The organism is Bradyrhizobium arachidis, assembly GCF_015291705.1.
Classification (GTDB): Bacteria; Pseudomonadota; Alphaproteobacteria; order Rhizobiales; family Xanthobacteraceae; genus Bradyrhizobium; species Bradyrhizobium arachidis.
This window is the reverse complement of the sequence record NZ_CP030050.1, coordinates 9399259-9510958: the sequence shown is the minus strand read 5'-3', so window position 1 is coordinate 9510958 and position 111700 is coordinate 9399259. Positions and strand designations below refer to the sequence as shown.

The following is a 111700-nucleotide window of genomic DNA, read 5'->3' as shown; positions in this document are numbered from 1 at the left end:
CGTCGGGGTCCGCGATCCAGAAGGTCAGCGAGAACTTCATCCCGGCCTCGGCGAACTCGGTCAAGATGCTGTTCGGCGGCTTGCCCTTCTGCGCGCGCGGATGGGCGGCGGCGGTCTCGGCGGCGAGCTTGGTGACCAGGCGCGGGTCGGCGTCGTAATTGGTGCCGAAGGCGATCTTCACCAGCGTGTTCTTGTCGGTATAGGTCCAGTTGACGACCTTCTGCGTCACCAGGTCCTCGTTCGGCACCAGGAATTCGCGGCCGTCGCCGGCGGCGACCGAAATATAGCGCGTCTTCATCGCGCTGATGCGCCCGGTGTTGTCGCCGATGGTGACGAGGTCGCCCGGCTTCACCGATTTGTCGGCGAGCAGGATGATCCCCGAGATGAAATTGGCGACGATCTTCTGCAGGCCGATACCGATGCCGACGCCGACCGCGCCGGAGAAGACCGCGAGCGCCGAGAGGTCGATGCCGACGGCGCCGAGCGCGATCACGATGGCGACGGCAAGAAGCCCGATGCGGATGATCTTGACCAGCAGCACCTGCACCGACGGCGTCAGATCGGTGGTCGAATTGATCCGGCTCTCGGCGAAATTACTGGCGATGTTGGTGGCCCAGAGCGCGATCAGCAGCAGCGCGCCGGCCTTGATCACCAATAGCGGCGTCAGCCTGAGGCCGCCGAGCACGATGGCGAAGGAATCGAGCAGATCGACCGTCGAATCGAGCTGACCGATGATGGACAGCGCCGCGACGAACCAGGCCGTGATCGAGACCAGCTTGACGATGAAGGCGTTGCGCAGGACCGAGGTCACCAGCCGGATCACGAGCCAGGCCAGCCCCATCTTGGCGGCGACCATCAGGAGATAGCTGCGGCTAGGCCAGGTCGCATGGTACATCACGACGCGGGAAATGATCACGAGCAGGGTGAACACCGCCGTCGAGGCGCTCGACATCATCACCCGCGAGAAGTGCCGGAGCGGCAGCGGCCAGCCCATCGCCAGCGATGTCATGTCGACGCGATTGCGAATGCCGGCTTCGGCGGCATAGGCGAGGCCGGCTGCCGCGAGAATGAGACCAAATTGCAGGTAGAACCAGGGTGAGGAAATCTCCGCCCCGACGCTGCGCGCGGTCGTCTGCACGAACTCCATGAAGTCTTTGAGGTCCATGTCCATCGGTCTCGTCGGAAGGCGGGGAGAGGATTGATTCGAGGGTGCCGCAGAATCCCACAAAGGGTGCGGCCGGGCCATCGATACACCGTGAAGTGAAGCGCGTTAAGGCCGCAAAATACGGGCAGATTGCCGCGAGTAGCGAAAATGGGTTGGCGCGGGGGAATGCCGACGATAAGGATGCAAATCCAGCGATTTGTACCCGGAAGGTGGATGGCCTCCCTCGACTCCTTCAGCCTCGCCATTTTGCTCGGCGCCGTCCTGGTGATGGCCGGTATCCTGTCGAGCCTGCTCGCGCTGCGCTTCGGCGCGCCCCTGCTGCTCGTCTTCCTTGCCATCGGCATGCTCGCCGGGGATTCCGGCCCCGGGCAGATCCAGTTCAACGACGTCGGCACCACCTATCTGGTCGGCTCGGTGGCCCTCGCTTTGATCCTGTTCGACGGCGGCCTGAAGACGCGCTTTGCCAGCATCCGCACCGTGCTCGCCCCGTCCCTGGTGCTCGCCACCGTCGGCGTGCTCTTGACCGCGCTGGTCACGGCGCCCTTCGCGAAATTCGCGCTCGATCTGAACTGGGCGGAATCGCTGCTGGTCGGCGCCGTGGTCGCCTCGACCGACGCCGCCGCGGTGTTCCTGCTGGTGCACACCCAGGGCCTGCGCCTGCGCCCGCGCGTCGGCGCGACGCTGGAGGCGGAATCCGGCACCAACGATCCCTTCGCGATCTTCCTCACCCTGATGCTGGTCGAATACATCTCGCTCGGCTCGAGCTCGCCCGGCCATGTGTTCATGGAGTTCGTGCAGGAGGCGGTGCTGGGCGCTGTGGTCGGCGTCATCGGCGGGCGCCTCGTCGTCATCGCGCTGAACCAGGTGGCGCTGCCGCAGGGCCTGCATGCGCCGTTCGTCACCACCGGCGCGCTCGTCATCTTCGGCGGCTCGCAGATCATGCACGCCTCCGGCTTCCTCGCGGTCTATCTCGCCGGCATCATCATCGGCAACCGGCCGACCCGCGCGCATAATTCGGTGGTGACCTTCCTCGATGCCGCGACCTGGCTGGCGCAGATCGTGATGTTCGTGCTGCTCGGCCTTTTGGTCTCGCCGATCCGGCTCGGTGCCAGCGTGCTGCCGGCCGTTGCCGTCGCGCTGGTGCTGATGCTGGTGGCGCGGCCGCTTGCGGTGTTCGTCTGCCTGGCACCATTCCGCTTCAACTGGCGCGAGAAGATCTTCATCGCCTGGACCGGCCTTCGCGGCGCGGTCGCGATCTTCCTGGCCTCGATCCCGATGCTGGTCGGCCTGTCGAAGGCTTATCTCTATTTCGACGTCGCCTTCGTCGTCGTCATCATCTCGCTGCTGCTGCAGGGCTGGACGCTGGCGCCCGCCGCGCGCAAGCTGCACGTTGCGCTGCCGCGCGCCGAGCGCGGCCCGCGTCGTGTCGAGCTCGACCTGCCCGGCCAGCTCGAGCAGCAGCTCGTCGGCTATCCGGTGCGATCCAAGAGCCTCTATTTCCGCCGCGGCCTGATCCCGTCCTGGTCCAAGCCGACGCTGGTGATCCGCAACGAGAACATCCTGACGCCGACGGAGGCCGATCCGATCGCGCCCGGCGACTACATCTACCTGCTGGCGCCGCCGGAAAAGGCCGAAGCGCTCGACCGCTTCTTCGTCGACATGCAGCCGAGCTCGGCGCCGGATCCGCATCTGCTCGGCGACTTCATGGTGTCGGGCGAGCATACGCTGGCCGAGCTCGCCGAGATCTACGGCGTGAAGGTGAGCGATGACGAGAGCAAGCTGACGCTCGCCGACTTTTTCGACGTCCATCTCGACCGCGCGCCGAAGGAGGGCGCCGAGCTGCCGCTGGACGCGATCGTGCTGGTCGCGCGCAGCATCTCCGGCGGCCGCGTCAATGTCGTAGGCCTGCGCTTGCCCGAAGACGAGGAGCCGCCCGCGCCGCTGACGCGCCGGCAGGCGCTGCGCCGCAAGCTGGCGGATGTGTGGACCTCGGTCGCGGGGGTCTGACCTCTCCGTCATTCCGGGCTCGCCCTTCGGGCGCCCCGGAATGACGAGAAACCGCCACCAGATCGCCGCAACCGCCGAAGATTTGCGCGCCTTCGTGACCGCTGGTTCCGGAACGCTCCGCTGCGTTGCTCGTTCTTCGCGTGACGGTCAACGTCTTTGACAGGAGCAGTTCCATGAGAAGTTTCATCTTGCCTGCCATCGTCGCGATCGGTCTCGGATCGGCTGCGCCGGCGATGGCCTATGACACCGGCGACCAGATCTCGATGCAAGTCGCGCTCGATGTCGCGACGGACATCGGCGTCACGACGGTCTCGCACACGAACTTCCTCGGCGATGAATGGCAGATCGAAGGCCGCGACCGCACCGGTCGCTGGATGGAGGTCGATGTCGATGCGCGGACCGGCGAGGTGCGCAACGTCGATCGCGGCTGGTAGACACACTACACCCCCGCTGTCATTGCCCGCGAAAGCGGGCAATCCAGTATTCCAGAGACGGTGCGTGGACACGGAGAAGCCGCGGCGTACTGGATGCCCCGGTCAAGCCGGGGCATGACTGCGGTGGTTGAGGCGACGCTCACCAGCACACGCACGTCGCCTCACGTCAGCACCTTCACCCCGCCGAACGACGTCACGCGGCCCTGCTTCAGCATCACGATTTGCGTGGCGAGCTGGCGCAGCTCGGCGACGTCGTGGCTGACATAGACCATGGGGACATTGGCCTCGTCGCGCAGCCGCACCAGATAGGGCAGGATCTCGAGCTTGCGGCCCTCGTCGAGCGCACCGAGCGGTTCGTCGAGCAGCAGGAGGCGCGGCTTCGACAGCAGCGCACGGCCGAGCGCGACGCGCTGGCGCTCGCCGCCGGAGAGCTTTCCGGGGCGGCGGTCGAGTAGCGCGCCGATGTCGAGCAGGTCGATGATGCGCTTGTGCTGGCCAGGATCAGGCGCGAGGCCATTCATGCGACGACCGTAGTCGAGATTTTGCGCGACGCTGAAATGCGGAAACAGCCGCGCGTCCTGGAACACATAGCCGATGCGGCGGCGATAGGTCGGCACATGGATGCCGGAAGCGGTGTCGTCGACGGTGTCGCCGTCGATCACGATGGTGCCGCGATCGGGCCGCAACAGCCCGGCGATCATGTTGACCAGCGAGCTCTTGCCGGCGCCCGAGGCGCCGAACAGGCCGATGACACGGCCCTCGCCGGTGAAGGATGCCGAGAGCGAGAATTCGCCGAGCTTCTTTTCGATGTCGACGCGCAGCATGATCAATTCCCGTGCAGGCGCTGCGTCGCGCGGCGGGCGAACCATTCGGCGGCGATCAGCGCGCCGATCGCCAGTACGATCGAGACGATCACGAGCCGGCCCGCCGCGGCATCGCCGTCGGGCGTCTGGATCAGCGAATAGATCGCCGAGGAAATCGTCTGGGTCTCGCCGGGAATGTTGGAAACGAAGGTGATGGTCGCGCCGAACTCGCCGATCGCCTTGGCAAAGCCCAGCACCATGCCGGCGAGCACCCCGGGCAGCGCCAGCGGCAGCGTCACCGTGAAAAACACCTTCCACGGCGCGGCGCCGAGCGTCTCGGCGGCCTGCTCGAGCTTTCGGTCGATCGCCTCGATCGACAGCCGCATCGGCCGCACCAGCAGCGGAAACGCCATCACGCCGCAGGCGAGCGCGGCGCCGGTCCAGCGGAACGCGAACACGATGCCGAGATGATCGGCGAGGAAGCCGCCGACGAGGCCGCGGCGGCCGAAGGTGAGCAGCAGCAGATAGCCGGTGACGACAGGCGGCAGCACCAGCGGCAGATGCACGACGGCATCCAGCACCGACTTGCCCCAGAAATCCTTGCGGGCGAGCAGCCACGCCAGCGCAATGCCGAACGGCGTTGCGACCAGCGTGGCGATGACGGCGACCCTGAGCGAGAGCAGGATCGCCGTCCATTCGGCGGGCGAGATGTCGAGCATCAAGTCGTAATATCAGGTGGCAAAATCAAGCCGCAAAAATCAGGTTGTCGGACTGACCAGAAACTTGAAGCCGTATTTTTCCAGAATGGTCTTGGCGGCGGTCGAGCGGAGGAAGGCGAGATAATCATTCGTCTCCGGCTTCGCGGTCGTGGTCGCCGCGACCGGGTAGATGATCGCAGGGTGCGAGTCCGCCGGGAAGGTGCCGACGATCTTCACGCCGGGCTCGACCTTGGCGTCGGTGGAATAGACGATGCCGAGCGCGGCCTCGCCACGGGCGACCAGCGTCAGTGCGGCGCGCACGCTCTCGGCCATCGCGAATTTCGGCTCCGCGGCCTGCCAGGCGCCGAGCTTCTCCAGCGCAGCCTTGGCGTATTTGCCGACCGGCACCGACTTGACGTCGCCGGTCGCGATCTTGCCGTCGCCGGCGAGCTTGGCGAGATCAAAACCTTGTGCGATGGTGACGTTGTCGACCTTGGAATCCTTCGGCGCGATCAGCACGATGCTGTTGCCGAGCAGGTTGACCCTGGAAGGCTCGTTGATGGTCTTCTTGGAAGCCGCGTAGTCCATCCAGTCGGTATCGGCCGAGACGAACACGTCGGCCGGCGCGCCCTGCTCGATCTGCTTGGCGAGCACCGAGCTCGCGGCATAGGAGACGCTGAACTTGACGCCGGTCTTGGCGGTGTAGGCGGCATCGACCTCGTCGAGCGCGTTCTTCATCGAGGCCGCGGCGAACACGGTGATGGTCTTGTCCTCGGCGCTGGCAGGCGAGAGGCTCGCGCTCGCGAGGATGGCGAAGGCGGTGAAAAGTCCGGCAATACGAATCATGGATGCGCTCCGTGCGAGCTCGCGCGCGCAGGCGCACGCGCAAATCTGGCGTTGGGTTAAGTCTGGTCGCGACGGGCGGAAGCGCTGTTCCACGTGTCCCCGCAGCGGCTTACGGCCGGCGGGGATATCGCAGTTGCGAAGATAGCAGGCTGGGGCTTCAGGTCAAAGGCGACCGTTTGTCTAATCTATTGCGCCGGCAGGATCGCGATCGACAGCGAATTGTCCTTGGCGCCGCTGACCTGGAGCACGAAGGGCTTGTCCGAGAGCTCATATTTCATGGTCTTGCGGATGCCCTGGCAATCGGTGGCGCCGCTGAAGGCCACGGGCTTGAGGAAATGCCCGTCCTGGACCACGTCGACCCAGGCTCCGGAGGAGAGGCTGATCGTGTAGAGCCCGGCCTTCGCCGCCTTGATGCTGGTGAAGCCGGCGAAGGTGCCGTCCTTCGGCGCCCGCTCCGGCGGCGTCGGCAGCTTGGCGTCCTGAGGCGCGACCAGCCCCAGCGTGATGGCGGCCGCCGGCAGCGCAGCCTGCTCGGCCCCCGAGGCAAGCTTGGTCCGGTCCGGCGCCGTCAGCGCCGCGCGCTCACGCTCGATCGGCCATTTGAACTTGTCGCAGCCGCTCGGCTCCTCGGCGGCCAGGGCGGAGGTCGCACTGAGCGAAAGCACAGCGAGGAGGGCGAGGATGCGCATGTCAAATCTCATCGTTGGCCGCGCGCGGGCGCGGCTTGCGGAAAGTCTTCGTTGTAAACGGGATGCGCATCCCGGGATGCCGCGGGCTTACGGCCAGGGCGGCAAACCGATCTTAGCGCATTTGATTGGAGCGAACCAACCAACTACTTCGTCATCTCGGGGCGCGCGCCCAATCGCAACTGTCGTCCCGGACAAGCGCAGCGAAGCGGAGCGCCGATCCGGGACCCATAGCCACAGTCAGGTGTGTTACGGGGATTCGGAGTGACCTGCTTCGGGCCACACGTCTTCCTGTGGTTATGCGACGAGCGCAAGCGCTCGCGCAGGGGTCCCGGGCTCGCTTCGCGCCCCGGGACGACACCGAGAGGGAGGCGGCAGCACGCCCAACTGCCCTACGGCTTCGCATCCCCTGCATGCAGCACCGCCTTGCAGGCCGCGGGCATCTGCGCCAGCGTCATCGGCGGCTTTGGCTTCGGCGGCTCCGGCGGCGGTTTTGGATGCAGCACGGCGTCCGAGAACCAATAAGCGAGGTCGGACGGCTTGCAGCCCTCGTCGTCGGATTGCGACGGCTGGCCCTCGCAGTCGCCGGCGCCCGCCGGGCAGCGCATGCGGATGTGGAAGTGATAGTCGTGGCCCCACCACGGCCTGATCTTCGACAGCCACGAACGGTCGCCCTTGGCCTCGCGACACAGCGCCTTCTTGATCGCGGCATTGACGAAGATGCGCTGCACCGCCGGCTCCTGTGCCGCGTCGCGCAGCACCAGCACATGGCTAGGTGTGAACACCTTCGGATCGACGTCGAGCCGGTCCGGCCGCACCATCATCACCGCCGACATCTCCTCGCGCTCCTCGCGCGAGAGCCGCCGGTCCGGCATCGGCGTCAGCCAGATGTCGGCGTCTAACCCGATCTGGTGGCTGGCATGGCCCGACAGCGCCGGGCCGCCGCGTGGCTGGCCGATGTCGCCGACCAAAATGCCCGGCCAGCCCGCGTCCTTGTGCGCCTTGGCAGCCAGGCGCTTGATCAGCGCGATCATGTCAGGATAGCCGTAGTTGCGGTTGCGCGACAGCCGCATCACCTGCCAGTTGTCGCCGTTGAGCGGCATCTGCATGGCGCCGCCGATGCAGCCCTTGGTGTAGGAGCCGATGACATGCGCCGGCCCCGTCGAGGGCAGCAGTTTTCGCGCGAACAGCTCCTTGGCGCCGAGATGCGGATCGTTGGGATTGGCCAGCGGCGGCAGCGGCTTCGGGGTGACGCTGCCCTTGTCCTGGGCCAGCGCGTCGCCGGCGGCCAGGAGCGTCATGACGAGCAGGAGGGGGGCGATGCGGCGGGGACTCATGCTGACATCCTTATAACCCAACGCCGCGTCAGGGTTAAGAATTAGGCTCGTGGGCGCCGCCCTCACGGCGTGCGCGCAACACCACGATCCACATTTCCAACTAGGCCGTTGCAAAATTCTGTGTCAGTCGGCCGATTTTTAACGGCCCGATAACCTTAGACTGCATTGACCAAAATTCGTGCGCGGCGTGGGGAATAGACCCGGCCCGCATGCAATCGCGCGCGATCCCGGAAATGATTCACGCAGGCGCGCAATTTTGCGCCAGATCGCGTGCTGATTGCGACGCGCCGGTGGGCTTGATGTGTCCGTAGACGTGGCCTGCGCCCTGCAAACAGGCAGACGGGAGCGTGCGGGACCGGAGCCCGCCGGTGCGAGACCGCCCAAGATTACTTTTTTTTCAGACACTTGCTCCAACACTTGCGGCCGCTGGGCGCGGCTAGGACGTGTGAAGTTGAGTTTGGGGTCCCAAAAAACAAAAAAGCGAAAGCGCAATGTGCTCGCCCGGGCTGGCCGACAGCCCCGCAAGCCGCGCTTTGCGCGCGTGCGCCCTGCCGAACGAGACCTGCTCGTGCAGAGCCGCGCGGAAGCTGCCATCATCGAAGCGCGTAAATCGCATGAGCGGCTGCGCCAGGCCGTCGACCTGCTGCCGCAGGGCATCGTGATTCTCGACCCCGAAGGCCGCTACGTCCTCTGGAACAAGCAATATTCCGAGATCTACAGCAAGACCGCCGATCTGTTCGAAGAGGGCGCGCGCCTGGAAGACACGCTGCGCGTCGGCGTCGCCCGCGGCGACTATCCGGAAGCCGCCGGTCACGAGGACGAGTGGATCGCCGAGCGGCTGAAAAAGCTCTACGAGCCCGGCAAGCGCCACGAGCAGACGCTGTCGGACGGCCGCGTCATCCTGATCGAGGAGCGCCGCACCGAGGACGGCGGCGTCGTCGGCCTGCGCGTCGACATCACCGAGTTGAAGCGGCGCGAGGCCTCGTTCCGCCTGCTGTTCGACGGCAATCCCGTGCCCATGATCGTCTGTGCGCTGGACGACGAGCGTATTCTCGGCGTCAACGACGCCGCGATCGCGCATTACGGCTATGGCCGCGCCGAGTTCGAGAAGCTGACGATCCGGGCCTTGCAGGCCTTCGAGAGCGAGCCACCCTGGACCTCCGATCGCTCCAGCGACGAGCAGGTCGCGCGCACCTGGAAGCACGTCAAGGCCGACGGCGCGCTGATCGACCTTGCGATCTATTCGCGCGAACTGACCTATGCCGAGCGGCCCGCGGTGCTGCTCGCGCTGATGGACATCACCGAGCGCAAGCGCGCCGAGGCGCGGCTCGCCTTCATGGCCCAGCACGATGGCCTGACCGGCCTGCCCAACCGCAATCTGCTGCGCCAGCAGGTCGACGAGATGCTGCTGCACACACGGCGCAGCGCCGAGAAGGTCGCGCTGTTGATGCTGGGGCTCGACAATTTCAAGGCGGTCAACGACACGCTCGGGCATGCGATCGGCGACAAGCTCTTGCGCGGCGTCGCCAAACGGCTGCGCTCGACGCTGCGCGAAGAGGACGCGTTGGCGCGGCTCAACTCCGACGAGTTCGCGATCGTGCAGAGCGGGCTGACGCGACCCGAGGATGCGGCGGGCCTCGCAAAACGCCTGCTGGAGGCCATTTCCGACCCCTATCTGCTCGACGGCCATTCCGTGGTGATCGGCGCCTCGATCGGCATCGCGATGGCGCCGGGCGACGGCGATGACTCCGAGAAGCTGCTCAAGAGCGCCGACATGGCGTTGTCGCGCGCCAAGCAGGATGCGCGCGGCAGCTTCGCCTTCTTCGAGGCCGCGCTCGATGCGAAAGCGCAGAGCCGCCGCAAGATCGAGGTCGAGCTGCGCGATGCGATCCAGAGCGACGTGCTGCGCCCCTATTACCAGCCGCTGATCGATCTCCAGAGCGGCCGCATCACCGGCTTCGAGGCGCTGGTGCGCTGGCCGCATGCCGAGCGCGGCATGGTCTCGCCGGCCGAGTTCATCCCGGTCGCCGAGGACACCGGCCTGATCAATCCGCTCGGCGGATTGATGCTGCGCCGGGGCTGCCTGGATGCCGCGAGTTGGCCCGACGACGTCCGCGTCGCCGTCAATTTGTCGCCGCTGCAGTTCCGCAGCGGCAACCTGCTCTCGATGGTGACGGACGCGCTGAAGCAGTCCGGCCTGCCGCCGCGCCGGCTCGAGCTCGAGATCACCGAGACGCTGCTCCTGGAGAAGAGCGCCCAGGTGCTGGCGACGCTGCATGCGCTGCGCGCGCTCGGCGTGCGCATCTCCATGGACGATTTCGGTACCGGCTATTCCAGCCTCAGCTATCTGCGCAGCTTCCCCTTCGACAAGATCAAGATCGACCAGTCCTTCGTGCGCGACCTCGGCGCCAACCGCGAGGCGCAGGCGATCATCCGCTCCATCGTCAGTCTCGGCAAAGGTTTGGGTGTCACCATCACCGCCGAGGGCGTCGAGACCGAAGCCGAGCTGAGTTGTCTGCGCGCCGAGGGCTGCGACGAAGGGCAGGGTTTCCTGTTCAGCAAGGCCCGCCCGAATGCGGAGATCATCAGCCTCCTGGCCGCACAACGCGGCATCGATGCCGTCGACGAGGACGCCGCGCTGGTGGCGTGAGGCTTCACCTCTCCCCGTCTGCGGGGCGAGGTCGGAATGCGCGCATAGCGCGGATTCCGGGTGAGGGGGTACAGGTCTTCCGACGATCTCACCGGCGTTGCCGTCAACCCTACCGGGGACAGTGCCGGATGAACGTCACGTTCCTGGCGTACAGGTACGTGTAGGGGTCAACCTGGTCGAGCGCGTGGTGCTTCATCACCCAGTCGCGAACCTCGGGCGCGTAGGACGACATCATCAGCTGAGTCTCGCCCGGATTGATGCTGCGGTCGCCGTGATGCGCCGCGTGAAACATGAAGTAGCCGCTCGGGGTGATGCAGATCTTGTTGAGCGGAACGACCCCAAGAACCGTCGTGCAAGACGATTTGCAGCGGCCATCGATCACGACGCGATCATATTCCGCATTGACGTGCGTATATGTGTAGATGTGTGCGGCGGTGTTGCCGCCTGGGTCGTGAAGGTAATAGACCTTCTCCGCGTACGCGGTATCTGCCACGGCCAACGTGAAGAGGATCATACTGATCACGGTTGGAATCCGACGCATATCATCCCCCTTTGCTTGTCGCCAATCCCCTGAATGCACCGGACCGGATGCCGTTGCGATACGCTACTTCAAGCGGCTGAGCTGCATGATCAAATTGGGTTGAGCAGCGCCGGAAATCCAGCCCTGCACGCCCTGGTGCGATCGCCACATGGCGCCGAACTTGAGAGGACGAGCGGACTACGGCGCGGGCGTCGACAGGATCACCTTCCCCACATCCTCGTAATGCGTATCCCGCGCCTGGATCTGCTGCGCGATCGCATGCATGTCGCGAAAGCGACGCTCGAACGGATTGCTGCGGAACACGGCCGTCGCGCCGGCCATGTGATAGGCGGTGTCGACCACCTTTGCCGATTGGTGGATCGTCCAGGTCGCCGCGAGCCGCACCGCGCTGCGATGCGCCGCGCTGAATTCGCCGGTCGCGACGAGATCGCGCCACATCGCATTCGCCGTCGCATAGAGATAGGCGCGCGCGGCGCGCAGATCCGCCTCGGTGCGGCCGATCAGGCCCTGGACCGCCCCGTTGTCCCGCATGGCGCTTGCCGCGAGCGACTGATGTTTTCCGCGCGCGAGCGCGATGGCCGCATCCAGCGTGGCGCGCGCGACGCCGAGCGAGACCGCGGCAAAACCGAGACTGAACGTCAAGCCGGTGCCGATCCTGTAGAGCGGACCCGGCTCGCGCAGCGCCGGCGTCACGTCGCGGAACGCGGTGAAGCGCTCGGGGATGAACAGGTCGCGCACCTCGTAGGAATCCGTGCCGGTGCCGGCGAGCCCGATCGCCTGCCAGACGTCGTGCAGCACCGCGCTTGCGACCGGAAACAGGATGGTGCGCACCTCCGGCGATCCCTCGGCATTCTTGCGCGGCACTCCGTCGCCATCGACGATGCGCACATGCGCGCCCAGCCAGCTCGCCTGCCGCGAGCCCGAGGCAAAATCCCAGCGCGCGGTGACCCGATAGCCGCCCTCAACGGCGCGCGCTTCATGCGCGATCGCGCCCCAGGCGAGGATGCCGGGCGGTGTGTTGAAGATCTCCTGCGCGGTATCGTGATCGAGCCAGGCCGCGATCATCGCGCAGACGCTGCATTGGCCGAGGCACCAGGCCGTGGACGCATCCGCCTTCGCCACCTCCTCCAGCATCTGCATGAAGCTCTCGATCGGGACTTCCGCGCCGCCGAGGCTTTGCGGCAGCAGCGCGCGATAGAGGCCGTTCTCGATCAGCGCGGAGGTGACCGCCGGCGTCAGCCGCCGCGTCCGCTCGATCTCGTCCGCCTCGCCCGCGATCAGCGGTGCGAGAGCGCGGGTACGCTCGATGAGGCCCACTCCGGGAGTTGCGTTCATTGCTGCGCTTCCTCGCTCCTTCTGCCGTGAGCGGTAGATGCGCGATGGTGATCTATTTGATGCCTGGGATCAAGATTACATCCGGGGCCTGATTTGCAGGCCACCAACTTGCTCCCCCGTCACCCTGAGGTGCAAGCTGAGCGGCGCGAATGCGCCGCTGGGCGAGCCTCGAAGGGCGACGGCCCGGCTGCATCGTGGCCGTTCATCCTTCGAGGCTCGGCCTGCGCTGCGTTCGCATCGCATGCCTCGCGCCTCAGGATGACGGCGCTTAGACCGGCCTAGGTCGGATCATCCAGCCGCCGCTCCATGATGATCGTGCGCTCGTCACCATGATAGCTGTCGCGCACGGCACTGAACCCGAGCTTTGCGTAGAAAGCCTCGGCGGTGACCGACGAAGGAACGGTCAGCGAGGGAATGTTTCTCGCCCGCGCCGTCTGCTCGATCTCCGCCATCAGCAGCTTGCCGATCCCGCGCGCCTGAACGTCGGGAGCGACGAAGACCGTGCGCACCACGCTGCCGTCGAGGCTTGCCGTTCCGACGATGCGGCTGCCGATGCTGGCGACGAAAACGCGGCGCCTTCCGATCAGCTGCCGCACGGCGTCCGGACTGAAGCTGCGCGCGACCCGCGCGATGATCTCGTCGGTATAGTCTTTCGCGTTGGTTTCGCGCAGCGCGCGCAGGATCACGCCGCTGATGTCAGCTGCGTCGTCCTCGCGTGCGGGCCGGATCGTGTAGTTCATGGCCATGAGCTTGTCGCGCAATCGCAGTTAATGCTACCGTTGGTAGCATATTCGTAAGGTACCGTCCAAGAGGCACCGCATGACGAAGCCACCCCGACGCGACGCTCGCCCCGCCCCGGCCGTCACACGCGCCGTGGCGACCGGGCTGACGCTCGAGGACGCATCCATGGGCGACATCGTCGATGCGTTGGCGGGCGGGCACGTCACCGCCACGGCGCTGACTGAGGCCTATCTTGCGCGCATCGCGGCCTATGACCGCAACGGGCTCATGCTCAATTCCGTCCGCACGCTCAATCCCGACGCACGCGCGATCGCGGGCAAGCTCGACGGCGTCAGGCCGTCGGCCAAACGGCCGCTCGCGGGCGTGCCGATCCTGCTGAAGGACAACATCGCCACCGGCGACAAGCAGCCGACCACGGCGGGCTCGCTGGCGCTGGACGGCGCGCGCGCCAAGGGTGACGCCACCATCGTCAAGCTGCTGCGAAACGCCGGCGCCGTGATCCTCGGCAAGGCGAACCTGACGGAGTTCGCCAACATCCTCGCGATCGACATGCCGGGGGGCTATTCCTCGCTCGGCGGCCAGGTGAAGAATCCCTACGTGCCGACGCTGCTGGATGATCGGGGCATCCCGGTCGTCGACCCCGGTGGCTCGAGCTCGGGTTCGGCGGCAGCTGTCGCCGCCGGCCTGTGCGCGGCCTCGATCGGCACCGAGACCTCAGGCTCGCTGCTGCACCCTGCCAGCCGCAATGGCCTCGTCACCGTGAAGCCGACCGTTGGTTTGATCAGCCGCGCCGGCATCGTGCCGATCGCGCACAGCCAGGACACCGCCGGGCCGATGACGCGCACCGTGCGCGATGCAGCGATGCTGCTGAATGTGCTGGCGGCCAAGGATCCCCTCGATCCCGTGACGGAGCGGCAGCAGAGGCCCGCCGATTACACCGCCGACCTCGCACGCGATGCGATGAAGGGCGCGCGCATCGGCGTGCCGAGCGATCCCGCCGATCCCTTGAACGATCCCTACTACGGCAAGCTTCCGCCTGACGCTACGAAGTTAATGGCCGAGACCATCAAGATGCTCGAGGATCTCGGCGCCGTCATCGTGCGGTCCAGCATGCCGGCGCCGGGCTGGATGAGCGGACCGGGCACGATCATGGCCGTGCTCAACCGCAATCCGCTGAGCGGCAACAAGGGCAATGCGGTCGTGCAGCGGATCGTCTTCCTCTACGAGCTGAAGCACGATCTCAACCTCTACCTGAAGGATTGGGCGACCCACACCGACATCAAGACCATCGCGGACATCGTTGCCTTCAACGAGGCTCATGCCGACAAGGCGCTGCGCTTCGGCCACGACCTGTTCCTCGCCGCCAACAGCACCAGGGGCGATTTGAGCGAGCGCGAGTACAAATCGGCGCGCGCGATGGACCTCCTCACCGCCAGGACGCGCGGCATGGACGCCTACATGAACCAGCACAAGCTGGACGCCGTCCTGTTCCCCGGCGCGACCGGCGCGGCGATTGCCGCCAGGGCAGGCTATCCCAGCGTCGCGGTACCGGGCGGTTTCGTCTCGGGAGCCGACGGCAAGGACACGCCCGACTATCCGCTCGGCGTCACCTTCGCTGGCCGCGCCTGGAGTGAGCACAAGCTGCTGCGTCTCGCCTACGCCTATGAACAGGCGTCGAACATGCGCAAGCCGCCGCCCGGTCTGCCGGCGCTTTGAGCTGCAGTGACATCGGGTTTGGCCGAAGGGCCCCTCAGCCGTTCGGCAGCCACCACCAGAAGATCGCAACGACGAGGCACGCCGCGAGGCACACGGCCTGGTGGCCCATTTCCATCCAGTAGGAGACCGGCGCGGTGTCCCTCTGGACCACCTGGCGCGACCAGTCCAGCAGCCAGTCCACGAGATCGGGACTGAAAGCCCTGATTTCCCGCTCCGTATAGCCGTCCCGCAGCATGCGGCCGCAATCGACGCACAGATAGATCGCGACGATGCGAGCAACGACCTCACACAGGAAGAACCGCATGCATGGACCCGTTTCATCGGTGTCGCGCATCGATCGGCGGGATGCACGATGATGCTTTGGTGCGACCTGGTTTGGTGCGGCTGGATTTGCGGTTGGTTCAACCGCCGCGGCGTCCCCCGACGGTGATCGGGTCCGTCGGCGCCGCGCCTGCATTGAACCTCTCCGGCCTCCGGACGCACCAACGGCGCGTAAGTCCCGAAAAGCCGCGACGAAGGAGCGCGCGATGAAGGCCCTGAAAGCATCGATCCGTGTCGCGGTCACCGCGCTCGCCCTGAGCCTGTCGTTCGCCGCGCCGTCCCATGCCGAGGAGGACGAGGCGGGTACGCTCACGCGGCAGATGAAGCAGCTTTACCGGGCCGGGAAGTACACCGAAGCGCTGCCATTGGCCCAGAAATCCCTGGCCCTTCGTGAGAAGGAGTTCGGCCCCGACGATGCGAACGTCGCGATGCCGCTGAATGACCTCGGCACGATCCACTATAATCTCGGGCAATACGCGGTCGCCGAGCCGCTGTACAAGCGCGCGCTGGCGATCCGGGAGCGGACGCTCGGTCCGGATCATGCCGAAGTCGCGATGGTGCTGAACAATCTGGGCGATCTCTACCGCGCGGAAGAGCGTTACGCGGAAGCGGAGCCGCTGCTCAAGCGGTCGATCGCCATTGGCGAGAAAACCAATGATCCGTCGGTGGTGCTGGCGTTGAGTAATCTCGGCGCCGTCTACAGCAATGAAGGGCGGTACGACCAGGCGGTGCCGCTGTTCAAGCGCGGGCTCGCCATCCTCGAGAAAGCGCTCGGCCCCGACGATCCCGAAGCCACCGTGCTGATGAGCAATCTGGCCGATGCCTACATCCACCAGCATCGCTATGCCGATGCCGAGCGGCTGCTCAAGCGGGCGATGGCGGTGACCGAGAAGGCGTTCGGTCCCGATCATCCCGACGTCGCGCAGGCGCAGAACAATCTGGCCGCGCTCTACGCGCGTCAGGGCCGCAACACCGAGGCCGAGCGGTTGTTCAAGCGATCGGCGGCCGCGATGGAGAAGACGCTCGGGCCGAACCACCCGGATCTGGCGGAGGTGCTGGAGAACCTCGCCGGTCTCTACCGGGATCAGGGGCGCTATGCCGATGCCCAACAGGTCCTGAAACGGTCGATGGCCATTCGAGGCAAGACAAGGCCGATCTGACCAGCCATGCGCGACTTGATTTCCGCCATCGCCAAGAATCGTCCGATTCGCTCCATTCTCTCTGGCCTGATCACATTTGCGTTCATGGCGAATGCTTCGCCGGTCGCGGCCAGCGAATGGCGTTACGGCTGCCGGGGCGTGCTGCCGAGCGGCGATGCACCGGTCATCATCTTCAATCGCTCCTCGCTGATCATGTTGCCGAAGGGCTGGGTCGGCGGGCCGCTGCTCGGGGCGGTCAACGATCAGCTTTTGAGCGCGAGCTTCAGCGCAACCGACAACAATTCGGGGCTTGCCGCGACGATGGTGTTCAAGCGTGACGACCATCCCGACGAGAAGCTGACCCTGACCGAGACGTCGTCGAAGACGATCTCCGATGTCAACCGTCCGGCCGGCCATCAACCGCGCTCGGAGCAGATCACCACCTACCGCAAGGTCTATCGGTGGGTCAGCGACGGCATCTATCAGGGTCCGTACGACATCAAGATGGACTGCGTGAATTACGAGCTCTCGGCGCCCCGTCGATAGCGTTGCCTGGGGAGCGCAATGCGCCCCGACAGCCCCCAGCGGGCGGCGAGCAGTCGTGCCGACGACATTTTTCCAACTTTTTTGCGCATTGACGGCCGCACCATGTCGGCACGGACCGGTCTCGATCGTCCTTGGGGAGACACGTCCCGGGACGTGCTGGACACGGACCCGGCACATGTGAAAGTGATTTCGTCAATTCGAGCCATCAGAGCCGCAACTGGAGCAATGCCCATGAGGATCACCGTCGAAACCAGCGTCGCCGCCCCCATCGATCAGGTCTGGCGCGCCTACACGACGCCGGCCGACATCGTGAAGTGGAACGCCGCGTCCGACGATTGGCACACGACCAAGGCGACGGTGGACCTGCGGGAGGGCGGCCTCTTCTCGTCGCGCATGGAGGCCAAGGACGGCAGCATGGGTTTTGACTTCGCCGGCACCTACACGACGATCGTCGAGCACAAGCTGATCGAATATGCGTTCGGCGATCGCAAGGCCGAGGTCGAGTTCGTCCCCGGTCCGAAGGGCGTCACCGTCCGCGTCGTCTTCGATGCTGAATCGACCCACTCGGTCGAGCAGCAGAAGGGCGGCTGGCAGGCGATCCTCGACAATTTTGCACGCTACGTCGCGGCGAAGCAGAAAGCGTCGTAAGGGCCTGCAGGGCGCTACGGTAGCCTCACGGGTTCACCGAACCATCGCACCGTAGCGCGAGCCGCTTCATCGAGGTCAGGCGGCTCCCCGCCGGCCCACGCCACGATGCCGTCCGGGCGCACGAGCAAAGCGCTCAACCCCAGTCGATCCTCAGGCTCGCCTGCAACATGATCGATCCGGCCGATCCAGCGGCGCGCAAGCGCCTGCAGCGATGGCTGGGCGCCGAAGTCCAGCAGCAGCCCTCGTCCTGTCCTGAGCAGCTCGCCCAGCCGCCTTCCATCGGCGAGTGCGAAATCGGGCGCGCTGCGGCCCACCAGAGGATGGGCATCGCCGAGATCGTAGCGGAGCGAGACGCCCCAGACGCGCTCGGCGAAATAGGTCGCGCCGTCGCGCGTGTCGATGAGGTCGCGGATGATCGCCTTTAACGCGCGCGAGCTCCTGCTCGGACGCATGAGGGCGACCTGGGCGCGCGACCAGTCGAGGATCTGTGCTCCCACCGGCTGCCGCTCGGCCGCATAGGTGTCGAGCAGGCCGGCCGAAGCATTGCCGCGAATGGTCGCGGCGAGCTTCCAGCCGAGGTTCATGGCATCGCCAAGGCCGAGGTTCAGGCCCTGGCCGCCCAGCGGCGAATGGATATGGGCGGCATCGCCCGCCAGCAAGACGCGGCGCTTGCGATAGCAGGTGGCCTGATGCGCGCGGTCAGTCCAGGTGGTGGCGAGCTGAAGGGCCGTCACGTTCACATCGAGGCCCGAGATCTTGCGCAGCATCGCCTCGATATGGCCGCGGTCCGGTTCGCTGCGGTGAGCAGCGCCACGGTCGAAATCGACCATGGCGATCGTGCCGGGCGCCGCATAGGTGTACATGCCCGACGCCGTGTAATGGCGGCCCGGCGTGAGCGCGGCCGGGTCGGCCAGCTCGACCAGCGCGGAATAGCCGGTGAATTCCGGATCGGTGCCGGCGAAACCGATACCGGCGGTCTTTCGCACCATGCTGCGTCCGCCGTCGCAGCCGACCAGCCAGCGACCCCGGACCATTCCGCCAGCCGTTGCAACGGTGACGCCATCGTCCGATTGCGCGAGAGCCTCGACGCCGCAGCCGCGCCGGATCTCGACGCCCAACGTCGCCGCGCGCATGGCGAGAACGGCCTCGATGCTCGCCATGTCGGCCGCGATGCTGCCGATCGGACCGGGCAGGCGATACGGCCATTGCGCGCTGTCGATCTGGTCGTGGAAGAACTGGATGCCGGCAAAGTGGCCGCCCGGGCGGCGCTGCTGCTGCATCCAGTGCGCGGCCGCCGGCGTGTCACGGCCGGCGGCGCGGCGTGTGAGATCGTCCAGCAGGTCGCGGCGATCGAGGCTCCCGATGGTCGGCACCGAAAGTCCGCGCAGCCCGAACGGCAGGCCCTTCAGCGGCGAATGCGGATCCTGCGTCTTTTCCAGCACCAGCACTGAGCAGCCCGCAAGCCTGAGCTCGCAGGCCAGGAACAGGCCGACCGGACCTGCGCCGGCAATGATGACGTCATAGGGGATGGTGTCGGGATTTTGCATGAATCGCTCCGTTGTCGATGTTCGACCGGAGCGTTTCCCGAACCCGAGGACCTCACGGACGAACGAGGGATCGCCTGACTGGCGACCGTTGTTCGTCGTGGGGATCTCGGGCGCGAGGCCAAAGACCAGAGCTTTCGTTACCGAAAGGACTTGGGCTTACCAGACCAAGTCTGCCTTTTCCGACATGGCCATTTAGCGTCGGGGCGCGGCTGCGTCAACGGGCGGCCGGCCGCGCTTCGCAGAGCTCATCCCATCTTCCGCGCTATTTCGGCGGCGTGTCGTAAAGCGGTTTGCCCTTGTCGACGATGTGGACGGTCAGCAGCTTGATCGTCTTGTCACCGACGACCTTGTAGGCGCCGTGCGGTACGTCCCTTGCGTTCAAGCCGACAGAGCCTGTTGGGATAGGCACCTGCTTTCCGTCCGGCAGCTCGATCGTGCCGCCTTCGAGGAAGTAATACGATTCGTCGCCATGGTGGATGTGCCGGGTCGACGTCTCTCCGGGCTTTATTTCGCTGGTGCTCGTGATGATTTCCATGTTGGTGCCGGTCAGGTCGCCCCGCTTCAGCTCCTTGCGGAATGGAGAGTCCTGAGCACTTGCGGTCGTCACCAACAACGTAGCCAAAGCGGATGCCACTAAAATCTTCATGGAATGCGTCCTCCCTGAAAATAATTGTCCGTCTCGCCTTACGCTGCCCAGCTTCGCGGAAATCCCTGTAAACGGCAAGGTTGTTGCCGGGAGTTCCTACACCTCGCATCGTCATGGCGAGCTTCCACGTCTTCGTCTACGATCCGATCCAGCAATTCGTCGGAGACACGCGCATGCGAACCATTGGTCTGATCGGAGGCATGAGCTGGGAGAGCACCGCGCTTTATTACAAGCTCATCAACGAGCGCGTGCGCGACCGCATGGGCAAGCTGCATTCGGCGCCGCTGCTGATGTATTCCTACGATTTCCAGGAGATCAAGGAGATGCAGTATGCCGGCCGCTGGCAGGAGGCAGCATCCAGCCTCGCCGAGGTCGCGCGGCGCCTCGAAAGCGCCGGCGCACGGGCGATCGCGCTGTGCACCAACACGATGCACAAGCTGGCGCCCGAGATCACGTCGAAGCTGACCATCCCCTTCATCCACATCGGCGACGCAACGGCAGAGCGCATCCGGTCCAAAGGATACCGGCGCGTCGGGCTGCTCGGTACCAGGTTCACGATGGAGGAGACCTTCTACATCGACCGGCTGCGCGCGCACGACCTCGACGTGCTCGTGCCTCCCGCCGATGAGCGGGCCGACGTGAACCGGATCATCTATGACGAGCTGTGCCTTGGCGTCGTCGCCGATCCTTCACGTCGCCGCTACCAGGATGTGATGGCGGCGCTCGTCGCATCAGGTGCCGAGTGCATCATCCTCGGCTGCACCGAGATCACGATGCTGGTCGGCGCGGACGACACAACGGTCGAGACGTTCGACACGACGGCGATCCACGCGGAGACCGCAGCCGATTTCGCGATCGGGTGAGGATGATCTGACTCGGTGGATCCCGGCGTTGGCACTTGTAGGATGGGTAGAGCGAAGCGAAACCCATCAAACACCATCCGCACGATCGGACCAACTTGACGAAAATTGTGAGATGTCGCGTCGGCGCGATGGGTTTCGCTTCGCTCTACCCATCCTACGAACCTCGCCCTGGGATACAATCGGGCAAATCCATCACCCTTGCTCCGTCGGCTTTTGTCCCGCGCGGATGAACTGGTCGCAAACGTTCAGAACCAGAGCATTATTCGCTATGTAGAAGCTCAATAAATGGCGGACGTTGGACGTCCGCTTTGGGTCGCTTGCAGACATCGGTCACATGTCCGCTCGACCGGTCCGACATTCGTTCGGATTTCGGTGAGCGCGCCGAAGCGCTGTGCGGCCGCCAGTCTCGATCACTCCGTCCCGAGCGCATTATTGCAACGTGGTTCTATTAGCCGCGAAGAGCAACGCAGCCTGAAAGACCGGGCCTGACGCTGTTCTGACCTCGATGGCAACATCTGGCCGATGGTCTTGTCCTGGAGCTTCCTTCGCCAGATCGCGGGCCAATTGCGCCAGGGAATCTAGAGCCTCTGCCTCAGCATCTGCTTGCGAAGGCAATTCCACGCCTTCCTCATCGGGGTAGAAGGCCAATCCGCTCCTGACGTCGAAGAAGTATCGCGGCACCGCATAGCACTCCAAAAACGTGAGCGCCGAGTTTTCCAGAGCCTTGAAGGTATTTTCCCTGCAATCTGCCCAGGGTAGCGGCGATGGTCGCGTCGATGACAGCCTGTCCGTGTGTGTCAGAACTTGACTAGCAGTGTTGAAGTAAGAAACTCAGAGAAGTTGTTCGGAAGTTCTTGCACGCTGGAATCTGCTGCGCAGGTTCCGAGCGACGTCGAGCAGCGCCGGATTACTTCTCATAAACCGTTTAGCCTTCTTGACGGCGGACATCGCGCCGACGGCGAAGCGGCCACGCACGCTGAGCGGGATGAAACTGTCAAAGATCGGCTCCTCGTCCTTGCAGAAGAGCAGCTTGTAATCATACGAGCCGGCACCGAAGTCGAAGGCGCGATAGTTCTGACCCGCAAAATGATCGATAACTTCGCGCATGAGGATCAGGCCAGGGCTAAACCTCGCATTCTGCGACACGGTATAGGTGTTGAACATCATGGAGAAGCGGTGGCCGTCCGAGACACCGGCGAAGACCGCGATCACTTCCTCGTCGCATTCGAGCGCATGGATTTCGATCGCGCGGCCGCCATCGGCCAGCCGAGTTATGCAGGCAGCGCGAATGAATTCCTGCACGCCAGGTTCGGCGAACACGAATGGCTGCTTCCTTTGGGCCATTCGTTGCGCCTTGACCTGGAAAAACCAGTCGAGCAGGCGGGTAATGTCAGCGTCATCAGACGCGATATGATAGCGATAGCCGGCAAGCCGTTGCAACTTTCGCTCCTTGCGCTGCAGCCGGCGACGGAGAGCTTCGCTGATCAGGCTCACCGGTGTGGCGCGGGGCTCGATCGTGCGCACTGGGCAGGGGCAGGTCGAGGGCTCGTGAGGCAGCAGTTTCAGCGGGTTTTGCAGTTCGAACCAGTAGGTCGGCTGCGAGCGCAGCACGAGCGCGTCGGCTTCGTCGCGCGCGGCGAGCATCGCTATCAAGGAGTAGAGATCATGTTCGGTTGCTGCCGCCGCGAAGTCGCGTTCCCACAGGCCCATATTGAGAGTTGAATGGCTCCCGCCCATGAAGCAAGCGCAGCGTATCCCGAGGACCGTCCGTAACACGAGCGGCAGCAGGACCAGCGGCCTGCCGTCGTCATCACTGGCGATCACGAGAAACGGCGAAAGCCCGGCGCGCTCACCGACCTGCCGCTGCCAAGCGGCGAGAAAATCGAACCGTTGGTACGGTGTTGCGGAATGGTTTGGACTCTCGAGACTGCGCCAGACTGTTTCAGCGGCAGCGAGATCGTGGACGACGTCGACGGTAGCGATGCGCCGTGATCGCGAACACGCAATTGGTCGCATCGTCCGGCTTTCGATGGCGGTCGCGATCCTGCGGGGGCCGTCCCACAACTCCACGGCCAGCCCGGAGCTGGCGAAGTGCCTGGCGCGTTCCTTTGCAGCTTCGTCATTTTGCGACGATAGGTGCGCGCGGTTGATGATGTGGCCTTCGTTGTCGAGGATGAATACCCTGTAATTATGGTGCACGGATGCACGCCAATTGCTCATTTGCCACCCAGAAAGTCGGCGTGCATCGCGAGGCAGCCGCTCGCTTATATTGTTGCAAATATTCCTATGCAGTGTGAAAAATTTAGAGCTACCTCGATGGGAAGAAAGCGGTAATTGGACTTCGCTTTGCTCGCCGCTGTGTGTTTATCGGCGCAAGCCGCTAGTTACCCCGAGCCACACCCAGCCAAAGAAGAAGAGCACGAGAGGAGGACCCAAAACCACCGCTGGATAAGCGAAGTTCGGAATCGCAGAAACAGGTGGCTTGGCGGGAGGAAAATCGCACAAAGGTGCCTTCGTCTTGAACGACGCACAGTCACTATCGTACTTGGCCCAGACCGCAGCCGATGCGCGCTCGTAAGCGCGCGCATGGGCATCTCCCTTCCAAACAAGGATGGCCATCGAGCCAGCGACACAGCCCCAAAGCAAAGAAAGAACGATCCAAAGCAGCAGCAAACGCCTGCTCATGCGTCCTTCCTCACGCCGTCGCGCGGCCAAGCCCGAGTGTCTGCCTCCGTTTGGTCGGAAAGCTCAGCGCCACCGCAACGGCGGCAAGCCCGATCGCGAAGGAGCCGACATGCAGCCACGTGTATTGCTGGAAACTGTCGAACACCAGCCCGCCGGCCCAGGGGCCGAGTGCCATGCCGAGGCTCGCGAACGCCGACACCGCGCCAAACACGGTCCCCATGATGCGCGCGCCGAAATATTCGCGGACCAGCACCGCATAGAGCGGCATCACGCCGCCATAGGCGAGACCGAACACAACCGATAGCGCATAGAATTCGCCGAGTTGGGCCACCGCGAGATAAGTCGCGATGCACATCGCCTGCACGAACAGGCCGCCGACCAGCACGGGTTTTGCGCCGATGCGATCGGCGAGTGCGCCGAGCAGCAGGCGTCCGCCGAGGCCTGAGACGCCGGCGACGCTGTAGACCGTCACTGCTGTCAGCGGCGCGATGCCGCATACCATCGCGTAAGACACCATGTGGAAGATCGGGCCTGAATGTGCGGCGCAGCAGGCGAAATGCGCGGCCGCGAGCGCGATGAATTGCGGCGTGCGCAGCGCCTGCGCCGCTGTCAGCTCGACTTCGGGTCCTGCGTCTGTGGTGGCGGCGCCCGCCGTTGCCGGCGCCGGACGCACCAGGAAGCAGGCTGGAATCAGCAGCGCCCAGGCAGCACAGCCGATCACCAGCATCGCGGTGCGCCAGTCATAGGCCGTGATCAGCCAGCTTGCGGTCGGCGCGATTGTCACCGGGGACACGCCCATGCCGGCGGAGACCAGCGCCACCGCAAGGCTGCGATTCCTCTCGATCCACGCGCTCGCAAGCGCCATCATCGGCGCGTAGAAACTGCCGGCGGCAATCCCGATCAGCACGCCGAAGCTGAGTTGGAATTGCCACAAGCTCGTCGCCTGGCTCGCGGTGACGAGACCGAGCCCGAGCAGAACGCTTCCTGCGAGAACCACGATGCGCGTGCCGAACCGGTCCGACAGCGTGCCCCACAGGAACGCGGCCACCCCCATGCAGAGGAAATCCAGCGTCGCCGCTGCCGACACCCCGGCGCGCGACCATCCCATCGCTTCCGAGATCGGCTGCAAGAACACCGCCAGCGACAGCATCGTGCCGAACCCGACACAGGTCATCAGCGCGCCCGCGGCGACAATGACCCAGCCATAGTCGAAGCCCGACGGCTTGCTCATGCGTTTCCTCGCGCTTGGTTTTGTTGGTGGTGCGCGCTGGGATGGTGGCCTATCGGGCGGCGGAGGGCAAGGCTGGCGGCTATACGCGCTTTGCCACCCTGCCGTGAACGCGATCTATCCCGTCGCGATGATCAAGCTCTTCGCCGCATCGTCATTGCCAGGCGCGCTACGCGCGAGCCCGGAATCCATCGCGGAGCATCAATGCGGAGAAGGGCTTGCGGGCTCGCGCCAAGTGGCGTGCCTGGGAATGGCGATGTGCCACACACCGCGAGGATTGCATTATGCCCCTGTTTTGCCCGACGGAGCAAGCTCAATTCTGAAAATCAAAAATCATCAATCCGAACAAGTCTACTGTGCATGGGGTTGTTTTCGACATTTTTGTCGTCCGGTCGGCTTCTCCGCGGCTCCAACAACGAAAATGCCCGGGACAGGCCCGGGCACGAGGTCGGCGAACTGATCTACGACGGTCTCAGCTGTCCACCTTCAGCGCGGCAATGAAGGCTTCCTGCGGGATGTCGACCTTGCCGAACTGCCGCATCTTCTTCTTGCCTTCCTTCTGCTTCTCCAGAAGTTTTCGTTTACGCGTGATGTCGCCGCCGTAGCACTTTGCGGTGACGTCCTTGCGCAGCGCGCGCACCGTCTCGCGGGCGATGACCTTGCCGCCGATCGCCGCCTGGATCGGGATCTGGAACATGTGCGGCGGGATCAGCTCCTTCATCTTCTCGACCATGGCGCGGCCGCGCCCTTCCGCGCGGGTGCGATGCACCAGCATCGAGAGCGCATCGACCGGCTCGGCATTGACGAGGATCTGCATCTTGACGAGGTCGGCCGGCTTGTAGTCGGTGAGATGATAGTCGAACGAGGCGTAGCCCTTGGAGACCGACTTCAGGCGGTCGTAGAAGTCGAACACGACCTCGTTGAGCGGCAGATCGTATTTCACCATGGCGCGGGAGCCGACGTAAGTGAGCTCCTTCTGCGAGCCGCGGCGGTCCTGGCACAGCTTCAGGACGCTGCCGAGATATTCGTCGGGCGTGAGGATCGTCGCCTCGATCCAGGGCTCGTCGATCTCGGCGATCTTGACCACGTCGGGCATGTCGACGGGATTGTGGATCTCGAGCTCGGTCCCGTCGGTGAGCTTCATCTTGTAGATGACGCTCGGCGCGGTCGCGATCAGGTTGAGGTCGAACTCGCGCGACAGCCGCTCCTGGATGATCTCGAGATGCAAGAGCCCGAGGAAGCCGCAGCGGAAGCCGAAGCCGAGGGCGGCCGAGGTTTCCATCTCGAAGGAGAAGCTGGCGTCGTTGAGGCGCAGCTTGCCCATCGCGGCGCGCAGCGTCTCGAAGTCGTCGGCGTCGACCGGGAACAGGCCGCAGAACACCACGGGGATCGCCGGCTTGAAGCCCGGCAGCATGTCGGCGACCGGCTTCCTGTCGTCGGTGATGGTATCGCCGACGCGGGTGTCGGCGACTTCCTTGATCGCAGCGGTGATGAAGCCGATCTCGCCGGGGCCGAGCTCCTCGACCTGCTGCATCTTCGGCGTGAAGAAGCCGACGCGCTCGACGTCGTAGGCGGCGCCCGTGCCCATCATGCGCACGCGGCTACCCTTCTTCATGACGCCGTCGACGACGCGGATCAGCACGACCACGCCGAGATAGACGTCGTACCAGCTGTCGACCAGCAGCGCCTTCAAGGTCGCATCGCGGTCGCCCTTTGGCGGCGGCAGGCGGGTGACGATGGCTTCCAGCACGTCGGGAACGCCGAGGCCGGTCTTGGCCGAGATCATCACCGCATCCGAGGCGTCGATGCCAATGACGTCCTCGATCTGTTGCTTGATCTTCTCCGGCTCGGCCGCGGGCAGGTCGACCTTGTTCAGGACCGGGACGATCTCGTGATTGTTGTCGAGCGCCTGGTAGACGTTGGCGAGCGTCTGCGCCTCGACGCCCTGGCTGGCGTCGACGACCAGCAGGGAACCCTCGCAGGCCGCCAGCGACCGCGAGACTTCGTAGGCGAAGTCGACATGGCCGGGCGTGTCCATCAGGTTGAAGATGTAATCCTTGCCGTCCTTGGCGCGGTACGACAGGCGCACCGTCTGCGCCTTGATGGTGATGCCGCGCTCGCGCTCGATGTCCATGGAATCGAGCACCTGCTCCTTGCCCGCCATTTCGCGGTCGGAGAGGCCGCCGGTCATCTGGATCAGGCGGTCGGCCAGCGTCGATTTGCCATGGTCGATATGGGCGACGATGGAGAAATTGCGGATGTTGGAAATGGGGACGGTCGTCATGGGCGCGGGATACCACTCACATCCCCGTGCGGCAACCATATTGCTGTATTTTCAGGGTCTTTGTTCACGCCAAGCTGATTCCAAGCGGGGCCAAAACGCGCTAGCAAGCGGGCCATGTCGACCACCTCTCTTCCCACGGCCAGAGCGCGGGCGAAGACCCGCTTGAGTTACAACCGCTTCCGGTCCTGGCTGGTCGCCTGCGCGATCCGCCCCGAGGCGCGGCTGTGGCTGGTGATCCAGCTCGCGATCCTGCATGCCGTGCTCTGGACCTTCATCCTGATCAATCTCAAGGCAGCGCAGGACGTTCATATGGACGTCGCAGAAGCCTATGGCTGGGGCCAGCAATTCCTCTGGGGCTACGGCAAGCACCCGCCGCTGTCGGGCTGGGTCGCCGGGCTCTGGTTCAAGGTGTTCCCGGCGGCGGATTGGGCGACCTATGCGCTGGCGATGGCGACCGTCGGCGTCGGCATGGTGATCTGCTGGCTGGTTGCCTTGCGCGTGGTGGATGCGCGGCGCGCGTTCCTGGTCGTGGTGATGGTCGCGCTCTACCCGATCTTCAATTTCAAGGGTTTCAAGTACAACGCGGATTTGCTCCAGCTCGTCACGCTGCCGCTGCTGGTGCTGGCCTATCTCAACGCCTTCGAGAAGCGGACGTGGCAATCCGGCGTCTGGCTCGGCCTTGCCGGCGCGCTGGCGCTGATGACCAAATACTGGGTGCTGACCATGATCGGCGCCATCGGTCTTGCCGCGCTGATCCATCCGGATCGCATGAGGTTCCTGTTGTCGCCAGCGCCATGGGTGGCGATCGCGACGATGGTGGTGGCGATGATCCCGCACATCGTCTGGCTGGCGGAGGCGCATTTCGTGCCGCTGACCTATGCCGGCGACACCTACAGCCTCGAGGATGCTGGCCTCGTGCATCAGCTCGTGGCCGGCTATGCCCTGCATAATTTCGCGCTGCTGGCGCTGCCCGTGGCGCTCGCCGCGCTCGCGATGGCGCTGGTGCCGCCGTGGCTCACGCTGCTCGTGCGTGCGCCCTTGCGCGTCGTCACGCGGGCCTGGGCGCGCGGCGAAAATGCCGGCGTCAATCTTGCGCAGGCGCTGAATGTCTGGATTGTCCAGATCATCGTCGCGGTCGGCCCGCCGCTCGGCGCGCTCGCCTTCAGCATCTACATGAAGACGGACTGGGGCATCTCGCTGTTCTTCCTGGTGCCGCTGGCGCTGGTCGCGATCCCGGCGCTGCGGGTGCAGAGCGCGGTGCTGTTCAACATCGCCGCGATCTGGCTCGTGCTGAGCGTCGCGACGCTGGCGGCTTCGCCCTGGATCGCCGCGCGCGAGATGGCGGCCAATGCCGGCAACGCCGCGATCTATGGCGCGCGCTCGGATCTCGCGCGCGAACTGACCCAGGCCTGGCACACCCGCTTCGGCTCGCGGTGGGCCGTCGTTGCCGGCACCATGGAACAGATCCAGCCGCTGGTGTTCTACAGCGCGGATCACCCGGCGGCGTTGATGCCGCTGGAGGCCTGGGATTCCGGGCTGACCTCGCGCGAGGACGCGAAGAAGTACGGCTTCATCGGCGTGTTCGACCCGACCGACGGCCGCCTGCCCGCGTTCGAGAAATGGGTGTCCGAGGTCGCACCGAACGCCGAACGCATCGTGATGACGACGCGCCGCTTCACCCACGGCAAGGCCGGCCCGTCGATGAGCTGGAACGTCTACATCGCCCCGCCGGCGAAGTGACCACGACGTCGTCGGTCTTGTAGGGTGGGCAAAGGCGCGAAGCGCCGTGCCCACGACCTTTCAACAATCATGAGACGTGATGGGCACGCTTCGCTTTGCCCACCCTACGGCACTGAGCGCGCGGCGAGAGAAGGGCCTAAACCCCTTCCTCGTTGAACTTGCTCTCGACGAGCTCGGTGATCGCGGCAAGCGCAGCTTCCGCTTCCGCTCCGGCCGCCGCGACCGTGATCGTCGTACCCGGGCCTGCAGCGAGCATCATCAGGCCCATGATCGAGGTGCCGCCGACGGTCTCGCCGCCGCGCGTCACCCACACTTGCGCATCGAAGCGCTCGACCGCCTGGACGAACTTCGCCGAAGCCCGCGCATGCAGGCCGCGCTTGTTGATGATCAGAAGCTCTTTGGAAATCGCGCCCGCGGGCACGCCCGTCCCCGCTTGCGGCGCCTCTTCGCTCATTTGCCGGCGAGCACGCGGCTGGCGATGGTGACGTATTTGCGGCCCGCTTCCTGGGCCATTGCGATTGCGTCGGGCAGCGAACGCTCCTCGCGCACCTTGGCGAGCTTCACCAGCATGGGAAGGTTGATTCCCGCGAGCACTTCGACCTTGGGCCGGCTCATGCAGGAAATCGCAAGGTTGGACGGCGTGCCGCCGAACATGTCGGTGAGGATCGCAACGCCGTCGCCGGAATCGACGCGGTTAACCGCTTCGATGATGTCGCTTCGGCAGAGATCGGAATCATCTTCGGCGCCGATCGTGATCGCTTCGATTTGCTTTTGTGGGCCCATGACATGCTCAAGCGCTGCCTTGAATTCGTCGGCAAGGCGCCCGTGGGTCACAAGTACTAGACCAATCATCGGAAAACTCCTCGCGGGCGCTTTTGGTGCACCGCACGAACGCGCCACTTTGACCATCCAGAGCCCCCGCGCAAGAGGGGATGTTGCGTATCTCCCTGAATCTAGACGGATGGATGAGGGGAGCTGCGCCGGTCTACTCGGCCGCGATAGTGGGGTTCATATGGTTACCATTTCCCTTCAAACAATCGCCTCAGGGCTTAGCAGAAGGTTAACTCTTGGTAGTGGTCAAGGCCGCGACAACCAAAGGGAGGGGCGAATAGTCGCGGCCGACGGGGATTCGCGGTATTTCGACACCCAAAATGCTGGTTTTCAGGGATTCTGCCCGAGGCAGCCGTTCGGCGTCCTGAGCGTCCAGATCGACCACGAGACCGACGGTCGCACGCTCCACGAAGTCGCAGCGACGGATTCCGAGGCCCCTGATCTCGATCAGGCCGGCGAGTGTCGGTGCGTGACGGACCTCAATTTCCTTGCCGAGTGTCGCCAGATGGACACGGTCGTCACCGACCAGGACGGCCGGTTCGACCATGCCTGATCGCCCCGCCATGATCAGATCGAAGGCGAGGCGCGATTTGCCGGAGCCCGACGGACCGCGGATCAGCACCGCCAGATTGCCGACCTTGACTGCGGAGGCGTGAATGCTGGGTCCGCCTTCGTTCAAGCTGCCTTGGCTCATAGCGCCGGCAGTCTCACCACGAAGCGCGCGCCGGCAACGGTCGGTGCGCCGTCCTCGTCCACCGGGCCTGCGCGGTTCTCGGCCCAGATCCGTCCGCCATGGGCATCGACGATCTGCTTGGAGATCGACAGGCCGAGGCCGGAGTTCTGGCCAAAGCCCTGATGCGGCCGGTCGGTGTAGAAGCGCTCGAAGATGCGCTCCAGCGCATCGTCGCGGATGCCGGGGCCGTCATCGTCGACCACGATCTCGATCTCTCCGCGCACGCGGCGGCAGGTGAGGCGCACCTTATTGCCGGCTTCCGAGAACGACTGCGCGTTGGAGAGCAGGTTGGAGACCACCTGTCCAAGCCGCGAATCGTGGCCGGTCACGGCAAAGGTGTCGGTCGGACCGCGGCCCTCGAACCGTGTCTCGACCGCGACGTCGTGGCCGAGCTTGGTCTCGTTGGCGACGGAGACGAGCGTCGTCAGCAGACGGCGCAGATCGACCGGGATCGCATCCTGACGCTGGAGCTCGGCATCGAGGCGGCTGGCGTCGGAGATGTCGGAGATCAAGCGGTCGAGCCGCTTGACGTCGTGCTCGATCACCTCCAGCAGGCGGGCGCGGCTGTTCTCGTTGCGCGCCAGCGGCAGCGTCTCGACCGCGGAGCGCAGCGAGGTCAGCGGGTTCTTCAATTCGTGGGCGACGTCGGCGGCGAACATCTCGATCGCCTCCATGCGGCTGTAGAGCGCGCTGGTCATGTCGCGCAGCGCGCCGGAGAGATGGCCGATCTCGTCGCGGCGGCGGGTGAAGTCGGGAATCTCGATGCGGGCCTTGATGCGCCGGCGGACGCGCTCGGCGCTGTCGGCGAGCCGGCGTACGGGCCCGGCGATCGTGCTCGCCAGCAGCAGCGACAGCATGATCATGACGGCGGCGGCGACGCCGCCGACCTTCAGGATGGCAAGGCGCTCCGCGGTCACCATCTGGTCGATTTCGTCGCCCTGGGTCGAGAGCATCAGCGCACCGTGGATGGCGCGCGAGCGCAGCACGGGCACGGCGACCGAGACGATCACCTCGCCGCGCGAATTGACCCGCACCATCGAGCGCTTCTGTCCCTGCAGCGCGTCGCTCACTTCCGCATAGCCATTGCCGTTCTCGCGTCCGAGCTCGCGATATAGCGGCAGGTCGCCGCGGTTCAGCCAGGTGCGGATCGCGACCATGCCGCGCTCGACGAGGCCGGGCTTCTGCGACGGCGGCGGCAGCGGGAAGCTCAGCACGTTGTCGAGGTCACGGCTGTCGAGCAGCAAGGTCCCGTAAGGATCGAAGATCCGCGCGCGGGTCTTGGTCGGCGAGATCAGCGTGCGCAACACCGGCGCCACGCGCTCCGGGTTGATCGGGAAATCGAGCGAATCGTCGGTCCCGCCATAGCTGTCGCCGGTCTTGAGGTCGAGCAGGCGGTCGGGATCGATGGTGATGGCGTTGGTCTGCACGGTCGCGGAGGCCGCGATCGCGCCGGCGATGATCTCGCCCTGCACCAGCAGGCTCTGCGCGCGCGCGTCGATCAGGCCGGCACGGAACTGCGACAGGTACAAGATGCTCGCCACCAGGGCGACCAGGCCGGCGAGGTTGAGCGAGACGATGCGGCGGGTCAGGCTCGAGAAGGACAGTGCGAAGAAGAACTGCCCGGCGCGCTTCAGCCAGTTCAGCGGCCGCCAGCCCTGCGCGGCCGGCTTGTCGTCGGCAACGTGCTCCGGAACGCCGTCGGATCCGATATCCCCGGCGTTCTGGTTCTCGTCAGGCTGCGTTCGGTCAAGCAATGCTTACGCCCGCGTTAGGCATCTCGTGCGAAGGGTCCTCGCATCCTAGAACATGATCCGGAAAAGTGTGCAGCGGTTTTCCGAAAGGATCATCCTCAAACAGCAATCCAAAGCGTCGTCCCGGTCGCGCCTTGGAGCGATCCCGGTCCCGATGAAACGAGAACCGGCGATGCTCTCAATCTTTCGCGAAGGCGCGCTGAGCTTCAGGCTTCCTTGAAACGATAGCCGACGCCGTACAGCGTCTCGATCATCTCGAACTCGTTGTCGACCACCTTGAACTTCTTGCGTAGCCGCTTGATGTGGCTGTCGATGGTGCGGTCGTCGACATAGACCTGGTCGTCATAGGCTGCATCCATCAGCGCGTTGCGGCTCTTCACCACGCCGGGCCGGGTCGCGAGCGCCTGGAGGATCAGGAATTCGGTGACGGTCAGCGTCACCGGCTCGTTCTTCCAGGTGCAGGTGTGCCGTTCGGGGTCCATGCGCAAAAGGCCGCGATCGAGCGCCTTGGCGTCGTTCTCCTTCGGTGCGACGGTCGGGTCCTTCGGCGCCGAGCGGCGCAGCACCGCCTTGACGCGCTCGACCAGGAGGCGCTGCGAGAACGGTTTGCGGATGAAATCGTCGGCGCCCATCTTGAGGCCGAACAGCTCGTCGATCTCCTCGTCCTTGGACGTCAGGAAGATCACCGGCAGGTCGGACTTCTGGCGCAGGCGCCGCAGCGTCTCCATGCCGTCCATGCGCGGCATCTTGATGTCGAGGATGGCAAGATCGGGCTGAGTGGTGCGGAAGCCGTCAAGCGCGGAGGCACCGTCGGTGTAGGTCATGATGCGGTAGCCTTCGGCTTCCAGCGCGATCGAGACGGATGTGAGAATGTTGCGGTCGTCGTCGACCAAAGCGATTGTGGGCATGAGCCTCTGCTTTCTGCTTTCCGTTTGGGTCGTGGCTTGAAACGGCGAGCAATCCAGTGATGCGCCGCATACATGGGTGCCGAAGTGGCGTACGAACCTTGTCACCGAGCAATGCAAGCTGGGCTGAAGTGTGACCAAGTTCCACGAAACACGGCAGATTCGCCGCATCTCGACCCATAACCAGACCCCCGTTTACCCGAAAAAAGACCCACCTTGCAACCACCTGAGCCGAGAAAGCCGATGCAACCGACCCCCGATTTCGCTCCCGAAAAGCTCGCCAAATCGCTGCTGCGGCGGTCGCGGCAGGGCGCTCTCGCAACCTTGATGGCGGGCTCAGGCGATCCCTATTGTTCCCTGGTCAATCTGGCGAGCCATCCGGATGGCTCGCCGATCCTGCTGATCTCGGGTTTAGCCGTGCACACCAGGAATATCCTGGCCGACAACAGGGTCTCCCTGATGCTGGACGAACGTGCCGCTGGCGATCCCCTGGAGGGCGCCCGAATCATGCTGTCGGGCCGGGCCGAAGGGGCCGGGGCGGACAAGGATCTCCTCCAGCGACGGTATCTCAATGCCCATCCGTCCGCGGAAGCTTTTGTTTCATTTAAGGATTTCTCCTTCTTCCGGATCCGTCCGACGGGAACCCATCTGGTTGCGGGCTTCGGCCGGATCGTCGACCTCAAGCCCGAACAGTTCCTCACCGACCTCACTGGCGCCGAGGATCTGCTCGCGGCGGAGGAGGGGGCCGTCGAGCACATGAACGCCGACCATCGCGACGCCATGGGCCTCTATGCAACAAAGCTCCTCGGCGCCCCCGCCGGCGACTGGCGCTGCACCGGCTGCGATCCCGAAGGCCTCGACATGCAGGATGGCCAGACCGCGCTCCGGCTGGATTTTCCGGAGCGCGTGACTGACGGCACGGGCCTGCGCAAGATGCTGGTCCGCCTCGCTGGCGAAGCGCGCACAAAGGTGGACTGAAGCGCAGCCGTTTGAACGCGGCCCCCCATCGCTGCGACCCAAGACCGTAATGGTTCGAAGTCGGCCGCGAGAGGGTTCATGACACGCCGTCGTTTGACGCTGGTTGCGGGTTTGGCACTCGCGACCACGATATCGCTTGCCACTCCCAGTCTTGCCCAGAAAGGCCTTGCCGCGGAAAGCGCGCGGATCAACGCGCTCATCAGTGCCGGCAAGTATTCGGAAGCGCTGCCGCTCGCGCAAGGCATGGCCGCGCGCATGGAGAGTGACAACGGCCGCGAGCTCGCCGCCGCGCTCAACAATCTCGGCCAGGTCTATGCCGGTCAGGGGCGGGATGATCTCGCCGAGCCGCTCTACAAGCGCGCCATCGCGCTGATGGAAAAGGCGCTCGGTCTCGAAACGCCGCTGGTTTCGGCGGAGTTGACCAATCTCGCCGCGCTTTATCAGCGGCAGGGCCGCTTCGCCGAAGCCGAGCCGCTGTTCAAGCGTGCGCTGGCCGTCAGCGGAAAAGGCCTGTCGCGCGAGCATCCCGATGTCGGCCGGGCCCTCAACAATCTCGCCACGCTTTATGTGAAGCAGGAACGGCAGGCTGAGGCCGAGCCGTTGTTCCAGCGCGCCCTCGCGATCTATCAGAAAGTCGGCGGGGCCGAGCATCCCGCGGTCGCCACGGTCCTGAACAACATCGGCCAGGTCGATCGCGATCTCAACCGCGATGCCGAGGCCGAAGCGCCGATCAAGCGCTCGCTCGCAATCCGCGAGAAGGTGCTTGGACCGGATCATCCGGACGTGGCCCGCTCGCTGAACAATCTCGCGGGGCTCTATCAGCACGAGCGGCGCTATGCCGAGGCCGAGCCGCTTTATCGCCGCGCGCTGGCGATCCGCGAGCGTGCGCTCGGACCCGACAATCCCGATGTCGCGACCTCCACCAGCAATCTCGCCGCCTTCCTTCAGGTGTCGGGACGAACAGCCGATGCGCTGCCGCTCGCCGAAAAGACGCTCGCGGCGAACCGCGCGCAGCTGCGCGTGGTGTTGCCGATCCTGTTCGCGGCGCGCCAGCATTCCCTGCTGCCAGACGACAGGGCGCTGGATGAAGCGTTGGCTGCGATCCAGCGCGGCACGCAATCCTCCGCCGCCTCCGCCGTGAACAAGCTTGCGGTCCGGCTCGCCGCCGGCAGCGATCGGCTCGCCGAGCTCGTGCGCAAGGACCAGGACCTCGCGGCCGAGAGCGAAGCGCTCGACAAGGCGATCATCGCCGCGGTGTCGAAGCAATCCGCCCAGCGGGATCTTGTCGCCGAGCAGCGCAGCTGCGCCCGGATCACCGCGATCGCCAAGGAGCGTGCGGGCTTGCAGAACACGCTCGCGGTCGAGTTTCCCGACTATGCCTCGCTGTCCAATCCGCTGCCGCTGACGTTGAAGGACATCCAGCCCTTGCTGTCTGCCGACGAGGCGATGGTGCTCTATTCCGTCGTCGACAAGCAGAGCTATGTCATCGCGATCACGCGTGAGGGCGTCGACTGGAAAGAGATTCCGCTCGGTGCGGACGCGCTGACGCAAAAGGTCACCGCATTCCGCAAGGGGCTCGACGTCGGCAAGGCGCGCGATGGCTCGGGCAAATCGGGACTGTTCGACCTTGCGCTTGCCAACGAGCTCTATGTCGCGTTGCTCGGCCCGGTCGAGGCGCTGACGAAGGACAAGCGCAACCTGCTGGTGGTGCCGTCGGCGGCGCTTACCGCGTTGCCGTTTCACTTGCTGGTCACGGAGAAGCCGCAGGCTGCGATCCCGGACACGCTCGAAGGCTATCGCAGCGCCGCCTGGCTGCTGCGGCGTCAGGCGGTGTCGGTGCTGCCGTCGGTGATCAGCCTGAAATCGCTGCGTGCGTTTGCGCGCCGGGATCAGGGCGTCAAGCCGATGACCGGCTTTGGCGATCCCGTGTTCAACCCGGCGCTGGAAGGTCCGGCCGATCGGCGCGCCGCAAGCGGCAAGGTCGCCGCGCGCAACATTGCGACCATCGCCTATACCGACTTCTGGCGCGGTGCCGGCGTCGATCGCGCGCAGCTTGCAAAAGCGCTGCCGCAGCTGCCCGACACCGCCGACGAGCTGAACGCGGTGGCGAAGGATGTCGGCGCCACCGATGCCGACATCCATCTCGGTCGCGACGCCAGCGAGACGACGCTGAAGCGTGCAGCGCTTGCTCAATACAGCATCATCTACTTCGCCACCCACGGCCTCGTTGCCGGCGACATCAAGGGACTTGGTGAGCCCTCGCTCGCGCTCTCCATTCCCGATCAGCCCACCGAGCTCGACGACGGCTTGTTGACCGCGAGCGAGGTCGCCCAGCTCAAGCTCAATGCGGATTGGGTGGTGCTGTCGGCGTGCAACACGATCGCCGGCGACAAGCCCGGCGCCGAGGCGCTGTCGGGGTTGGCGCGCGCGTTCTTCTACGCCGGCGCCCGCGCGCTGCTGGTCTCGCATTGGGCGGTGGACTCGGAAGCTGCTACCCGCCTGACCACGTCGACTTTCGAGCTGCTCAAAAACGAACCAAAGATCGGGCGTGCCGAAGCCTTGCGCCGCGCGATGTTAACCTACGTTGATGACACTTCGTCACCGCGCAATGCCTACCCCGCGATGTGGGGACCGTTCGCGCTCGTCGGCGAAGGAGAGGTACGATAGGCCGGACTTGAAGTCCGTGCTTGGGTTGTGCATCGCAAAAACCTCAAACAACGCAGAAATGCGTATTTGGTTGCGCGATCATTTGCGATTTTATGATGCGCCTGCTCAGAGCTGACATGCGCGACGTTTGGCGCGGTCCTTGAATAAACCAAATCCTGCGGGATCAGCTTGGCAACGCCAGCGTTCATCAGTATTAGGTCGCCCAGCCGAGGCCGGATGGTCTATTATTAACGGTGACCGCGATGGTGCCAAAGCTTGGCCGCGCTGAGTGTCGCGGGTTCTAGGAGGATTTTTTCGTGCAAGAGACGGGCGTGCGCAACGGTGCCTTTGGTGCCGACAAATTCGGCTTAAAAAATCTCAAGCAGGTTCACTGGAACCTCGGTGCGCCGCAACTCTATCAATACTCGCTCTCCGCGGGCGAGGCGGTGCTCTCCGCCGACGGCGCGCTCTGCGCCGACACCGGCGAGTTCACCGGCCGCAGCCCGAAGGACAAGTTCACGGTGCGTGACGCCACCACCGACAAGAAGATGTGGTGGGCCGGCAACCAGTCGATCACCGCAGAGCAGTTCGAGACGCTCTACCAGGACTTCCTCAAGCACGCCGAAGGCAAGAGCCTGTTCGCGCAGGATCTCTACGGCGGCGCCGATCCGGCCTACCGGATCAAGACGCGCGTCTTCACCGAGCTCGCCTGGCACTCGCTGTTCATCCGCACGCTCTTGATCCGCCCCGAGGCGGTCGAGCTGTCGAGCTTCACGCCGGAGCTCACCATCATCGACATGCCGAGCTTCCGCGCCGATCCCAAACGGCACGGCTGCAAGTCGGAGAACGTCGTCGCGATCGATTTCGCCCGCAAGATCGTCCTGATCGGCGGGTCTTATTATGCCGGCGAGATGAAGAAGTCGGTCTTCACCACGCTGAACTACTATCTGCCCGAGCGCGGCGTGATGCCGATGCACTGTTCGGCCAATGTCGGCGCGAACGGCGACACCGCGATCTTCTTCGGCCTGTCCGGCACCGGCAAGACCACGCTGTCGGCCGATCCGAACCGCACGCTGATCGGCGACGATGAGCACGGCTGGGGCCCGAACGGCGTCTTCAATTTCGAAGGCGGCTGCTACGCCAAGTGCATCAAGCTCTCGCAGGAAGCCGAGCCCGAGATCTACGCGGCCTCGACCCGCTTCGGCGCAGTGCTCGAGAATTGCGTGCTCGACGAAGACACCCGCGTGGTCGATTTTGACGACGGCTCCAAGACCGAGAACACGCGCTCGGCGTATCCGCTGGACTTCATCCCGAACGCCTCGCGCACCGGCCGTGCGCCGCAGCCGAAGAACGTCGTGATGCTCGCCGCCGACGCCTTCGGCGTGATGCCGCCGATCGCAAAGCTGTCGCCGGCGCAGGCGATGTATCACTTCCTCTCCGGCTACACCGCCAAGGTCGCCGGCACCGAGCGCGGTCTCGGCAATGAGCCGCAGCCGGAATTCTCGACCTGCTTCGGCTCGCCCTTCCTGCCGCTCGACCCCAGCGTTTACGGCAACATGCTGCGCGACCTCATCGCCCAGCACAATGTCGATTGCTGGCTGGTCAACACGGGGTGGACCGGCGGCAAGTACGGCACCGGCTCGCGCATGCCGATCAAGGTGACCCGCGCCCTGCTCACCGCCGCGCTCGACGGCTCCTTGCGCAACGTCGAATTCCGCACCGACAAGTATTTCGGCTTCGCGGTCCCGACCGCGCTGCCGGGCGTGCCGGCCGAGATCCTCAACCCGGTCAACACCTGGAAGGACAAGGACGAGTTCGACAAGACCGCCCGCGCGCTGGTCGGCATGTTCCAGAAGAACTTTGCCAAGTTCGAGGCCCAGGTCGACGCCGAAGTGCGCGCCGCGGCGCCCGACGTGAAACTCGCGGCGGAGTAATCGCTCCGTCTTCAATGCAAAAGGGCGGCCGCAAGGCCGCCCTTTTTGTTTTGCGGACCTTCGCCTCTCCCCGCGCGCGGGGAGAGGCCGACGCGCGTAGCGCGGCGGGTGAGGGGGACTTTCCGCGAGTCCGTCTTTTATTGTATTCGCGGAAGCAGCCCCTCACCCCAACCCTCTGCCCCGTAAGAACGGGGAGAGGGGAAGAGCAGCTACGCCTTGAAATACGCGATCTGCGTCGTGGTCGCGAGCAGCCGGCCGTTCGGCGACCAGAGCTCGGCGTTCTGGTCGGCGTAGCTCTTGTGCATGATCTTCGAGTCCACCGTCGCGAGCACGCGGGTGATGTTCTCTGCGGCGAGCTCCTCGCTGTCGGTGTGGAAATAGGTCGTCAGCGACACCGTGCCGAACGGCACCAGCTCGCGCCGGGCGTGGAAGATGCGGCCGAAGAAGGCGTCCGACATCGACATCAGCGAGGGCATGTCGAGCCTGCGCGGCTCGCGGTCGCTGATCCAGAGCTTTGAATAGGTGCTGGCGAATTCCGCCTGCGGCGGGCCGATGCGCATCTCGCCCTCGACGAAGCGGAATTCATACTGGTTGGCCCAGGACGCCTGGATCTTCGGGAACGGCAGAGTCTGCTCGAACGGCTTTGTCTCGGGATATTGCGCCACCCTGTGCTCCCAGGATGGCCGGCGCTCGGCGAACACGGCGGTGGCGAGCGTTGCGACCTCGCCGCCGCCCTGCGACAGTTCGACGCTCCAGTGCTGGCTCGAGCGGTTGGCTTTCACCAGACGGATGTCGAGATCGAACGGGCCCTTGGCGATCGGCGCGCAGTAATTGACGGTCAGCGCCAGCGGATCGCCGGCGGCTTGCGGATGCTCGATCAGCGCGCGCAGGATGGTCGCGGCCGTGGCGCCGCCGAACGGGCCGACAAAGGCCCAGTAATCGTCGCTGGTATGCCCCTGCCAACTCGAGTCACCCGCCGTGATGCGGGTGGCGTCGTCGAAGGGGTGCGGGAGCTTGGCGTGCATGTTCGTTTCCGTCTCGAGATTCCGGGTTCGGCTCTGCGAGCCGCCTCGGAATGACGGTCGTCATATCACAGCTATCGCCTGTCTGTGCAATTACCTGTCGCGTAACGCCGATTTCACGCCGCGGAAAAATCAGGCCGTGGCGCCGCGCTGGTCCTCTGCGTCTTGGAACGGCGGCGTGATCGGATTGACCGGCACGTTCCAGATCTCCTGCGCATACTCGCGGATGGTGCGGTCCGAGGAGAACCACGCCATGCGCGCGACGTTGAGGATGGAGGCGCGCGTCCAGGCCGGCGAGACCAGCCAGCGCGCATCGACCGCGCGCTGGGTCTCGTAATAGGAATCGAAATCGGCGCTGACCATGTAATGGTCGAGATAGCGCAGCGCGTGTGCGATCGATTCGAAGCGGCCGGGATCGCCAGGCGAGAACTCGCCGGTGCCGATCGCGTTGATGGCGCGCTGCAGCTTCGGCGACCTGCGGATCACGTCGGAGGCATCCAGCCCCTGCTTGCGGCGGATCATCACATCGCCGGCCTCCATGCCGAAGATCGCGATGTTCTCGCTGCCGACCTGGTCGCGGATCTCGATATTGGCGCCGTCGAGCGTGCCGATGGTGATGGCACCGTTCAGCGCCAGCTTCATGTTGCCGGTGCCGGAGGCTTCCATGCCGGCAGTCGAGATCTGCTCGGAGAGGTCGGCCGCTGGAATGATGACTTCCGCGAGGCTGACATTGTAGTCGGGCAGGAAGACGACCTTCAGCTTGCCGCCGATGGCGGGATCGTTGTTGACGACCTCGGCGACGTCGTTGATCAGCTTGATGATCAGCTTGGCGTAGCGGTAGCTCGCCGCCGCCTTGCCGGCGAAGATCTTCACCCGCGGCACCCAATTGCCGTTGGGATCGTCCTTGATCGACTGATACAGCGCGACCGTCTCGATGACGTTGAGCAGCTGACGCTTGTATTCGTGGATGCGCTTGATCTGCACGTCGAACAGCGCGCTCGGGTCGACCTTGATGCCGAGCCGCTCGCCGATCAGGCGACCCAGCGCGGCCTTGTTGTGCAGCTTGACGCTGCGGAATTTCTTCTGGAATTCGACGTCGCTGGCGCGCGCCTCGATCAGCGAGAGCTGGGTCGGATCGTCGAGCACGGCCTCGCCGCAGGTCTCGCGCAACAGGTCGGTGAGCTTGGGGTTCGCCAGCATCAGCCAGCGGCGGAAGGTGATGCCGTTGGTCTTGTTGGTGATGCGGCCGGGATAGAGATGGTTGAGGTCGTGGAACACGGTCTCGCGCATCAGGTCGGAATGCATCGCCGAGACGCCGTTGATGCGGTGCGAGCCGACGAAGGCGAGCTGGCCCATGCGCACGCGGCGGCCGCTCTTCTCGTCGATCAGCGAGACCGAGGCGCGGAAGTCGATGTCGCCGGGCGCGCGCGCTTCGGCGAGCGCGAGGTGCTGCACGTTGATGCGGTAGATGATCTCGAGATGCCGCGGCAACAGCCGCTCGAACAGCTCGACCGGCCAGGTCTCAAGCGCCTCGGGCAGCAGCGTGTGGTTGGTGTAGGAGAGTGTGGCGACCGTGATCTTCCAGGCTTCGTCCCAGCGGAAATTGTGCAGGTCGACGAGGATCCGCATCAGCTCGGTGACGGCAAGGCTCGGATGGGTGTCGTTGAGCTGCACCGCGACCTTCGACGACAGGCTGCGCAGCTGGCCGTCGGACGCAAGATGCCGCTTCACCAGATCCTGCAGCGAAGCCGAGACGAAGAAATATTCCTGGCGCAGCCGCAGCTCGCGGCCCGCCGGGCTCTCGTCGTTGGGATAGAGGAATTTGCAGATCGCCTCCGCTCGCGCCTGCTCGGCGCTGGCGCTGACGTAATCGCCCTTGTTGAAGGCATCGAGCTTGAGCGGATCGGGCGAGCGCGCCGACCACAGCCGCAGCGCATTGACGTGCTGACCGCGCCAGCCGACGATCGGTGTGTCATAGGCGATCGCCTGCACGGTCTCGGCCGGATGCCAGATCGCGCGGTCGCGGCCCTTGTCGTCGACATGCTCGACGCCGCCGCCGAAATTGACGTCGTAGATCACCTCGGGCCGCTGCAATTCCCAGGGGTTGCCGAAGCTCAGCCATTCGTCGGGATATTCCTGCTGCCAGCCCTGATTGATGATCTGGCGGAACAGGCCGTAATCGTAGCGGATGCCGTAGCCGATCGCGGGGATCGACAGCGTCGCCATGCTCTCCATGAAGCAGGCGGCAAGCCGCCCGAGGCCGCCATTGCCGAGCGCCGCGTCCGGCTCGCACTTGCGCAAGTCCGGCAGCGACACGCCGAGATCGCCGAGCGCGACCTCGAAGATCTTCAAGAGGCCCATATTGTTGAGCGCGTCGGTGAAGAGGCGGCCGATCAGGAATTCGAGCGAGAGATAATAGACGCGCTTGCGTCCGGCATCGTAGCTGCGCTTCTCGGCGGTGAGCCAGCGATGCACGATGCGGTCGCGCAGCGCCAGCGCCGCGGCCTGGTACCAGTCGTGCTTCGTCGCCATGCCGGCGTCCTTGCCGATGGCAAGGCGCAGCTTCGCCAGGATCGCGCCCTTGATCTCGGCCAGCGCGAGTTCGTCGATGGGCTGCCCGGGCGCGGGAAAACTGGGCTGGAACGATTGATCTTGCAAGGCCGTCACTTCCTGGTCGAAAAACTGCTACTCACCCTACGCGTCTTGCCGCTGCGCCGGAACCATCGCCGGCGCGCGCATGCACTGCGCTGGCGTAAAATTATGCAAGGAATGGGCCGGTTTGGGAACCCGGGCATGCACGGAGAAACCTGGATTCCGTGCTAGATTGCGGTCGGATTCAGCCATCAGTGTGGAGAGAGACGCCCATGATGCGACTGCTGATCGAAATCGCCGCTGCGGCCCTGCTCGTGGTCTGCATCACCGCCTCCAGCGCCGCGTTCGCCGCCGGCAAGCCCGGCCGCAGCGCCGATGGTCTCAGCTGCAGCTTTACTGTCCCGCAAAATGCCTCGCCCCAAGCCCGCTGCGCCGTCATCAAGCGTCAATGCGGCGGCAAGTTCTACGCCAATGCGTGCGGCGACAGGCTGGTGTCGGCGGCGAATTGAGGTCGGGCCGCTCGCGCGCTCATGCGGCCTTCGCCTGCACCGTATCGCAGAACTCGGCGAGACGATCCGCAAGCCGCAGAGTTGCCGGGCTCGCATCGGGCGCGGCCATCAGCGCGACCTCGGTCCTGTTGATCGGAGCAAAACCGTCCTTCGCGGTCAGCACGCGGTGATCGGACTGGATTGACATCTCGGACAAGATGCTGAGGCCCATGCCGGCGGCCACGGCGGCCTGGATGCCGGCGAGGCTCGATGACGAATAGGCCATGTGCCAGGGGCGACCGGCGCTTTCCAGTGCGTGGATGGCGCCGGCGCGATAGAGACAGCCGAGCGGGAAGCCGATCAGCGGCACCGACGACACATTGACGTCGACCGGATGGCTCTTGCTGGTGACCCAGTGCACCCGCTCCGGCCACACCGCGATCGCGCCCTTCTCGCCGGCGCCGCGCTTGAACAGCGCGAGGTCGAGTTCGCCGCGTTCGAGATCGCGCGACAGGTTCTTGCTCTGGTCGGCGCGCACGTCGAGGCGTAGCCCCGGATGCGAGCGCGAGAACGCGCCGAGCAGCTTTGCCAGCCGATACGCCGCGAAATCCTCGGGGATGCCCAGCCGGATCGCGCCTTCGCCGCCAGGCTCGCGCAGCATGTCGCGCGCCTCTTCCGCGAGCGAGAGCAGGCGCCGCGCGTAGGACAATAGCCGCTCGCCGGCTTCGGTCGGACGCACGTCCTTGCCGTCGCGGTGCAGCAGCACCTGGCCGACATCCTCCTCCAGCCGCTTGATCTGCTGGCTGACGGTCGACTGTGTGCGGTGAACGCGCTCGCCGGCGCGGGTGAAGCCGCCGGCCTCGACCACCGAGACGAAGCTGCGCAGGAGCTCCAGATCGAGCATGGCGGCCTCCATTTAAAAAACCACTGGTCGGCAGTTAATCATTTAATTTCCAAATGGCAAGCCGTCTCCCTATGTCGAAGGCTCAGGAGAAATGTCATGTCGCTTGCCCCTTCGATGTCCGTCCCCCGCAGCCGCTTCAATGCGCTGCCGCTCTATATCGGCCTGTTCTGCCTGCTCTGGAGCTACGCCTTCGTCGCCGGCAAGATCGGCGTCACCCATTGCCCACCGCTGATCCTGCTCGCGGCGCGCTTCTCGCTCGCCGGCATTTTGATCCTCGGCGCCACGATGGTCCGCGGCGACTGGTCGCTGTCATGGCGCGATGCGGTGATCTTCACTGTCCTCGGCATCGCCAACAATGCGCTCTATCTCGGGCTCGGCTACACCGGCCTGCAATCGGTCTCCGCCGGCCTCGGCGGCCTGATCGTCTCGGCCAATCCGGTGTTCACCGCGGCGCTCGCCGCGCTGCTGCTCGGCGAGGGCATGAGCTGGCGCAAGGCGGGCGGCCTGTCGCTCGGCATCATCGGCGTCACCCTGATCGTCTGGCATCGCCTGTCGGTCGGCACCGATAGTCTCCACGGCATCGTCTTCACGCTGGCCTCGCTTGCCTCCATCGTCGCCGGCACCATCCTGTTCAAGCTGCTGGCGCCGAAGGGCTCGTTGTGGATCGGCAACGGCGTGCAGAACCTCGCGGCCGGCATCGTGCTGACGCCGATCGCGCTCACCTTTGCCGACGTCCACGCGATTGATTTCACGCCGAGCCTGATCGGCGCCTTCGCGTTCCTGGTGCTCGGCGGCTCGATCCTCGCCTACTGGCTCTGGTTTCATCTCCTGAAAGTGTGTGGCGCGACCGCCGCCAGCGCCTATCATTTCCTGATGCCGCCGCTCGGCATGCTGTTCGCCTACATCGTGCTCGGCGAGCACATCGAGATGCGCGACCTCCTGGGGATCATTCCAGTGGCGCTCGGCATTTACCTGGTGACGCGGCCGGCAAAGGCCGTCGCGTAAGAGGAGTTCCTCATGCCCATTTCCATCACCCTGATCGGCGGCCCCACTGCGCTGATCGAGATCGACGGTTTTCGCCTGCTCACCGACCCCACCTTTGATGCGCCTGGCGCCTATCAGCTGCCGCATGTGAAGCTGGAGAAGACCATCGGTCCCGCAATGAAGCCCGATGCGATCGGTCCGATCGATGCCGTGCTGCTCAGCCACGATCAGCATTCGGACAATCTCGACAATTCCGGCCGCGACTTTCTCCTCAAAGCGCCGCGCGCATTGACGACCGAAGCCGGCGCAAAACGCCTCGGCGGCCATGTCGAGGGCCTCGCGCCCTGGGCCACCGCGCATCTGAAGGACGATGACGGCAACAGGCTGACGATCACCGCGACGCCGGCGCGTCACGGGCCGGCCGGCATCGAGCCGCTGTCGGGCGACGTCATCGGCTTCGTGGTGCAGTCGAGCCGCAAGGACACGCATTCCATCTATATCAGCGGCGACACCACCTGGTTCGACGGCGTCGCCGAGGTCGCGCGCCGCTTCAAATGTCGGGTGGTGCTGCCGTTCGCGGGGGCGGCGCAAACGCGCGGGCCGTTCCATCTCACCATGGACACCAACGACACCATCGAGACCGCGCGCGCCTTTCCTGACGCGATGATCGTGCCGCTGCATACCGAGGGCTGGGCGCATTTCCGCCAGAACAGCGAGGACCTGCGCAAGACGTTTGACGTGCTCGGCTTCGGAACTCGGCTCCGCCTGCTGGAGCCGGGCGTGCCGACGGTGATCGAGGCGCCGTGAAGTAAGCCATCGTGAATGCTTCCTCGTCCTCGTCATGGCCGGGCTTGACCCGGCCATCCACGTCTTTGTCGCCGCATTAAGAACGTGGATGCCCGGGACAAGCCCGGGCATGACGGCAAGCGCGTGGCTCGCGCGGCGCTCTCAATCCTTCCTGAACACGATCGACGCCATCCATCCCGTCATCAGCGCCATCGCTGCGGTGACGAGGCCGTAGATCAGCCCGTGCTGCCGGGCGCTGGTCGCGACGAACTGCTCGAAGCCGACCTTGACGATCTCGAACGCGGTCTCGGTCTTGGTGACCAGCGCGCCGTTCGCGAACAGCTTGATCTCGACCTCGTAGGTGCCGATCGGCACTTCCGCCGGCAGCGGAATGCCGGTGCGGAACAGCGTCGGCGTGAGGAACGTCACCGCGCTCGCATCCTCGCGGTAGAGTCCACGCTCGGTCCGCAGGCGGATGAAGGCCGAACGGAACGCATCGTCCGGCACCACGTCGGCGTAATCGCCGCTGACACGCTGCGTCAGCAGCACGTTGTTGAGCCCGATCTGCTGGCGCCGCGCGATCTCGGGCGAGGTGATGAGGTTGAAGGGACGGTTGGCGAACAGCGCCAGATAGCTCGGCACCTCCAGGAATTGCCGGTAGTCGGTGTTGATCCAGATGCCGAATCTGCGCTCCTTGCGTCGCGTCACCATATCGGCGCGCGGGCCCATCACGGTGACGACGAGATCGTAAGCGGTGCGATCAGTGGGCGTCGTGGCGTCCCGCTCGACCGAGCCGAACAGCACCAGCTCCTCGCCGGAATAGTTCGGCGTCACGGTGACGCGGTGGTTGGAGACCGACACGATCAGTCGCTCGGCGCGCGCGGCGCCGCCAAACAAGAGGACGAGAAGGATTACGAGAACCGCGCGCGTCATCCGGTCACCCCGAGCTCGCGGATGGTGAAGAGATCCGCAGGTTGGATCACCAGCTCGATCGCGAAGCGCACGCCGACCGACAGGATCAGGAGGCCGAGCAGCAGCCGCAGCTGCTCGCCGCGGATCTTCTGGCCGGCACGGGCGCCGAACTGCGCGCCGGTGACGCCGCCGACCATCAGGATCAGCGCCAGCACGGCGTCAACGAGATGATTGGTCACCGCATGCAGCATGGTGGCGAACAGCATGGTGACGAGGGTGAGGATCATCGAGGTCCCGATCACCGTCGAGGTCGGCACGCGCAACAGGTAGATCATGATCGGCACCAGGATGAAGCCGCCGCCGATGCCCATGACGGCGCCGATGAAGCCGATCACGATGCCGACGGTCACCACGGGGATCACGGAGAGATAGATCTTCGAGCGCTTGAACCGCATCTTCAGCGGCAGGCCGTGGATCCAGTTATGCGTGCGCCGCGGCGGCACCGCGCCGTGCCGGGTCCGCATTAGGGCGCGCAGGCCCTCGGAGAACATCAGGCTGCCGACCGTGGTGAGCAGCACGACGTAGGAGAGCGCGATCATCAGATCGAGCTGGCCGAGCGCACGCAGCTGCGTGAAGGTCCACACCCCGAGCGCCGTCCCGGTGACGCCGCCGCACAACAATACGCTCGCCAGCGCCGGATCGATCGCGCGCCGCCGCCAATAGGAGATCGCGCCGGAGAAGGACGAGGCCGCGATGTGGCTCGCGACCGAAGCGACGGCCACCGCCGGCGTGATGCCGATGAAGATCAAGAGCGGCGTCATGAGAAAACCGCCGCCGATCCCGAACATGCCGGAGACGAAGCCGACCGCCGCGCCCATCGCCAACACCAGGAAGACGTTGACGGGCAGATCGGCGATCGGGAGATAGAGCTGCATCGAAGGACCACGCTCCGGCGAGACGGATCGAGTGCGCGGAAATGCTCGCGGGAAGGTCGGAACGATTGCCGCGTCTCTCAATAGCGGAATTCGGCGCCGGGCGGGACCGGGAATTTGGGGCGTGGTGAATGGGTGAAGCGAGAGCGAAGAGATTGGGTTCAATAGCTGTCAGGACAAAGGCGCGCTTCCTCCCCCGCTTGCGGGGGAGGGTTGGGGAGAGGGTGTCTCCGCAGTGAGACTCCCCCAGAGGAGAAAGCCCTCACCCGGCGCTACGCGCCGACCTCTCCCGCAAGCGGGAGAGGTGCACCGAGCACGCGGCTCGATTGTCGACTTAAAACGATGCGCCTTTAATGCGCCGCCGAGACCGAACGCCTCGTCGCAACCTGCTTCGGCGCGGGCTTGGCGCTCGCCTGGGGCGCGCTGTCCCAGCCGCCGTTCGGGGCGGGAACGTTGACGGCGTCGTCGGGTTGCGGCTCGGCGCTGAAAGTCTGGATCGCGAGCTTGGCGGCGGCGAGCGATTGCGGGTCGAGGCGCTTGGCCACATCGTCGCGCTTGCCGGCTGCGTCCGCATCGCCTTGGGCGGCCGCGAGGCTGAACCATTTGTAGGACTCGGCGAGGTTCTGCTCGACGCCGATGCCGCGGGCATAGAGGATGCCGAGGTTGAACTGGCTGTCGGCGACGCCGCGATCGGCCGCCTTGCGGAACCACTGCGCCGCGCTCTTGTAATTGGCGCCGCGTCCGCCGCCATCGGCATCGAGCACCGCGAGATTGTGCATGGCCTTGGCGTTGCCGCGCTCGGCGGCCTGGGTGTAGTAGCGGCGGGCGATGTCGGCGTCCTTCTTCACGCCGAGGCCCTTCTCATAGAGCGTGCCGAGGCGGAAGGTCGCGGGCACCACGCCGGCCTGCGCCGCGCGGTCGTACCATTTGGCGGCTTCGTCGTAATTCGTGGCGACGCCCTTGCCTTCCGCAAAGCGCAGGCCGATCTCGTAGGCCGCGGTCGCATCGCCCTTCATCGCGGCGGTGCGCAAGCCAGGGCCGCCGATGGCGTCAGGCAGTTTTTCGCTCGGCGGCACCTGGATCGTTCCGAGCCTGCCGCGGCTCGTGCCCGACAGCGCGCCAGTCACATCGCTCGACGCCGCGGGCGGAGGCGGCACGGTGGGCGCCGGCGGGATTTCGACCGAAGCCGTGCCGCTGGAATTATTCATGGGAGCCGGCGCGGCATTGTTCTGCGACTGCCGGCCGATCGGCGTCGGCGAGGTCATCGACGGCGTGATCTGCTCGGGCGCGGCGGGCTTGGTCTCGACCGGCGGCGGTGCCGGCTGCGGCGCGGGCGCGGGCGACGAATTCTCCATCGCCTGCGGCGCCGGCGCCGGGCCGCCGCCCTCGAGCAGGTTCATCGCCATCTTGAAGGTGCCGAGCACGATCACGACCACGCTCGCGCCGACCAGCAGCGAGCGGATCTTGGAGGTGATGGTCGAGCCGCCTTCCTGGCTCTGGCCCTTGTCCTTTGCACGGGACGCGAGCGCGGCCTTGACGCCGCGGGCGGGCTTCTCGGGCGGTTGCGCCGCTGCGGCCTGGGCAGCGCGGCGCGCCGCCGCGATGAAGCTCGACGACGACACCGGCTCTTTCGGCGCGGCGGGGATTTCGCTGATCGCGCTTTCGGAGGCGGCGATGCGCTCCGAGGGCGTGGCGGCACGGCCGCCCGGCCGGGTGCCCGGCTCGAGCGGATGATCCGGCGGCAATTCCGGTGCGATCGCGGCGCGCGCCGGCGCCGTGTGCGGCTCCAGGATCTCGCTGATTGCGCGCGGCGGAACGGGTGGGGCAGCCGGCACCGGCGGCGGCGCGGCCGGAGCAGCGGCGTGGAATTCGCGCGGCGCGGCGACGAAGGCGGAGTGCGGCGGGTGCTGCGCGGCGGCGGGATTCGGCAGCTCGGGCTTGGGATCGTATTTCGGCTGCTGCTGCGCTTGTTGCCACGGCTCGCGCACCATCGGCGCGGGCTCCATGGGCGCGGTCATCGGCATCGCCATCGACGCCATGGGCATCGACGACATGGGCATCGGCTGCGGCGCAGGGGCTGGCGGTGCCGAGCGCACCGCGCGCAGATCGCCCTCGATCATCGAGAGGCGATCGACGACGTGGCCGAGCGCGCTATGGACGGCTTCAAGCGAGTCCTGCGTGCTGCGGTTGGTCTCGGCCTGGCTGAAGCGGATGTCGGAGAGTTCGCGCTTGACGAGATCGACCACGCCGGAATCGGCCGGCGGCGCCGAATTGCGGCTCTCGGCCAGCGCGGAATAGGTCGCCTGCTGCCGCTCGAGGTGGCGCAGGATATCGTGCAGTCCGTCCTCGACGCGGCTTAAGTTTCCGTTGCGCGGATCGGCGGCGGCCTCGATCCGCTCCAGCAGGTACGAGACCCGCTGCTCGAGATGGGCGAAAGTCGATGCGGAATCGTTGCCGACCTGCATGCGGTCGAAGCGGTCCGACAATGCGCGGATCGCGGCTTCCAGATGCTCGGTGCTTTCGGACGGCTGCGGCCGCTCGCGCGTTTCCAGCGCGGCGGTGAGGGCGGCGATGCGCTGCTCGAGCACCGCGAAGCTGTCGCTGTGGCCGGACGCGCGGGTGATCTGGTCGACCTTGGACGACAGCAGCTGCACGTCTTCGGACAGCCGTGCCAGCGCCTCGTTGGAGGCGACGTTGGAGACGATGGCGCGCAGCGCCGAGATCGCGTCCTCTAGTTGGCGCACCGTCGAGGGATCATCATTGGCGCGCAGGATCAGATCGAGCTTGGCGCCGAGATTGCGGATCGCCTCGTCATAGCCGGTGAGCTGCTCGGCCGGCGTCAGCGTGCGCAGCACCTGCTTGATGTCGGACAGCGCGCGCTCGATGCCCGACAGCACCTGGCCGTCGGTGCCGTTGGAGCGGGTCTCGTCGATGCGACGGTGCAGCGAGCGAATCTCGTTCTCGATCGATTCGATCGCGCGCCGCGGCATCGCCTCGGTGATGGCCTGACGGATCTCGGCGAGCTCGCCGCGGAAGGCGGAGATGGCCTGCTCGGTATTGTCGGGGCGCTGCAGCGATTCGATTTGGCTCGTGATCTTGAGCAGATGGCGCTCGAGCGCCGAGAAATCAGGCCCCGGCTGCTGCTGCGGCGGCGCATAGGCGGGCGGGGGCGGCGCCATGGCCGGCGCGTAAGGTGCTGCGGGTGCAATCGAGGGCGCGGCGCGCGGCGGCATTTGCCTCGGCGTAAAGCTGTCGAGCTCGCTCTGGCGTGCGGTGATCTCGGCGACCGCGACGTCGAACGAGGCAGGGCTCAGGGGTGGTGAGCTGCGATAGACCTGTGTTGCCGCACGCTCGACCGCATCGGCCTGGCGCTGGCGCATTTCGACCGGTGACGGCGCGGGCGCGGGCCGCGGCGCTTGAGCTTGCTGCGGCTGCTGCGGGCGGGAGATTTGCGACAGCCGCGCATCGAGCCGCGAGATCGCGTCGTTGAGCTGGCGCGCGACGCCCTGCTCGCGCGCGACGTCTCTTTCACGAGAAGAGTCTTGGCGCGGCGCGGGCTTCGAGATCCGTTCGATCTGCTGGGTGATCGCGTCGAGCCGCTGGTGAATGTCCGCGACTTCGCGGCTCTCCTGACTCGGCATGTGCTGCTGTTGCTGGCGCTGATCGTAAGGCGGGCGAAAGCTCGGCGGTGCAGTCTCGCCGAGCGTGGAGTTCAGCCAATCGTTGAGTGACATGCCGGCACGACGCGCAGCAGCTTCGGCCCGCTCCCTGACGGATGGATCGATGCCGTCAACACTCCACGATACGCGCGAATTCATGACTCTGTCCGGTTCCGACTTCAGCGCCCCACCCCGGCGCCTCCAGCCTTCCCTCGCGTGCCGGTTGCAAAGACAATCGGATTTGGCGCGGGTCGTCTGCCTCGAAAACCGACTTTTTCCTGTTACGGTAAATAACGGGTTAAGGAATGCGGCGCCGGTGTCTTAAAGTTGGGCGGCGGGAACCGCGGCGCCACCGCGGGGTCGGTGTGCTCCCTCCCCCGTGTGCGGGGCGCGACGAGCTTCGCTCGCGCTGAGAGGGTTGGGGAGAGGGTGGCTCCTTTAGGCGAGAACCCCCAAGAGGAGAAAGCCCTCACCCCGACCCTTTCCCGCAAGCGGGAGAGGGAGTGAACGACCGGCGTGCCTTCGACAAAAATTTCGCCGCCGGCATCGCCGGCCCGTCTCAGGGATAGCGAGCGCTTGCGTTTTGCGCTCCGCCTGAGCGGATTGTTGCTGAGATGAAATGGTTGCTCGTGGCCGCGATGGCGGCCGGACTGGTATCGTCCGCCTTTGCCGCCGATGCCCCGGCGGCAAAGCCCGTGGTGAAAGCGCCGGCGCCCGCAGGCTTCAACTGGACGAGTTGCTATGTCGGCGTCCAGGGTGGCGGCTCCTGGGGCAAGAGCGAGCACGTCGCGCGCGCCGGCGATGCCGTCGGTCCCACGCTCACAGGTACCTTCAATCTCACCGGCGGGGTCGCGGGCGGGGCTTTCGGCTGCGATTTTCAGATCGAGAAGACGGTGCTCGGATTCGAGAACGACGCCTCATGGACCAACACGCACGGCTCCGCGCAGGATCTGCCGCCCTTCAATCGCACAGCCTTGAGCAGCACGCGGGAGCGCTGGATCGACATGTTTCGCGGCCGCATCGGCTATGCGATCGATCAGTTCCTGATCTACGGCACCGCCGGCGTCGCATTCGCCGGCACGGAGGTCACCGTGTCCAGTCCGGAGGGGCAGGTCACGGACTCCAAGACCCGCACCGGCCCTCGCGGCCGGTCTCGGCGGCGAATGGGCGGCGTGGACCGATAGCTGGGGCGCGGTAAGCTTCAAGCTCGAATACGTTCACGTCGATTTCGGCAGCAAGCGATATGTCGACCCGGCCGTCCCGACTGGTGCACTCACCGTCAGCACCCGCGATGTCCGGTTGACCGACGACATCGTTCGCGCCGGCGTGAACGTCCGCTTCAACTGGGATGACAAGCCCGTCGTGACGAAGTTCTAAGCCCGGGCCTAGCCCTTGCCCTCGCGCTTGCTGTCCTCCAGCGGCACCACCGTGCCTTTGCCGCTCATGGCCGACAGCGCCTCGAGCGCCTCTTCGCAGAAATCGGCCACCATCTGCTCGTGGCGGGCGCCGAGGCGGAGCAGCAGCAGATTGCCGAGGTCGAGCCTGCCCTCCGCCGTGCCGTCCGGAAAACGCTTCTTCAGGATGCGCTCGTAATTGGCGTGACGGTCGCGGTGGTGCTCCAGCCGGTCCATCAAATCGGTGCGCATGGGCTCGATATCGATGCTGTCGAGCGCATGCAGCCGCACCAAGAGGTCGTCCTTGATCGAGGGCGGGGTGCTCGGCCGCGCGGCCCAGTGCCGCAGCGCTGTTCGGCCCTCCGGAGTGAGCGTATAGATGAGCTTATTGGGTTTGCCGGACTGTACGACCTCGCGCCCCTGGATATAGCCGCGGTCGCGCAGCTTGGAGAGTTCGCGGTAGATTTGTTGGTGATCGGCCTTCCAGAAGAAGCCGATCGAGGAGTCGAATGTCTTGGCGAGCTCGTAGCCCGTCATCGGACGTTCCGTCAGGCATGCGAGGATTGCGTCGCCCAGCGCCATGGCACCAGCTCCTTCTTGAAGTCCCGACCAATTGACTTGACTTTATGCGCATTGGTGCATATGCGTCAATGTGCATATGAGGTGATCCAAGGTCGGGGTTCAAGACCCGACCGGAAAACCCAGCCGAATCAACCCCTCGCTACTGTGCATGGGGTTGTTTTCGAGTTTCTTGCCAAGGCTTTAATCTAGGGAGGCATCCTGACCATGACCGGCCTCGATTCCTGGTACGCCTTCATGAAGTCCCATGACCGCGCCGCGCTCTGGGACCTGCTGCATCCTGACGCCGTGTTCGAAAGCCCCGTCGTGCATTCGCCCCAGCGCGGCCGCGACATCACCTTCAAATATCTCGCGAGCGCCGAGAAGGTGCTCGGTGGTCCCGGCTTCACCTATGTCGGGGAGTGGAAGAACGCGAGCGGCGCCGTGCTCGAATTCAAGACCATCATCGACGGCATCGAGATCAACGGCGTCGACATCATCACCTTCGATGCCGAGGGACGCATCACCCATTTCAAGGTGATGGTGCGTCCGCTCAAGGCGATCAACATGCTGCACCGCCTGATGGCGGAGCAGCTCGCCGCCCAATCCTAGAGAATTCCGCCACTTCAAGCCCCATGCCGGGAGAACGCAATGCCGATCTATAAAGCCCCCGTCGAAGACGTGAACTTCCTGCTCAACGACGTCTTCCAGATCGACCGCTACGACAACCTCGCCGGCTTCTCCGATGCCTCGAGCGACGTGCGCGAGGCGATCCTGGGCGAGGCCGCCAAGCTCGCCGAAGAGGTGCTCCAGCCGCTCAATCGCGTCGGCGATCTCGAAGGCTGCAAGCGCACTGAGGACGGCAGCGTCACCACGCCGAAGGGTTTTAAGGACGCCTTCAAGCAGGTCGCCGAGGGCGGCTGGCTTGGTCTCTCCGCGCCGACCGAGTTCGGCGGCCAGGGCCTGCCGGTGACGCTCTCGCAAGCCGTCAACGAATTCCAGATCTCCGCCAACATGGCGTTCTCGATGTATGGCGGCCTCACCATGGGCGCGACCGCGGCGCTGATCGTTCATGGCTCGCCGGAGCAAAAGCAGACCTACGTGCCGAAGATGGTCGCCGGCGAGTGGACCGGCACCATGAACCTGACCGAGCCGCATTGCGGCACCGATCTCGGCATGCTCCGCACCAAGGCGGTGCGCCAGGCCGACGGCAGCTTCAAGATCACGGGCACCAAGATCTTCATCTCGGCTGGCGAGCATGACCTCGCGGACAACATCATCCACCTCGTGCTCGCCCGCATCGAGGGCGCGCCCGCCGGCATCAAGGGCGTGTCACTGTTCGTGGTGCCGAAATTCCTGGTCAACGCCGATGGCTCGGTGGGGCAGCGCAACGGCGTCGTCTGCGGCTCGATCGAGCACAAGATGGGCATCCACGGCAACTCCACCTGCGTGATGAACTACGACAACGCCACCGGCTGGTTGATCGGCGAAGAGAACAAGGGCATGCAAGGCATGTTCGTGATGATGAACGAGGCCCGCCTCGGTGTCGCCGTTCAGGGTCTCGCGCAATCCGAGGTCGCCTATCAGAACGCCGTTGCCTATGCCCGCGAGCGCATCCAGGGCCGCGCGCTCACCGGCGCCAAGGCGCCGGACAAGCCGGCCGACCCGATCATCGTCCATCCCGACGTGCGCCGCACGCTGCTCTCGATCCGCGCCTTCAACGAGGCCGCGCGCGCCTTCGTGATGTGGACCGCGCTGAAGAGCGACGTCGCCCATCGCTCCGAGGACCCGAAGGACCGCCAGGCCGCCGACGACCACATGGGTCTGATGACGCCGGTGCTGAAGGGCTTCCTCACCGACTACGGCTTTGCCAACGCGGTGCAGGCGCAGCAGATGTATGGCGGCCACGGCTATATCGCCGAACAGGGCATGGAGCAGTTCGTCCGCGATGCCCGCATCGCGATGATTTATGAAGGCGCCAACGGCATCCAGGCGCTCGATCTCGTCGGCCGCAAGCTGCCGCGCGACGGCGGCCGCGCCATCATGGCCTTCTTCGGCGAGGTCATGGCCTTCGCCAAGGAGAACGGCGGCGACGAGGCGATGAAGCCGTTCATCACGCCGCTGTCGGCTTCGCTCGGCCATCTCCAGCAGGCCACCACCTGGCTGATGCAGAATGCGATGATGAAGCCCGACAATGCCGGTGCGGCCGCGACCGACTATTTGCATCTCTTCGGCTTCGTCGCCCTCGGCTACATGTGGGCGAAGATGGCCAAGGTCACCCAGGTCAAGATTGCCGAGCAGGGCGCCACCCCCTATCTCTCCACGAAACTCGTCACCGGCCGCTTCTTCATGGAGCGGATGCTGCCGGAGACCGCGGCCAATCTCGCGCGCATCCAGTCCGGCTGCGCCACCATCATGGAACTGCCGGCGGAAGCGTTCTGAGGCTGCTTCCGCGCCGTCGAAATTTGAACAACAGATCAGGAGGGCGTCATGCCTGAGGCATTCATCTACGACCACGTTCGTACCCCCCGCGGCCGCGGCAAGCCGGACGGCGCGCTGCACGAAGTCACCGCGCTGGCGCTCGCCACGGTGCCGCTGAAGGCGCTGAAGGACCGCAACAACCTGCCGGAAGATTCCGTCGACGACGTCGTGCTCGGCGTGGTCGATCCGGTCGGCGAAGCCGGCTCCGACATCGCGCGCTTCGCGGCGCTGAAAGCAGGTCTCGGCGAAGCCGTGCCGGGCGTGCAGATCAGCCGCTTCTGCGCCTCTGGCCTCGACGCCGTGAATTTTGCCGCAGCTCAGGTGATGAGCGGCCAGCATGAGCTGGTGATCGGCGGCGGTGCCGAATCGATGAGCCGCGTCGGCATCGGCGCCTCCGGCGGCGCCTGGCCGATGGACCCGTCGATGGCGGTGCCCGCCTATTTCATGCCGCAGGGCGTCTCGGCCGACCTGATCGCCACCAAGTATGGCTTCTCGCGCGATGACGTCGACGCCTACGCCGTGCAGAGCCAGCAGCGCGCCGGCAAAGCCTGGGACGAAGGCCGCTTCAACAAGTCCGTGGTGCCGGTGAAGGATATCAACGGCCTCACCATCCTCGCCAAGGACGAGCACATGCGTCCCTCGACGACGATGCAGTCGCTGGCGCAGCTGCAGCCGTCGTTCACGATGATGGCGCAGATGGGCGGCTTCGATGGCGTCGCGGTGCAGTCGCATCCCGAGATCGAGCGCGTCAATTACGTGCACCACGCCGGCAACTCCTCCGGCATCGTCGACGGCGCCGGCGCCGTGCTGCTCGGCAGCAAGGAGGCAGCCAGCAAGTATGGCCTCAAGCCGCGGGCAAAGATCCGCGCCTTCGCCAACATCGGCTCGGAGCCGGCGATGATGCTGACCGGTCCGGTCGACGTCACCGAGAAGCTGTTCGCGCGCTCCGGCATGAAGAAGTCGGACATCGACCTGTTCGAGCTCAACGAGGCCTTCGCCTCGGTGGTGCTGCGCTACATCCAGGCCTTCGACATCGACAACGCCAAGATCAACGTCAATGGCGGCGCGATCGCGCTCGGCCATCCGCTCGGCGCCACCGGTGCGATGATCCTCGGCACCGTGCTCGACGAGCTCGAGCGCACCAACAAGTCCACCGCGCTGGTGACGCTGTGCATCGGCGGCGGCATGGGCACCGCGACCATCATCGAGCGCGTCTAAGGATAGGGAGCAACCAACATGGCTTACAAGAATTTTAAGGTTGAGACCGATTCCGACGGCATCGCGCTCGTCACCTGGGACATCCCGGGCCGTTCGATGAACGTGCTCGACGAGACCTCGACCAGCGAGCTCGACGCGATCGTCAAGGCAACCACGGCCGACGCCGCGGTGAAGGGTGTCGTCATCACTTCGGCCAAGGACGCGTTCTGCGCGGGTGCTGACCTCTCCATGCTCGAAGGCATGAACCAGGCCTATGCCAAGGTTCTGAAGGAGCAGGGCGAGACCGCCGCGAACCAGATGCTGTTCGACCAGAGCCGCCGGTTCTCGCAGGTGCTGCGCTCGATCGAAACCTCCGGCAAGCCGTGGGCGGCCGCGATCAACGGCCTCGCGCTCGGCGGCGGCTTCGAGATCACGCTGTGCTGTCACTATCGCGTGGCCGCAGAGAATCCCAAGACCCGCCTCGGCCTGCCCGAGGTCAAGGTCGGCCTGTTCCCCGGCGCTGGTGGCACGCAGCGCGTGCCGCGTCTGGTGCCGCCGCAGGATGCGATGACGATCCTGCTCAAGGGCGATCCTGTTACCGTCGAGAAGGCGAAGGCGCTGAACCTGATCCACGCCATCGTTCCCGCCGCCGATCTCATCAAGGCCGCGAAGGACTGGATCAAGGGCGGCGGCAAGGCTGTCGCGCCCTGGGACGAGAAGGGCTTCAAGCTGCCCGGCGGCCCCGTGTTCTCCAAAGCCGGCATGATGATGTTCCCGGCCGGCAACGCGATCTATCGCCGCGAGACCTACGACAATTATCCGGCCGCGCGCGCGATCATGAGCTGCGTCTATGAAGGCCTCCAGCTGCCGATCGACGCCGCACTTCGCGTCGAGTCGCGGTACTTCACCTCGGTGCTGCGCTCGAAGGAGGCGGCTGCGATGATCCGCAGCCTGTTCCTGTCGATGCAGGAGCTGAACAAGGGCGCGCGCCGTCCGAAGGACGTGCCCGCGACCAAGGTCAAGAAGATCGCCGTGATCGGCGCAGGCTTCATGGGCGCGAGCGTCGGCTACGTCTCGGCCCGCGCCGGCCTCGACGTCGTGCTGATCGACCGCGACCAGGAAAGCGCCGACAAGGGCAAGGCGCACGCGCAGAAGGTGATCGAGGAGCAGATCAAGAAGGGCCGCGCCAAGCCGACGGATGCCGAAGCGCTGCTCGCGCGCATCACGCCGACGGCTGACTACGCGGCGCTGAAGGACGTCGACCTCGTCATCGAGGCCGTGTTCGAGGACCGCAAGGTCAAGGCCGAAACCTTCGCCAAGGCGCAGGAATATCTCAAGCCGGACGTGATCTTCGCGTCGAACACCTCGACCCTGCCGATCACCTCGCTGGCCGAGAGCTTCAAGGACCAGGGCAAGTTCGTCGGCATCCACTTCTTCTCGCCTGTCGAGAAGATGATGCTGGTCGAGATCATCCTCGGCAAGAACACCGGCGACGTCGCGCTCGCGACCGCGCTCGACTATGTCCGTCAGATCGGCAAGACGCCGATCGTGGTCAACGACAGCCGCGGCTTCTTCGCCAATCGCTGCGTCGGCCGCTACGTCGCCGAAGGCAACGAGATGTTCCTCGAAGGCGTGCCGCCGGCGATGATCGAGAACTGCGCCAAGATGGCCGGCATGCCGGTCGGCCCGCTCTCGCTGTCGGACGAGGTCGCGCTCGATCTCGGCCTCAAGATCATGAAGGCCACCGAAGCCGATCTCGGCCCCAACGCCATCAACCCCGATCAGAAAAAGCTGATGGTGGAGATGGTCGAGAACCAGGGCCGCCTCGGCCGCAAGAACAGCAAGGGTTTTTACGACTATCCCGAGAAGGGCAAGGGCTCGAAGAGCCTGTGGCCGGGCCTCTCGGCGCTGCAGCCGAAGCAGCTCGACCCTGATACGCTCGACGTCGAGGAGCTGAAGCAGCGCTTCCTGGTGGTGCAGGCGGTGGAAGCCGCGCGCACGGTCGAGGACCACGTCATCACCGATCCGCGCGAGGCGGATGTCGGCTCGATCCTCGGCTTTGGCTTCGCGCCGTTCACCGGCGGTACGCTGTCCTACATCGACTTCATGGGCACGAAGAAGTTCGTCGAGCTCTGCCACAAGCTCGAGGCGAAATACGGCTCGCGCTTCACCCCGCCGAAGCTGCTCGAGGAGATGGCGGCGAAGGGCGAAACCTTCTACGGCCGGTTCGCGCCGAAGAAGACGGCGGCCTGACGGTCTTCCGAGGACGCAGAAACAACAAAGGCCGGATCGTTGATCCGGCCTTTTTATTTTCCGTCGCCGAATGGCGAGAACGCGCGGCCCGAGACCGCATCGTCGGCGAGACTGGCTTTCCAGCGACCTTCGTCGCCGCGGCCAATACGCACCTCGAAGCGCCAGCCATTCTGGTTGGTGAACGCGACGTCCACTCCGCTCTTCTTTTTGGCGTAGCTGCACGGATATTCGGTCGGCCGGTCGGGAAAGACGATCTTTCCTTCCTTGCTCTCGAACACGGCCGGGGTGATCTGCGGATGGATCATGAAGATGCAGTTGCGCTCCGGCGCGACCGGCGTCGACAGGCCGAGCATCGCGAGCGGGGCGCCGGCGGCGGTCATCAGGACGATCATGTTCATGGGGCATTGTCTCGTGGAGATGCTCCTTCGACGACGTTGCCCGCCAAATGGTTCACAATGAAAAAGACCGGATCACCGATCCCGCCACATTTTGCTTGGGGCCTGTCACATCGGTTCGTGTGTTTCAGTGCCACACTAGGGCCGCTCCAAATCCCCGCAACGGTCACGCCCGCTCCGCACTGGCACCGCTCTTGCTAACGAATCCACACTGCGACGATTAGCATTGAAGGTGTCCCGCAATGAGCCCCATGGTGTTTCAAGATAGCGCAGCCGGCGTTGCGGTCAGATGCGCTCCGCTGTTGCTGCTGGGTCGGCCGTGGTCGCGCCGCAAGATGCTCCGGCGGCGCAGGAAAGTTCCCTCGTGGCTGGGCCTGGCCCTACTCGTTCTGGTCGCCGATACGGCGTTGGCTGTGCTTGCCTGGTTCGCCGTCAGCGTCGTCCTGCATTGAGAGTTCCCCTCTTTGCAGGTGGAACGCCCCCGCCAGATAGGCGAGCTGGCCGACCATCAGGCAGCCGACGACGACCGGGATGCCCGTCCAAAATCCAAAGTTCGAGCTCTGCAGAACGATCGCTGCAAGAAGTGCGATGGCCGGCGAGACGAGCACCAACGCCCAGACCCGGAAGAACAGCCCGGTCGCCAGTCCGGTGATTCCACTCGCGAGCAATAGACAAAATACGATCGTCACGACAGCTTCCCAGTTCAGCGGTCCGCATCGCGTCCCTAGCTGAGGTTGAGCCAACTGTATTGCTCTCACAAGGATGGTGACGTTCGTGGAGCAAACAAGGCGGAGTTATTGTTAACCCCGACAATCCTCATAAAAATTGATGGTGCGGCGTCACGAACCGCCGGTTCCGCAAGCGAAGAGCCGGATCATCGTCCGGCTCTTCGTCGTTGCAGTGGTGATCCGTCCTTACTTCGCCTGCGCCAGCCCTTCCTTCGTCAGCGCTTCCTGCACTTTCGGCCGCGCCGCGACGCGGGCCTTGTAGGCCGCAAGGTTCGGCATCGCCGAGAGATCGAACTTCATCCGGTCGCCCCAGGTCAGCATCGTGAAGAGATAGCCGTCGGCGACCGTGAACTGCTGGCCCATGAGGTAGTCGCGGCCGGCGAGCTGGCTGTCGATGTATTTCAGCTTGCCGATGACGCGATCCTTGAAGAAGGCCTTGGCCTCGTCGTTCAGCGCCGGCGCGAACAGCGGACCGAAGCTCTTGTGGACCTCCGAGGTGAGGAAGTTCAGCCACTCGAGCAGCTTGTAGCGCTCGGAACTGCCATGGGCCGGCGCCAGCGTCTTCGCTGAGGCCCGATCGGCGATCATCTGGACAATCACCGGGCCTTCGGTCACGATCTCACCGCTGTCGAGGCCCAGTGCGGGGACCTGGCCCTTGGGGTTCAGCTTCAGATAATCCTCACCGTTTTCGAGCTTCTTGGCCCGGATATCGACCTTGACCAGCTCGTAAGGCAGGCCGGCTTCCAGGAGCGCGATGTGGGGGGACAGGGAGCAGGCGCCGGGCGAATAGTACAGTTTCATGGAATTTCCTCCTCTTGCTGCTTGGCTAGGGCGAAAGAACGACTACATGCGCCTGCATGAAATAGTCAAGATTGATGCAGCTGCATAGAATAGAGTAAGACACGGACGACGAGCTTGAGCGGGACCATGAAACGCAAACCATCGACCGAGGCAACTTCCGCCTGGATCCGCCTGATGCGGGTGCAGAGCCGCGTGCTCGATTGCGTCGAGCAGGACCTGAAGAAGGCGGGGTTCCCGCCGCTGGCATGGTACGACGCGCTGCTCGAATTGTCGCGCGCGCCGAGCGGAGAGCTGCGGCCGGTGGAACTCGAGCGGCAGATGCTGATCCCGCAATACTCCACCTCGCGCCTGATCGACCGCCTGGTCGATGAGGGCCTTGCCTCCCGGCGCGAATGCAAGATCGACAAGCGCGGCCAGTTCGTCGAGATCACGGAAGCCGGCCGCGAACTGCAGAAGCGGATGTGGGGCGCCTATTCGGCCGCGATCGAGAAGTATGTCGGCTCGAAACTGTCAGATGCCGACGCCGTCAAGCTCAGCGGTCTGCTCGACCGCCTGGGCTGCTCGTGCGGCGAGATGAAGCTGCCGCCCGTCGCCAACGTCAACGAAACTTCGCCGACGCGATGATCGCGCGGCAAACCAGCACGTCCGCGCGCCCGGTGGGTTCGCGGACCATCCCGTCACCCGCGCGCATTCGGTCGAAGCGCTTTTGATTAGAGTTTGATATGGCGCGAGACCAGATCGATATGACGCCGCTGCAATCGCGCGACGAGCTCGTCGCGTGGTTCGAGGCCGGCTGCAAGGACCCGTCCGAATTCCGCATGGGTACCGAGCACGAGAAGACGCCGTTCACGCTCGAAGGCCACCGTCCGGTGCCTTACGAAGGCCCGCGCGGCATCGGCGCGCTGCTCGAAGGCATGAAGCTCCTGCTTGGCTGGGAGCCGATCATGGAGAAGGGCAACATCATCGGCCTCTACGACGTCACCGGCGGCGGCGCGATCTCGCTCGAGCCCGGCGGACAGTTCGAGCTCTCCGGCGCGCCGGTCGAGAACGTGCATCAGACCCAGAGCGAGCTGATGGCGCATCTGGCGCAGGTGCGCGAGATCGCGGCTCCGCTTGGCATCGGTTTCCTCGGCCTCGGCATGACGCCGTCCTGGTCGCGCGCCGATATCCCGGTGATGCCGAAGGGACGCTACAAGATCATGACCAACTACATGCCGAAGGTCGGCCAGTACGGCCTCGACATGATGTACCGGACCTGCACCGTGCAGACCAATCTCGACTTCTCCTCCGAAGCCGACATGGTCAAGAAGCTGCGCGTCTCGCTCGCGCTCCAGCCGGTCGCGACCGCTCTGTTCGCCAATTCGCCGTTCACGGAGGGCAAGCCGAACGGCTTCCTCTCGTTCCGCTCCGAGATCTGGCGCGATACCGACAATGCGCGCTCAGGGATGATGCCGTGGGCGTTCGAGGACGGCATGGGTTTCGAGCGCTATGTCGATTACGCGCTCGACGTGCCCATGTATTTCGTCAAGCGCGGCGAGGAGTATATCGACGTCTCGGGCTCCTCGTTCCGCGCCTTCTTCGACGGCCGCAACAACAATCTTCCCGGCGAGCGTCCGACCCTGTCGGACTGGGCCAACCATCTCTCGACGATCTTCCCGGAAGTGAGGCTGAAGCGCTATCTCGAGATGCGCGGCTCCGACGGTGGTCCGTGGGGCCGCCTGCCGGCGTTGCCGGCGTTCTGGGTCGGGCTGCTCTATGACGACGTCTCGCTCGATGCGGCCTGGGAGATCGTCAAGCACTGGAGCGCACACGAGCGTCAGGCCTTGCGCGACGACGTGCCGCGCTTCGGCTTCAAGGCGCGGATCAAGGACCGTTATCTGTTCGAGATCGCCAAGGAATGCCTCGTTCTGGCACATGCCGGCCTGCGCCGGCGCGGCCGGATCGACCAGCTCGGCCGCGACGAGACGCGGCATCTGGAGCCGCTCGATCGCATCATCGATTCCGGCCGCACCCCGGCCGAGGAGATGCTCGAGAAGTTCAACGGTCCCTGGAACGGCTCGGTGGAACCGGCCTACGCGGAATACGCTTTCTAGACACATAGGCCAACGCCCAGGAGTTGAGCCGTTCATCGCCCATACAGGTTTGCGGCGATCAAATGACCGGCTGAAAAAACCTGAGCGTCGTCAATAACTCGAAAGCTGTTCTGATGGGGAAGGGCCGCCCGACCAGGGCCGTCATGGCGAAGGTCTTGGCAAGCGTCGCGGCCTGCGTCGCGTTGCTTTCGCTCGCATTTGCGAGCTGGCCCGCGCGCGCCCAGACGGCGTTCGATCGGCCCGGCGGCGACTATTTCAGCACGCCGGTCACCTCGGGCGATCCCGAGGATTGCGCGCTGCTCTGCGAACGCGACCGCCGCTGTCGGTCCTGGAGCTTCAGCTATCCCGACGTCGAAGGCGGCTCGGCCGTGTGCTGGCTCAAGAACGTCGTGCCGCCGCGCGTGCCGGGCAATTGCTGCATCTCCGGTGTGCGCGGTGCCGGCGTGATCGAACCGCGGGTCGAAGGCGTGGAGACGTCGATCGACCGCCCCGGCGGCGATCTGCGCAATTTCGAGCTCAAGGAGGGCGAGGGCGAGGAGGCCTGCAAGGCGGCCTGCATCGCCGACAACAAATGTCGCGCCTTCACCTATGCCCGCCCTGGCTACACCGGGCGCGAGGCGCGCTGCTTCCTGAAAAAGGAAATCAAGCCGCCGCGCAGGAAGGCCGGGTTCACCTCGGGCGTGGTGCGGTAGGGAAGGTGCCGTAGTCCCGCAGGGTGGGTTAGTGCCGTAGGGTGGGCAAAGGCGCGAAGCGCCGTGCCCATCATCTCTCTGTAATCGCGAAGAAGTCGTGGGCACGCTTCGCTTTGCCCACCCTACGAGATCTCACTCCGCGGCAATCACCGTCATCTCCGGCCACAGCCTCTTCCATCGCTCCGCCTTCGCGGCGTAGTTCGCGGCGGAAAAATTCAGCGCACGATTGGGTCGCGCGATCAGCCCTGCGATGTCGTCGAAGCCATGCGGCGCGTAGACCTCATGGCCATCGCCCGCGCGCCTGACACCGACTTGCGTGTTCTGCGTCAGGAAGCGGTCGATGCCGTCAGTGGAACACGTCAACGGCGGATAAGGCAGGCCGTGCTTGGCGGGATACCACAAGTGCACGCGCGCCTGGTTGCGGATCTCGATCTTGGCGCCGAGGTGCCCGAGCCGCGCATGCAGCTTTCGGATCACGGCATCCTCAGTGTCCCACGAGGTGTCTGGGTCGAAATAGAAGACGTCATAATCGGAGATGCCGTGATCGATCGCGCGCTTTGTCAGCACGTTCCACACGGTCTGCGCGAGGCACCCCGCAACCAGCCACGCATCCGGCAGCGCGAGACGATGGAGTTCATCGACGATCGCGGCATTGACCGGATTTTTCAGCGCCAGCGCGAGAAAGCGCGCCTCGTCCATCGCGTGGCTCATACGTCCTCGCGCGCGTCATATTGGGCGCGCGCCGTCTTCGAGGCCAGCGCGCGCCAGCGCCGCCGCAGGAACGGTTCGACGATCGCGCGCTTCGCCTTCGACAGACGGATCAGCACGATCGGATAGTCGGCGTAGTGATCGGTGAAATAGAAGATTTTTGGCTGGCTCTCGACCAGCATGGCGCGCTCGTCGATCGGCACATCCGGCATCACCAGGCTGTCGCCGTCTTCTATCAGGCGCGCCAGCAGCTTCTTGCGTACTTTCAGCGCCGGCGTGCCGTAGGAGATGCCGTCCTCGACCTCCGGCCACGTCAGCGCGAATTTTCTGACGTCGTCGAAGGTCATGAGGATCAGCTCAGTGCACGGCGGTGAAGAACCGCGCGAGCCGGAAGCCGGAGAGCCAGGTCCACACCGGCTGGCCGCGCATGCCGAGATCCCAGGAGCCGAGCACGGCATCCGCGCGTCCGACCAGGTTGTCGATCGGAAGCATGCCGACGCCGCCGGAACGCAGCGGCACGCGGCTGTCGGCGGAATTGTCGCGGTTGTCGCCGAGCACGAACAGATGGCCGGGCGGCACCGTCACCTCGGGCGTGTTGTCGAGCGGACCGTTGTCGCGCATCTTGAAGATCAGATGCGAGACGCCGTTCGGCAGCGTCTCGACGTAGCGGTAGGCGGGCTCGCTGCCGCCATTGTCGTCCTCGGCCTGGCCGATGCCATCCGGCTTCAGCTCGGCGGGCCGATCGTTGATGAAGAGCTGGCCCTGCCGCATCTGGATGCGATCGCCGGGCAGACCGACGACGCGCTTGACCCAGGCCTGCGAGCGATCGCCGGGCCAGCGGAACACGACGACGTCGCCCTGCTTCGGCGTCTCCGCGAACACGCGGCCGCTCTCGGGCAGGTTGATCTGGATCGGCAGCGAGGAGGTGCCGTAGCCGTAGGGGAATTTCGAGGCGAGCAGGGCGTCGCCGATCAGCAGCGTCGGCTCCATCGAGCCCGACGGCACATAGAACGGCTCGGCGAGCGCGCCCTTGGCGATGAACACGGCGGCAACGATGCCGGCGAGCTGCATCAGCTGGCCGCCCCAGCCGCTGGTCCGCCGCTTGGCGGGGACGGTTACCTTCTCGACACTCATGCGCCTGTTCCACCTACCGTAATGCGTTCCATCAGAAGTGACGGCTGGCCGACGCCGACAGGCACGCCCTGACCGTTCTTGCCGCAGGTGCCGATGCCGGTATCGAGCGCGAGATCGTTACCGATCATGCGGATGCGATGCAGGTCCGTCGGCCCGTTTCCGATCAGCATGGCGCCCTTCAGCGGCGCGCCGATCTTGCCGTTTTCGATCTTGTAGGCCTCGGTGCACTGGAACACGTATTTGCCCGAGGTGATGTCGACCTGTCCGCCGCCGAAATTCGCGGCGAATACGCCGTTCTTCACGGAGGCGAGGATTTCGGCCGGGTCGCGGTCGCCCGCGAGCATGTAGGTGTTGGTCATGCGCGGCATCGGCACATGGGCATAGCCCTGACGGCGGCCGTTGCCGGTCGGCTTCATGTTCATCAGCCGCGCGTTCTGGCGGTCCTGCATGTAGCCGACCAGGATGCCGTCCTCGATCAGCACGGTGCGGTTGGTCGGCGTGCCCTCGTCGTCGATCGACAGCGAGCCGCGCCGCGAGGCGATGGTGCCGTCGTCGACGACGGTGACGCCCTTGGCGGCGACCTGCTGGCCCATCAGGCCGGCAAACGCCGAGGTCTTCTTGCGGTTGAAGTCGCCTTCGAGGCCGTGGCCGACCGCTTCATGCAGCATCACGCCGGGCCAGCCGGCGCCAAGCACGACGTCCATCTCGCCGGCAGGGGCGGGGATCGATTCCAGATTGACCAGGGCCTCGCGCAGCGCGCCGTCGGCGGCCTCGCGCCAATTCCTGCTCTCGATGAATTCGGCATAGCCGGCGCGGCCGCCATAACCCTTGCTGCCGCTCTCCTGGCGGTCGCCCTGGCCGGCGACGACGGAGATGTTGACGCGCACCAGCGGGCGGATGTCGCGATAGCTCTCGCCGTCGGGCCGCAGGATCTCGACAACCTGCCAGGTCGCGCCCAGGCTGACGCTGACCTGCCGCACGCGCGGATCCTTGTCGCGCAGATATGCGTCGATCTCGGCGAGCAGCTTGACCTTGGTCTCGAAGCCCGGCGCATCCAGCGGATTGTCGTCACTATAGAGCCGCACGTTGGTATGCGCCGGCGGGGCGGCGAAGCTGCCGGAATAGCCGCCGCGCACCGCCGCGACCGCGTCCGCGGCGCGAATCAGCGCCGGCAGCGACACGTCGGAGGAATGCGCGTAGCCGACCGCGTCGTCCTTGACGGCGCGCAGGCCAAAACCTTGCGAGGTGTCGTAGGTCGCCTGCTTCAGCCGCCCATTGTCGAACATCAGCGCTTCGGTCTGGCTGTATTCCAGGAACAATTCGCCGTCGTCGGCGCCGGCAAGCCCGCGCGCGACCTCGTTGCGAACCTGGTCGCGATCGAGATTGGCGCGGTCGAGCAGGGAGGTTGTGGCAGGATTGGTCATGCGTCCGTCCATTATCGGGGGATGTTGGGCAAGATAATGGTTTCCCGCGCGTTCCGCGAGGGCCGGGCCGTCACATTACGGAAACGATAGGTACGGCTTCCCCTTAAACCGGCTTTCAGGATTTCGGGCTATCGAGGGCGACCCTTGGTGAGAGATCTGCCGGCAAAAGCATGTGGAATTCCCTGCTTGTGTTCTGGGATCAGTATCACGGCCTGATCATCGGCTTTGGCGCGCTGGGGCTGGTCCTGCTGTTCAACCAGTTCGTCTACCGCCGCTACTGGACCTCCTATCCCACCCGTGAGGCCTATGTCGCAGCTCACCCGGGCTGCGACACGGTGGACGGCGTCGTCTGCGCGACATGCCGGCGCAAGGCGCTGGTCGGGCCGGTGGCCGGAAGAGGCCGCATCTATCGTTGCGGCTGGTGCGACACGGAGCTCTATTGCGTCGACGCGGCGTGAGCGGTGCTACGGCAGCTTGTCGTAGCCCTCGCCGAGCCCGTTCAGGCTGAGCGGGAAGCCGATGCCTTCTTCCGGGGTCTCGAAGATGATGAAGGTCGCGGTCTTGGCGCTGCGCAGCTGGCCGAGCAGCTTGTCGTCCATGACGACCTCGGCGACGCAGCCATTGGGCAGGCAGCGGACGAAGCCGGCGCGGCCGACGTCCTGATTGTCGAGCTTCAGCCCGAGGCCGGAGGGCAGCAGCACGCCGAGCGGGGCGACCACGCGCATCAGGCGGCTCTTCTGGTCGGCGGTCTTGAGCACGATCACGGTCAGGCCGGCATTGGAGCGGTCCTCGGCGACCACGCTCTGGATCAGGGCGCATTGCTCGGTCTGGGCGCCCGGCGGGGTGTCGCAGCGGATCTGCCAGTCGCCATGGACGGAGCGCACCGCGCCCTGCGCATGGGCAAGGCCGGGCAGCGCCAGCAGGACGACCGCAGCCAGCAGGGCCGCCAGCGCCGTGAGGCCGTCAGCCTGCCTTTTAGCCAGCCTCGCCATGCATCTCGAAAACCCCATCGGGTCGGTCCCTCTGCTCGCCTGGGTCGCTCGCACCTGGCGGACTGATACGGGAATGACGGCGGCTTGAAGGCGATTCCCTAGCAAATTCCGCGCCGCTCACACCGCCAGCATCAGCGCGAATCAGGTTCCTGCGCGGCTGTTCGCCAGTGCCTACCGCGGGCAATGCCGCTGTCAAGCCGCAGCATCCCGGGAAACGGTATTTTTGTCTGATGTTACTAGGAAATATCTTGCGGGTGATCGCTGACAGACCGGGCTCAAGACTGCATTGCGATAGATCAAGAATTATGGTTTGAGAGGCTTGATTTCGGCGTTCTAGCGATCTGGCCCCAATTCCTCTTAGAGGTATTCTTGCGCGGCGGTTTGTCAGACGGGCGGATCGAATAAGCGTTTCCCAAAAATAGGGGAGCGCACTTGGGGTGATTTCGTAAGGGGAGCGCGAACGGCATGAGGATGTCGATGGGTCGGGTGGGCCGGCATTTGCTGGGAATGGCCACCATCGCCTTGGTGGCGGCTGGCATGACGCTGGCGACGGGCGGGAAGGCATTCGCCGCAGAGCTCGGGCAACCGGCGCCGTGGGAATGGACGCTTCAGCAATCCGCCTCGCCGGTGATGGACAACATCGTCTGGTTCCACAACTTCCTGTTCGTACTGATCACCCTGATCACGCTGTTCGTTCTGGCGCTGCTGGTGATCGTGGTGCTGAAGTTCAATGCGAAGGCCAATCCGGTGCCGTCGCGGACCACCCACAACACGCTGATCGAGGTGGTGTGGACGCTGGTTCCGGTGCTGATCCTGGTCGGCATCGCGGTGCCGTCGTTCCGGCTTCTGTTCCTGGAGCTCGACGTGCCGAAGGCGGATATCACCGTCAAGGCGACCGGCAAGCAGTGGTACTGGTCCTATGCCTACCCGGATAACGGCAAGTTCGAGTTCGATTCGCTGATGGCCCAGGACAAGCAGCCCCGCCTGCTCGGCGTCGACAATGAGATGGTGGTGCCGGTGAACAAGGTGATTCGCGTCCAGGTCACCGGCGCCGACGTCATCCACGCCTTCGCGCTGCCGGCTTTCGGCGTCAAGATCGACGCCATTCCGGGGCGGCTGAACGAGACCTGGTTCAAGGCCACCAAGACCGGCATGTTCTACGGCCAGTGCTCGGAGCTCTGCGGCAAGGACCATGCGTTCATGCCGATCGCGATCCGCGTGGTGGAGGACCAGGAATTCGCCTCCTGGGTCGAGACGGCGAAGAAGAAATTTGCAAGCGGCGGCACCAGCACCTACGCCTCCGCGGCCGGCCCGACGCAGTAAGCGTCGGGTGACGGCTCGAGGGGACTGTAAGCGAGATAAAGGGCGGGACCTCCAAAAAGGTCCGAACGGGACGCAAGGCAGGATTTGAAAATGGCAACGAGCGCAGCGGCACACGGCGATCACGCGCATGACCACGAGCACGCCCATCCGACGGGATGGCGGCGCTACGTCTATTCGACCAATCACAAGGACATCGGCACGATGTACCTGATCTTCGCGGTCGTCGCCGGCATCATCGGTGCCGCGATGTCGATCGCGATCCGTGCCGAGCTGATGTATCCGGGCGTGCAGATCTTCCACGAGACGCACACCTACAACGTCTTCGTGACCAGCCACGGCCTGATCATGATCTTCTTCATGGTCATGCCCGCGATGATCGGCGGCTTCGGCAACTGGTTCGTGCCGCTGATGATCGGTGCGCCCGACATGGCGTTCCCGCGCATGAACAACATCTCGTTCTGGCTGCTGCCGGCCTCGTTCGCGCTGCTGCTGATGTCGACCTTCGTCGAGGGCGAGCCGGGCGCCAACGGCGTCGGCGCCGGCTGGACCATGTACGTGCCGCTGTCGAGCTCCGGCCATCCGGGCCCGGCCGTCGACTTCGCGATCCTGTCGCTGCATCTCGCCGGTGCCTCGTCGATCCTCGGCGCAATCAACTTCATCACCACGATCTTCAACATGCGCGCGCCGGGCATGACCCTGCACAAGATGCCGCTGTTCGTGTGGTCGATCCTGGTGACGGTGTTCCTACTGCTGCTGTCGCTGCCGGTGCTCGCCGGCGCGATCACCATGCTGCTCACCGACCGCAATTTCGGCACGACGTTCTTCGCGCCCGACGGCGGCGGCGACCCCGTGCTGTTCCAGCACCTGTTCTGGTTCTTCGGCCACCCCGAAGTGTACATCCTGATCCTGCCGGGCTTCGGCATGGTCAGCCAGATCGTGTCGACCTTCTCGCGCAAGCCCGTGTTCGGCTATCTCGGCATGGCCTACGCCATGGTTGCGATCGGCGGCATCGGCTTCGTAGTGTGGGCGCACCACATGTACACGGTCGGCATGTCCTCGGCGACACAGGCCTATTTCGTCGCCGCGACCATGGTGATCGCGGTGCCGACCGGCGTGAAGATCTTCTCCTGGATCGCCACGATGTGGGGCGGCTCGATCGAATTCCGCGCCCCGATGATCTGGGCGGTGGGCTTCATCTTCCTGTTCACCGTCGGCGGCGTCACCGGCGTCGTGCTGGCGAACGCGGGCGTCGATCGCGTGCTCCAGGAAACCTATTACGTCGTCGCGCACTTCCACTACGTGCTGTCGCTCGGCGCGGTGTTCGCGATCTTCGCCGGCTGGTACTACTGGTTCCCGAAGATGACGGGCTACATGTACAACGAGACGCTGGCGAAGGCGCACTTCTGGGTCACCTTCATCGGCGTGAATCTGGTGTTCTTCCCGCAGCACTTCCTCGGCCTGTCGGGCATGCCGCGCCGCTACGTCGACTATCCCGATGCATTCGCCGGCTGGAACCTGGTCTCGTCGGTCGGCTCCTACATCTCGGGCTTCGGCGTCCTGATCTTCCTCTACTGCGTGATCGACGCTTTCGCCCGCAAGGTGCCGGCGGGCGACAATCCGTGGGGTGCAGGTGCGACCACGCTGGAGTGGACGCTGCCTTCGCCGCCGCCCTTCCACCAGTTCGAAGTGCTGCCCCGCGTGCAGTAAGCCATCTTCCGCGGCGCCCGTCATGGGCGCCGCGGCTCTATAACGAAGCGAGTTAGATTAGTGTCCGTTCTCGACCACAACGCCATCGACATCAATCCCCGCATCTCCGAAGCGGAGGTTGGCGACTACATCGCGCTGCTCAAGCCGCGGGTGATGTCGCTGGTGATCTTCACCGCGCTGGTCGGCATGGCGATGGCGCCCGGGCATTTCCACTGGGTGCTCGCGATCACCTCGCTGCTGTGCATCGCCGTCGGCGCCGGCGCCTCCGGCGCGCTCAACATGGCGCTCGAAGGCGACATCGACGCGAAAATGTCGCGCACGGCGAACCGGCCGATCCCGCGCGGCCGCATCACCCGCCCTGAGGCCATGGCGTTCGGTACGACGCTCGCCTTCTTCTCGGTGATGACGCTCGGCATCCTCGTCAACTGGATCGCGGGCGCGCTGCTCGCCTTCACTATCTTCTTCTACGTCGTGATCTACACGATGTGGCTGAAGCGCTGGACCGCGCAGAACATCGTGATCGGCGGCGCCGCCGGTGCGCTGCCGCCGGTGGTGGCCTGGGCCGCGGTGACGGGCACGGTCGACGTCGAGCCGCTGCTGCTGTTCGCGATCATCTTCTTCTGGACACCGCCGCATTTCTGGGCGCTGGCGCTGTTCCGCTCCGACGATTACGCGCGCGCCGGCATTCCGATGCTGCCCAACGTCGCCGGCCCCGACGCGACGCGGCTCCAGATCCTGCTCTACACCATCGTGCTGATCGCGGTCGCCGCCGCGCCGTGGGCGCTCGGCTATTTCGACGCCGTCTACGGCGTCGTCTCGCTGATCCTCGGCGCCGGCATGCTGGTGCTCGCGATCAACGTCTACGTCCGTCGCGAGCGCAGCCAGTCCTTGCGCGCGACGCGAAAGCTGTTCGCCTTCTCGATCCTGTATCTGTTCGCGCTGTTCGCGACCCTGCTGGCCGAGGTCGTGTTCAGGGCGCTTGCTCCGATGGTTGGGGGCGCATGAGGCAGGAATGGCCGACAAACCCGAGCCAGATGGAATCGTCCTCACCGAGGCGCAGAAGAAGAGTCGTCGTCAGCGCTCCATTGCCATTGCTTTGGCGCTCGGCGTGCTCGTCGTGCTGTTCTTCGCCGTCACCATGGTCAAGGGACCGGCAGTGCTAGTCCGGCCGATGTAGGAATCATGGATCACGAGCCGACCATATTGGAGGACGTCAGCGCCAAGCCGGCCAATCGTAAGCCGGCCAAGGGTGGCGGGCTGGGCCGCGATGTGGTGGTTGCTTCCATCTGCGGCGGCGTGGTCGCGCTGATGGTAGGCGCCTCCTATGCGGCGGTGCCGTTCTACAATTGGTTCTGCCGCGCCACCGGCTTCAACGGCACGACGCAAGTCGCGACCTCCGCGCCCGCCAGCGGCCCGATCGCGCGGAAGATTTCGGTGCGCTTCGATTCCAACGTCGCGCCCGGCCTGCCCTGGAAGTTCGAGCCGGAGCAGAACGAGATCGAGGTCAATATCGGCCAGGTCGTGACTGTGTTCTACACTGTGACCAACCAGGCCGCGCGCACCACCGCCGGCCAGGCCGCCTACAATGTCGCGCCGCTGACGGTCGGGTCCTACTTCCAGAAGATCAACTGCTTCTGCTTCACCGAACAGACCATGGCGCCGGGCGAGAAGCGCGAGATGCCGGTCGTGTTCTATGTCGATCCGTCGATCGCCGACGATCACGAGAACGACGGGCTGAACACGATCACGCTGTCCTACACGTTCTATCCGGTGAAGGATCCGGTGGTGAAGCCGCTCGCCTCCGGCGAGAACGACAAACGCAAGGGAAATCTCTGATCGCCGGGCTCGCCCAGGGGTTGGAAACAAGGGGATAAGTGCCGGACAGGCACGGGATTGAGGAGAGAGACCGCAAATGGCTACCGCGCAAGGCAAGCATCACGACTATCACCTGGTCGATCCCTCTCCCTGGCCGGCGGTCGGTTCGCTCTCGGCCTTCATCATGGCGGTCGGCGCGATCGCCTGGATGCACCACATGTTCTCGGCCGCGCCGATCGTGTTCGGTGTCGGCACCGTCGGCGTGCTCTACACCATGGCGAGCTGGTGGGGCGACGTGATCAAGGAAGCCCAGTACAAGGGCGACCACACCCGCGTCGTGCAGCTGCATCACCGCTACGGCATGATCCTGTTCATCGCCTCCGAGGTGATGTTCTTCGTGGCCTGGTTCTGGGCCTATTTCAATGCGGCGCTGTTCCCGGCCGACGCCGTCCACGCCACCCGCGATGCGGTGTTCGGCTGCGGCCTCGGCACCCAGGCCGGTGCCTGCGCGGTCCCCGGCACCTGGCCGCCCCATGGCATCGAGACCTTCGATCCCTGGCACCTGCCGCTGCTGAACACGCTGATCCTGCTGACCTCAGGCACCACGGTGACCTGGGCTCACCATGCGCTGCTCGAGAACGATCGTCAGGGCCTGAAGTACGGCCTGATCCTCACCGTCGTGCTCGGCGCGCTCTTCACTTGCGTGCAGGCCTATGAGTACAGCCACGCGGCGTTCTCCTTCGCCGGCAACGTCTATGGCGCGACCTTCTTCATGGCCACCGGCTTCCACGGCTTCCACGTGCTGGTCGGCACCATCTTCCTGCTGGTCTGCCTGTTCCGCGCCTATGCCGGCCACTTCACGCCGAAGCAGCATCTCGGCTTCGAGTTCGCCGCCTGGTACTGGCACTTCGTCGACGTGGTCTGGCTGTTCCTGTTCCTCTGCATCTATGTGTGGGGACACGGTGCTGAGACCATGGCCCACGGCGCGCACTAAGTCGTCGTGAATTGATCAGAAAGGGCGGCCGCAGGGCCGCCCTTTCGCATTTTCTGCCGCCGCAAGTTTCGGCGGAAACTGTGATAGAGTCCCGCGATCATGAACGACACCACCGGCACATCCGAGCCCGAGACAACCGTCCTGCAAAGCGCGATGCGCGGGCTTGCCTGCAAGTGTCCGCGCTGCGGCCAGGGCAAGCTCTACGCGGGCTTCCTGACGCTCGCGCCGTCCTGCGACCGCTGCGGCCTCGATTACGCTTTCATCGACAGCGGCGATGGTCCGGCGATCTTCATCATCATGCTGGCCGGTGCGATCGTGGTCGGCTGCGCGCTCGTCGTCGAGGTCAAGTACCAGCCGCCGTTCTGGCTGCATGCAGCGCTCTGGCTGCCGTTGATCCTCGCCACCACGCTGCTGCCGCTGCGTGCGATGAAGTCGCTGTTGATCGCGCTGCAATTCCACCACAAGGCGGCGCCGGGCCGGCTGGTCGACCGCGCGAAATGAACGAGACGGCGCGCAAGCCTCGCGTGGCCGGCTTCGCGCTGTTCACGCTGTTCCTGACGGTGGTCTTGATCTCGCTCGGAGTCTGGCAATTGCAGCGCCGGACCGCCAAGCACGAGCTGATCGCGGCGCTCACCGAGCGGTTGGCCGAAGCGCCCGTCGCGCTGCCGCCGCCGTCGCAGTGGACCGCGCTCGATCCCGCGCACGACGAATTCCGCCGCGTCAGCTTTACCGCGACCTATGCGCCGCTTCCTGATGCGATGATCTATTCCTCCGGCTCGGCCGTGCGCAAGGACGCCTCCGGCCCCGGCACCTGGGCCTTCCTGCCGGCGCGCCTTCCGAGCGGTGAGACGATCGTGATCGACGCCGGCTTCGTCGAGAACACGATGCAGGACCGCGGCGTCGAGGATCGTGCGGTGAAGAAGCTCGTCACCGGGCAGCCCGTCGTGCTCACCGGCTATCTGCGCTTTCCCGAGGCGTCGGGCTGGCTGACGCCGGGGGAGAACCGCGACAAGCGACTCTGGTTCGTGCGCGATCATCGGGCGATCGCAAGCGCGCTGGGCTGGGGCACGGTTGCGCCGTTCTATATCGACCTGGAGCGGCCTGCGCCCGAGAACGGCATCCCGCGCCCGGGTCCGCTCGACGTGCATCTGAAGGATGATCATCTGCAATACGCCATCACCTGGTTCGCGCTCGCAGGCGCGGTGTTGATCGCGTTCGGCGTCTGGATGAAAGGACGACGCCCGGCCTGACATGACCGCAGGTTCCCAGAGGGAACCCGCAATCATCCGGGCTTTATTATTCAGCGCATATTCACGACTGTGGCCCTAAGCCGCGCGAAAATTTTCGCGGCAAACAGGATGTTGGCGTGAGCGATATTGATCAGATGGGAATCGTCGTCGACTGGGTCGACGCCTGCCGCACAGGCGACCTTGCGGGCCTGCTCGACCTCTATGCGGACGACGCCCGGGTCGAATGCACCTGCAACGGCACGCAGCATTATCGTGGCCGAAACGAGCTCGAAACCTATTGGGGACCCCGGCTCAGCACTTTCTCGTCGGTCGGATTCGGCCTCGAAGAAATCAATCCCGTGCCGCACGGCATCGATCTCGAATATTCCATCGCGGGCTCACTGCGCATCCACGCCTCGTTCCGCTTCAGCGCGGAAGGCAAGATTTACAGTACGCTGTGCACGCCGTCGCCGCAGAACTCCCACGATGGCTGCGCGTGCTAAAGCATGATCCGGAAAAGTGCGAAGCGGTTTTCCGAAAAGATCATGCTCAAACAACAACCTAAAGCGCGATGACGATTCATCCCAATCTCATCGCGCTTTAGCTCCGCGGCCGCTGCTCTTCTCGCGTCGCATCCACCGGCAGCTGGCAGCGCACATAGGTTCGATCGTCCGCGCGCAGCAATGACAATGATCCGCTGAGAGCGCGCACGCGCTCGTGCATGCCGGTCAGACCCCGGCCAAAGACGTTGCTCTCTGGAAAGCCGCCGCCGTCGTCGGAGATCTCGATGGCGAGCGCCTCGCCCGCCATGGTGGCCTGCACATGGGCGTTGCGGGCATTGGCATGGCGTAGCACGTTGGTCAGCGCCTCCTGGATCACGCGATAGACGGTCTGGGCCAGCGGTCCGTCGATCTCGTTCAGAGCGGCATCGATCGTGGCCGTCAGGCTGACATGCGGCGCCTGTCTGCGAAAGTTCTGGAGCAGCGTCTGCAAGCTGGTCTGGAGCCCCAATTGCTCGATGTAGAGCGGCCGCAGCCGGTCCAGGATGCGGCGATTGGCCTGCTGGAGCGCCTCGACCGACCGCATCACCTCCTGCGCCGAATTGCCGAGATTTCCTGCCCGTGGCGAGGCCTCGGCCAGGGCGATGGTGCTGGCGCGGATGCCGAACAGCAGCGGTCCGAGCTCGTCATGCAGCTCGCGGGCGAGGTCGCGCCGCTCGTCGTCCTGGAGCGACACCAGGCGATGCAGCAGGTCGCGATTGTCCTGGCTCAATTCCGCCAGCGTCGTTGCCAGCGCGTTGGCCTCCTCGCAGCTCTGCCGGATCTCCGGCGGCCCTGCCACCGGAATCGGCATCGCGTAATCGCCGCGCCGTATTCGGGTGAGGCCTGCGCCGAGCTTTTGCAGAGGGCGCAGCGCTGATTCTGTGAACAGATAAGCGATCGTGCCGGTCAGAACCGTCAATACGGCGATCAGACTTGTCAGCGCCAGAAAGCCGATCCATTTCTCGAACAGGTCGGCCGACAGGTCAGGCATGAAGACGATGTCACCGACACGCCTGCCGTCGATGATGACAGGTGAGGCCGCGTCCATGTCCGGAATGACGATCAGGTCTGCGAACCATTGCGGCACGCCATGCAGATCGTGCAGACGGTCCTTCACAGGGGGCGCGGGACCTGCTTCCATGGGGCGGAATTGGATATCAGAGGAGGGATCCAGCGAATGGACGAACGCATCGAGGATCTTCCGCGGGTTATCCGAGGCGCCGAGGGCGTTGTTGAGTGCGACGGCGACGGTCCGGGTCGAGCGCCGACCTGGCTCGTTCTCGTCGGCCAGCTGGCCGGTCGCGAATGTCTGGAGCAGCACGCCGCCCATGGCCAGCGCGGCTAGAAAGCTCAAGCCGAGCGGAAGAAACAGTTGGGTTCTGAACGAGAGCCGTTGCCACATTAGGTCAATTCTAACGCGCATCGGGGCGATTTGCTCTTTCCATTTGTTCCCGCCGGTCTATGAGTCGAAAAACAAGAGAGCGCGCGATGCAAGATACCGCCAAGCCGGCGACCAAGGTTCTGATCGTCGACGACCATCCTGTGGTGCTGTCCGGATGCCGGACGCTTTTCGCGTCCGACCATTCGATCCGCATCGACGAGGCGACGGATGCTAAATCCGGACATCGCGCCTATGTCAGCAAGCGGCCTGACGTCACCGTGATCGATATCAGCCTGCCCGACGTCTCCGGTTTCGAGCTAATGCGACGCATCCGCAAGGACGATCCGGACGCCAAGATCATCATGTTCAGCATGAACGACGATCCGGCCTTCGTGGTGCGGGCCGTTGAGCTCGGCGCGCAGGGCTATGTTTCCAAGGGCGACGATCCCAGGATCCTGCTGAAAGCCGTGCGCAAGGTCGTCGCAGGTGACAATTTCATCTCGCCGCAACTCGCCGAGGCCGTGACGTTCTCCGGCGCCGCGATCAAGGCCAATCCGGCTTCGCAGATGACGCCGCGGGAGCTCGAGATTCTTCGCCTGCTCGGGCGCGGCGACAAGATCGTCGAGGTCGCCGAGGCGCTCGGCATCTCCTACAAGACCGTCGCGAACACCACGTCCCTGCTCAAGCAGAAGTTAGGGGCCAAGAACCATTCCGACCTGATCAGGATCGCGGTGGAAATCGGGATGAGCTGAGATCCGTCGGCGACCGAACCGGCTGCTCCAGGATGCAGCGGTTCGGTCGACGGATCGGCGCCGCCGTCGGCCGGGCAATGCGTGGATGACGGCGGGTGCCATCCGCCGACACAATCGGCCGCCGGGTCATTCGTTCCCGAGGCGGGTGATAAATTCGGGAAAACGTGGCAAAGTCAGGAATGAACCTGCATGCGAATGCCAAAGAGCGGGCCGAAGCATCCCGGGAAAAACAGGGAACATCTTTCGGCGTACACAGTTTTCGCTCTTGACGATCTGATGACAGGCAACGAAAGCTGGTGCCGATAGTTTAGCGGGCCCGCGACCCGCACGAGGCAAACCGGTCTGCACACTCAACGACAGACCTTCCAAGAGAGGGCTGCGGCATCGCCGCAGCCCTTTTCGTTGCAGAGGCCTCGACGGGAAGCGGTTTCCCGACGCCGCAAAACACTTTATGGTGGCCCAAAGCCTCTGGCTGTTAACAAGTATTTTCGTAAAATCAAAGGCTTACGGATCGAGCTTTGGCCCGGCCGGCCTTTGGAGGGCAGTTTGACTCGTTATATCTCGACCCGGGGCGAGGCCCCCGAACTCGGCTTCTGCGACGTGATGCTGACTGGGCTTGCCCGTGACGGCGGCCTGTATGTTCCGGCCATTTGGCCGCAGCTCTCGACCGAAGCCATCGCCGGCTTCTTCGGTCGCCCCTATTGGGAGGTCGCAGTCGACGTGATCCGCCCCTTCGCCGGCGGCGAGATATCGGACGCCGAGCTTGGCCGCATGGCGAACGAGGCCTACGCCACCTTCCGCCATCCCGCGGTGGTGCCGCTGCGCCAGATGGCGCCGCACCAGTTCGTGCTGGAGCTGTTCCACGGTCCGACGCTCGCCTTCAAGGACGTGGCGATGCAGCTGATCTCGCGGCTGATGGACCATGTGCTCGCCAAGCGCGGCCAGCGCACCACCATCGTGGTCGCGACGTCGGGCGACACCGGCGGCGCCGCGGTCGAAGCCTTCGCAGGCCTCGAGAATGTCGATCTCATCGTGTTGTTTCCGCACGGCCGCATCTCCGAGGTGCAGCAGCGGATGATGACGACGACGGGCGCGGCCAACGTCCATGCGCTCGCCATCGAAGGTACCTTCGACGACTGCCAGGCGCTCGTGAAGGGGATGTTCAACAACCATCGCTTCCGCGATGCGACTTCGCTCTCCGGTGTCAATTCCATCAACTGGGCGCGCATCGTCGCCCAGGTGGTCTACTACTTCACCTCGGCCGTTGCCGTCGGCGCGCCGGCGCGCGCGATAGACTTCATCGTTCCGACCGGCAATTTCGGCGACATCTTTGCCGGCTATGTTGCCAAGCGCATGGGCCTGCCCGTGCGTACCCTCTGCATCGCCGCCAACGTCAACGACATCCTGGCGCGCACGCTGAAGACCGGCATCTACGAGGTGCGCGAGGTGCATGCGACCGCCTCGCCGTCGATGGACATCCAGATCTCCTCGAATTTCGAGCGGCTGCTGTTCGAAGCCGGCAAGCGCGATGCGGCCGGCGTGCGCCGCCTGATGGACTCGCTGAAGCAGTCGGGGCGCTTCGTGCTGCCCGATGCGACGCTGGCGGCGATCCGGGAGGAGTTCGACGCAGGCCGCGCCGACGAGACCGAGACCGCGGCTGCGATCCGCGCCGCCTGGCGCGAGGCGGGCGAGCTGGTCGACCCGCACACCGCGGTGGCGCTCGCCGTCGCCGACCGCGATACCACCGACACCACGGTGCCCAGCATCGTGCTCTCTACGGCCCATCCGGCCAAATTCCCGGACGCGGTCGAGGCGGCCTGCGGCCAGCGGCCGCAACTGCCGGCCTGGCTCGACGGTCTCATGACCAAATCCGAACACATGAAGGTGATGAAAAACGATCAGGCCGAGGTCGAGCGGTTCGTGCTGTCGGTCAGCCGCGCCGCAAAACAGGGAGTTGCCGGATGAGCGTCGAGATCTCCAAGCTTGCCTCCGGCCTAACCGTCGTCACCGACAAGATGCCCCATCTCGAGACCGCGGCGCTCGGCGTCTGGGCGGGCGTCGGCGGCCGCGACGAGAAGCCGAACGAGCATGGCATCTCGCATCTCCTTGAGCACATGGCGTTCAAGGGCACGACCAGGCGCTCCTCGCGCGAGATCGTCGAGGAGATCGAGGCGGTCGGCGGCGACCTCAATGCCGGCACCTCGACCGAGACGACATCCTATTACGCGCGGGTGCTGAAGGCCGACGTGCCGCTGGCGCTCGATGTGCTCGCCGATATCCTCGCCAATCCCGCCTTCGAGCCCGACGAGCTCGAGCGCGAGAAGAACGTCATCGTGCAGGAGATCGGCGCTGCGCAGGACACGCCCGACGACGTCGTGTTCGAGCATCTCAACGAGCTTTGCTATCCCGACCAGCCGATGGGCCGCTCGCTGCTCGGCACCGCGAAGACGCTGCGCAGCTTCAACCGCGACATGCTGCGCGGCTATCTGTCGACGCATTATCGCGGCCCCGACATGGTGGTGGCGGCCGCTGGCGCGGTCGATCACCAACAAGTGGTTGCTGAGGTCGAGCAGCGCTTTGCAAGCTTCGAGGCGACGCCGGGTCCGAAGCCGCAGTCGGCGCAGTTCGGCAAGGGCGGCGCCAAGGTGGTGCATCGCGAGCTCGAGCAGGCGCATCTGACGCTGGCGCTGGAAGGCGTGCCCCAGACCGACCCGTCGCTGTTCTCGCTCCAGGTCTTCACCAACATCCTGGGCGGCGGGATGTCGTCGCGGCTGTTCCAGGAGGTCCGCGAGAAGCGCGGCCTCTGCTACTCGATCTACTCGTTCCACGCCCCCTATACCGACACCGGCTTCTTCGGCCTCTACACCGGAACCGATCCGGCCGACGCGCCGGAGATGATGGAGGTCGTGGTCGACATCATGAATGATTCGGTCGAGACCCTGGCCGAGGCCGAGATCGCGCGGGCCAAGGCGCAGATGAAGGCAGGCCTGCTGATGGCGCTGGAGAGCTGCTCGTCCCGCGCCGAGCAACTCGCCCGGCACGTGCTGGCTTATGGAAGGCCGCAGACGGTGCAGGAACTGGTGGCCCGGATCGACGCGGTCAGTGTCGAATCGACCCGGGATGCCGCGCGTGCGCTGCTTTCGCGTAGCCGCCCTGCAGTTGTCGCATTGGGCAGCGGCAGGGGTCTGGACACGGCGGTGTCTTTTGCGGAAGGATTGACGCGGGCGCGCGCCAAGGCGCGGCTGCATTAGGAGCCGCGCCACGGAGCCTCCGCCTTCGGGAAGCATCACCATGGCTCTCTTTCGCCTGCCTTCCAGTGGACCCGCCGCCCTCGCTCCGCGCGGCAACGGGCTGCTGCTGCGTGCGCCGCAGATGTCGGACTTCCTGCAATGGGCGCATCTGCGCGAGAGCAGCCGCGATTACCTGACGCCCTGGGAGCCGATCTGGCCGTCGGACGATCTCACCCGGTCTGGCTTCCGCCGCCGTCTGCGCCGCTATTCCGAGGACATTGCTGCGGACCGCTCCTACCCCTTCCTGATCTTCCGCGAGCTCGATGGGGCCATGGTGGGCGGCATCACGCTCGCCAATGTCCGCCGCGGCATCGTGCAGGCCGGCACCATCGGCTATTGGGTCGGCCAGCCCCATGCCCATCGCGGCTACATGACGGCGGCGCTGCGGGTGCTGCTGCCGACGCTGTTCGGCGAGCTCAATCTGCACCGGGTCGAGGCCGCCTGCATCCCCACCAATGCGCCGTCGATCCGTGTCCTGGAGAAGTGCGGCTTCTCCCGCGAGGGGCTCGCGCGGCGCTATCTTTGCATCAACGGGGTCTGGCAGGACCATCTGCTGTTCGGCCTGCTGCACGAGGATTTCCGCGGCTGAACCCAACCCTTCCTGTGGCCAAAGTCGCATTGCGACGGCCTTTTGCTGCCTTGGGTTCGCCGATTTTGACGATATAACGCGCATGGCCGGCGGTGATCGGCCGGTATTTGTCATGGAGTATGGGTGTCGATGGTGCAGGAGCTTCGGTCATCGCGGAATGCGTTGCGACGGGGGACGGGGATCGCGCTGGCGTTGTCGGTTGCGCTCGCCTCGGTCTCTCCGGTGGCGGCCCAGTCGCTCACCGACCGCTTCAAGAACCTCTTTGGCGGCAAGTCCGACGAGCCGGCCCAGCCCAAGCCGGCGCCCGCGCCGGGCCAGCCGGCCGCCGATGACGACGTCGATTGCCCGCAGGTCACGGTGCGCGCCGGCGCCTCGACCTACGGGGTCGGCTCTACCGGCAAGCCGGCCGTCGGCAACGACGTCCGCTTCCAGGCCTCGATCACCAAGATGGCGCGCGAATGTGTCCGGAACGGCGGCGAGATCACGGCCCGGATCGGCATCCAGGGCCGCGTCATCGCCGGTCCCGCCGGCGCGCCATCGACGGTCGAAGTGCCCCTGCGCGTCGCCGTGGTGCAGGGCGGCGTCGGCGAGAAAGTGATCGCCTCGAAGGCCTACCGGACCACGGTCGAGATGGCGGAGGGCGGCAGCGTGCCGTTCACCTTCGTTGCCGAGGACCTGTCCTACCCGGTGCCGTCGGCCGCGGTCGCCGATTCCTACATCTTCTATGTCGGCTTCGATCCGCAGGCGCTCTCACCCGAGCCGAAGGGGCGAGGGAAGAAGAAGTAAGGGCGGAACTCGGCACGCGTTTGGGCCGCCGCTCGTTCCGCAAACCCGTCATGCCCGGGACAAGCCCGGGCATGACGATGAGGAAGCATCTCCCCCAAACAAAAAAAGCCGGCGCTCATCGCGCCGGCTTTTTGATTGGTGAAGGCTAACCCCTCAGTTCAGCTTCTGCCGAACCTCGTTGATGCCCTTGGCGAGCAGATCGTCGGCCACCTGGCCCTTGACCGACTGCGACAGGATCGTCGAGGCGGCCTGGACGGCGGCTTCCGCGGCTGCGGCGCGGACATCCGCGAGCGCCTGGGCTTCGGCGAGCGCGATCTTGCTCTCTGCGGTCTTGGTGCGGCGGGCGACAAAATCCTCCATCTTCGCCTTGGCCTCGGTCGCGATGCGCTCGGCTTCGGACTTGGCATTGGCGATGATGTCGGCAGCCTCGCGCTCGGCGGTGGCGCTGCGCGCCTTGTAGTCGGCGAGCACCTTGGCCGCTTCCTGCTTGAGGCGCGTGGCGTCGTCGAGCTCGGCTTTGATGCGCTCGGCGCGATGATCGAGCGCGGTCAGCGCCGACTTGAACACCCCGAGATAGCCGAACACGACCATCAGGATCACGAAGGCGACGGCGACCCACGTTTCAGGATCGAAGAACATCTCGACTAACCCTTCAAGGACGCATCAACGGCGGCATTGACCGACGCCGCATCCGGAACGACGCCGGTGAGCTGCTGCACGATCTGGCCTGCCGCATCGGCCGCGATGCCGCGGACGTTGCTCATGGCGGTCGTGCGGGTCGAGGCGATGGTCTTCTCCGCCTCGGCGAGCTTGGCCGCCAGCTGCTCTTCCAGCGCCTTGCGCTCGGCATCCGCCTGCGCATTCGCCTTGTCGCGGGATTCGTTGCCGATCGCCTGCGCCCGCGAACGCGCCGAAGCGAGCTCGCTTTCATAGGCCTTCAGCGCCGCCTCGGACTGGTCCTTCAGCGCCTGCGCCTCAGTGAGGTCACCCTCGATCTTGTTCTGACGCGCTTCGATCGCACCGCCGACCTTGGGCAGAGCGAGCTTGGACACGATCACGTAAAGCAGGACGAAGAAGATCGCGAGCGACACCAGCTGCGAAGCAAAGGTGCTGGTCTCGAACGGCGGAAAGCCGCCGCCGTGATGACCGCCGTCGGCTTCGGTGTGGGCGTCAGTCGCCGGACCTTTCGCCCCGCCATGACTCTCGGCCATGGAGTACTCCTGTTGCTGTCACGCGCCGCTTCGGATGAAGCGGCGCGGAAGAGGTCGTTCTTTAGAAAACGAACAGCAGAAGCAGAGCGATCAGCAGCGAGAAGATGCCGAGCGCTTCGGTCACGGCGAAGCCGAAGATCAGGTTGCCGAACTGGCCCTGAGCGGCGGACGGATTGCGGACGGCTGCGGCGAGGTAGTTGCCGAAGATCACGCCCACGCCGACGCCCGCACCGCCCATGCCGATGCACGCGATGCCCGCGCCGATAAGTTTTGCTGCTGCCGGATCCATTTTAGACTCCTTGGAAGAAAGATTGGGTTGTGGGTGGAAATTCCCCGGACCGCTCAGTGTCCCGGATGAATGGCGTCGTTGAGGTAGATGCAGGTCAGGATCGCAAACACATAGGCTTGCAGGAACGCGACCAGGATCTCGAGGGCGTAGAGCGCGATCGTGAGCGCGAGCGGCAGCACGCCGCCGACCCAGCCGATGGCGCCGAGCGAGAAGCCAAGCATGGCGACGAAGCCCGCGAACACCTTCAGCGCGATGTGGCCGGCCAGCATGTTGGCGAACAGACGAATGCTGTGCGAGACCGGCCGCAGGAAAAACGACAGGATCTCGATGAACATGACCAGCGGCAGGACGTAGCCGGGGACGCCGTGGGGAACGAAAATCGAGAAGAATTTCAGGCCGTTCTTGGCGACGCCGTAGATCAGCACGGTGAAGAAGACCAGCAGCGCCAGCCCGGCGGTGACGATCAGATGGCTCGAGATCGTGAAGGTGTAGGGAATGATGCCGACCAGGTTCGAGACGCAGATGAACATGAACAGCGAGAAGATCAGCGGGAAGAACTTCATGCCTTCCGCGCCGGCCGTCGAGCGGATGGTCGAGGCGACGAATTCGTAGGAGATCTCGGCGACCGACTGCAGACGCCCGGGAACCAGTTGCGTGCCGCTGGCAAGCATCAGGATCGAGATGATGGCGACCGCCACCAGCATGTAGAGCGATGAATTGGTGAAGGCGATCGTGTGATTGCCGATATGGCCCAGGGTGAAGAGAGGCTCGATGTTGAACTGGTGGATCGGGTCGATTTTCATCAGCGCGGCATCTCTTGGTCTGCCGGGCAATGCCGGCGGGTCTCGGTCTGCCGGCCGGGCCGGCCCGCACCGGCGAAGCCGGCGCGATCATTCCTCTCCTGTGGGATCGGCTTACGAACCACCGCGCCTGTTTTGACCCGCGCCCGCCGATCTCACCACATTCACCACGCCGGCGACGAAGCCCAGCAGCAGGAACACGATAAACCCGAAAGGCGACGTCGACAGCAAGCGGTCGAACCCCCAGCCAATCCCCGCTCCGACAGCGACACCGGCGACCAACTCCGAGGATAACCGAAAACCAAGCGCCATCGCCGAGGCTCTGGCCGCTCCGTCTCCACTGTCACCTGTGGGTTGCTCGGTCTTGATGTGGCGGCCGCGAATTTCGGACAACCGCTTATCAAGACTTCCGAGCCGTTCGGAAAGCGCAGCTTCCTCGGGCGATCTATCGCGATTTCCATTCTCGTCGTGTCCCGTGTCTTGAGCCATGCCACGAAGACCAGAAACGCCGCGGTTGAATGGAAACTACGCCCGCCACCCTCAAAAGCCGCGCGGACCATACTGATGGCCCATAATCAAGTCAAGCCAAGTCACGATTGCGTCGCTTTCTGCTATCTAGCTGATTTTGTTTATGATATCGCCGCGCGCGGCAGTGCTGCACACAGCGTGACGCCGCACCGCAGCAGCTCTCGGCATGATCGGGGGAAGCGGTCCCCATTTCGCCGTGCTGCCGGGATCAAAGGGGCCGCCGTGATCGTTGATGCCGTGCGCGCGTTTTGGGCGGCGGATCGCCCGGCCGGGGTGTAGAATTGCGAGAGCGCCACCGGCGCGTCGTGGCGGAGAGCGCGATGAGACCTGCGAAACCATCCACAACAACTTGCACGGCATCTTGGCTTGCGGCGATGGCGTTCGCCGCGGCGATGACCGCCGGCGGCGGCATCGTTGCCGCCCAATCCGCGCCCGACAGTGAAAACGGCCGTTACAGCATGACGCCGATTCCCGAGGGCGTGCTGCGGCTCGACACCCGCACCGGCACGGTGTCGACCTGCACCAAGAACGGCGCCGGCTGGGCCTGTTACGCTGTGCCCGACGAACGGACTGCGCTCGACGCCGAGATCGGCCGGCTCCAGGCCGAAGTCGAGAAGCTGAAGGGGCAGCTCGCGGCCGGGCCGACCGTCTCGGGCAAGATCGACGAGGCGCTGCCGAAATCCGATCCGCTCAAGAAGGCGGAGCCGAAGGTCGCCGAGGGCGACCGCAAGATCGAGATTCCGCTGCCGAGCGACCAGGACATGGACCGCGTGATGTCGTTCCTGGAAAAGGCCTGGCGCCGGCTGATCGACATGGCCAATCGCGTGCAGAAGGACGTGTCGGGGAAGATTTGATGCGCGACGAGCTGCCGTAGGTTGGGCAGAGGCGCAAATCGCCGTGCCCACCACCTTGATGTCGTCGCGCACATTGGTGGGCACGCTCCGCTTTGCCCACCCTACGGCAGCTTCCCGAGTTGAGAGATTTCGATGACATCCACCAAATCCGTCACCCGCTCGGCGCCGTCGTCAGTGCAAGCCACGACGATCGCATCGTCGCTGCTGACCGTGCAGACGCCGGGCCGCGGCTTCACCGATCTCACCAGCGAAGCCACGACATTCATCGACGAGGCCCGCGCGCGTGAGGGCGCGTTGACGCTGTTCATCCGGCACACCTCTGCCTCGCTCACGATCCAGGAGAATGCCGATCCGTCCGTGCTGGTCGATCTCACCACGGCACTGTCGCGGCTAGCGCCCGAGAATGCCGGCTGGACACACGACACGGAAGGACCGGATGACATGCCCGGGCATGTCAAGACGATGCTGACGCAGACTTCGCTCCAGGTGCCGGTCCTGAACGGCAGGCTCGCGCTCGGCACCTGGCAGGCGATTTATCTGATCGAGCATCGCGCGCGCCCGCACCGGCGCGAGGTCGTGCTGCAATTCATCGGCAGCAATCAGTAGAGCGTTTTCGAGCGAAGTGGGTACCGGTTCGCGTGAAGAGAACGCGTCAAACCAGGAATCCACAAAATGAAACCGGCCGCGGATCGCTCCGCGGCCGGCTTGTGGTGTCGATCGCTGTGTCGATCAGGTCGCCTTGATGTCGACGTCCTTGGTCTCGGGCAGGAACAGGAAACCGATCACGACGGTGATGGCCGCGAAGATGACCGGGTACCAGAGACCTGCATAGATATCGCCGGTCGAGGCCACGATCGCGAAGGCGGTTGCCGGCAAGAGGCCGCCGAACCAGCCGTTGCCGATGTGGTAGGGCAGCGACATCGAGGTGTAGCGGATGCGGGTCGGGAACAGTTCAACCAGCATCGCGGCGATCGGGCCGTACACCATGGTGACGAAGATCACCAGGATGAACAGTAGCCCGATGGTCGCGGCCACCTGCGGACGGAAGATGTCGAACGGATGCGCCATCTTCACGATGCCCGCATCGCCGGTCTTGGGATAACCGGCCGCCTGCACCGCGGCGAGAACGGCCGGGTTGCTGTCCTTGGCGCTGGTGTACGGAACTTCCTTGCCGTTGACCACCACCTTGACGCCGGAGCCGGCTGGGGCCGGGGTGGTCGAGTACTTGACCGACGACTGCGACAGGTAGGCGCGCGCGGTGTCGCAAGGCGCGGTGAAGACGCGGGTACCGACCGGATTGAACAGGTCGCCGCAGCCTGCGGGATCCGCCACCACGTCGACCTTGACCGACTCGATCGCCTTTTCCAGCGCCGGGTTGGCGTTGGTGGTGATCATCTTGAAGATCGGGAAGAAGGTCAGCGCCGCGATCAGACAGCCGCCGAGGATGATCGGCTTGCGGCCGATCCGGTCGGAGAGCATGCCGAACACGATGAAGAAGCCGGTGCCGAGCAGCAGCGACCAGGCGATCAGGAGGTTGGCGGTGTAGCCGTCGACCTTCAGGATCGATTGCAGGAAGAACAGCGCGTAGAACTGGCCGGTGTACCAGACCACGCCCTGGCCCATCACGCCACCGAGCAGCGCGAGCAGCACGAGCTTGCCGTTCTGCCAGTTGCCGAAGGCTTCCGTCAGCGGCGCCTTCGAGCTCTTCCCTTCATCCTTCATCTTCTGGAAGATCGGGGATTCATTGAGGCGAAGCCGGATCCAGACCGAGATGCCGAGCAGCAGCACCGAGACCAGGAACGGGATGCGCCAGCCCCACTTCGCGAACTCGGCTTCGCCGGTCGCGGTGCGGGTGAACAGGATGACCAGCAGCGACAGGAACAGGCCGAGCGTCGCGGTGGTCTGGATGAAGGAGGTGTAGTAGCCGCGCTTGCCGTTCGGAGCATGCTCCGCGACATAGGTCGCCGCACCGCCATATTCGCCGCCGAGCGCCAGGCCCTGGGCGAGGCGCAGCGCGATCAGGATGATCGGCGCCGCGATGCCGATCGTCGCCGCGTTGGGCAAGAGACCGACGATGAAGGTCGACAGACCCATGATCAGGATGGTGACGAGGAAGGTGTATTTGCGGCCGACGATGTCGCCGACACGGCCGAACACGATCGCGCCGAACGGCCGGACCAGGAAGCCCGCGGCGAATGCCAGCAGCGCGAAGATGTCGCGTGTGGCCGGCGGATAGTCCGAGAAGAATTGCACGCCGATGATCGAGGCGAGCGAACCGTAGAGATAGAAGTCGTACCACTCGAAGACGGTACCGAGCGAGGAGGCGAGAATGACGAAACGTTCGTCCTTCGTCATCCCTCCTGCGCCTGTCTGAGACACAGCCATTGTCGACATGTTGAGTCGCTCCCCGAAATGCGTTTCCTCGCGCCCCGGATGTCCGGGCATGCCGGATCAACCCAGGTCTTGGGGCGCAAGGTAACATCGGCGTGAAACCCGCCCCAATACGACTTTCGGCCTTGCGCACTGACGCGCACCTGACGTCGCGCAGCCGCCAGGTGGCACGATAGTGCTCGACTTTGGATTAACCCCGTTCCCGCAAAGGGATATTGTCTGCTTGCATGCCACGGCGGGTCGGGAAAGAATTGACCGAGGCCCCGGACCGGCTTACTGGCCGGTGATTGCCAGCAAGAGAACGATGAACGCTCCCTCGACCCATCTCGTCATTGCCGATGACCATCCCCTGTTCCGCGATGCGCTGCGGCAGGCGGTGGCGGGCGTCCTGACCTCTGCCAGGATCGACGAGGCCGGATCGTTCGAGGATCTGACCAGGCTTCTGGAACAGGCCTCCGACGTCGATCTGATCCTGCTCGACCTGTCGATGCCCGGGATCTCCGGCTTTTCCGGCCTGATCTATCTGCGCGCGCAATATCCGGCGATCCCGGTGGTGATCGTCTCGGCCTCCGACGACAATGCCACGATCCGCCGCTCGCTCGATTTCGGCGCCTCCGGCTTCATTCCGAAGCGGTTCGGCGTCGAGACCTTGCGCGACGCCATCCTCAAGGTGATGGAGGGCGACGTCTGGGTTCCCGCCGACACCGACCTGTCCGCCGCTGCCGATCCCGACATGACGCGCCTGCGCGACCGCCTGGTGACGCTGACGCCGCAGCAGGTGCGGGTGCTGATGATGCTGTCGGAAGGCCTCCTCAACAAGCAGATCGCCTATGAGCTCGGCGTGTCCGAGGCCACCATCAAGGCGCATGTCTCGGCGATCCTGCAAAAGCTCGGCGTCGAGAGCCGGACGCAGGCCGTGATCGCCGCCGCCAAGATCGCCGGCGGCCAATGGAAGCAGGGCACCCCGACGGGGTAGAACATGATCCGGAAAAGTGCGCAGCGGTTTTCCGAAAAGATCATGCTCAAACAATAACCTAAAGCGCAATGACGATTCGTCCTGATCTCGTCGCGCTTTAGTCCGCTACAGCGTTGCCAGCAGCACGCCGGCCGCCCTGATATCAGCCGTCTCGGAGCCATCGGCAAAACCTTCGAGCGCCGTCTGGAGCAATTGCCTTGCGTCCTTGCGGCTGCGCCATTCAGCGAGAAGCTGCGCAAGATCAATCGCCACTCGCAGCTCCCAGGCTTTCGCGCCCTTGTCGCGGCTGAGCTTCAGCGATCGCATGAGGCAGGCCTCAGCGTCGCCGGTGTTCGGCTCCGGTAGCGACAGCAATATCTTGGCCTTCATGCGCAGCAGCTCGGGCATGTAGAGATGGTCGCCGCTCTGTTCGACGAGGCCGATGGCATCGTCGATCAGGCTCGCGGCCCGTTCGATCTGGCCGAGCGCCAGCAGGCCGTGGACCTGAGCGATGTTGAACGTCGTGGTGAGCAGCTCGTAACCGGCGTCGTGAAGCTCGCGCAGGCAGGCTGTGATCGTCTCGACACCGACCGCGGCATCGCCGCGCCGGATCGCGATTTCGCCTTTGACGCCGCGGCCAACCGCGAGATAGGGGCCCATCGAGCGCGAATTGGCATGGGCAATGAAGCGGTCGATGTTCTCTTCCGCGCTGTCGAGGTTTCCGTTCCAGAGATCGATCGAGACCAGCCATATCAGCGCGATGCAGAGCGTGATCGGATGGTCCATCTGCGCGGCATCATCGACCGTCTGTCGCGCCAGTCGCTGTGCATCCTCGGACCGGCCCTGCAACCAAAGCTCGCGCGCGAGCGAGATGCCGGCCCGGTTGCGGTGATCGAAGCCGTGGATCGTGCTGATCCGCTCCGTGCCCGGGCCTTGCCAAGCCGCCTCCAGCATGGTCAGCGCGTCGCGATGCTCGCCGGCCAGATGCAAGGAGACACCCAGGAGCGACCTTGCGAGGGCAATTGAAGCAGCATCGCCGAGGGCTTCGGCGACCTTGAGGCTCTGCTGGGCGTAGCCGAGCGCGGCGTCGAAACGTCCCATCCGTTCGTGGAAGATATGCATGCGGCCAAGCAGCTGGAGCTGGTTCGGCGCATCGCCGCGAGCCTCGGCGATCGCGAGACTTCTCTCCAGTGCCCCACGCGCCGCCTCGCTGCCGCCGCGCGTGAACATCAAGGTCAGGCCGAGCGCGGCCTGGACGTGCATTTCCTCGGCGCTGCCGCGCGTTGACGGATCAATCGCAAGCAGTGCCCGTTCCGACCAGCGCCGGCATTCGATGAGCAGCGACATCGCCAGGAACATCGGGGATGCCGATGCCGCGAGCGCGATGCCGATGCCCGCATCGCCGCTCGCGCCAAAGCACCAGTCGAGCGCGGCGCGCACATTGTGAAGCGCGGAGAAATGGATCGCGCGCTCGTCGGCGCTCGGTATGGTGGCCCATATCGCGCCAGCCTGTTCCAACCATCGCCGATAGTAGGTTGCGTGGCGGGCCGCGAGTGCCGCCTCATCAGGTTCGATCTCGAGCAGATAGGCCCGCGTCGTGTCGAGCAGGCGATAGCGCATCATGGCGCCGATGGGGCGCGGCGCGACCATCGACTTGGCGACGAGGCTGTCGATGGCGTCGAATAGGCGGGAGCGGTCGACGCGCTCGTCCGGCACGACTTCCAGCGCGGCGTCGATGGTGAAGTGGCCTGCGAAGACCGCGAGGCGGCGCAACACGAGACGCTCGGTGTCGGACAAGAGGCCGTAGCTCCAGTCCAGCGTCGCTTGCAACGTCTTCTGGCGAGGCGGCGCGGTGCGCTGGCCCTGCCAGAGCAGATTGAGGCGCTCGTCGAGCAGCGTGGCCGTCTGCTCCAGGCCGTAGGCATCGACCCGGCCCGCGGCGAGCTCGATCGCCAGCGCCATGCCGTCGAGCCTGCGGCAGATGTTCGCGACGATCGCGGCATTGGCATCGTCGTGCGCGATCTGCGCGCCGCCGGCTGACGCCCGCTCGAGGAAAAGCTGGAGCGCTGGATAGGTCTGTGCTGTCGCTGCCGTCAGCTCGGTGCCGTCGGGCGGAACGGCAAGCGGCGCCAGCCGATAGACTTGCTCGCCCTCGACGCGCAGGGCTTCGCGGCTCGTGGCGAGGATATGGACATGCGGCGCGGCGTGGAAAATCTCCGCTGCGAGAGACGCCGCAGCGGAGATGACATGCTCGCAATTGTCCAGGATCAGCAGCATCCGCTTGTCCTGCAGATGGGCAAGCAACGCGGGCAGCGGGTCGTCGGCCTGCGCCGGCAGACCCAGCATCAGCAAGATCGAGGTGATCACGAGATCGGGATCGCTGAGCGCAGCAAGGTCAACGAAGTGCGCGGCGTCCGAGAATGTCTCGAGCAGGTCGTGAGCGATCGCCACCGCGACAGCGGTCTTGCCGACACCGCCGGGACCGGCGATCGTGACGAATCGTGAAGTCGTGAGCCTGTCCGAGATGGCTGCGATGGCATCATCACGCCCGACCATCCGCTGCAGCCGGTTGGGAAGTTTCACCGGCGGCAGTTCGCGCCGCGGTGCTGGGCGGCGTTCTGCGGGAATCTCCACTTGCGAGATCGCCGCCACGAAGCAATAGCCGCGGCCGGAGAGCGTGGTGATGTAGCGCGCGCCGTCTTTCCCGTCGCCGAGGGCTTTGCGAAGCGCTGCAATGTGGAAGCGCAGATTGGCTTCCTCGACGGCCATGCCGGGCCAGACCTGCGCCATCAGCTCCCATTTGCTGATGACCTCGTTCGGCCGCGACATCAGCGCGATCAGCGTATCGAAGCTCTTGGCGCCCATCGGCAGCGCGACGCCGCCGCGCATGACGAGCCGCTCATGCGGCGTCACGGTGAATGGCCCGAACGACAATGTCGATGCCGCGGGCGCGGCCGGCTCAGTCATCACGAAATCTTGCTCATTTGCAGGACCGCATAACGAGCGGACGTCGATCCGGCAAGACCGGCTTTGCATCGGCATCAGACCTCGTCTGTAGGGCCTCCCTGACCGGGTTCCCTGCCGGTCTCACAATTTCTCACAACTCCCAACGGGCGCGCCGCGGAGGTGGCTGCTAGTCAGATGCGCGACGGCAAGGAGACTTTCATGACACAAGCGACAAAGCTGATCTATACGGCGAGGACCCACACCAGCGGCGGACGAGGGGATGGCATGTCCCGCAGCTCCGACGGCCGCCTGGATGTCAAATTGTCGCCGCCGGGCGGAGCAGGCGTCGGCACCAACCCCGAGCAGTTGTTCGCGGCGGGCTGGTCGGCATGTTTCGAAGGCGCCATGGAGATCGCCGCGCGGAAGCGGAAAATCGTGCTTCCCAGGAAAAGTGCGATCGATGCGGAAATCGACCTTCTGCACGACGATGGCACTTTCGCCCTGCGGGCGCGCCTCAATGTCAGCCTGCCGGGCCTCGATCACGAGGTCGCGCGCGGCATCGTCGATGAGGCGCACCAGACCTGTCCTTATTCCGCGGCCGTGCGCGGCAACATCGAGGTCACGGTCGCACTGATCTGACCATCACCAACCACGAACCGGGTAGCACCATCATGAAGCAGCTCATCGACCAGCATCGTCGCAAGTTTTTTGGCGTCGCCGCAGGGGCCGTCGCCGTCGGCCTCGGCGTGATCGACCTCGCCGTTGCCCAGACGGAGGCGCAGCGATCCCAGGCATCGAACGCGTCCTTCGGTCCGATCAAGCAGATCGATGCCGGCGTCCTCAACGTCGGCTATGCCGAGGCTGGCCCGTCGAACGGTCCCGTCGCGATCCTGCTGCACGGCTGGCCCTACGACATTCACGCCTTCGTCGATGTCGCGCCGATCCTGGCAAAGGCCGGCTATCGCGTCATCATCCCCTATTTGCGTGGTTACGGTTCGACGCAGTTTCTCTCCGGCGAGACGCCGCGTAACGGCGAGCCCGCCGCGATGGCCGTCGACATCATCGCGCTGATGGACAAGCTCGACATCAAGACGGCTGTCGTCGCCGGCTTCGACTGGGGCGCACGCACCGCCGACATCATCGCTGCGCTGTGGCCGGACCGCTGCCGCGCGCTGGTGTCGGTCAGCGGCTATCTGATCTCGAGCCAGGCAGCCGGAAATGTGCCGCTGCCGCCGTCGGCCGAACTGCAATGGTGGTACCAGTTCTATTTCGCGACCGAGCGCGGCCGCGCCGGATACGAGAAGTACACGCATGATTTCGCAAAACTGATCTGGAAGCTCGCCTCACCGCAATGGAAGTTCGACGACGCGACGTTCGACCGCAGCGCGGCGGCGCTCGACAACAAGGATCATGTCGCGATCACGATCCACAATTACCGCTGGCGGCTCGGGCTCGCCCAGGGCGAAGCGAAGTACGAAGAGATCGAAAAGAAGCTCGCCGCAGCGCCGGTGATCCGCGTGCCGGCGATCACGATGGAGGGCGACGCCAACGGCGCGCCGCACCCCGATCCCAGCGCCTATGCCAAGAAGTTCGAGGGCCGGTACGACTTCCGCCTGATCACCGGCGGTATCGGTCACAATCTGCCTCAGGAAGCGCCGCAAGCCTTTGCCAAGGCCGTCATCGACGCCGACGGCGCCTGAGCATTCATCCAATGCCCCGGTCCAGCACGTCTGGACCGGGGACGTGCCGTGATCCCGCTTGAAGAAACGTCATGATGCCAACCGAATCTGAAAACAAGAGATTCTCATTCTCCACGGTGATCGTGCTCGCCGTGCTGCTTCTCGTCGTTCTCCTGACGAGTGTGCCATATCTGGTCTCGATCGCGCTCGCGGAAGGCGGCGCGGCGGCCGACGCCTCGCCGATCTTCGGTGTCACGATTCCGCCCGGCTACAAGCAGTGGGAACTGATCGCGCCGGCCGAAGAAGCCGCGCCGCTCGACGAGCTTCGCGCCGTGGTCGGCAACCAGATCGCAATCGAGGCCTATCAGGCCGGAAAACTTCCGTTCCCCGACGGCACCATTCTGGTCAAGCGCGCCTGGAAGCGGAAACAGTCGCCCGAGTTCGCATCCGCGACGATCCCCGGCGCCGCCACCACAGTGCAGGTGATGGTCAAGGATTCCAAGAAGTATGCCTCGACCGGTGGCTGGGGCTTTGGCCGCTTCGCCAATGGCAAGCCGGTGGATGAGGCCCAGCACCGCACCTGCTGGGGCTGCCACGAGGCCCGCGCCAAGAGCCGGGACTACGTCTTCACGCGGCTCGCGCCTTGAGATCTTGCGGAGGCTGGCATGAAGACCTGGTTTATCAGCGGCAGCTCGCGCGGGCTTGGCCGTGCCATCACCGAAGCCGTGCTCGCGGCGGGCGACCAGGTGGTTGCCACGGCTCGGAGCCTCGGCCCGCTCGAGCCCTTGCGGGAACGTTTCGGAGAAAGACTGCGGCTCGCAAGGCTTGATGTCACCGACGAGGCCGCCGCTCAGGCGGCGATCGATCTTGCCGTGACGGCATTCGGCGGCCTCGACGTGGTCGTCAACAACGCAGGCTTCGGCGACCTCGGATCGGTCGAGGATACCAGCCTGGAGTCCTTTCGGCAGCAGATCGAGGCGAATCTCATCGGCACAATCATCGTCACCAAGGCGGCGATTCCCGTCCTGCGCCGGCAGCGTCGCGGGCACATCATGCAGGTCTCGTCCGTCGGTGGCCGGATCGGCGCGCCGGCCCGCGCACCTTATTCGGCGGCGAAATGGGGGATCGAAGGCTTTTCGGAATCGTTGGCGCGCGAGATGGCGCTGATCGGTGTGCATGTGACGATCGTCGAGCCCGGCGGTTTCCGGACGGGCTTTGCTCAGGCCGCGCATGACACCGACGAGGGGCGTCCGGAGTACGACGCGGTGGTCGGCGCCGCCGTCCGGATGCAGCGTGATTACGATGGCCGCCAGCCGGGCGACCCGGCCAAGGCCGCGGCTGTCGTGCTGAAGCTTGCCAACATGGATCGCCCGCCTCTGCGGATTGCGCTCGGGAGTGATGCCGTCAACGCCATCGCAGCGACCGATCGCCAGCGCCTCGAAGAGCTCGAGAGGTGGCGCGCGCTGAGCGTCTCGACCGACTACTGACCGCGTCTCATTCCGCCGCCACCATCTGCTGCGTCCGCCACTGGCCGAGCAGGGCGCGGAGCGAGGCCGGCTTCACCGGCTTGTTGAGCACTGCGATCTTTTCATCGCGCGCGGCGACCTGCACCGCGGGGCTGCGGTCGGCGGTGATCAGGATCGCGGGGATGGTGTCGCCGAAGCGGCGGCGGATGTCGCGGATGGCTGCGATGCCGTTGCCGCGGTCGAGATGATAGTCGACGAGCAGGCCGGTGACGCGGCGGCCGGCTTTTTCGATCGCCGCGATCGCGCCTTCGGGATCGGCGACCGCGATCACCTCGGCGTCCCAGGCTTTCAGCAGTGTACGCATGCCGTCGAGGATCGCCGCGTCGTTCTCGATGCAGACGATCAGGGCGCCCGAGATCGGCGTGCGCGCCAGCGGCGTCGCGCTGGTCACGGCGGCCGTATGCGTGACCGCCTTCGCCGTCGGCACCGTCACCGAGAACACCGAGCCGCCGCTCTTGTTGCCGTCGATGGCGATGCCGTGCTTGAGCACGCGCGCCAGCCGTTCGACGATCGAGAGGCCGAGCCCGAGGCCGCGCGCGATCCGCGCGCCCTGCTCGAGGCGGTGGAATTCCTTGAAGATCTCGGCGCGCTTGGCTGAGGGAATGCCGACGCCGGTGTCGTAGACGCAGATCTTGAGCGAGGGGCCGCGGCGGTGGCAGCCGACCAGCACGCGCCCGCGCGGGGTGTACTTGATGGCGTTGGAGATCAGGTTCTGGAGCAGGCGCCGCAGCAGCAGGCGGTCGGATTCGACGGGAAGCGAGCAGGGCACGAAGGCGAGCGCGAGGCCCTTGGCGCGCGCGATCGGCGCGAACTCGATCTCCAGCGAGCGCATCAGATCCGCCATCCTGAAGCTCGAGATCGAGGTCGTCATCGCGCCGGCATCGAGCCTGGAGATGTCGAGCAGCGCGCCGAGGATCTCCTCGATGGCTTGCAGCGATTCGTCGATGTTCTCGACCAGCCGCGTCTCCTCGCCGCTGTGCTGGCGCTCGACGAGGCTCGTGATGTAGAGCCGCGCCGCGTTCAGCGGCTGGAGAATGTCGTGGCTGGCCGCTGCAAGAAAGCGTGTCTTGGAGCTGCTGGCATCCTCCGCCGCACTCTTGGCCAGCGCCAGCTCGGAGTTCAGCCGCGTCAATTCCTCGGTGCGGTCGCGCACGCGCTTTTCCAGCGACGCATTGGCGCGCTCCAGCGCTTCAGCGGCCTCGAAGGTCGGCGTGACGTCGGTGAAGGTGATGACGAAGCCGCCGCCGGGCATCCGGTTGGTGAGTACCTCGATCACCATGTGGCGTTCCGGCAGGCGCTCCAGATAGGGCTCGCTGTCGGTGGTGTAGGCGACGAGCCGCTGCTCGATCATCGCCTCGCGCTCGGTGTCGCCCGCCGAATCGCTCACGCCCATGAATTCCAGGATCTCGCGCAAGGGCGTGCCGAACTGGATGAAATGCGGGGGAACGTTGAGGAGCTCGCCGAACTGCCGGTTGGAACAGATCAGCTGCAGATCGGCGTCGAACACCGCGATGCCCTGGCGCACATGGTTGAGCGCGGTCTGGAGGATCTCGCGGTTGAAATGCAGCGCGGCGTGCGAATCGTCGAGCAGTTTCAGCGCGGCTTTCGCCGACACCGTGCGCTTGCGCAGCAGCAGCGACATCACGAGGCGCGAGGAGGCCGCACCGATCGAGGAAGCGATCAGGTGCTCGGCGTGCTGCAGCAGCTCGAAATCGGCGGGCGCCGCAGGCTCCAGCCGCACGTTGCGTCTGGCGGAGAAGGCCTCGAACGAATGCCGCGCGCGGTCCGGCCCGAGATATTGCGCGACCGTGGTCTGGATGTCCTGCACCGTGACGGTGGTGCGCCAGCGGCGGAAGCTCGGCGAGATCGGCGCCAGCGTGTTGGGCACAAACAGGTCGGCCTGCACCAGCTCGATCGAGGACGGCTGGCGCGCCAGCGACAGCAGCACATAGGTGAGGATGTTGAGCGACAGCGACCAGATCACGCCATGCATCAGCGGCGGCAGGTCGGCGCCGAACAAGGCCTGCGGCCGCAGCGCCTCGATTCCGAACGGGCCGTGCTGGAGCAGCAGGATGCCTGTGGTCGAGGAATCCATGAAGCTCGGCATGAACAGCGTGTAGAGCCACACCGCGAAGCCGACCATCATGCCGCCGATTGCGCCGCGCGCGGTCCCCCGCCGCCACAACAGACCGCCGAAGAAGCTCGGTGCAAGCTGGGCGATGGCGGCAAAGGAGAGCAGGCCGATTGCCGCGAGCTGGGTGTTGCCGAGCGCGCGGTAGTAGAAATACGCCATCACCATGATGGCGAAGATCGCAAGGCGCCGCGAGCGCAGCAGGAAGTCGCTGAAATCGGCCCCGCCGGTGCGTCCCTCCGGCCGCCGTTGCAGCACCAAGGGCACCACGAGGTCGTTCGAGACCATGATCGACAGCGCGACGCATTCGACGATCACCATCGCGGTTGCCGCCGACAGGCCGCCGACGAAGATGGCGACGCTGAGCAGGTCCGCGCCCCCCTCCATCGGCAGCGCCAGCACGTACATGTCCGGCTCGGCCGTGCCGAACGGGAAGGTGACGAGGCCGGCGAGCGCGATCGGAATCACGAACACGTTGATGGCGACGAGATAGAGCGGGAACAGCCAGCGCGCGCGGCCGACCTCGGCATCGGATGAATTCTCCACCACGCTGACGTGGAACTGGCGCGGCAGCAGCATCACCGCGCAGAGCGACAGCAGCGTCATGGTCAGGAAGTTGCCGATCGACGGCGAATAGTTGATGGCGCGCACCGCCTCCGGCGTCTTCATCGCGCGCTCGATCAATTCATGCGGCGAGAACATCCAGAAGGTGACGAAGATGCCGGCGGCGAGAAAGGCGACCAGCTTGACGATGGATTCGGTCGCGACCGCCAGCATCAATCCGTGCTGGTGCTCGGTGGCATCGGTCTGGCGCGTGCCGAACAGCACGGCGAAGGCCGCCATCGCCAGCGTCACCATCAGCGCCATGTCGCCGAGGATCGGGATGTGGGAGAACGCCTGGTCCTCGCTGAGGATGGTTTCGAGCGAGGAGGCGACCGCCTTGAGCTGGAGTGCGATGTAGGGCACCGAGCCGATGATCGCGATCAGCGCCACGGTCGCCGCCACCGCCTGGCTCTTGCCGTAGCGCGCGCCGATGAAGTCCGCGATCGAGGTGATGTTGTGGGTCTTGGCGAGCTGGATCACGCGGCGGAGCACGCCGGCCCCGAGCCCGATCATCAGGATCGGGCCGACATAGATCGCGAGGAAGTCGGTCGAGGTGCGGGTGGCGAAGCCGACCGAGCCGAAGAAGGTCCAGGAGGTGCAGTAGATCGCCAGCGACAGCGGATAGATCAGTCCGGACGCGCGGCCGGGCCCCGCCGGCGAGCGGCGGTCACCATGGCTCGCCACCAGGAACAGAAAGCCGATATAGCCGAAGGCGGCGGCGATCACGCCCCAGTCGTGCAGCATGGCGAGCGTGCTTCTCCCTGGGCGCGGTAGCGCCCGATCTTCCGAAGGCGCGCGAGGCGCCCGATCTCATTTTCCCTGCAAATCTAGCGCGTTGGGCCGGTGGAGGCGACAGCGAAATGGCGGGCGGGAGTGGGAACTGGCGGTGTCGTTAAGGTGCGCCGCCCGGGGCGTTCTTGGCCCACCGAGAGAGCCCCCTTGTGGCACCCCTCTCCCTGACCCTCCCCCGCAAGGGGGGAGGGAACGGAGAGAGTGCCGATTGTCGCGGCGGCGACGAGCCGGAGTTGGGGCGACAGATCAACGTGAGGTAGGCACGCCTGCCTCGTTCCCTCCCCCCTTGCGGGGGAGGGTCGGGGAGAGGGGTAACTCCAGAGACGGTGCGGGTTGGGTTAGGGAGAGCAGAAAGCGCCTACTCCGCCGCCAGCGACTTCTCGCGCAGCGGCAGGCCGAGGCGGTCCCACACTTGCAGCAGCGCTTCGGCGAGCTGATCGATCAGGCCGTCGTCATGATAGGGCGAGGGCGTGATGCGCAGCCGCTCCGTGCCCTTGGCGACGGTCGGATAGTTGATCGGCTGGATGTAGATGCCGTGCTCCTCGAGCAGCAGGTCGGACGCCTGCTTGCACTTCTCGGGATCGCCGACGAACAGCGGCACGATGTGGGTGTCGTTCGACATCACCGGCAGGCCGGCGGCATTCAGGATCGCCTTGGTGCGGGCGGCGCGGTCCTGATGGCGCTCGCGCTCCCAGCTCGAGGTCTTCAGATGCTTGATCGCGGCGGTCGCGGCCGAGCAGATCGCCGGCGGCAGCGCGGTGGTGAAGATGAAGCCCGGCGCGTAGGAGCGCACCGCGTCGATGATCTGGCCGTTGGCGGCGATGTAGCCGCCGAGGCAGCCGAACGCCTTGGCGAGCGTGCCTTCGAGGATGTCGATACGGTGCATGACGCCGTCACGCTCGGCAACACCCCCGCCGCGCGGGCCGTACATGCCGACGGCGTGGACCTCGTCGACATAGGTCATGGCGCCGTACTTCTCGGCGAGATCGCAGATCTTTGCGAGCGGCGCGACGTCGCCGTCCATCGAATAAAGGCTTTCGCAGGCGATCAGCTTCGGCCGGGTCGGACCCGCAGCCTTCAGCTTCTCTTCGAGATTAGCCAGATCGTTGTGGCGGAACACGACGCGCTCGCAGCCGGACTGGCGGATGCCTTCGATCATCGAATTGTGGTTGAGCTCGTCCGACAGGATGAGGCAGTTCGGAATGAGTTTTGCGATCGTCGCGATGCCGGTCTGGTTCGAGACGTAGCCCGAGGTGAACAGCAGCGCGGCTTCCTTGCCGTGGAGGTCGGCGAGCTCGGCCTCGAGCTGCACCAGCGGATGATGCGTGCCGGCGATGTTGCGGGTGCCGCCAGCGCCGGTGCCGACGCGGGTCGCGGTCTCGACCATGGCGCCGACCACCTTCGGGTGCTGGCCCATGCCGAGATAATCGTTGGAGCACCAGATCACGACGTCGCGCTTGCCCTTGGGCGAGTGCCAGACCGCGTGCGGGAACCGGCCGGCGGTGCGCTCCAGATCGGCGAACACGCGGTAGCGCCGCTCGGTGTGGAGACGATCGAGGGCGGAATTGAAGAACTGGCTGTAATCCATCGGCAAAACCTGAGACGGAACTGACCAAAAGGGCGCATCTTCTTAGAGCTTTTCCAGCTCCAATGTCTATGCGCTATCCCACATTTAGGCGTGAGGGGCATTTGGGCAAAATGCCCTATCGTGCGATTTGAAACTTGATCCCGATCAAGCTCGCGCGAGGTACAATGCTGCTCCGCACCATCCGCTGCGGTGCTGACGGTGTGCTTTCTCGCCCCGCAAGCTGGGAGAGGTGAAGAAGCCCCTCACGTCGTCCTGAACTGGAGCACGCCGTCCTTCGTCTCCGCCGTCAGCCGGCCCTCGACGATCATGTAGTTGACGTGGGCGACGAGCTCGCCGGCGGCAAAGCCCATCTGATGCTCGTCGAGCACGTGCTTGTTGAACACGACGGGCACCAGGGCGCGCGAGGTCTGCGGCACCTCGCGGCAGGCCTCCGCGATCAGGCGGCAGCGTTCCTCGTGATGGTCGGCGAGCTGCTTGATGCGCGTCTTGAGGCCGTAGAACGGCACGCCATGGCCGGGCAGCACCAGCAAGTCATAGGGCAGGGTGGTGGTGAGGCTCGCGAGCGAAGCCAGATATTCGCCGAGCGAGTTCTGGTCGGGCTCGACCGCCCACACGCTGACATTGGGCGAGATCTTGCTCAGCACCTGGTCGGCGGAGAGGAACAGCTTGTCGTCGGCGCAATACAACATCACCTGATCGAGCGCGTGGCCGCCGCCGGTGATCACCTTGAAGCGGCGCGTGCCGATCACGATCTCGTCGCCATGCGAGATGCGGCGGTAGGACGGCGGCAGCACCGACACCTGCTTGAGATAATCCTGGCCGCGGCCGAGCAGCTTTTCGGTGAGCGATTCGTCCATGCCGTGACGACGGAAGAACAGGCGCTGCGCGTTGCGCCCCTCTTCGGTGCCGCGGTTCTGATGATAGACCGATTGCAGATATTCGACCTGCGACATCATCAGCGGGCAGCCGAAGCGCTCCACGATCCAGCCCGCGAGCCCGACATGATCGGGATGCGAATGCGTCACGATCAGGCGCGTGATGTTGACGCCCTTCAGCGGCCCGTCGAACAGCCTGGTCCAGGCCTCGATCGTCTCCTCATTGCCGAAGCCGGCATCGACCATCGCATAGCCGTCGCCATCGGCGAGTAGATAGATGTTCACGTGGTTGAGGCGGAACGGCAGCTTCAGCCGCGCCCATAGCACGCCGGGGCGCACCTCGACGACCTCTTCGTGGCCGGGATGCTGGTCCCAGGGATAGCGCAAGGCCTCGGCCGAGGACTGCACAGTGTCGATTTTCGCGTTCATGCTACCGGCTTAAACCCAGCGCGGGCGAGGCGCCAGCCGAAAAAGGCTGGGCCGTGGTCTCCGCATGGCGGTCATACCGGACGGTGTATTTCCGTGTGCCGGTTGAAGCCTGCCAAAAACGCAGTCATTCCGGGGCGCGCGTGAGCGCGAACCCGCAAATCTGGAGGTTGTCGCGCGAGCTTCCGGGTTCGGCGCGACGCGCCGTCCCGGAATGACAATCAGGCCGCCCGCATATTGTTGAGGAACGCGTCGATCTCTCCGCGCAGCATGTCGGCCTCGCGGCGGAGCGCGTCCGACGCACTCAACACCTCGCCTGCTGCCGCGCCAGCCTCGGCCGAGGCGGTGGAGACGCCGACGATGTTGCTGGAGACCTCGCTGGTGCCCCCCGCAGCATGCTGGATGTTGCGCGCGATCTCGCGGGTGGCCGCGCCCTGTTCCTCGACTGCGGCCGCGATCGTGGTGGTGACGTCGTTGATCTCGCCGATGATCCGGCCGATGCCCTGGATCGCACCGACCGCGGAGGTCGTGACCTGCTGCATGCTGGCGATCTGGGTGCGGATTTCTTCCGTTGCCTTGGCGGTCTGGCTCGCGAGGCTCTTCACCTCGGAGGCGACCACCGCGAAGCCGCGGCCGGCCTCGCCCGCGCGCGCCGCTTCGATGGTGGCGTTGAGTGCGAGCAGATTGGTCTGCGAGGCGATGGTCTGGATCAGGTCGACGACGACGCTGATGCGGCTTGCGCTGTCGGCAAGGCTCTGCACCGTGGTGTCGGTGGCACCGGCCTCATCGACGGCCTTCTTGGCGATCGCGGCGGAGGTGACGACCTGCTTGCTGATCTCCTCGATCGAGGACGACAGCTGCTCGGTGCCCGATGACACGGTCTGCACGTTGACCGAGGTCTCTTCCGCGGCGGAAGCGACCGCGTTCACCAGCGCGTTGGACTGATCGGCGGTATTCGACATGCTCTGTGCGGTCGACTGCATCGAATTGGCCGATTGCGCCAGATTGTCGAGCGCGGTTCGCACCGTGCCCTCGAATTCCGCGATCCTGGCTTCCACATGGGCGGCGCGTTCGGCCTTGGCGACGCGATCCTTGTCTTGCTCGCTCGCCAACGCGCGGGCTTCGATCATGCTGGCGCGGAACACCGTCAGCGTTTCCTTCATCGCGCCGATCTCGTCATTCTGCCGGGAGCGGACGATCTCGGTGTCGAGGTCGCCGGCCGAGAGCAGTTGCATGGCGCGCTGAAGCTCGCGGATGCGGCGGAGAATGTTGCGGCCGACATAGAGCCAGACGAACAGCGCGGAGCCGACCAGCATCAGCGCGCCTAGGGCCAGCATGACCGAGGTCGCGAGCGAAGTCTCCTGCCGCGCCTGGAAGGTCGAGGCGTTGGTCTCCTTCTGCACGCCGTCGACGAGCTGCTGCACGCTGATGCCGAGGCCCACATTGAGCTTGCGCGTCTCGTCCAGGATGGTCTGGCCGTAGTCGATGGAGTCGAGCTCCTTCTCGCGCAGATTGAACACGCCGGTCTTGCCGGTGCCGAGCGCGAGCAGCTTTTCCGCTGTCGCGCGCAGCATCTTGTTGCCCTCATTGTCCGGCAGCAGATCGAGGTTCGACCGCAGGCGTCCTTGGGCCGTCTTGAATTCCTTCTGGATGTCGTCGAGCTTGTCGCTCGTGCTCGCCGACAGCGCGGCGCTCATGTCGGCGGCCGCGAGATTGCCGCTGGCGACGACGTTGCCGAGCTGGCCGACGGTCTGTGCCGCTTCGGTGGCATCTTCGGCCGACAGGTTTGCCGAGCCGAGAATGGCGTTGACGCGGGTCTGCGCCTCCAGCATCGCCGGACTGGCCGCGCCGACGAACGCGCCCTGCGCGTTGCGCAGCGCGTCGTATTGCTTGTCATGGAGCGCCGCGATGTCCAGCCGTTCGCGGGCGGCCTTGGCCAGGCTCTGGGCCGCCTCGTTGATGCTCTTCATCGTCTCGCTGAGTCCGGTGACGACGGACTTGTCGCCGCCGAGCTCGATGATCTCGTTGAGCTTCTGCTGCGTCTGCTCCTGCAATTCCTTGAGCTTCTTGGTGCGCTCGTTGAGCGCTTCCTCGCTTTGAGCTGCAAGCAGGGCCGGTCCCTGTGCCGCAAGGCTCGCGCTCAGGGCCGACAATTGCAGGCTGGCGGCAAGGCGCGGAATGTCCCGCCCGCTCAGCTCGGTCATGCGTCCGCCGAGATTCTGCAGCGCGAGGCCGGCGCCGGCTGCAATCACGAGGCCCATGCCTGCGATCACGCCGAAGGCCGCGAACAGGCTGCCGCGCACGCCCCATTTCGGCATTTTGACGCGAGGCTTGAATCGACCGAGCAAACGGCCAACGCCCAGACGGATCGCCATCGAAAATTCCCCCACGCTCTTGCTTCTGTTTTGTGGCGGGCAGTATCCGCGGGGCCGGTTAAAAAATCGCAATTGGTGCAATTGCTTGCATTGGTTCCGCAGAGCGAAAAAAGAAGGGCCGGCGCGAACGCCAGCCCTTGGTCGGGATAAGACTTTGCTAACCGATCAATAGCGCGCGACGGCCGGGCTCGCCCAATTGAAGCGGTAGTTGACGCCCGCCTTGACGGTGTGGTCGTCGGTGGTGAAGTTGCCGGTGCCCGCCAGCGGGCCCCCGGTGAAGTGCGCATCGCCGAAATTGTAGTACTGGTACTCGGCCTTGGCCGACCAGTTCGGGGCGAACATGTACTCGATGCCCGCGCCAACGGTGTAGCCGTTCTTGTGATCGCCATCGATGACGAAGGCGGTCGGCATGCCGCCGACGGTCACCTTCTCGTTGTTGTTGGAATAGGCGTAGCCGCCCTTCACATAGACGAGACCCGGACCCCAGGTGTAGCCGACGCGGCCGGTGAGCGAGCCGAGGCCGCGCTGGTCGTTGGTGTAGGCGATACCGCCCGGAAACACCGCGCCGACGCTGCCGGAGAGCCAGGAATACTGGCCTTCGACGCCGACCACGAAGTTCGGATTGAACTGCCAGTCCGCGCCGACCTGCACGCCGCCGAGGAAACGGCCGTTGCCGTTGTTGCCGGTGGAGAGGCCGTTGAAATTGTTGTCGCTGGAGAACGCGCCGCCGACATGGCCGCCGATATAGAAACCGGTCCAGTTGTAGATCGGTGCGGCATAGGCCGGGGCTGGCGCCTTGTAGTAGTTGCGGTTACCGAGATCGGCGCCGAGCGCCGGCGCGGCAGCGCCCGCCACGAGCAGCGCGACGGTCGCAATCAGAATCTTCTTCATAGTCCAAACTCCAACACTAAAGGTCCCCAGCAGGCGCGCTGTCCGCGCCGCGTTGGTTTTGCAGATAGCTCGCTTTTGTCGAAAATGCTGTCACATCCGTGGCACAGCGGCACCCAACCTAACGTATTGGGCTGCAAATGATCTTCGTGCTTAATGGCGGCTTAAGAAATGCTGAAGGAAGGCTTAATTCACAGCCGATCGAGCAACCTTCGCACGGCTTTCGTTAACCAAGACGCCGCCGCGCTTCGTCGCGCATCTGCTCGCGGAACGCGGCGCGCCTGGCCGGCCGGTCTTCCTCGCGCACGTCGTGACGATCGAAGATGTCGAACTTCTCCATGATCGGATAGCGCTCGCTGGCCATCGCGAGCACGCGGAGCACCTTGGTCGCAGACGGCGACGGCCCGCTCACCTCCCAGCGCCGGATGGTGTCGGCGCCGCCCTTCTCCGGCAATCCGCAAAGCTTTGCCATATCGGCCGCGGTGAGCTTCCGTCCGAGGGCATCGGAGAGGTCGTTGCGGAGCTGCTTCAGTTCGGCGCCGGTCATGCTGCTTTTCGTCCAGGGACATCACTGAAGGCAATGCACTAGCGCTGATTCGGGTCCATCCGAAGGCGGCTGTCCGCGACAATCTCATCCATCGCGCCCTGCCAGGGCGATGCAATCGACCTCGACGTCGAACGGCCCTGGCCACGACGGCACGTGAACGAAGATGCGTGCAGGCGAATGGTCCTGGAAGTAACGGGCGTAGACCTCGTTGAACGCGGCGAAATGCGCCGGATCGGGCGTGCAGTAGACATTGCACTTGATCACCTCGGCCAGCGATGACCCCGCCGCTTCCAGGCAGCGCTGCATCTGGTCGAGCACGATCTCGGCCTGCCGCGCGAACGGCAGCAGCCTGACCTCGCCCGTGTCAGGGTCGAACGGCGGCAGGCCGGACAGATAGACCAGGCCTCCGGCGACGACGACCGGGTAGATCGGGCCTTTGCGGCGGCGCTCCAGATAGCTCGATATCGGCTCCACGCGAATTCTCTTCATATGGCTTCTCCCGGATTGCAGACGGCCACCGTAGTGTGTGCGCAGTGCCAAATGGTTCGGCCGCCGCCAAACCATTGCCGTTGTCGCGCGAGGGCCGCCGCGATACCGTCTCGCCATGGTCGCAGCGGCAAACATGGTCGAGGTGGCAGCGCTGGTCGGCGACACCGCGCGGGCCACGATGCTCGCGGCGCTGATGGGCGGGCAGGCGCTGACCGCAAGCGAACTCGCCTCGCGCGCGCGGATATCGCGATCGACGGCCAGCGGACATCTCGGCAAGCTGGTCGGCGCTCGGCTGCTCGCCGTGACGCAGAAGCGCCGCAACCGCTACTACCGCATCGCCTCGCCGCTCGTTGCCAGAATGCTGGAGGGTATCAAGGCGGTCGCGGCCATCGAGCTTCCGCAGCGCGACCAGCCACGCTCGCTCACCGACGACAGGCTTCGCTTCGCGCGCACCTGCTATGACCATCTGGCCGGTTATCTCGGGGTCGCCATCGCCGACGCGCTCATCGCCAAAGGGCACGTCGTCCTGACCGATGACGGCGGCGAGGTGACGGCTTCAGGGACGGACTTCCTCGCCGCGTTCGGCGCGGCGCCGGCCCTGAAATCCGGGAGCCGGCGCATCTTCTGCCGGCCTTGTCTCGACTGGAGCGAGCGTCGCTATCACATTGCCGGTCACATCGGTGCGGAGATCCACCGTTGCTGCCTCGAGCGCGGCTGGCTGAGGCGGGACCGCGACAGCCGGATCGTGCGCATCACGCCGGCCGGGCAGATCGGCCTAACCAAGACATTCGGCATCGACCTCGGCGCCAGCCGCGGTCCGGCGCATTCGCCCGCGCACGGAGTTATGAACGCGTGCCTATGGACATCCGCCGGCGAATGAACACATGGCACAAGGGGCTCCCACCGACCGAGGGATCAACCATGACCAGCATGAAACTCGCCATTGCCGCGCTCATCACGACCGGACTGCTTGCCGCGCCCTATGCGGCTGAAGCGAAGAAGCACCGGTCCAGCCGGCACTACAGCACCAGCATGGTGGCCCCGACCTATCGTGGCGTCGGCGCGCCGGTCGCGCAGCCCGGGACGTCTTACGGCTCGTCCGGACAGACGGTCGGTACGGTCACTGCGCCGTCGATCGGAACGTACAACTGGCCGTCGGTCGGCGTGACCAATTCGGTGCCGACCTGGAGCAACACCACCCGATAGGGCCGATCTGGATCAGCGCGGTCCCGTCGCGAGGCCCGAGAGCAGGTAGAGCGCGACCAGCAACGTTCCGACCGACAGCATCGTCGTGACCGAGACCGTGGCCGCAACCAGCCTCTCCTCGACCTTGTGCTCGTGCGCCAGCACATACACGGTCTTGGCCGTGGGCACGGCCGCGCAGATGACGGCGGCGACCGTGTAGAGCGGGTTGAGGCCCAGCATCACGCAAAGCCCGTAGACGAGCAGCGGCATGATCACCAGCTTGACGGCGGCGAGTGCGAACGATGCCTTCAGGTTCGAGCGAAGGCCTTCGACCGACAGGCCGAGGCCGATGGCAAACAGCGCGCACGGTGTGAGCGCGGCCGCGATCATGTTCAGATAGGCCGCAACGGCTGCTGGAATCGGCAAGCCCGTGATCGACCAGACGAGCCCGATGAGGGTCGACAGCACCATCGGATTGAGCAGGATCTGCCTTGCGAGGCCGGCGGAATGCGCAGGCCCGCGCGCGTCCCGCTCCAGCAGGATGACGGTGATCGGAAACATCACGGCGGCCACGAACACCGTCGCCACCGCGGCAGGCAGCACGGCGGGCTGGCCGTAGATCGCATGCAGGATCGGCAGCGCGACGAAGCCGGTATTGGTCATCGCCGCCGCCATGCCATGGATCGTGCTGCTGGCGAGATCATGCTTTCCGCGAACAGCGACGAAGACCAGCGCGAAACAGACGAGGGAGCCGCCGCCGAAGGCGAGCAGGAAGCGCCATTCCAGCAGGTTGCGCGCCGGCTCCTGGGCGATGGTGACGATCAGCAGTGCCGGCATCGCCACGTTGTAGGCGAAATGCACCAGCGCATCGGCGAGCGAGCGCGAGAGATAGCCGAGCTCGCCGGCGAGCCACCCGGTGACGATGATCGCGAATACGGGAAGAACGAGGCTGGCGACCTCCATCCGATTTCCCCCTGCTGCCAATGGCGCAGGAGAGGTTACTCCGGCAATGGATTGTCGTCACCGTGTTCGAGCCGTTCCTGGCTCGAAAGATCGTCGGTTATATCAGCCCTGACGGCCCGCCGGGCCGGACCGTTCGGGGAAGCGGCCGCGCGCTTAAATGCCCCGGCCGTTCTGTTGACCGATCACGCAGCGCCATGCGGCGAGCCGTTCGGCCGGATGCTGGTTCATCCATTCGGCGAGCTGCGGCGCGCCCATCAGGCAGGATTGCACCGAGACCTGCGCAAAGTCCGAGCTGGTCACGAGCTGCTCGTGACAATTGGTCGGAGAGGCGAGGCTGCAAAGCACGGCGATGATCTTGATCATGCGAGGTTGCCCCTGTCGCTCTGGCGCGCATTGGCTCCGCTCGACTGATCGCCGGCCGGATCAGCCGGCGGGAAGATGCTGTCGTAAATCGCGCGCGCTTCCTGGATGAGGCGAAGACGTTCGCGCTCAGACTTTGACACAAACTGAATAACCTGGCCCATGTCGGCCTCCAATATGATCCTCGATCCATCATCAGATGATGGAAATCATTCCATCGGGATATGGGATGCAGGGTTCGTCTTTGCAGCGGTGCAGGCGGTCACAAGGGATAAAAAGCCCGTGACCGATCCGTTCCTAAGCGGAACGTAATACCTCAGCGACGTCCCGCCTCACGCCGCATTAGCCGCTTCCGGCATCGTGATGGCGTGCCGCGGCACATTTTCGCGGGCGTGGAGTTGTACAGTCGTTCAATGCACGAGCGGTTCGACCTGAACGATCAAGGGAACGCGTTCGAAAGGATCAGTCATGACAAGAACAAGACGCGCTATCGCCACACTTCTCACACTTGGATTGGCGGCGGTGCCGCTCGCCGCAAGCGCCCAGACGTCGGCGGGCTCACAAAGCAACACGCGGCTCAGCCCGGGCGTGCCGGCACAACAGGGCACATACGGAAGTTCGGGACAAACTACCGGAACGGTCACCGCGCCATCGGTCGGAACGTCTAACCAGCCGTCCGTCGGTGTGACCAACTCGGTCCCCAACTGGAACAATACGAACCCTCCGGCCAAACGATAGTCGCGATTTGCGGCGTTACGCTGCCGGCGCACGCTCCGTCCGTCCCGGCACCGCCGCGAGCAGCTCGCGCGTATAGGGATGCTCCGGTGCGGCGAAGAGCTGCGCGGTCGGCTTCAGCTCGACGATGGCGCCGCGTTGCATCACCGCGATGCGGTCGCAGATTTGAGCCGCGACGCGTAAGTCGTGGGTGATGAACAGCATCGAGAGGCCGAGGCGCGCCTTGAGATCTTCGAGCAGCTTCAAGACTTGCGCCTGCACGGAGACGTCGAGGGCGGAGACGGCTTCGTCCGCGACGATGATCTCGGGCTCGAGCGCGAGCGCGCGCGCAATGCCGATGCGCTGGCGCTGGCCGCCGGAGAATTCGTGCGGATAGCGTTCGAGCGCGCCGGCATCCAAGCCGACCATCTTGAGGAGATCGCGGGCGCGGTCGAACGCCACCTTGGGATCGGTGCCGGCCGCGATCGGGCCGTCGGCGATGATGTGGCCGATCTTGCGACGCGGATTGAGCGAGGCGAACGGATCCTGGAAGATCATCTGGATGCGATGGCGCTCGGTGCGCAGCGCCTTGCCTGAGAGCTGTGTGAGGTCGGTCTCGCCGATCCGCACCGTGCCGCGGTCGGCCTCGATCAGCCGCATCACCAGCCGCGCGACCGACGATTTGCCGGAGCCGGATTCGCCAACGAGGCCGAGCGTCTCGCCCTTGAGGATGTTGAAATTGACGGCGCGCGCGGCATCGACGCGGCGATCCTCGCGAAACCAGCCGCCCGAGGTGACGTAGGTCTTGTCCAGCCCGATCACCTCGACGGCCCGTGCCTGGTCGTCGAGGGGCGCGCGCGCCGGCGGGTCCATCGACGGCACGGCGGCGAGCAGCGCCTTGGTGTAGTCGTGTTGCGGCTCGTTGAAGACGGTCGCGGCGGGGCCTTCCTCGACGATCTTGCCGTGCCTGAGAACCACAACTTGATCGGCGATGTCGGCGACGACGCCAAAGTCATGGGTGATGAACATCACCGCCATGTTGCGGTTACGCTGGAGGTTGCGGATCAGCTTCAGGATTTGCGCCTGCGTGGTGACGTCGAGCGCGGTGGTCGGCTCGTCCGCGACCAGCACGGCCGGCTCGAGCGCCAGCGCCATCGCGATCATGGCGCGCTGGCGTTGGCCGCCGGAGAGCTGGTGCGGATAGGCGCGCACGATTCTTTCAGGGTCCGGCAGGCCGACCTCCCGCGCCAGCGACAATGCCTTCGCGCGCCGCTCCTTTGGCGTCAGCAGGCCGTGGGCCTCGAACATCTCCGCCATCTGGTCGCCGATCCGCATCAACGGATTGAGCGCGGTCATCGGCTCCTGAAAGATCATCGCGAGCCGGCGGCCGCGCAGATCGCGCCAGTCGTCGTCATCGAGCTTGAGCAGGTCGCGGCCTTCGAACTGGATCTCACCTGATGTGACCGAGACAGTGTCCGGCAACAGGCCCATCAGCGCATGCGCGCACATCGACTTGCCAGAGCCGGACTCGCCGACGACGCAGACGATCTTGCCAGGCCGCAAGTCGAGCGAAACGCCGTCGACGGCGAAGGGACGCTCGGCGCCCTTGGGCAGCGCGATGCGCAAGTTCTTGATGGAGACGGCGGGCGGGGCGGTCATCATCAGCGTCCCTCCCGCGACAGGCGCGGATTGAGCGCGTCATTGAGGCCTTCGCCGATCAGATTGAGGCCGAGCACCGAGATCAGGATCGCGACGCCGGGAAACACCGTGATCCACCAGGCCTGGCGGATCACGGTGCGGCCGGCGCCGACCATGTAGCCCCAGGAGATCAGGTTGGGATCGCCAAGGCCGAGGAACGCCAGCGAGGATTCCAGCAGGATCGCGGTCGCCACCATGAGCGAAGCCAGCACGATCACCGGCGACAGCGCATTCGGCAGAATCTCGCGCAGGATGATCCAGCTGTTGCTCTGGCCTGTAACGATTGCGGCCTGGACATATTCGCGCGTGCGCAACGACAGCACTTCGCCGCGCACGAGGCGGGCGACTGGTGGCCAGCTCACCACCGCGATCGAGGCCACGATCGAATAGATCGAGGGCTGCAGGATCGCGACCAGCACGATCGCGAGCGCGAAGCTCGGGATGGTCTGGAAGAATTCGGTGAAGCGCATCAGGGCGTCGTCGACCTTGCCGCCGAAATAGCCGGCCATGGCGCCGATGGGCACGCCGACGACGAGTGCGACCAGCGTGGAGACGAGCCCCACCAGCAGCGAGACGCGGGCGCCAAAGATCATGCCGGCGAACACGTCGCGGCCGAGCGCGTCGGTCCCGAGCGGCACGGTCGAGAGCGTGAACGGCGGCAGAAACGGCCGCTGCACCATGCGCCAGGGCGAGTTCGGGAACAGCATCGGTCCGAACACCGCGACCGAGATCGCGAAGAGGAGGATGACGAGCCCGATGACGCCGCTCGGGCTTCTCAGCATCGATTTCCAGAACTGTTTCATGAGGCGAATTCGATGCGCGGGTCGACCAGGCGATAGACCAGGTCGGTGATGAGGTTGAAGATCAGCACCATGGCGGAGCAGATCACGAAGACGCCGAGCAGGAGGTTGTAGTCGCGCTGCAGCAGCGCGTCGTACATCAGGCGCCCGATGCCGGGCCAGGCGA

The 111700-nt window shown here is 65.1% G+C and carries 105 protein-coding genes and 2 pseudogenes (2 of these 107 running past the window's edge); 49 read left to right on the top strand and 58 right to left on the bottom strand.

Annotated features, from left to right (window positions below; all coding sequences use genetic code 11):
• Window positions 1–1171, bottom strand: the 5' portion of a protein-coding gene (locus tag WN72_RS44875; protein WP_092212217.1) for a mechanosensitive ion channel family protein. The gene continues 146 nt to the left of window position 1, outside the view; 1171 of the gene's 1317 nt are visible here — the first part of the coding sequence; it begins with the start codon at window positions 1169–1171; its stop codon lies off the left edge, out of view.
• A gap of 207 nt (window positions 1172–1378) precedes the next feature.
• Between WN72_RS44875 and WN72_RS44870 the strand changes: the two genes are divergently transcribed.
• Window positions 1379–3172 (top strand): potassium/proton antiporter, encoded by a 1794-nt coding sequence (locus tag WN72_RS44870; protein ID WP_092212219.1) that lies wholly within the window; start codon window positions 1379–1381, stop codon window positions 3170–3172.
• 173 nt (window positions 3173–3345) lie between these two features.
• The gene (locus WN72_RS44865; RefSeq protein ID WP_027564236.1) at window positions 3346–3606 is read left to right on the top strand and encodes a PepSY domain-containing protein; all 261 of its coding nucleotides are present in this window, start codon (window positions 3346–3348) and stop codon (window positions 3604–3606) included.
• A gap of 161 nt (window positions 3607–3767) precedes the next feature.
• Here WN72_RS44865 and modC read toward each other — a convergent pair whose 3' ends face one another.
• The 5 genes from modC to mepA form a co-directional block, all read right to left on the bottom strand.
• Window positions 3768–4430 carry a molybdenum ABC transporter ATP-binding protein gene (modC, locus tag WN72_RS44860; protein WP_092212221.1) on the bottom strand — a complete coding sequence of 221 codons (663 nt, stop codon included), beginning with the start codon at window positions 4428–4430 and terminating at the stop codon, window positions 3768–3770.
• Between the two features lie 2 nt (window positions 4431–4432).
• Entirely contained in the window at window positions 4433–5128 is a 696-nt protein-coding gene (gene modB, locus WN72_RS44855) for a molybdate ABC transporter permease subunit (RefSeq protein WP_092212223.1), read from the bottom strand.
• A 39-nt stretch (window positions 5129–5167) separates the two neighbouring features.
• On the bottom strand, window positions 5168–5953 hold the full coding sequence (gene modA, locus WN72_RS44850; RefSeq protein ID WP_092212225.1) for a molybdate ABC transporter substrate-binding protein: 786 nt from the start codon (window positions 5951–5953) through the stop codon (window positions 5168–5170).
• 185 nt (window positions 5954–6138) lie between these two features.
• Window positions 6139–6642, bottom strand: coding sequence for a hypothetical protein (locus WN72_RS44845; RefSeq protein ID WP_027564240.1), 504 nt, complete (start codon window positions 6640–6642; stop codon window positions 6139–6141).
• Window positions 6643–7031: 389 nt separating this feature from the next.
• Complete coding sequence (mepA, locus tag WN72_RS44840; protein ID WP_027564241.1) at window positions 7032–7976, bottom strand: penicillin-insensitive murein endopeptidase; 945 nt, start codon at window positions 7974–7976, stop codon at window positions 7032–7034.
• Window positions 7977–8469: 493 nt separating this feature from the next.
• Here mepA and WN72_RS44835 point away from each other — a divergent pair, with 493 nt between their 5' ends.
• Window positions 8470–10626 (top strand): putative bifunctional diguanylate cyclase/phosphodiesterase, encoded by a 2157-nt coding sequence (locus WN72_RS44835; protein WP_092212229.1) that lies wholly within the window; start codon window positions 8470–8472, stop codon window positions 10624–10626.
• Between the two features lie 109 nt (window positions 10627–10735).
• On the opposite strand, the gene WN72_RS44830 is transcribed toward WN72_RS44835, so the two are convergent.
• The 3 genes from WN72_RS44830 to WN72_RS44820 form a co-directional block, all read right to left on the bottom strand.
• Complete coding sequence (locus WN72_RS44830) at window positions 10736–11140, bottom strand: hypothetical protein (protein ID WP_244553649.1); 405 nt, start codon at window positions 11138–11140, stop codon at window positions 10736–10738.
• Window positions 11141–11344: 204 nt separating this feature from the next.
• A complete protein-coding gene (locus tag WN72_RS44825) occupies window positions 11345–12502 on the bottom strand; it encodes an acyl-CoA dehydrogenase family protein (protein ID WP_092212233.1) in 1158 nt (385 codons plus the stop codon).
• A gap of 278 nt (window positions 12503–12780) precedes the next feature.
• Window positions 12781–13242, bottom strand: a complete 462-nt coding sequence (locus WN72_RS44820; protein ID WP_027564245.1) for a GNAT family N-acetyltransferase — start codon at window positions 13240–13242, stop codon at window positions 12781–12783.
• Window positions 13243–13321: 79 nt separating this feature from the next.
• Here WN72_RS44820 and WN72_RS44815 point away from each other — a divergent pair, with 79 nt between their 5' ends.
• Window positions 13322–14959 (top strand): amidase family protein, encoded by a 1638-nt coding sequence (locus WN72_RS44815; RefSeq protein WP_092212235.1) that lies wholly within the window; start codon window positions 13322–13324, stop codon window positions 14957–14959.
• 34 nt (window positions 14960–14993) lie between these two features.
• Here the strand turns inward: WN72_RS44815 and WN72_RS44810 are convergent, their stop codons facing one another.
• Window positions 14994–15263 (bottom strand): hypothetical protein, encoded by a 270-nt coding sequence (locus WN72_RS44810; protein ID WP_092212237.1) that lies wholly within the window; start codon window positions 15261–15263, stop codon window positions 14994–14996.
• A 223-nt stretch (window positions 15264–15486) separates the two neighbouring features.
• On the opposite strand from WN72_RS44810, the gene WN72_RS44805 reads away from it, so the two are divergent.
• The 3 genes from WN72_RS44805 to WN72_RS44795 all read left to right on the top strand — a co-directional run bounded on the left by WN72_RS44805 (window position 15487) and on the right by WN72_RS44795 (window position 17613).
• The gene (locus tag WN72_RS44805; RefSeq protein WP_092212239.1) at window positions 15487–16440 is read left to right on the top strand and encodes a tetratricopeptide repeat protein; all 954 of its coding nucleotides are present in this window, start codon (window positions 15487–15489) and stop codon (window positions 16438–16440) included.
• A 6-nt stretch (window positions 16441–16446) separates the two neighbouring features.
• On the top strand, window positions 16447–16965 hold the full coding sequence (locus WN72_RS44800) for a hypothetical protein (protein WP_092212241.1): 519 nt from the start codon (window positions 16447–16449) through the stop codon (window positions 16963–16965).
• A 231-nt stretch (window positions 16966–17196) separates the two neighbouring features.
• On the top strand, window positions 17197–17613 hold the full coding sequence (locus WN72_RS44795; RefSeq protein ID WP_092212415.1) for an SRPBCC family protein: 417 nt from the start codon (window positions 17197–17199) through the stop codon (window positions 17611–17613).
• A 14-nt stretch (window positions 17614–17627) separates the two neighbouring features.
• Here WN72_RS44795 and WN72_RS44790 read toward each other — a convergent pair whose 3' ends face one another.
• Together WN72_RS44790 and WN72_RS44785 are read right to left on the bottom strand one after the other, a co-directional pair.
• Window positions 17628–19160: an FAD-dependent monooxygenase gene (locus WN72_RS44790; RefSeq protein ID WP_092212243.1), complete on the bottom strand. Its 1533-nt coding sequence runs from the start codon at window positions 19158–19160 to the stop codon at window positions 17628–17630.
• A 262-nt stretch (window positions 19161–19422) separates the two neighbouring features.
• Complete coding sequence (locus WN72_RS44785; protein ID WP_092212245.1) at window positions 19423–19806, bottom strand: cupin domain-containing protein; 384 nt, start codon at window positions 19804–19806, stop codon at window positions 19423–19425.
• A 173-nt stretch (window positions 19807–19979) separates the two neighbouring features.
• Here WN72_RS44785 and WN72_RS44780 point away from each other — a divergent pair, with 173 nt between their 5' ends.
• Both WN72_RS44780 and WN72_RS47680 read left to right on the top strand, forming a co-directional pair.
• A complete protein-coding gene (locus tag WN72_RS44780; RefSeq protein ID WP_092212417.1) occupies window positions 19980–20669 on the top strand; it encodes an aspartate/glutamate racemase family protein in 690 nt (229 codons plus the stop codon).
• A gap of 153 nt (window positions 20670–20822) precedes the next feature.
• A pseudogene (locus WN72_RS47680) lies at window positions 20823–20954 on the top strand (LysR family transcriptional regulator); the annotation flags it as partial.
• A gap of 144 nt (window positions 20955–21098) precedes the next feature.
• Here the strand turns inward: WN72_RS47680 and WN72_RS47955 are convergent.
• From WN72_RS47955 to lepA, 5 genes are all read right to left on the bottom strand, one after another.
• Window positions 21099–21290, bottom strand: a complete 192-nt coding sequence (locus WN72_RS47955; protein ID WP_430642275.1) for a DUF6894 family protein — start codon at window positions 21288–21290, stop codon at window positions 21099–21101.
• 210 nt (window positions 21291–21500) lie between these two features.
• Window positions 21501–22685: a GNAT family N-acetyltransferase gene (locus WN72_RS44775; protein ID WP_035732006.1), complete on the bottom strand. Its 1185-nt coding sequence runs from the start codon at window positions 22683–22685 to the stop codon at window positions 21501–21503.
• Window positions 22686–23033: 348 nt separating this feature from the next.
• Window positions 23034–23354: a hypothetical protein gene (locus tag WN72_RS44770; protein WP_141263303.1), complete on the bottom strand. Its 321-nt coding sequence runs from the start codon at window positions 23352–23354 to the stop codon at window positions 23034–23036.
• A gap of 10 nt (window positions 23355–23364) precedes the next feature.
• On the bottom strand, window positions 23365–24585 hold the full coding sequence (locus WN72_RS44765; protein WP_027561926.1) for an MFS transporter: 1221 nt from the start codon (window positions 24583–24585) through the stop codon (window positions 23365–23367).
• A 469-nt stretch (window positions 24586–25054) separates the two neighbouring features.
• Window positions 25055–26866 (bottom strand): translation elongation factor 4, encoded by a 1812-nt coding sequence (lepA, locus tag WN72_RS44760; RefSeq protein ID WP_027561927.1) that lies wholly within the window; start codon window positions 26864–26866, stop codon window positions 25055–25057.
• A 114-nt stretch (window positions 26867–26980) separates the two neighbouring features.
• On the opposite strand from lepA, the gene WN72_RS44755 reads away from it, so the two are divergent.
• On the top strand, window positions 26981–28606 hold the full coding sequence (locus WN72_RS44755) for a glycosyltransferase family 39 protein (RefSeq protein ID WP_092212247.1): 1626 nt from the start codon (window positions 26981–26983) through the stop codon (window positions 28604–28606).
• A 136-nt stretch (window positions 28607–28742) separates the two neighbouring features.
• Here the strand turns inward: WN72_RS44755 and WN72_RS44750 are convergent, their stop codons facing one another.
• From WN72_RS44750 to WN72_RS44730, 5 genes and pseudogenes are all read right to left on the bottom strand, one after another.
• The gene (locus tag WN72_RS44750; protein WP_027561929.1) at window positions 28743–29060 is read right to left on the bottom strand and encodes an HPr family phosphocarrier protein; all 318 of its coding nucleotides are present in this window, start codon (window positions 29058–29060) and stop codon (window positions 28743–28745) included.
• Window positions 29057–29458: a PTS sugar transporter subunit IIA gene (locus WN72_RS44745; protein ID WP_024339151.1), complete on the bottom strand. Its 402-nt coding sequence runs from the start codon at window positions 29456–29458 to the stop codon at window positions 29057–29059. The genes WN72_RS44750 and WN72_RS44745 overlap by 4 nt, the downstream gene beginning before the upstream one ends.
• Before the next feature lie 190 nt (window positions 29459–29648).
• Window positions 29649–30116, bottom strand: a pseudogene (locus WN72_RS44740) (HPr kinase/phosphorylase).
• 11 nt (window positions 30117–30127) lie between these two features.
• Window positions 30128–31924: a sensor histidine kinase gene (locus WN72_RS44735; protein WP_027561931.1), complete on the bottom strand. Its 1797-nt coding sequence runs from the start codon at window positions 31922–31924 to the stop codon at window positions 30128–30130.
• A gap of 203 nt (window positions 31925–32127) precedes the next feature.
• Complete coding sequence (locus WN72_RS44730) at window positions 32128–32829, bottom strand: response regulator transcription factor (protein ID WP_008542552.1); 702 nt, start codon at window positions 32827–32829, stop codon at window positions 32128–32130.
• A gap of 240 nt (window positions 32830–33069) precedes the next feature.
• Here WN72_RS44730 and WN72_RS44725 point away from each other — a divergent pair, with 240 nt between their 5' ends.
• The 3 genes from WN72_RS44725 (at window position 33070) to WN72_RS44715 (ending at window position 38384) form a co-directional block, all read left to right on the top strand.
• The gene (locus WN72_RS44725) at window positions 33070–33804 is read left to right on the top strand and encodes a HugZ family pyridoxamine 5'-phosphate oxidase (protein WP_092212249.1); all 735 of its coding nucleotides are present in this window, start codon (window positions 33070–33072) and stop codon (window positions 33802–33804) included.
• A 78-nt stretch (window positions 33805–33882) separates the two neighbouring features.
• Window positions 33883–36471: a CHAT domain-containing tetratricopeptide repeat protein gene (locus WN72_RS44720; RefSeq protein ID WP_092212251.1), complete on the top strand. Its 2589-nt coding sequence runs from the start codon at window positions 33883–33885 to the stop codon at window positions 36469–36471.
• Between the two features lie 296 nt (window positions 36472–36767).
• The gene (locus tag WN72_RS44715) at window positions 36768–38384 is read left to right on the top strand and encodes a phosphoenolpyruvate carboxykinase (protein ID WP_092212253.1); all 1617 of its coding nucleotides are present in this window, start codon (window positions 36768–36770) and stop codon (window positions 38382–38384) included.
• A 209-nt stretch (window positions 38385–38593) separates the two neighbouring features.
• On the opposite strand, the gene WN72_RS44710 is transcribed toward WN72_RS44715, so the two are convergent.
• Entirely contained in the window at window positions 38594–39409 is an 816-nt protein-coding gene (locus WN72_RS44710) for an acyl-CoA thioesterase (RefSeq protein ID WP_027561935.1), read from the bottom strand.
• 129 nt (window positions 39410–39538) lie between these two features.
• Complete coding sequence (locus WN72_RS44705) at window positions 39539–42064, bottom strand: glycogen/starch/alpha-glucan phosphorylase (RefSeq protein ID WP_051378298.1); 2526 nt, start codon at window positions 42062–42064, stop codon at window positions 39539–39541.
• A 209-nt stretch (window positions 42065–42273) separates the two neighbouring features.
• Between WN72_RS44705 and WN72_RS44700 the strand changes: the two genes are divergently transcribed.
• Window positions 42274–42507: a hypothetical protein gene (locus WN72_RS44700; RefSeq protein ID WP_092212419.1), complete on the top strand. Its 234-nt coding sequence runs from the start codon at window positions 42274–42276 to the stop codon at window positions 42505–42507.
• 19 nt (window positions 42508–42526) lie between these two features.
• Here the strand turns inward: WN72_RS44700 and WN72_RS44695 are convergent, their stop codons facing one another.
• On the bottom strand, window positions 42527–43390 hold the full coding sequence (locus WN72_RS44695; RefSeq protein ID WP_092212420.1) for a LysR family transcriptional regulator: 864 nt from the start codon (window positions 43388–43390) through the stop codon (window positions 42527–42529).
• 96 nt (window positions 43391–43486) lie between these two features.
• Between WN72_RS44695 and WN72_RS44690 the strand changes: the two genes are divergently transcribed.
• Together WN72_RS44690 and WN72_RS44685 are read left to right on the top strand one after the other, a co-directional pair.
• Window positions 43487–44395, top strand: coding sequence for a DMT family transporter (locus tag WN72_RS44690; RefSeq protein WP_027561938.1), 909 nt, complete (start codon window positions 43487–43489; stop codon window positions 44393–44395).
• A gap of 12 nt (window positions 44396–44407) precedes the next feature.
• Complete coding sequence (locus tag WN72_RS44685) at window positions 44408–45181, top strand: MBL fold metallo-hydrolase (protein WP_092212257.1); 774 nt, start codon at window positions 44408–44410, stop codon at window positions 45179–45181.
• 141 nt (window positions 45182–45322) lie between these two features.
• Here the strand turns inward: WN72_RS44685 and WN72_RS44680 are convergent, their stop codons facing one another.
• The 3 genes from WN72_RS44680 to WN72_RS44670 form a co-directional block, all read right to left on the bottom strand.
• Window positions 45323–46093, bottom strand: coding sequence for a TIGR02186 family protein (locus WN72_RS44680; protein WP_092212259.1), 771 nt, complete (start codon window positions 46091–46093; stop codon window positions 45323–45325).
• Window positions 46090–47007 carry a sulfite exporter TauE/SafE family protein gene (locus tag WN72_RS44675; protein WP_092212261.1) on the bottom strand — a complete coding sequence of 306 codons (918 nt, stop codon included), beginning with the start codon at window positions 47005–47007 and terminating at the stop codon, window positions 46090–46092. Before WN72_RS44675 ends, WN72_RS44680 begins: the two co-directional genes overlap by 4 nt.
• A gap of 347 nt (window positions 47008–47354) precedes the next feature.
• The gene (locus tag WN72_RS44670) at window positions 47355–50822 is read right to left on the bottom strand and encodes a tetratricopeptide repeat protein (RefSeq protein ID WP_092212263.1); all 3468 of its coding nucleotides are present in this window, start codon (window positions 50820–50822) and stop codon (window positions 47355–47357) included.
• 455 nt (window positions 50823–51277) lie between these two features.
• Between WN72_RS44670 and WN72_RS44665 the strand changes: the two genes are divergently transcribed.
• The gene (locus WN72_RS44665) at window positions 51278–51847 is read left to right on the top strand and encodes an outer membrane protein (RefSeq protein WP_092212265.1); all 570 of its coding nucleotides are present in this window, start codon (window positions 51278–51280) and stop codon (window positions 51845–51847) included.
• A 201-nt stretch (window positions 51848–52048) separates the two neighbouring features.
• On the opposite strand, the gene WN72_RS44660 is transcribed toward WN72_RS44665, so the two are convergent.
• Entirely contained in the window at window positions 52049–52639 is a 591-nt protein-coding gene (locus WN72_RS44660) for a PadR family transcriptional regulator (protein WP_027561943.1), read from the bottom strand.
• 204 nt (window positions 52640–52843) lie between these two features.
• Between WN72_RS44660 and WN72_RS44655 the strand changes: the two genes are divergently transcribed.
• Genes WN72_RS44655 through WN72_RS44640 form a run of 4 tightly spaced genes read left to right on the top strand, consistent with a single transcriptional unit; the run spans window position 52844 to window position 58546 of the window.
• The gene (locus tag WN72_RS44655; protein ID WP_035730637.1) at window positions 52844–53227 is read left to right on the top strand and encodes a nuclear transport factor 2 family protein; all 384 of its coding nucleotides are present in this window, start codon (window positions 52844–52846) and stop codon (window positions 53225–53227) included.
• Between the two features lie 39 nt (window positions 53228–53266).
• The gene (locus WN72_RS44650) at window positions 53267–55057 is read left to right on the top strand and encodes an acyl-CoA dehydrogenase C-terminal domain-containing protein (RefSeq protein WP_092212267.1); all 1791 of its coding nucleotides are present in this window, start codon (window positions 53267–53269) and stop codon (window positions 55055–55057) included.
• A gap of 48 nt (window positions 55058–55105) precedes the next feature.
• Entirely contained in the window at window positions 55106–56314 is a 1209-nt protein-coding gene (locus WN72_RS44645) for an acetyl-CoA C-acetyltransferase (RefSeq protein ID WP_027561946.1), read from the top strand.
• An 18-nt stretch (window positions 56315–56332) separates the two neighbouring features.
• Window positions 56333–58546 (top strand): FAD-dependent oxidoreductase, encoded by a 2214-nt coding sequence (locus tag WN72_RS44640; RefSeq protein ID WP_092212269.1) that lies wholly within the window; start codon window positions 56333–56335, stop codon window positions 58544–58546.
• 53 nt (window positions 58547–58599) lie between these two features.
• Here WN72_RS44640 and WN72_RS44635 read toward each other — a convergent pair whose 3' ends face one another.
• From WN72_RS44635 to gstA, 3 genes are all read right to left on the bottom strand, one after another.
• The gene (locus WN72_RS44635) at window positions 58600–58944 is read right to left on the bottom strand and encodes a hypothetical protein (protein ID WP_092212271.1); all 345 of its coding nucleotides are present in this window, start codon (window positions 58942–58944) and stop codon (window positions 58600–58602) included.
• Window positions 58945–59321: 377 nt separating this feature from the next.
• Window positions 59322–59630 carry a hypothetical protein gene (locus WN72_RS44630; RefSeq protein WP_244553645.1) on the bottom strand — a complete coding sequence of 103 codons (309 nt, stop codon included), beginning with the start codon at window positions 59628–59630 and terminating at the stop codon, window positions 59322–59324.
• 225 nt (window positions 59631–59855) lie between these two features.
• Complete coding sequence (gene gstA, locus WN72_RS44625) at window positions 59856–60470, bottom strand: glutathione transferase GstA (protein ID WP_092212273.1); 615 nt, start codon at window positions 60468–60470, stop codon at window positions 59856–59858.
• A 126-nt stretch (window positions 60471–60596) separates the two neighbouring features.
• Between gstA and WN72_RS44620 the strand changes: the two genes are divergently transcribed.
• The 3 genes from WN72_RS44620 (at window position 60597) to WN72_RS44610 (ending at window position 63255) form a co-directional block, all read left to right on the top strand.
• Window positions 60597–61094 carry a MarR family winged helix-turn-helix transcriptional regulator gene (locus tag WN72_RS44620; RefSeq protein ID WP_027561950.1) on the top strand — a complete coding sequence of 166 codons (498 nt, stop codon included), beginning with the start codon at window positions 60597–60599 and terminating at the stop codon, window positions 61092–61094.
• Between the two features lie 98 nt (window positions 61095–61192).
• Entirely contained in the window at window positions 61193–62563 is a 1371-nt protein-coding gene (locus WN72_RS44615; RefSeq protein ID WP_027561951.1) for a glutamate--cysteine ligase, read from the top strand.
• 113 nt (window positions 62564–62676) lie between these two features.
• The gene (locus WN72_RS44610) at window positions 62677–63255 is read left to right on the top strand and encodes a PAN domain-containing protein (RefSeq protein ID WP_092212275.1); all 579 of its coding nucleotides are present in this window, start codon (window positions 62677–62679) and stop codon (window positions 63253–63255) included.
• A gap of 132 nt (window positions 63256–63387) precedes the next feature.
• Here the strand turns inward: WN72_RS44610 and WN72_RS44605 are convergent, their stop codons facing one another.
• From WN72_RS44605 to tldD, 4 genes are read right to left on the bottom strand one after another with little or no spacing between them, the layout of a single operon-like run.
• Entirely contained in the window at window positions 63388–63954 is a 567-nt protein-coding gene (locus WN72_RS44605; protein WP_027561953.1) for a nucleotidyltransferase family protein, read from the bottom strand.
• Window positions 63955–63962: 8 nt separating this feature from the next.
• Window positions 63963–64310, bottom strand: a complete 348-nt coding sequence (locus WN72_RS44600) for an MmcQ/YjbR family DNA-binding protein (RefSeq protein ID WP_092212277.1) — start codon at window positions 64308–64310, stop codon at window positions 63963–63965.
• A gap of 10 nt (window positions 64311–64320) precedes the next feature.
• Entirely contained in the window at window positions 64321–65097 is a 777-nt protein-coding gene (lepB, locus tag WN72_RS44595) for a signal peptidase I (protein WP_027561955.1), read from the bottom strand.
• Window positions 65094–66521, bottom strand: coding sequence for a metalloprotease TldD (gene tldD, locus WN72_RS44590; protein WP_027561956.1), 1428 nt, complete (start codon window positions 66519–66521; stop codon window positions 65094–65096). Before tldD ends, lepB begins: the two co-directional genes overlap by 4 nt.
• A 170-nt stretch (window positions 66522–66691) precedes the next feature.
• Here tldD and WN72_RS44585 point away from each other — a divergent pair, with 170 nt between their 5' ends.
• Window positions 66692–66979, top strand: coding sequence for a hypothetical protein (locus tag WN72_RS44585; RefSeq protein WP_035730640.1), 288 nt, complete (start codon window positions 66692–66694; stop codon window positions 66977–66979).
• Window positions 66980–66985: 6 nt separating this feature from the next.
• Here WN72_RS44585 and WN72_RS44580 read toward each other — a convergent pair whose 3' ends face one another.
• Window positions 66986–67531 (bottom strand): invasion associated locus B family protein, encoded by a 546-nt coding sequence (locus WN72_RS44580; RefSeq protein ID WP_027561958.1) that lies wholly within the window; start codon window positions 67529–67531, stop codon window positions 66986–66988.
• Between the two features lie 447 nt (window positions 67532–67978).
• Between WN72_RS44580 and coxB the strand changes: the two genes are divergently transcribed.
• From coxB to WN72_RS44535, 9 genes are all read left to right on the top strand, one after another.
• Window positions 67979–68836 (top strand): cytochrome c oxidase subunit II, encoded by an 858-nt coding sequence (gene coxB, locus WN72_RS44575; protein WP_027561959.1) that lies wholly within the window; start codon window positions 67979–67981, stop codon window positions 68834–68836.
• 90 nt (window positions 68837–68926) lie between these two features.
• A complete protein-coding gene (gene ctaD, locus WN72_RS44570) occupies window positions 68927–70543 on the top strand; it encodes a cytochrome c oxidase subunit I (protein WP_027561960.1) in 1617 nt (538 codons plus the stop codon).
• 60 nt (window positions 70544–70603) lie between these two features.
• Complete coding sequence (locus WN72_RS44565) at window positions 70604–71548, top strand: heme o synthase (protein WP_027561961.1); 945 nt, start codon at window positions 70604–70606, stop codon at window positions 71546–71548.
• Between the two features lie 7 nt (window positions 71549–71555).
• Window positions 71556–71720 (top strand): hypothetical protein, encoded by a 165-nt coding sequence (locus WN72_RS44560; RefSeq protein ID WP_018644977.1) that lies wholly within the window; start codon window positions 71556–71558, stop codon window positions 71718–71720.
• A 5-nt stretch (window positions 71721–71725) separates the two neighbouring features.
• Window positions 71726–72379, top strand: a complete 654-nt coding sequence (locus WN72_RS44555; RefSeq protein ID WP_027561962.1) for a cytochrome c oxidase assembly protein — start codon at window positions 71726–71728, stop codon at window positions 72377–72379.
• Window positions 72380–72455: 76 nt separating this feature from the next.
• Window positions 72456–73352 carry a cytochrome c oxidase subunit 3 gene (locus WN72_RS44550; RefSeq protein ID WP_027561963.1) on the top strand — a complete coding sequence of 299 codons (897 nt, stop codon included), beginning with the start codon at window positions 72456–72458 and terminating at the stop codon, window positions 73350–73352.
• 99 nt (window positions 73353–73451) lie between these two features.
• Window positions 73452–73853: a DUF983 domain-containing protein gene (locus tag WN72_RS44545; protein WP_092212279.1), complete on the top strand. Its 402-nt coding sequence runs from the start codon at window positions 73452–73454 to the stop codon at window positions 73851–73853.
• Window positions 73850–74602: an SURF1 family protein gene (locus WN72_RS44540; protein ID WP_092212281.1), complete on the top strand. Its 753-nt coding sequence runs from the start codon at window positions 73850–73852 to the stop codon at window positions 74600–74602. Before WN72_RS44545 ends, WN72_RS44540 begins: the two co-directional genes overlap by 4 nt.
• A 116-nt stretch (window positions 74603–74718) precedes the next feature.
• On the top strand, window positions 74719–75084 hold the full coding sequence (locus WN72_RS44535; protein WP_027561966.1) for a nuclear transport factor 2 family protein: 366 nt from the start codon (window positions 74719–74721) through the stop codon (window positions 75082–75084).
• A gap of 97 nt (window positions 75085–75181) precedes the next feature.
• On the opposite strand, the gene WN72_RS44530 is transcribed toward WN72_RS44535, so the two are convergent.
• Window positions 75182–76525 (bottom strand): histidine kinase, encoded by a 1344-nt coding sequence (locus tag WN72_RS44530; protein ID WP_027561967.1) that lies wholly within the window; start codon window positions 76523–76525, stop codon window positions 75182–75184.
• Window positions 76526–76611: 86 nt separating this feature from the next.
• Between WN72_RS44530 and WN72_RS44525 the strand changes: the two genes are divergently transcribed.
• From WN72_RS44525 to WN72_RS44505, 5 genes are all read left to right on the top strand, one after another.
• Entirely contained in the window at window positions 76612–77256 is a 645-nt protein-coding gene (locus WN72_RS44525) for a response regulator transcription factor (RefSeq protein ID WP_027561968.1), read from the top strand.
• A gap of 546 nt (window positions 77257–77802) precedes the next feature.
• Window positions 77803–79221: a threonine synthase gene (thrC, locus tag WN72_RS44520; RefSeq protein ID WP_167380594.1), complete on the top strand. Its 1419-nt coding sequence runs from the start codon at window positions 77803–77805 to the stop codon at window positions 79219–79221.
• Window positions 79218–80507, top strand: a complete 1290-nt coding sequence (locus WN72_RS44515; RefSeq protein WP_027561970.1) for a M16 family metallopeptidase — start codon at window positions 79218–79220, stop codon at window positions 80505–80507. Before thrC ends, WN72_RS44515 begins: the two co-directional genes overlap by 4 nt.
• A gap of 40 nt (window positions 80508–80547) precedes the next feature.
• Window positions 80548–81135: a GNAT family N-acetyltransferase gene (locus tag WN72_RS44510; RefSeq protein WP_011084002.1), complete on the top strand. Its 588-nt coding sequence runs from the start codon at window positions 80548–80550 to the stop codon at window positions 81133–81135.
• Between the two features lie 129 nt (window positions 81136–81264).
• Window positions 81265–81921 (top strand): hypothetical protein, encoded by a 657-nt coding sequence (locus WN72_RS44505; RefSeq protein WP_027561971.1) that lies wholly within the window; start codon window positions 81265–81267, stop codon window positions 81919–81921.
• Between the two features lie 153 nt (window positions 81922–82074).
• On the opposite strand, the gene WN72_RS44500 is transcribed toward WN72_RS44505, so the two are convergent.
• The 5 genes from WN72_RS44500 to WN72_RS44480 all read right to left on the bottom strand — a co-directional run bounded on the left by WN72_RS44500 (window position 82075) and on the right by WN72_RS44480 (window position 84710).
• On the bottom strand, window positions 82075–82560 hold the full coding sequence (locus WN72_RS44500; protein ID WP_027561972.1) for a F0F1 ATP synthase subunit B family protein: 486 nt from the start codon (window positions 82558–82560) through the stop codon (window positions 82075–82077).
• Between the two features lie 5 nt (window positions 82561–82565).
• Entirely contained in the window at window positions 82566–83132 is a 567-nt protein-coding gene (locus tag WN72_RS44495; protein ID WP_027561973.1) for a F0F1 ATP synthase subunit B family protein, read from the bottom strand.
• Window positions 83133–83193: 61 nt separating this feature from the next.
• Window positions 83194–83421 carry a F0F1 ATP synthase subunit C gene (locus WN72_RS44490; protein WP_018643436.1) on the bottom strand — a complete coding sequence of 76 codons (228 nt, stop codon included), beginning with the start codon at window positions 83419–83421 and terminating at the stop codon, window positions 83194–83196.
• Between the two features lie 53 nt (window positions 83422–83474).
• Complete coding sequence (locus tag WN72_RS44485) at window positions 83475–84224, bottom strand: F0F1 ATP synthase subunit A (RefSeq protein WP_027561974.1); 750 nt, start codon at window positions 84222–84224, stop codon at window positions 83475–83477.
• 111 nt (window positions 84225–84335) lie between these two features.
• Window positions 84336–84710, bottom strand: coding sequence for an AtpZ/AtpI family protein (locus WN72_RS44480; RefSeq protein ID WP_027561975.1), 375 nt, complete (start codon window positions 84708–84710; stop codon window positions 84336–84338).
• Between the two features lie 359 nt (window positions 84711–85069).
• On the opposite strand from WN72_RS44480, the gene WN72_RS44475 reads away from it, so the two are divergent.
• Window positions 85070–85603 (top strand): hypothetical protein, encoded by a 534-nt coding sequence (locus tag WN72_RS44475; RefSeq protein ID WP_027561976.1) that lies wholly within the window; start codon window positions 85070–85072, stop codon window positions 85601–85603.
• A gap of 132 nt (window positions 85604–85735) precedes the next feature.
• Entirely contained in the window at window positions 85736–86209 is a 474-nt protein-coding gene (locus WN72_RS44470; protein WP_167380595.1) for a secondary thiamine-phosphate synthase enzyme YjbQ, read from the top strand.
• 123 nt (window positions 86210–86332) lie between these two features.
• On the opposite strand, the gene WN72_RS44465 is transcribed toward WN72_RS44470, so the two are convergent.
• Window positions 86333–87958, bottom strand: a complete 1626-nt coding sequence (locus tag WN72_RS44465; protein ID WP_194482968.1) for an MFS transporter — start codon at window positions 87956–87958, stop codon at window positions 86333–86335.
• Window positions 87959–88298: 340 nt separating this feature from the next.
• Here WN72_RS44465 and WN72_RS44460 point away from each other — a divergent pair, with 340 nt between their 5' ends.
• On the top strand, window positions 88299–88970 hold the full coding sequence (locus WN72_RS44460; RefSeq protein WP_027561979.1) for a response regulator: 672 nt from the start codon (window positions 88299–88301) through the stop codon (window positions 88968–88970).
• Between the two features lie 105 nt (window positions 88971–89075).
• On the opposite strand, the gene WN72_RS44455 is transcribed toward WN72_RS44460, so the two are convergent.
• Window positions 89076–91916, bottom strand: coding sequence for an ATP-binding protein (locus WN72_RS44455; RefSeq protein ID WP_092212289.1), 2841 nt, complete (start codon window positions 91914–91916; stop codon window positions 89076–89078).
• Window positions 91917–92114: 198 nt separating this feature from the next.
• On the opposite strand from WN72_RS44455, the gene WN72_RS44450 reads away from it, so the two are divergent.
• The 4 genes from WN72_RS44450 to WN72_RS44435 all read left to right on the top strand — a co-directional run bounded on the left by WN72_RS44450 (window position 92115) and on the right by WN72_RS44435 (window position 95061).
• The gene (locus WN72_RS44450) at window positions 92115–92534 is read left to right on the top strand and encodes an organic hydroperoxide resistance protein (protein WP_092212424.1); all 420 of its coding nucleotides are present in this window, start codon (window positions 92115–92117) and stop codon (window positions 92532–92534) included.
• 32 nt (window positions 92535–92566) lie between these two features.
• Window positions 92567–93595 (top strand): alpha/beta fold hydrolase, encoded by a 1029-nt coding sequence (locus WN72_RS44445; RefSeq protein ID WP_092212291.1) that lies wholly within the window; start codon window positions 92567–92569, stop codon window positions 93593–93595.
• Window positions 93596–93666: 71 nt separating this feature from the next.
• Window positions 93667–94221, top strand: a complete 555-nt coding sequence (locus WN72_RS44440; RefSeq protein ID WP_027561983.1) for a cytochrome P460 family protein — start codon at window positions 93667–93669, stop codon at window positions 94219–94221.
• An 18-nt stretch (window positions 94222–94239) separates the two neighbouring features.
• The gene (locus WN72_RS44435; RefSeq protein WP_027561984.1) at window positions 94240–95061 is read left to right on the top strand and encodes an SDR family NAD(P)-dependent oxidoreductase; all 822 of its coding nucleotides are present in this window, start codon (window positions 94240–94242) and stop codon (window positions 95059–95061) included.
• Window positions 95062–95068: 7 nt separating this feature from the next.
• Here the strand turns inward: WN72_RS44435 and WN72_RS44430 are convergent, their stop codons facing one another.
• From WN72_RS44430 to WN72_RS44400, 7 genes are all read right to left on the bottom strand, one after another.
• Window positions 95069–98578 carry a PAS domain-containing hybrid sensor histidine kinase/response regulator gene (locus tag WN72_RS44430; protein ID WP_092212293.1) on the bottom strand — a complete coding sequence of 1170 codons (3510 nt, stop codon included), beginning with the start codon at window positions 98576–98578 and terminating at the stop codon, window positions 95069–95071.
• Window positions 98579–98984: 406 nt separating this feature from the next.
• Window positions 98985–100214, bottom strand: a complete 1230-nt coding sequence (hemA, locus tag WN72_RS44425) for a 5-aminolevulinate synthase (RefSeq protein ID WP_092212295.1) — start codon at window positions 100212–100214, stop codon at window positions 98985–98987.
• Window positions 100215–100456: 242 nt separating this feature from the next.
• Window positions 100457–101518, bottom strand: a complete 1062-nt coding sequence (locus WN72_RS44420) for an MBL fold metallo-hydrolase (protein ID WP_092212297.1) — start codon at window positions 101516–101518, stop codon at window positions 100457–100459.
• A 218-nt stretch (window positions 101519–101736) separates the two neighbouring features.
• Window positions 101737–103890 carry a methyl-accepting chemotaxis protein gene (locus WN72_RS44415; RefSeq protein WP_092212299.1) on the bottom strand — a complete coding sequence of 718 codons (2154 nt, stop codon included), beginning with the start codon at window positions 103888–103890 and terminating at the stop codon, window positions 101737–101739.
• 165 nt (window positions 103891–104055) lie between these two features.
• Window positions 104056–104781, bottom strand: coding sequence for an outer membrane protein (locus tag WN72_RS44410; RefSeq protein WP_092212301.1), 726 nt, complete (start codon window positions 104779–104781; stop codon window positions 104056–104058).
• Between the two features lie 223 nt (window positions 104782–105004).
• Window positions 105005–105325, bottom strand: coding sequence for a helix-turn-helix domain-containing protein (locus WN72_RS44405; protein WP_027561990.1), 321 nt, complete (start codon window positions 105323–105325; stop codon window positions 105005–105007).
• Between the two features lie 84 nt (window positions 105326–105409).
• Entirely contained in the window at window positions 105410–105814 is a 405-nt protein-coding gene (locus tag WN72_RS44400) for a RidA family protein (protein WP_092212303.1), read from the bottom strand.
• A gap of 115 nt (window positions 105815–105929) precedes the next feature.
• On the opposite strand from WN72_RS44400, the gene WN72_RS44395 reads away from it, so the two are divergent.
• Both WN72_RS44395 and WN72_RS44390 read left to right on the top strand, forming a co-directional pair.
• Window positions 105930–106694, top strand: coding sequence for an ArsR/SmtB family transcription factor (locus tag WN72_RS44395; protein WP_092212426.1), 765 nt, complete (start codon window positions 105930–105932; stop codon window positions 106692–106694).
• Window positions 106695–106735: 41 nt separating this feature from the next.
• Complete coding sequence (locus tag WN72_RS44390; RefSeq protein ID WP_092212305.1) at window positions 106736–107020, top strand: hypothetical protein; 285 nt, start codon at window positions 106736–106738, stop codon at window positions 107018–107020.
• 12 nt (window positions 107021–107032) lie between these two features.
• Here the strand turns inward: WN72_RS44390 and WN72_RS44385 are convergent, their stop codons facing one another.
• The 3 genes from WN72_RS44385 to WN72_RS44375 all read right to left on the bottom strand — a co-directional run bounded on the left by WN72_RS44385 (window position 107033) and on the right by WN72_RS44375 (window position 108498).
• A complete protein-coding gene (locus WN72_RS44385; protein ID WP_027561993.1) occupies window positions 107033–107962 on the bottom strand; it encodes an AEC family transporter in 930 nt (309 codons plus the stop codon).
• A 153-nt stretch (window positions 107963–108115) separates the two neighbouring features.
• A complete protein-coding gene (locus WN72_RS44380; RefSeq protein ID WP_027561994.1) occupies window positions 108116–108325 on the bottom strand; it encodes a hypothetical protein in 210 nt (69 codons plus the stop codon).
• Window positions 108322–108498 carry a hypothetical protein gene (locus tag WN72_RS44375; RefSeq protein WP_156950906.1) on the bottom strand — a complete coding sequence of 59 codons (177 nt, stop codon included), beginning with the start codon at window positions 108496–108498 and terminating at the stop codon, window positions 108322–108324. Before WN72_RS44375 ends, WN72_RS44380 begins: the two co-directional genes overlap by 4 nt.
• 292 nt (window positions 108499–108790) lie before the next feature.
• Between WN72_RS44375 and WN72_RS47950 the strand changes: the two genes are divergently transcribed.
• Window positions 108791–109060: a hypothetical protein gene (locus WN72_RS47950; protein WP_084334632.1), complete on the top strand. Its 270-nt coding sequence runs from the start codon at window positions 108791–108793 to the stop codon at window positions 109058–109060.
• Window positions 109061–109075: 15 nt separating this feature from the next.
• Here WN72_RS47950 and WN72_RS44370 read toward each other — a convergent pair whose 3' ends face one another.
• The 3 genes in view from WN72_RS44370 to WN72_RS44360 are tightly spaced (at most 2 nt apart) and all read right to left on the bottom strand, a layout consistent with a single transcriptional unit that may run on beyond the window.
• The gene (locus tag WN72_RS44370) at window positions 109076–110695 is read right to left on the bottom strand and encodes an ABC transporter ATP-binding protein (protein WP_092212428.1); all 1620 of its coding nucleotides are present in this window, start codon (window positions 110693–110695) and stop codon (window positions 109076–109078) included.
• Window positions 110696–110697: 2 nt separating this feature from the next.
• The gene (locus WN72_RS44365; RefSeq protein ID WP_027561997.1) at window positions 110698–111537 is read right to left on the bottom strand and encodes an ABC transporter permease; all 840 of its coding nucleotides are present in this window, start codon (window positions 111535–111537) and stop codon (window positions 110698–110700) included.
• Window positions 111534–111700 carry the final stretch of an ABC transporter permease gene (locus WN72_RS44360; RefSeq protein ID WP_027561998.1) on the bottom strand. Its footprint extends 805 nt past the window's final position, so only the last 167 of its 972 coding nucleotides appear in the window; the start codon falls outside the window, past its right edge; the stop codon is at window positions 111534–111536. The genes WN72_RS44365 and WN72_RS44360 overlap by 4 nt, the downstream gene beginning before the upstream one ends.

Excerpts from the sequence above, each read along its gene's own strand:
- WN72_RS44870 (WP_092212219.1), top strand. The coding sequence starts at position 1,379 with ATGGCCTCCCTCGACTCCTTCAGCCTCGCCATTTTGCTCGGCGCCGTC.
- WN72_RS44865 (WP_027564236.1), top strand. The coding sequence starts at position 3,346 with ATGAGAAGTTTCATCTTGCCTGCCATCGTCGCGATCGGTCTCGGATCG.
- modC (WP_092212221.1), bottom strand. The coding sequence starts at position 4,430 with ATGCTGCGCGTCGACATCGAAAAGAAGCTCGGCGAATTCTCGCTCTCG.
- modB (WP_092212223.1), bottom strand. The coding sequence starts at position 5,128 with ATGCTCGACATCTCGCCCGCCGAATGGACGGCGATCCTGCTCTCGCTC.
- modA (WP_092212225.1), bottom strand. The coding sequence starts at position 5,953 with ATGATTCGTATTGCCGGACTTTTCACCGCCTTCGCCATCCTCGCGAGC.
- WN72_RS44845 (WP_027564240.1), bottom strand. The coding sequence starts at position 6,642 with ATGCGCATCCTCGCCCTCCTCGCTGTGCTTTCGCTCAGTGCGACCTCC.
- mepA (WP_027564241.1), bottom strand. The coding sequence starts at position 7,976 with ATGAGTCCCCGCCGCATCGCCCCCCTCCTGCTCGTCATGACGCTCCTG.
- WN72_RS44830 (WP_244553649.1), bottom strand. The coding sequence starts at position 11,140 with ATGATCCTCTTCACGTTGGCCGTGGCAGATACCGCGTACGCGGAGAAG.
- WN72_RS44825 (WP_092212233.1), bottom strand. The coding sequence starts at position 12,502 with ATGAACGCAACTCCCGGAGTGGGCCTCATCGAGCGTACCCGCGCTCTC.
- WN72_RS44820 (WP_027564245.1), bottom strand. The coding sequence starts at position 13,242 with ATGAACTACACGATCCGGCCCGCACGCGAGGACGACGCAGCTGACATC.
- WN72_RS44815 (WP_092212235.1), top strand. The coding sequence starts at position 13,322 with ATGACGAAGCCACCCCGACGCGACGCTCGCCCCGCCCCGGCCGTCACA.
- WN72_RS44810 (WP_092212237.1), bottom strand. The coding sequence starts at position 15,263 with ATGCGGTTCTTCCTGTGTGAGGTCGTTGCTCGCATCGTCGCGATCTAT.
- WN72_RS44805 (WP_092212239.1), top strand. The coding sequence starts at position 15,487 with ATGAAGGCCCTGAAAGCATCGATCCGTGTCGCGGTCACCGCGCTCGCC.
- WN72_RS44800 (WP_092212241.1), top strand. The coding sequence starts at position 16,447 with ATGCGCGACTTGATTTCCGCCATCGCCAAGAATCGTCCGATTCGCTCC.
- WN72_RS44795 (WP_092212415.1), top strand. The coding sequence starts at position 17,197 with ATGAGGATCACCGTCGAAACCAGCGTCGCCGCCCCCATCGATCAGGTC.
- WN72_RS44790 (WP_092212243.1), bottom strand. The coding sequence starts at position 19,160 with ATGCAAAATCCCGACACCATCCCCTATGACGTCATCATTGCCGGCGCA.
- WN72_RS44785 (WP_092212245.1), bottom strand. The coding sequence starts at position 19,806 with ATGAAGATTTTAGTGGCATCCGCTTTGGCTACGTTGTTGGTGACGACC.
- WN72_RS44780 (WP_092212417.1), top strand. The coding sequence starts at position 19,980 with ATGCGAACCATTGGTCTGATCGGAGGCATGAGCTGGGAGAGCACCGCG.
- WN72_RS44775 (WP_035732006.1), bottom strand. The coding sequence starts at position 22,685 with ATGCGACCAATTGCGTGTTCGCGATCACGGCGCATCGCTACCGTCGAC.
- WN72_RS44770 (WP_141263303.1), bottom strand. The coding sequence starts at position 23,354 with ATGAGCAGGCGTTTGCTGCTGCTTTGGATCGTTCTTTCTTTGCTTTGG.
- WN72_RS44765 (WP_027561926.1), bottom strand. The coding sequence starts at position 24,585 with ATGAGCAAGCCGTCGGGCTTCGACTATGGCTGGGTCATTGTCGCCGCG.
- lepA (WP_027561927.1), bottom strand. The coding sequence starts at position 26,866 with ATGACGACCGTCCCCATTTCCAACATCCGCAATTTCTCCATCGTCGCC.
- WN72_RS44755 (WP_092212247.1), top strand. The coding sequence starts at position 26,981 with ATGTCGACCACCTCTCTTCCCACGGCCAGAGCGCGGGCGAAGACCCGC.
- WN72_RS44750 (WP_027561929.1), bottom strand. The coding sequence starts at position 29,060 with ATGAGCGAAGAGGCGCCGCAAGCGGGGACGGGCGTGCCCGCGGGCGCG.
- WN72_RS44745 (WP_024339151.1), bottom strand. The coding sequence starts at position 29,458 with ATGATTGGTCTAGTACTTGTGACCCACGGGCGCCTTGCCGACGAATTC.
- WN72_RS44730 (WP_008542552.1), bottom strand. The coding sequence starts at position 32,829 with ATGCCCACAATCGCTTTGGTCGACGACGACCGCAACATTCTCACATCC.
- WN72_RS44725 (WP_092212249.1), top strand. The coding sequence starts at position 33,070 with ATGCAACCGACCCCCGATTTCGCTCCCGAAAAGCTCGCCAAATCGCTG.
- WN72_RS44720 (WP_092212251.1), top strand. The coding sequence starts at position 33,883 with ATGACACGCCGTCGTTTGACGCTGGTTGCGGGTTTGGCACTCGCGACC.
- WN72_RS44710 (WP_027561935.1), bottom strand. The coding sequence starts at position 39,409 with ATGCACGCCAAGCTCCCGCACCCCTTCGACGACGCCACCCGCATCACG.
- WN72_RS44700 (WP_092212419.1), top strand. The coding sequence starts at position 42,274 with ATGCGACTGCTGATCGAAATCGCCGCTGCGGCCCTGCTCGTGGTCTGC.
- WN72_RS44695 (WP_092212420.1), bottom strand. The coding sequence starts at position 43,390 with ATGCTCGATCTGGAGCTCCTGCGCAGCTTCGTCTCGGTGGTCGAGGCC.
- WN72_RS44690 (WP_027561938.1), top strand. The coding sequence starts at position 43,487 with ATGTCGCTTGCCCCTTCGATGTCCGTCCCCCGCAGCCGCTTCAATGCG.
- WN72_RS44685 (WP_092212257.1), top strand. The coding sequence starts at position 44,408 with ATGCCCATTTCCATCACCCTGATCGGCGGCCCCACTGCGCTGATCGAG.
- WN72_RS44680 (WP_092212259.1), bottom strand. The coding sequence starts at position 46,093 with ATGACGCGCGCGGTTCTCGTAATCCTTCTCGTCCTCTTGTTTGGCGGC.
- WN72_RS44675 (WP_092212261.1), bottom strand. The coding sequence starts at position 47,007 with ATGCAGCTCTATCTCCCGATCGCCGATCTGCCCGTCAACGTCTTCCTG.
- WN72_RS44670 (WP_092212263.1), bottom strand. The coding sequence starts at position 50,822 with ATGAATTCGCGCGTATCGTGGAGTGTTGACGGCATCGATCCATCCGTC.
- WN72_RS44665 (WP_092212265.1), top strand. The coding sequence starts at position 51,278 with ATGAAATGGTTGCTCGTGGCCGCGATGGCGGCCGGACTGGTATCGTCC.
- WN72_RS44660 (WP_027561943.1), bottom strand. The coding sequence starts at position 52,639 with ATGGCGCTGGGCGACGCAATCCTCGCATGCCTGACGGAACGTCCGATG.
- WN72_RS44655 (WP_035730637.1), top strand. The coding sequence starts at position 52,844 with ATGACCGGCCTCGATTCCTGGTACGCCTTCATGAAGTCCCATGACCGC.
- WN72_RS44650 (WP_092212267.1), top strand. The coding sequence starts at position 53,267 with ATGCCGATCTATAAAGCCCCCGTCGAAGACGTGAACTTCCTGCTCAAC.
- WN72_RS44645 (WP_027561946.1), top strand. The coding sequence starts at position 55,106 with ATGCCTGAGGCATTCATCTACGACCACGTTCGTACCCCCCGCGGCCGC.
- WN72_RS44640 (WP_092212269.1), top strand. The coding sequence starts at position 56,333 with ATGGCTTACAAGAATTTTAAGGTTGAGACCGATTCCGACGGCATCGCG.
- WN72_RS44635 (WP_092212271.1), bottom strand. The coding sequence starts at position 58,944 with ATGAACATGATCGTCCTGATGACCGCCGCCGGCGCCCCGCTCGCGATG.
- gstA (WP_092212273.1), bottom strand. The coding sequence starts at position 60,470 with ATGAAACTGTACTATTCGCCCGGCGCCTGCTCCCTGTCCCCCCACATC.
- WN72_RS44620 (WP_027561950.1), top strand. The coding sequence starts at position 60,597 with ATGAAACGCAAACCATCGACCGAGGCAACTTCCGCCTGGATCCGCCTG.
- WN72_RS44615 (WP_027561951.1), top strand. The coding sequence starts at position 61,193 with ATGGCGCGAGACCAGATCGATATGACGCCGCTGCAATCGCGCGACGAG.
- WN72_RS44610 (WP_092212275.1), top strand. The coding sequence starts at position 62,677 with ATGGGGAAGGGCCGCCCGACCAGGGCCGTCATGGCGAAGGTCTTGGCA.
- WN72_RS44605 (WP_027561953.1), bottom strand. The coding sequence starts at position 63,954 with ATGGACGAGGCGCGCTTTCTCGCGCTGGCGCTGAAAAATCCGGTCAAT.
- WN72_RS44600 (WP_092212277.1), bottom strand. The coding sequence starts at position 64,310 with ATGACCTTCGACGACGTCAGAAAATTCGCGCTGACGTGGCCGGAGGTC.
- lepB (WP_027561955.1), bottom strand. The coding sequence starts at position 65,097 with ATGAGTGTCGAGAAGGTAACCGTCCCCGCCAAGCGGCGGACCAGCGGC.
- tldD (WP_027561956.1), bottom strand. The coding sequence starts at position 66,521 with ATGACCAATCCTGCCACAACCTCCCTGCTCGACCGCGCCAATCTCGAT.
- WN72_RS44585 (WP_035730640.1), top strand. The coding sequence starts at position 66,692 with ATGTGGAATTCCCTGCTTGTGTTCTGGGATCAGTATCACGGCCTGATC.
- WN72_RS44580 (WP_027561958.1), bottom strand. The coding sequence starts at position 67,531 with ATGGGGTTTTCGAGATGCATGGCGAGGCTGGCTAAAAGGCAGGCTGAC.
- coxB (WP_027561959.1), top strand. The coding sequence starts at position 67,979 with ATGAGGATGTCGATGGGTCGGGTGGGCCGGCATTTGCTGGGAATGGCC.
- ctaD (WP_027561960.1), top strand. The coding sequence starts at position 68,927 with ATGGCAACGAGCGCAGCGGCACACGGCGATCACGCGCATGACCACGAG.
- WN72_RS44560 (WP_018644977.1), top strand. The coding sequence starts at position 71,556 with ATGGCCGACAAACCCGAGCCAGATGGAATCGTCCTCACCGAGGCGCAG.
- WN72_RS44555 (WP_027561962.1), top strand. The coding sequence starts at position 71,726 with ATGGATCACGAGCCGACCATATTGGAGGACGTCAGCGCCAAGCCGGCC.
- WN72_RS44550 (WP_027561963.1), top strand. The coding sequence starts at position 72,456 with ATGGCTACCGCGCAAGGCAAGCATCACGACTATCACCTGGTCGATCCC.
- WN72_RS44545 (WP_092212279.1), top strand. The coding sequence starts at position 73,452 with ATGAACGACACCACCGGCACATCCGAGCCCGAGACAACCGTCCTGCAA.
- WN72_RS44540 (WP_092212281.1), top strand. The coding sequence starts at position 73,850 with ATGAACGAGACGGCGCGCAAGCCTCGCGTGGCCGGCTTCGCGCTGTTC.
- WN72_RS44530 (WP_027561967.1), bottom strand. The coding sequence starts at position 76,525 with ATGTGGCAACGGCTCTCGTTCAGAACCCAACTGTTTCTTCCGCTCGGC.
- WN72_RS44525 (WP_027561968.1), top strand. The coding sequence starts at position 76,612 with ATGCAAGATACCGCCAAGCCGGCGACCAAGGTTCTGATCGTCGACGAC.
- WN72_RS44515 (WP_027561970.1), top strand. The coding sequence starts at position 79,218 with ATGAGCGTCGAGATCTCCAAGCTTGCCTCCGGCCTAACCGTCGTCACC.
- WN72_RS44510 (WP_011084002.1), top strand. The coding sequence starts at position 80,548 with ATGGCTCTCTTTCGCCTGCCTTCCAGTGGACCCGCCGCCCTCGCTCCG.
- WN72_RS44505 (WP_027561971.1), top strand. The coding sequence starts at position 81,265 with ATGGTGCAGGAGCTTCGGTCATCGCGGAATGCGTTGCGACGGGGGACG.
- WN72_RS44500 (WP_027561972.1), bottom strand. The coding sequence starts at position 82,560 with ATGTTCTTCGATCCTGAAACGTGGGTCGCCGTCGCCTTCGTGATCCTG.
- WN72_RS44495 (WP_027561973.1), bottom strand. The coding sequence starts at position 83,132 with ATGGCCGAGAGTCATGGCGGGGCGAAAGGTCCGGCGACTGACGCCCAC.
- WN72_RS44490 (WP_018643436.1), bottom strand. The coding sequence starts at position 83,421 with ATGGATCCGGCAGCAGCAAAACTTATCGGCGCGGGCATCGCGTGCATC.
- WN72_RS44485 (WP_027561974.1), bottom strand. The coding sequence starts at position 84,224 with ATGAAAATCGACCCGATCCACCAGTTCAACATCGAGCCTCTCTTCACC.
- WN72_RS44480 (WP_027561975.1), bottom strand. The coding sequence starts at position 84,710 with ATGGCTCAAGACACGGGACACGACGAGAATGGAAATCGCGATAGATCG.
- WN72_RS44475 (WP_027561976.1), top strand. The coding sequence starts at position 85,070 with ATGAGACCTGCGAAACCATCCACAACAACTTGCACGGCATCTTGGCTT.
- WN72_RS44470 (WP_167380595.1), top strand. The coding sequence starts at position 85,736 with ATGACATCCACCAAATCCGTCACCCGCTCGGCGCCGTCGTCAGTGCAA.
- WN72_RS44465 (WP_194482968.1), bottom strand. The coding sequence starts at position 87,958 with ATGACGAAGGACGAACGTTTCGTCATTCTCGCCTCCTCGCTCGGTACC.
- WN72_RS44460 (WP_027561979.1), top strand. The coding sequence starts at position 88,299 with ATGAACGCTCCCTCGACCCATCTCGTCATTGCCGATGACCATCCCCTG.
- WN72_RS44455 (WP_092212289.1), bottom strand. The coding sequence starts at position 91,916 with ATGACTGAGCCGGCCGCGCCCGCGGCATCGACATTGTCGTTCGGGCCA.
- WN72_RS44450 (WP_092212424.1), top strand. The coding sequence starts at position 92,115 with ATGACACAAGCGACAAAGCTGATCTATACGGCGAGGACCCACACCAGC.
- WN72_RS44445 (WP_092212291.1), top strand. The coding sequence starts at position 92,567 with ATGAAGCAGCTCATCGACCAGCATCGTCGCAAGTTTTTTGGCGTCGCC.
- WN72_RS44440 (WP_027561983.1), top strand. The coding sequence starts at position 93,667 with ATGATGCCAACCGAATCTGAAAACAAGAGATTCTCATTCTCCACGGTG.
- WN72_RS44435 (WP_027561984.1), top strand. The coding sequence starts at position 94,240 with ATGAAGACCTGGTTTATCAGCGGCAGCTCGCGCGGGCTTGGCCGTGCC.
- WN72_RS44430 (WP_092212293.1), bottom strand. The coding sequence starts at position 98,578 with ATGCTGCACGACTGGGGCGTGATCGCCGCCGCCTTCGGCTATATCGGC.
- hemA (WP_092212295.1), bottom strand. The coding sequence starts at position 100,214 with ATGGATTACAGCCAGTTCTTCAATTCCGCCCTCGATCGTCTCCACACC.
- WN72_RS44420 (WP_092212297.1), bottom strand. The coding sequence starts at position 101,518 with ATGAACGCGAAAATCGACACTGTGCAGTCCTCGGCCGAGGCCTTGCGC.
- WN72_RS44415 (WP_092212299.1), bottom strand. The coding sequence starts at position 103,890 with ATGGCGATCCGTCTGGGCGTTGGCCGTTTGCTCGGTCGATTCAAGCCT.
- WN72_RS44410 (WP_092212301.1), bottom strand. The coding sequence starts at position 104,781 with ATGAAGAAGATTCTGATTGCGACCGTCGCGCTGCTCGTGGCGGGCGCT.
- WN72_RS44405 (WP_027561990.1), bottom strand. The coding sequence starts at position 105,325 with ATGACCGGCGCCGAACTGAAGCAGCTCCGCAACGACCTCTCCGATGCC.
- WN72_RS44400 (WP_092212303.1), bottom strand. The coding sequence starts at position 105,814 with ATGAAGAGAATTCGCGTGGAGCCGATATCGAGCTATCTGGAGCGCCGC.
- WN72_RS44395 (WP_092212426.1), top strand. The coding sequence starts at position 105,930 with ATGGTCGCAGCGGCAAACATGGTCGAGGTGGCAGCGCTGGTCGGCGAC.
- WN72_RS44390 (WP_092212305.1), top strand. The coding sequence starts at position 106,736 with ATGACCAGCATGAAACTCGCCATTGCCGCGCTCATCACGACCGGACTG.
- WN72_RS44385 (WP_027561993.1), bottom strand. The coding sequence starts at position 107,962 with ATGGAGGTCGCCAGCCTCGTTCTTCCCGTATTCGCGATCATCGTCACC.
- WN72_RS44380 (WP_027561994.1), bottom strand. The coding sequence starts at position 108,325 with ATGATCAAGATCATCGCCGTGCTTTGCAGCCTCGCCTCTCCGACCAAT.
- WN72_RS47950 (WP_084334632.1), top strand. The coding sequence starts at position 108,791 with ATGACAAGAACAAGACGCGCTATCGCCACACTTCTCACACTTGGATTG.
- WN72_RS44370 (WP_092212428.1), bottom strand. The coding sequence starts at position 110,695 with ATGACCGCCCCGCCCGCCGTCTCCATCAAGAACTTGCGCATCGCGCTG.
- WN72_RS44365 (WP_027561997.1), bottom strand. The coding sequence starts at position 111,537 with ATGAAACAGTTCTGGAAATCGATGCTGAGAAGCCCGAGCGGCGTCATC.